The 115,343-nt window shown below is 40.1% G+C and carries 89 protein-coding genes and 1 tRNA gene (2 of these 90 running past the window's edge); 50 read left to right on the plus strand and 40 right to left on the minus strand.

The genetic code is table 11. From position 1 onward, the window contains the following. The 18 genes from ABXZ32_RS09175 to ABXZ32_RS09260 form a co-directional block, all read left to right on the plus strand. Positions 1–395: the 3' portion of a hypothetical protein gene (locus tag ABXZ32_RS09175; RefSeq protein WP_354618378.1), read on the plus strand. The gene continues 49 nt to the left of window position 1, outside the view; only the last 395 of its 444 coding nucleotides appear in the window; its start codon lies off the left edge, out of view; its stop codon occupies positions 393–395. 4 nt (positions 396–399) lie between these two features. Then, positions 400–957 (plus strand): crossover junction endodeoxyribonuclease RuvC, encoded by a 558-nt coding sequence (ruvC, locus tag ABXZ32_RS09180; RefSeq protein WP_354618379.1) that lies wholly within the window; start codon positions 400–402, stop codon positions 955–957. Between the two features lie 116 nt (positions 958–1,073). Beyond that, positions 1,074–2,210, plus strand: a complete 1,137-nt coding sequence (gene hemW / locus ABXZ32_RS09185) for a radical SAM family heme chaperone HemW (RefSeq protein WP_354618380.1) — start codon at positions 1,074–1,076, stop codon at positions 2,208–2,210. A gap of 12 nt (positions 2,211–2,222) precedes the next feature. Beyond that, positions 2,223–2,981: a cyclase family protein gene (locus tag ABXZ32_RS09190; protein WP_354618381.1), complete on the plus strand. Its 759-nt coding sequence runs from the start codon at positions 2,223–2,225 to the stop codon at positions 2,979–2,981. Positions 2,982–3,048: 67 nt separating this feature from the next. Beyond that, positions 3,049–3,681, plus strand: a complete 633-nt coding sequence (locus ABXZ32_RS09195; RefSeq protein WP_354618382.1) for a DUF4230 domain-containing protein — start codon at positions 3,049–3,051, stop codon at positions 3,679–3,681. Between the two features lies 1 nt (position 3,682). Next, positions 3,683–4,084 carry a Dabb family protein gene (locus ABXZ32_RS09200; RefSeq protein ID WP_354618383.1) on the plus strand — a complete coding sequence of 134 codons (402 nt, stop codon included), beginning with the start codon at positions 3,683–3,685 and terminating at the stop codon, positions 4,082–4,084. 51 nt (positions 4,085–4,135) lie between these two features. Continuing rightward, the gene (locus tag ABXZ32_RS09205; RefSeq protein ID WP_354618495.1) at positions 4,136–4,495 is read left to right on the plus strand and encodes an MmcQ/YjbR family DNA-binding protein; all 360 of its coding nucleotides are present in this window, start codon (positions 4,136–4,138) and stop codon (positions 4,493–4,495) included. Positions 4,496–4,553: 58 nt separating this feature from the next. Then, entirely contained in the window at positions 4,554–6,326 is a 1,773-nt protein-coding gene (locus ABXZ32_RS09210; RefSeq protein ID WP_354618384.1) for a MutS-related protein, read from the plus strand. 364 nt (positions 6,327–6,690) lie between these two features. Further along, entirely contained in the window at positions 6,691–7,011 is a 321-nt protein-coding gene (locus ABXZ32_RS09215; RefSeq protein ID WP_354618385.1) for an Hpt domain-containing protein, read from the plus strand. Between the two features lie 299 nt (positions 7,012–7,310). Continuing rightward, positions 7,311–8,525, plus strand: coding sequence for a DNA polymerase IV (dinB, locus tag ABXZ32_RS09220; protein WP_354618386.1), 1,215 nt, complete (start codon positions 7,311–7,313; stop codon positions 8,523–8,525). Between the two features lie 59 nt (positions 8,526–8,584). Further along, positions 8,585–11,584 carry a DNA polymerase III subunit alpha gene (locus tag ABXZ32_RS09225; RefSeq protein WP_354618387.1) on the plus strand — a complete coding sequence of 1,000 codons (3,000 nt, stop codon included), beginning with the start codon at positions 8,585–8,587 and terminating at the stop codon, positions 11,582–11,584. A 98-nt stretch (positions 11,585–11,682) separates the two neighbouring features. Beyond that, positions 11,683–11,841 (plus strand): hypothetical protein, encoded by a 159-nt coding sequence (locus ABXZ32_RS09230; protein ID WP_354618388.1) that lies wholly within the window; start codon positions 11,683–11,685, stop codon positions 11,839–11,841. A gap of 256 nt (positions 11,842–12,097) precedes the next feature. After that, the gene (locus ABXZ32_RS09235) at positions 12,098–14,488 is read left to right on the plus strand and encodes a penicillin acylase family protein (RefSeq protein ID WP_354618389.1); all 2,391 of its coding nucleotides are present in this window, start codon (positions 12,098–12,100) and stop codon (positions 14,486–14,488) included. A gap of 155 nt (positions 14,489–14,643) precedes the next feature. Continuing rightward, the gene (locus ABXZ32_RS09240; protein WP_354618390.1) at positions 14,644–15,504 is read left to right on the plus strand and encodes a mechanosensitive ion channel family protein; all 861 of its coding nucleotides are present in this window, start codon (positions 14,644–14,646) and stop codon (positions 15,502–15,504) included. Between the two features lie 31 nt (positions 15,505–15,535). Further along, the gene (locus ABXZ32_RS09245; protein ID WP_354618391.1) at positions 15,536–16,423 is read left to right on the plus strand and encodes a dienelactone hydrolase family protein; all 888 of its coding nucleotides are present in this window, start codon (positions 15,536–15,538) and stop codon (positions 16,421–16,423) included. 125 nt (positions 16,424–16,548) lie between these two features. Continuing rightward, positions 16,549–17,043 (plus strand): CIA30 family protein, encoded by a 495-nt coding sequence (locus ABXZ32_RS09250; protein WP_354618392.1) that lies wholly within the window; start codon positions 16,549–16,551, stop codon positions 17,041–17,043. A gap of 294 nt (positions 17,044–17,337) precedes the next feature. Continuing rightward, positions 17,338–19,887 carry a phosphoenolpyruvate carboxylase gene (locus tag ABXZ32_RS09255; protein ID WP_354618393.1) on the plus strand — a complete coding sequence of 850 codons (2,550 nt, stop codon included), beginning with the start codon at positions 17,338–17,340 and terminating at the stop codon, positions 19,885–19,887. Positions 19,888–20,233: 346 nt separating this feature from the next. After that, positions 20,234–22,294, plus strand: a complete 2,061-nt coding sequence (locus tag ABXZ32_RS09260) for a response regulator (RefSeq protein WP_354618394.1) — start codon at positions 20,234–20,236, stop codon at positions 22,292–22,294. A gap of 3 nt (positions 22,295–22,297) precedes the next feature. Here ABXZ32_RS09260 and ABXZ32_RS09265 read toward each other — a convergent pair whose 3' ends face one another. From ABXZ32_RS09265 to ABXZ32_RS09275, 3 genes are all read right to left on the minus strand, one after another. After that, a complete protein-coding gene (locus ABXZ32_RS09265) occupies positions 22,298–23,476 on the minus strand; it encodes an acyl-CoA dehydrogenase family protein (protein ID WP_354618395.1) in 1,179 nt (392 codons plus the stop codon). An 87-nt stretch (positions 23,477–23,563) separates the two neighbouring features. Continuing rightward, on the minus strand, positions 23,564–24,667 hold the full coding sequence (locus ABXZ32_RS09270; protein ID WP_354618396.1) for an aromatic ring-hydroxylating oxygenase subunit alpha: 1,104 nt from the start codon (positions 24,665–24,667) through the stop codon (positions 23,564–23,566). A 100-nt stretch (positions 24,668–24,767) separates the two neighbouring features. Further along, positions 24,768–24,890, minus strand: a complete 123-nt coding sequence (locus tag ABXZ32_RS09275; RefSeq protein ID WP_354618397.1) for a hypothetical protein — start codon at positions 24,888–24,890, stop codon at positions 24,768–24,770. Between the two features lie 51 nt (positions 24,891–24,941). On the opposite strand from ABXZ32_RS09275, the gene ABXZ32_RS09280 reads away from it, so the two are divergent. Next, on the plus strand, positions 24,942–25,088 hold the full coding sequence (locus ABXZ32_RS09280) for a hypothetical protein (RefSeq protein WP_354618398.1): 147 nt from the start codon (positions 24,942–24,944) through the stop codon (positions 25,086–25,088). On the opposite strand, the gene ABXZ32_RS09285 is transcribed toward ABXZ32_RS09280, so the two are convergent. The 4 genes from ABXZ32_RS09285 to ABXZ32_RS09300 all read right to left on the minus strand — a co-directional run bounded on the left by ABXZ32_RS09285 (position 25,078) and on the right by ABXZ32_RS09300 (position 27,830). After that, a complete protein-coding gene (locus ABXZ32_RS09285; RefSeq protein ID WP_354618399.1) occupies positions 25,078–25,791 on the minus strand; it encodes a tRNA1(Val) (adenine(37)-N6)-methyltransferase in 714 nt (237 codons plus the stop codon). The genes ABXZ32_RS09280 and ABXZ32_RS09285 overlap by 11 nt on opposite strands. A 239-nt stretch (positions 25,792–26,030) precedes the next feature. Beyond that, on the minus strand, positions 26,031–26,618 hold the full coding sequence (locus tag ABXZ32_RS09290; RefSeq protein WP_354618400.1) for an SET domain-containing protein: 588 nt from the start codon (positions 26,616–26,618) through the stop codon (positions 26,031–26,033). A gap of 114 nt (positions 26,619–26,732) precedes the next feature. Beyond that, positions 26,733–27,260 (minus strand): ribosome maturation factor RimM, encoded by a 528-nt coding sequence (gene rimM / locus ABXZ32_RS09295; protein ID WP_354618401.1) that lies wholly within the window; start codon positions 27,258–27,260, stop codon positions 26,733–26,735. Between the two features lie 15 nt (positions 27,261–27,275). Next, a complete protein-coding gene (locus ABXZ32_RS09300; RefSeq protein ID WP_062056238.1) occupies positions 27,276–27,830 on the minus strand; it encodes a 30S ribosomal protein S16 in 555 nt (184 codons plus the stop codon). A gap of 270 nt (positions 27,831–28,100) precedes the next feature. Here ABXZ32_RS09300 and ABXZ32_RS09305 point away from each other — a divergent pair, with 270 nt between their 5' ends. From ABXZ32_RS09305 to ABXZ32_RS09325, 5 genes are all read left to right on the plus strand, one after another. Beyond that, on the plus strand, positions 28,101–28,568 hold the full coding sequence (locus ABXZ32_RS09305) for a ferritin-like domain-containing protein (protein ID WP_354618402.1): 468 nt from the start codon (positions 28,101–28,103) through the stop codon (positions 28,566–28,568). A gap of 155 nt (positions 28,569–28,723) precedes the next feature. Then, complete coding sequence (gene dnaE / locus ABXZ32_RS09310; protein WP_354618403.1) at positions 28,724–33,109, plus strand: DNA polymerase III subunit alpha; 4,386 nt, start codon at positions 28,724–28,726, stop codon at positions 33,107–33,109. Positions 33,110–33,233: 124 nt separating this feature from the next. Further along, positions 33,234–33,551: a thioredoxin gene (gene trxA, locus ABXZ32_RS09315; protein WP_062056234.1), complete on the plus strand. Its 318-nt coding sequence runs from the start codon at positions 33,234–33,236 to the stop codon at positions 33,549–33,551. A 124-nt stretch (positions 33,552–33,675) separates the two neighbouring features. Then, the gene (locus tag ABXZ32_RS09320) at positions 33,676–34,605 is read left to right on the plus strand and encodes a DUF58 domain-containing protein (protein ID WP_354618404.1); all 930 of its coding nucleotides are present in this window, start codon (positions 33,676–33,678) and stop codon (positions 34,603–34,605) included. A gap of 74 nt (positions 34,606–34,679) precedes the next feature. Beyond that, positions 34,680–34,753 (plus strand) — tRNA-Asp (locus ABXZ32_RS09325). Positions 34,754–34,999: 246 nt separating this feature from the next. Here ABXZ32_RS09325 and ABXZ32_RS09330 read toward each other — a convergent pair. Together ABXZ32_RS09330 and ABXZ32_RS09335 are read right to left on the minus strand one after the other, a co-directional pair. Next, entirely contained in the window at positions 35,000–35,407 is a 408-nt protein-coding gene (locus ABXZ32_RS09330) for a hypothetical protein (protein WP_354618405.1), read from the minus strand. After that, on the minus strand, positions 35,397–35,612 hold the full coding sequence (locus ABXZ32_RS09335) for a hypothetical protein (RefSeq protein ID WP_354618406.1): 216 nt from the start codon (positions 35,610–35,612) through the stop codon (positions 35,397–35,399). The genes ABXZ32_RS09330 and ABXZ32_RS09335 overlap by 11 nt, the downstream gene beginning before the upstream one ends. Before the next feature lie 234 nt (positions 35,613–35,846). Between ABXZ32_RS09335 and ABXZ32_RS09340 the strand changes: the two genes are divergently transcribed. The 9 genes from ABXZ32_RS09340 (at position 35,847) to nhaD (ending at position 44,399) form a co-directional block, all read left to right on the plus strand. Then, positions 35,847–36,206, plus strand: a complete 360-nt coding sequence (locus ABXZ32_RS09340; protein WP_354618407.1) for a hypothetical protein — start codon at positions 35,847–35,849, stop codon at positions 36,204–36,206. Beyond that, positions 36,203–36,958, plus strand: a complete 756-nt coding sequence (locus ABXZ32_RS09345) for a LytR/AlgR family response regulator transcription factor (RefSeq protein WP_354618408.1) — start codon at positions 36,203–36,205, stop codon at positions 36,956–36,958. The genes ABXZ32_RS09340 and ABXZ32_RS09345 overlap by 4 nt, the downstream gene beginning before the upstream one ends. After that, positions 36,951–40,046 (plus strand): ATP-binding protein, encoded by a 3,096-nt coding sequence (locus tag ABXZ32_RS09350; protein WP_354618409.1) that lies wholly within the window; start codon positions 36,951–36,953, stop codon positions 40,044–40,046. Before ABXZ32_RS09345 ends, ABXZ32_RS09350 begins: the two co-directional genes overlap by 8 nt. Before the next feature lie 397 nt (positions 40,047–40,443). Then, positions 40,444–40,749, plus strand: coding sequence for a hypothetical protein (locus ABXZ32_RS09355; RefSeq protein ID WP_354618410.1), 306 nt, complete (start codon positions 40,444–40,446; stop codon positions 40,747–40,749). 168 nt (positions 40,750–40,917) lie between these two features. After that, positions 40,918–41,088 (plus strand): DUF6747 family protein, encoded by a 171-nt coding sequence (locus ABXZ32_RS09360; protein WP_354618411.1) that lies wholly within the window; start codon positions 40,918–40,920, stop codon positions 41,086–41,088. A gap of 210 nt (positions 41,089–41,298) precedes the next feature. After that, positions 41,299–41,799, plus strand: a complete 501-nt coding sequence (locus ABXZ32_RS09365) for an outer membrane beta-barrel protein (RefSeq protein WP_354618412.1) — start codon at positions 41,299–41,301, stop codon at positions 41,797–41,799. 258 nt (positions 41,800–42,057) lie between these two features. Further along, positions 42,058–42,390: a hypothetical protein gene (locus ABXZ32_RS09370; RefSeq protein ID WP_354618413.1), complete on the plus strand. Its 333-nt coding sequence runs from the start codon at positions 42,058–42,060 to the stop codon at positions 42,388–42,390. 148 nt (positions 42,391–42,538) lie between these two features. Beyond that, entirely contained in the window at positions 42,539–43,048 is a 510-nt protein-coding gene (locus tag ABXZ32_RS09375) for a hypothetical protein (protein WP_354618414.1), read from the plus strand. 85 nt (positions 43,049–43,133) lie between these two features. Beyond that, complete coding sequence (gene nhaD / locus ABXZ32_RS09380) at positions 43,134–44,399, plus strand: sodium:proton antiporter NhaD (RefSeq protein WP_354618415.1); 1,266 nt, start codon at positions 43,134–43,136, stop codon at positions 44,397–44,399. 118 nt (positions 44,400–44,517) lie between these two features. On the opposite strand, the gene ABXZ32_RS09385 is transcribed toward nhaD, so the two are convergent. After that, a complete protein-coding gene (locus ABXZ32_RS09385) occupies positions 44,518–45,588 on the minus strand; it encodes a phosphotransferase enzyme family protein (RefSeq protein ID WP_354618416.1) in 1,071 nt (356 codons plus the stop codon). 3 nt (positions 45,589–45,591) lie between these two features. Then, a complete protein-coding gene (locus ABXZ32_RS09390; RefSeq protein ID WP_354618417.1) occupies positions 45,592–46,485 on the minus strand; it encodes a nucleotidyltransferase family protein in 894 nt (297 codons plus the stop codon). A gap of 124 nt (positions 46,486–46,609) precedes the next feature. On the opposite strand from ABXZ32_RS09390, the gene ABXZ32_RS09395 reads away from it, so the two are divergent. From ABXZ32_RS09395 to ABXZ32_RS09405, 3 genes are all read left to right on the plus strand, one after another. Beyond that, positions 46,610–47,968: a Gfo/Idh/MocA family protein gene (locus ABXZ32_RS09395; protein WP_354618418.1), complete on the plus strand. Its 1,359-nt coding sequence runs from the start codon at positions 46,610–46,612 to the stop codon at positions 47,966–47,968. Between the two features lie 91 nt (positions 47,969–48,059). Next, entirely contained in the window at positions 48,060–49,421 is a 1,362-nt protein-coding gene (gene hemN, locus ABXZ32_RS09400; RefSeq protein ID WP_354618419.1) for an oxygen-independent coproporphyrinogen III oxidase, read from the plus strand. Between the two features lie 30 nt (positions 49,422–49,451). Next, positions 49,452–50,273 (plus strand): universal stress protein, encoded by an 822-nt coding sequence (locus ABXZ32_RS09405; protein WP_354618420.1) that lies wholly within the window; start codon positions 49,452–49,454, stop codon positions 50,271–50,273. Positions 50,274–50,706: 433 nt separating this feature from the next. Here ABXZ32_RS09405 and ABXZ32_RS09410 read toward each other — a convergent pair whose 3' ends face one another. The 8 genes from ABXZ32_RS09410 to ABXZ32_RS09445 form a co-directional block, all read right to left on the minus strand. Then, positions 50,707–51,411: a sulfite exporter TauE/SafE family protein gene (locus ABXZ32_RS09410; RefSeq protein ID WP_354618421.1), complete on the minus strand. Its 705-nt coding sequence runs from the start codon at positions 51,409–51,411 to the stop codon at positions 50,707–50,709. A 32-nt stretch (positions 51,412–51,443) separates the two neighbouring features. Then, positions 51,444–51,899 carry a FixH family protein gene (locus ABXZ32_RS09415; protein ID WP_354618422.1) on the minus strand — a complete coding sequence of 152 codons (456 nt, stop codon included), beginning with the start codon at positions 51,897–51,899 and terminating at the stop codon, positions 51,444–51,446. A gap of 27 nt (positions 51,900–51,926) precedes the next feature. Beyond that, the gene (gene ccoG / locus ABXZ32_RS09420; RefSeq protein ID WP_354618423.1) at positions 51,927–53,336 is read right to left on the minus strand and encodes a cytochrome c oxidase accessory protein CcoG; all 1,410 of its coding nucleotides are present in this window, start codon (positions 53,334–53,336) and stop codon (positions 51,927–51,929) included. Between the two features lie 44 nt (positions 53,337–53,380). Next, complete coding sequence (locus tag ABXZ32_RS09425) at positions 53,381–54,331, minus strand: cbb3-type cytochrome c oxidase N-terminal domain-containing protein (protein ID WP_354618424.1); 951 nt, start codon at positions 54,329–54,331, stop codon at positions 53,381–53,383. After that, positions 54,328–54,525 (minus strand): CcoQ/FixQ family Cbb3-type cytochrome c oxidase assembly chaperone, encoded by a 198-nt coding sequence (locus ABXZ32_RS09430; protein ID WP_354618425.1) that lies wholly within the window; start codon positions 54,523–54,525, stop codon positions 54,328–54,330. Before ABXZ32_RS09430 ends, ABXZ32_RS09425 begins: the two co-directional genes overlap by 4 nt. A gap of 3 nt (positions 54,526–54,528) precedes the next feature. Beyond that, positions 54,529–56,730: a cytochrome-c oxidase, cbb3-type subunit I gene (gene ccoN / locus ABXZ32_RS09435; protein ID WP_354618426.1), complete on the minus strand. Its 2,202-nt coding sequence runs from the start codon at positions 56,728–56,730 to the stop codon at positions 54,529–54,531. 4 nt (positions 56,731–56,734) lie between these two features. Further along, positions 56,735–56,938: a cbb3-type cytochrome oxidase assembly protein CcoS gene (ccoS, locus tag ABXZ32_RS09440; RefSeq protein WP_354618427.1), complete on the minus strand. Its 204-nt coding sequence runs from the start codon at positions 56,936–56,938 to the stop codon at positions 56,735–56,737. A 104-nt stretch (positions 56,939–57,042) separates the two neighbouring features. Further along, positions 57,043–59,418 (minus strand): heavy metal translocating P-type ATPase, encoded by a 2,376-nt coding sequence (locus ABXZ32_RS09445; RefSeq protein ID WP_354618428.1) that lies wholly within the window; start codon positions 59,416–59,418, stop codon positions 57,043–57,045. A gap of 188 nt (positions 59,419–59,606) precedes the next feature. Between ABXZ32_RS09445 and ABXZ32_RS09450 the strand changes: the two genes are divergently transcribed. Further along, positions 59,607–60,509, plus strand: coding sequence for a universal stress protein (locus tag ABXZ32_RS09450; RefSeq protein ID WP_354618429.1), 903 nt, complete (start codon positions 59,607–59,609; stop codon positions 60,507–60,509). On the opposite strand, the gene ABXZ32_RS09455 is transcribed toward ABXZ32_RS09450, so the two are convergent. Next, positions 60,499–60,729, minus strand: coding sequence for a hypothetical protein (locus ABXZ32_RS09455; RefSeq protein ID WP_354618430.1), 231 nt, complete (start codon positions 60,727–60,729; stop codon positions 60,499–60,501). The two genes, ABXZ32_RS09450 and ABXZ32_RS09455, sit on opposite strands and share 11 nt — an antisense overlap. 67 nt (positions 60,730–60,796) lie before the next feature. Beyond that, the gene (locus tag ABXZ32_RS09460; RefSeq protein WP_354618431.1) at positions 60,797–62,002 is read right to left on the minus strand and encodes a hypothetical protein; all 1,206 of its coding nucleotides are present in this window, start codon (positions 62,000–62,002) and stop codon (positions 60,797–60,799) included. Between the two features lie 217 nt (positions 62,003–62,219). Between ABXZ32_RS09460 and ABXZ32_RS09465 the strand changes: the two genes are divergently transcribed. Together ABXZ32_RS09465 and ABXZ32_RS09470 are read left to right on the plus strand one after the other, a co-directional pair. After that, a complete protein-coding gene (locus tag ABXZ32_RS09465) occupies positions 62,220–63,497 on the plus strand; it encodes an NAD(P)/FAD-dependent oxidoreductase (RefSeq protein WP_354618432.1) in 1,278 nt (425 codons plus the stop codon). Positions 63,498–63,796: 299 nt separating this feature from the next. Continuing rightward, the gene (locus tag ABXZ32_RS09470) at positions 63,797–64,954 is read left to right on the plus strand and encodes a homogentisate 1,2-dioxygenase (RefSeq protein WP_354618433.1); all 1,158 of its coding nucleotides are present in this window, start codon (positions 63,797–63,799) and stop codon (positions 64,952–64,954) included. Here the strand turns inward: ABXZ32_RS09470 and hutG are convergent. The 5 genes from hutG to hutH all read right to left on the minus strand — a co-directional run bounded on the left by hutG (position 64,936) and on the right by hutH (position 72,343). Then, entirely contained in the window at positions 64,936–65,922 is a 987-nt protein-coding gene (gene hutG / locus ABXZ32_RS09475; RefSeq protein ID WP_354618434.1) for a formimidoylglutamase, read from the minus strand. The genes ABXZ32_RS09470 and hutG overlap by 19 nt on opposite strands. Positions 65,923–65,977: 55 nt before the next feature. After that, entirely contained in the window at positions 65,978–67,297 is a 1,320-nt protein-coding gene (locus ABXZ32_RS09480; RefSeq protein ID WP_354618435.1) for an MFS transporter, read from the minus strand. Positions 67,298–67,493: 196 nt separating this feature from the next. Then, positions 67,494–69,503: a urocanate hydratase gene (locus tag ABXZ32_RS09485; RefSeq protein WP_354618436.1), complete on the minus strand. Its 2,010-nt coding sequence runs from the start codon at positions 69,501–69,503 to the stop codon at positions 67,494–67,496. A 1-nt stretch (position 69,504) separates the two neighbouring features. Next, the gene (hutI, locus tag ABXZ32_RS09490; RefSeq protein WP_354618437.1) at positions 69,505–70,761 is read right to left on the minus strand and encodes an imidazolonepropionase; all 1,257 of its coding nucleotides are present in this window, start codon (positions 70,759–70,761) and stop codon (positions 69,505–69,507) included. Position 70,762: 1 nt separating this feature from the next. Continuing rightward, a complete protein-coding gene (hutH, locus tag ABXZ32_RS09495) occupies positions 70,763–72,343 on the minus strand; it encodes a histidine ammonia-lyase (RefSeq protein WP_354618438.1) in 1,581 nt (526 codons plus the stop codon). Positions 72,344–72,422: 79 nt separating this feature from the next. Here hutH and ABXZ32_RS09500 point away from each other — a divergent pair, with 79 nt between their 5' ends. Further along, a complete protein-coding gene (locus ABXZ32_RS09500) occupies positions 72,423–73,322 on the plus strand; it encodes a LysR family transcriptional regulator (RefSeq protein ID WP_354618439.1) in 900 nt (299 codons plus the stop codon). Here the strand turns inward: ABXZ32_RS09500 and ABXZ32_RS09505 are convergent. Then, positions 73,315–73,830, minus strand: coding sequence for a DUF456 domain-containing protein (locus ABXZ32_RS09505; protein WP_354618440.1), 516 nt, complete (start codon positions 73,828–73,830; stop codon positions 73,315–73,317). The genes ABXZ32_RS09500 and ABXZ32_RS09505 overlap by 8 nt on opposite strands. Before the next feature lie 333 nt (positions 73,831–74,163). Between ABXZ32_RS09505 and ABXZ32_RS09510 the strand changes: the two genes are divergently transcribed. Together ABXZ32_RS09510 and ABXZ32_RS09515 are read left to right on the plus strand one after the other, a co-directional pair. Next, positions 74,164–74,526: a BlaI/MecI/CopY family transcriptional regulator gene (locus tag ABXZ32_RS09510; protein ID WP_354618441.1), complete on the plus strand. Its 363-nt coding sequence runs from the start codon at positions 74,164–74,166 to the stop codon at positions 74,524–74,526. Between the two features lie 67 nt (positions 74,527–74,593). Continuing rightward, positions 74,594–76,003, plus strand: a complete 1,410-nt coding sequence (locus ABXZ32_RS09515) for a M56 family metallopeptidase (RefSeq protein ID WP_354618442.1) — start codon at positions 74,594–74,596, stop codon at positions 76,001–76,003. A gap of 113 nt (positions 76,004–76,116) precedes the next feature. On the opposite strand, the gene ABXZ32_RS09520 is transcribed toward ABXZ32_RS09515, so the two are convergent. The 7 genes from ABXZ32_RS09520 to ABXZ32_RS09550 all read right to left on the minus strand — a co-directional run bounded on the left by ABXZ32_RS09520 (position 76,117) and on the right by ABXZ32_RS09550 (position 93,263). Further along, complete coding sequence (locus ABXZ32_RS09520; RefSeq protein ID WP_354618443.1) at positions 76,117–77,010, minus strand: AraC family transcriptional regulator; 894 nt, start codon at positions 77,008–77,010, stop codon at positions 76,117–76,119. 4 nt (positions 77,011–77,014) lie between these two features. After that, positions 77,015–78,361, minus strand: a complete 1,347-nt coding sequence (locus tag ABXZ32_RS09525) for a vanadium-dependent haloperoxidase (RefSeq protein ID WP_408017019.1) — start codon at positions 78,359–78,361, stop codon at positions 77,015–77,017. Continuing rightward, positions 78,361–81,621, minus strand: coding sequence for a VCBS repeat-containing protein (locus ABXZ32_RS09530; RefSeq protein ID WP_354618445.1), 3,261 nt, complete (start codon positions 81,619–81,621; stop codon positions 78,361–78,363). Before ABXZ32_RS09530 ends, ABXZ32_RS09525 begins: the two co-directional genes overlap by 1 nt. Further along, positions 81,614–84,973, minus strand: coding sequence for a VCBS repeat-containing protein (locus tag ABXZ32_RS09535; protein WP_354618446.1), 3,360 nt, complete (start codon positions 84,971–84,973; stop codon positions 81,614–81,616). The genes ABXZ32_RS09530 and ABXZ32_RS09535 overlap by 8 nt, the downstream gene beginning before the upstream one ends. A gap of 5 nt (positions 84,974–84,978) precedes the next feature. After that, positions 84,979–88,284, minus strand: coding sequence for a VCBS repeat-containing protein (locus ABXZ32_RS09540; protein ID WP_354618447.1), 3,306 nt, complete (start codon positions 88,282–88,284; stop codon positions 84,979–84,981). 222 nt (positions 88,285–88,506) lie between these two features. Continuing rightward, the gene (locus ABXZ32_RS09545; protein WP_354618448.1) at positions 88,507–90,120 is read right to left on the minus strand and encodes a RagB/SusD family nutrient uptake outer membrane protein; all 1,614 of its coding nucleotides are present in this window, start codon (positions 90,118–90,120) and stop codon (positions 88,507–88,509) included. A gap of 17 nt (positions 90,121–90,137) precedes the next feature. Then, positions 90,138–93,263 (minus strand): SusC/RagA family TonB-linked outer membrane protein, encoded by a 3,126-nt coding sequence (locus tag ABXZ32_RS09550; protein ID WP_354618449.1) that lies wholly within the window; start codon positions 93,261–93,263, stop codon positions 90,138–90,140. Between the two features lie 383 nt (positions 93,264–93,646). Here ABXZ32_RS09550 and ABXZ32_RS09555 point away from each other — a divergent pair, with 383 nt between their 5' ends. Then, a complete protein-coding gene (locus ABXZ32_RS09555; RefSeq protein WP_354618450.1) occupies positions 93,647–94,663 on the plus strand; it encodes a LacI family DNA-binding transcriptional regulator in 1,017 nt (338 codons plus the stop codon). A 57-nt stretch (positions 94,664–94,720) separates the two neighbouring features. Here the strand turns inward: ABXZ32_RS09555 and ABXZ32_RS09560 are convergent, their stop codons facing one another. Genes ABXZ32_RS09560 through ABXZ32_RS09580 form a run of 5 tightly spaced genes read right to left on the minus strand, consistent with a single transcriptional unit; the run spans position 94,721 to position 104,544 of the window. After that, positions 94,721–95,422, minus strand: a complete 702-nt coding sequence (locus ABXZ32_RS09560; RefSeq protein ID WP_354618451.1) for a GPI anchored serine-threonine rich family protein — start codon at positions 95,420–95,422, stop codon at positions 94,721–94,723. Continuing rightward, positions 95,419–98,802, minus strand: coding sequence for an alpha-amylase family glycosyl hydrolase (locus tag ABXZ32_RS09565; protein ID WP_354618452.1), 3,384 nt, complete (start codon positions 98,800–98,802; stop codon positions 95,419–95,421). The genes ABXZ32_RS09560 and ABXZ32_RS09565 overlap by 4 nt, the downstream gene beginning before the upstream one ends. 56 nt (positions 98,803–98,858) lie before the next feature. Beyond that, a complete protein-coding gene (locus ABXZ32_RS09570; RefSeq protein ID WP_354618453.1) occupies positions 98,859–99,983 on the minus strand; it encodes a SusE domain-containing protein in 1,125 nt (374 codons plus the stop codon). 16 nt (positions 99,984–99,999) lie between these two features. Further along, positions 100,000–101,601 carry a RagB/SusD family nutrient uptake outer membrane protein gene (locus tag ABXZ32_RS09575; RefSeq protein WP_354618454.1) on the minus strand — a complete coding sequence of 534 codons (1,602 nt, stop codon included), beginning with the start codon at positions 101,599–101,601 and terminating at the stop codon, positions 100,000–100,002. A gap of 9 nt (positions 101,602–101,610) precedes the next feature. After that, the gene (locus ABXZ32_RS09580; protein ID WP_354618455.1) at positions 101,611–104,544 is read right to left on the minus strand and encodes a SusC/RagA family TonB-linked outer membrane protein; all 2,934 of its coding nucleotides are present in this window, start codon (positions 104,542–104,544) and stop codon (positions 101,611–101,613) included. A gap of 224 nt (positions 104,545–104,768) precedes the next feature. Here ABXZ32_RS09580 and ABXZ32_RS09585 point away from each other — a divergent pair, with 224 nt between their 5' ends. The 5 genes from ABXZ32_RS09585 to ABXZ32_RS09605 all read left to right on the plus strand — a co-directional run bounded on the left by ABXZ32_RS09585 (position 104,769) and on the right by ABXZ32_RS09605 (position 112,844). Next, on the plus strand, positions 104,769–105,824 hold the full coding sequence (locus tag ABXZ32_RS09585) for a LacI family DNA-binding transcriptional regulator (RefSeq protein WP_354618456.1): 1,056 nt from the start codon (positions 104,769–104,771) through the stop codon (positions 105,822–105,824). A gap of 228 nt (positions 105,825–106,052) precedes the next feature. Beyond that, positions 106,053–106,703, plus strand: coding sequence for a beta-phosphoglucomutase (gene pgmB, locus ABXZ32_RS09590; RefSeq protein WP_408017021.1), 651 nt, complete (start codon positions 106,053–106,055; stop codon positions 106,701–106,703). Position 106,704: 1 nt separating this feature from the next. After that, positions 106,705–109,017: a glycoside hydrolase family 65 protein gene (locus tag ABXZ32_RS09595; protein ID WP_354618457.1), complete on the plus strand. Its 2,313-nt coding sequence runs from the start codon at positions 106,705–106,707 to the stop codon at positions 109,015–109,017. 35 nt (positions 109,018–109,052) lie between these two features. Continuing rightward, on the plus strand, positions 109,053–110,891 hold the full coding sequence (locus ABXZ32_RS09600; RefSeq protein ID WP_354618458.1) for a glycoside hydrolase family 13 protein: 1,839 nt from the start codon (positions 109,053–109,055) through the stop codon (positions 110,889–110,891). Between the two features lie 72 nt (positions 110,892–110,963). Then, positions 110,964–112,844, plus strand: a complete 1,881-nt coding sequence (locus tag ABXZ32_RS09605; RefSeq protein WP_354618459.1) for an alpha-amylase family glycosyl hydrolase — start codon at positions 110,964–110,966, stop codon at positions 112,842–112,844. 102 nt (positions 112,845–112,946) lie between these two features. On the opposite strand, the gene ABXZ32_RS09610 is transcribed toward ABXZ32_RS09605, so the two are convergent. Further along, positions 112,947–113,360 carry a hypothetical protein gene (locus ABXZ32_RS09610; RefSeq protein WP_354618460.1) on the minus strand — a complete coding sequence of 138 codons (414 nt, stop codon included), beginning with the start codon at positions 113,358–113,360 and terminating at the stop codon, positions 112,947–112,949. Positions 113,361–113,625: 265 nt separating this feature from the next. Here ABXZ32_RS09610 and ABXZ32_RS09615 point away from each other — a divergent pair, with 265 nt between their 5' ends. Both ABXZ32_RS09615 and ABXZ32_RS09620 read left to right on the plus strand, forming a co-directional pair. After that, positions 113,626–114,315, plus strand: a complete 690-nt coding sequence (locus ABXZ32_RS09615) for a glycerophosphodiester phosphodiesterase (RefSeq protein WP_354618461.1) — start codon at positions 113,626–113,628, stop codon at positions 114,313–114,315. After that, positions 114,315–115,343, plus strand: the 5' portion of a protein-coding gene (locus ABXZ32_RS09620; RefSeq protein WP_354618462.1) for a BaiN/RdsA family NAD(P)/FAD-dependent oxidoreductase. 237 nt of this gene lie beyond the right edge of the window; the window shows 1,029 of its 1,266 coding nt (coding positions 1–1,029); its start codon is at positions 114,315–114,317; its stop codon lies off the right edge, out of view. The genes ABXZ32_RS09615 and ABXZ32_RS09620 overlap by 1 nt, the downstream gene beginning before the upstream one ends.

Consider the following 115,343-nt stretch of genomic DNA (forward strand, 5'->3'; position numbering starts at 1 on the left):
GGCTGGTGGATCAGGAAATGCAGACCATTGATTGGAATGGGGTGGACCAGTACCCACTTTTTGAAAATTGTGATGAGGTAGCAAGCATCACAACTCAGAAACAGTGTTTTGAAGCCACTTTGCTGGGACATTTTTCCGCAACCTTGAATGAATTCGAGTACGAGTTAGAGGGTGATGTACACGATACCGTTCATGTAGATTTTAAGATTGATAAAATGGGGGCTATTTCATTGTTGCATATGGATAAGAATGCCAGGGTGGAAGATCAAATCCCAGAATTTGAAATAATCATCACAAGAAGTTTGATGACCCTGCCGCCTGTTGCCCCGGCATTAAAAAGAGGTATTCCTGTAAGCACTAAATTTAGGATACCCATTGTATTGAACACAAAATAAAATTTTGGCGAACGAGAAAATTATATTGGGAATAGACCCGGGGACCACCATTATGGGTTTTGGCCTGATCAAGGTGGTGAACAAGAAAATGGAGTTCTTACAGATGAACGAACTGTTGCTCCAGAAGTATGACGACCCGTACATCAAACTAAAACTAATTTTTGAACGCACTATAGAACTCATCGATACGTACCACCCCGATGAAATTGCCATTGAGGCTCCCTTTTTTGGTAAAAACGTACAATCCATGCTCAAATTGGGAAGGGCCCAAGGGGTAGCTATGGCGGCTGGACTTTCCAGACAAATTCCCATTACAGAATACCTCCCTAAAAAAATTAAAATGGCGATCACCGGAAACGGGAACGCCAGTAAGGAGCAAGTTGCCCGAATGCTGCAAAGTACCCTGGGCTTGAAATCCCTCCCTAAAAATTTAGATAGTACGGACGGCCTAGCTGCTGCTGTATGCCATTTCTATAATGAGGGAAGGATAGAGATCGGAAAAAGTTATACAGGTTGGGATGCTTTTGTAAAACAGAATGCCAATAAGGTCAAGAAACAGTAAATCAATAAAAAATAATCAATTAATAATAAAAAAGCTTTAAACCACCAGAATCGGTAGTAAATAATAATAGTGATTTTTGCTAATTGCTAATTGCTAATTGCTAATTGCTAAATGAAATGAGCGGAATATATATCCATATCCCTTTTTGTAAACAAGCATGCCATTATTGCGATTTCCATTTTTCTACGAGTTTGGGAAAAAAGGAAGCCATGATCAAGGCCTTGCAGAAAGAACTGGAGCTTCGTAAGGACGAGTTTAAAGGAGAAACAGTAGGGACTATTTATTTTGGTGGAGGCACCCCATCCGTCTTAAATACTGCTGAGATCAATGCCATCATACAAACAGTATATGACCATTATAACATCATTGAAAACCCGGAGATTACCCTGGAAGCCAACCCGGATGACCTCGACAGTTCAAAAATAAAAGAACTGGCAGATTCCCCTATCAATAGGCTGAGTATTGGGATCCAATCTTTTTTTGAGGCCGATTTAAAGTTGATGAATAGGGCGCATAATGCCGCTGAGGCGGAGGATTGTGTTAGGGAAGCTTCAAAATATTTCGATAATATTTCCATAGATCTCATTTATGGAGTTCCCGAAATGTCCAGCGAGCGATGGCTAGAGAACATTAAAAAGGCATTATCGTTCAACATACCCCATATCTCAAGTTATGCCCTGACGGTAGAGCCCAAAACGGCCCTGAAAAAGTTTATTGAGCAAGGGGTTGTGCCACCAATAGATGATGAGTTGGCACAGGAACATTATACCATCTTGACCGATACCCTTGCCAATGCCGGCTTTGATAATTATGAGATCTCAAATTTTGGGAAGCCTGGGTACTATTCCAAAAACAATACGGCATATTGGCAAGGTAAAAAATACATGGGTATTGGTCCGTCTGCACACTCCTTTGATGGGCAACGCCGGGGATGGAATATTGCCAACAATCCAAAATATATAAAATCGATAAAAGAGGAGGTGCTGCCCATGGAGGTGGAAGTTTTGAGCACAACCGATAATTATAATGAATATGTAATGACAGGCCTGCGTACCATTTGGGGGGTATCCTTGAATCGTATCAAAACCGAATTTGGAGAGGGTTACCATGATTATATCCTCCAACAAGCGGAAAAGCACATACAGGAAAAGTTATTGTTCCTGGAAGGGGATACCCTCTTGGTGTCCAAAAAAGGCAAGTTTTTGAGCGATGGAATTGCCAGTGACCTGTTTCTTATTAATTTAGAACAATAAAAATAGAAACACTTGACAGCCAAAATCACATACAACACCAAAAATTACAATATTGATCTTTTAAATCCATTGGATATTTCCATACCCATCCGTGGCAATGCCTCAAATGTAAATGCATGGTATGTAGGGCCGCCAAAAATTGTTCCACATACCGAAGGTGATTTCATTGGAAAGATTACGGAAGGCGCCTCGACCAATTTCAATGACATTTCCTTTAATCCCCACGCACACGGAACACATACCGAGTGTGTAGGGCATATTACGGAAGAGTTTCATTCCGTCAACAAGAGTTTCAATCAATTTTTCTTTATGGCGGAAGTGATCACCATTGCACCAGAAAAGCATAAAGGGGATTTTATTATTTCCAAGAAACAACTGAAGTATGCCCTAGGGAATAAAAAGAGGCAGGCAGTCATAATCAGGACCCTGCCAAATTTATCGGATAAGATTTCCAGGCAATATTCCAATACCAATCCGCCCTACTTACAGGAAGAGGCAGCCGAATTTCTTGTGGAAAGCGGGGTGGAGCATTTACTTGTAGATCTGCCATCCGTGGATAAGGAAAAGGATAATGGGGAACTCTTGGCACACAAGGCTTTTTGGAATGTTAAGGGTGCAATAAGGCATAAGGCTACGATCACAGAATTTATTTTTGTAGCGAATACGATACAGGATGGGAAATATTTTCTGAACTTACAGGTAGCACCATTTGAAAACGATGCCAGTCCCAGTAGACCAGTGCTCTACAAAATATTGGACAAGGAAGGGTGATGAAAAGATTAGTGGTCTGCTAATATATACCAAGGTATTAATCCGATAGGGAGTAACGATAGCATATATGGACGATGTATTAGAAATATTTCTTGGTCTAGTTTTGGGAACCATAGCAACCTATTGGGTGTTTTCCTATTTCCGGAAGAAGAGTAGAAAAGATCTTACGGAGCATCAATCCATTGTGCTTTTGGACAAGATCAAAAGTGTATGTAGACTGGTTTCCGTAGAAGGGGAATTTGCCGAAATCTATAGGTATGAGAATACGAAAGGTGGCTTCAAAAGCCTATGGAGCGGTAAAAAGAAAGCCTTGATCGTAATAAATGCAAAAGCCCATATTGGGTATGATCTTAAAAAGGTAAAGATGCATGCGGACACGCAAAAGAAAAAGATAATATTGATCAATTTTCCGCAACCTGAAATATTGTCCATTGAGCCCGATCTTCAATTTTATGATATTAAAAATGGACTGTTCAATTCCTTTTCTCCAGATGACCTGACCACTTTGAACAAAGAGGCGAAAAAACATATCAGGGAGAAAATCCCAGAAAGTGGATTAATGGATTCTGCGAGAAAGGAAGCATTGGAGGCCGTTCTCTTGATCGAGAAAATCGTGGAGACCATTGGCTGGTCTTTGGATTATTCCGCTTTGCAGATGAGCGATAGGGAAAAACAGATAATAGAAAGTAAAGAAAAGTAATATGCGAAAAATAATGTTGTTGTTGGGCTTTGTATTGGTCAGTATGGTAAGTAAGGCCCAGGAAAATGGAATTGGACAGGATTTTGATCCCAACTATGTGCACACTGTTTTCTTTTGGATGAAAGACCCTGCAAATGAGGTTGCCAATAATAAGTTTGAGGTTTCCCTCAGAAAATTTTTGGACAGCTCCAAGTATGCCAAGACCCAATTCATTGGTAGGCCACCCAAGGCGACCCGAGATGTAGTTGATGATTCTTTTACTTATTCCTTGGTCCTGAGTTTTGAATCGGCAGAAGCCCAGGAAAACTATCAAAAGGAGGCTGCCCATTTAGTTTTTATAGAGGAATCCCAAGAACTTTGGGACAAGGTGGTTGTTTATGATGCCATGGGAATCCACGAATAATTGTCTAGAGTATTAATTCATCCGGTCAGTCAGGCCACTTATTTAAAGGATATGGATATTGAAGCGTTTAGAGCCTATTGCATTGCCAAAAAAGGGGTGACCGAAGAATTCCCTTTTGATGCGGATACCTTGGTGTTCAAAGTTATGGGCAAGATGTTTGCATTGGCTCCCCTTGAAAGGCTCCCTTCCCAAGTTAACTTAAAGTGCGATCCTGAAAGGGCCATTGAACTTAGGGAGATTCATGATGGTGTCATCATGCCCGGGTACCACATGAGTAAAACCCATTGGAATACCATTTATATTGAAAATTATTTACCTGCTTCCCTGATCATGGAGATGATAGATGATTCGTATGATCTTGTGGTTGTAGGTCTTACCAAAAAGTTAAAGGCAGAATTGGATGCTCTATAAGCATCCTAAATATGGGTATATTTGTCGCCTTAGAGAACAGTAAACTTCAAATCCCAGAATGGAAAACCTAATTGCCTTTTATAGGAATTTAATTTCAACACATACTTCAGAATTATCCCATATAAAGAAGCTGTTGTTGGCTTCAAGTATATTGCGATTGCTTGTATTCTTAGCAGCATTGACAGGGATATATTTCTTTTTGGGAAATAACAAAGTAATAATAGGAATAGTGCTTGGGACTATTGTCATATTTGTATACCTGGTCTCCCGTCATGCCGATTTGGCCAATAAAAAGGACAAGATTTTGGCCTTAATTAAGATCAACGAAACGGAGTTAAAGGTCTTAAATAGGGATTACAAAGAGTTGCCGGATGGAAGCAAGTTTGCGGACCCAATGCACCATTTCAGTCAGGATATCGATTTGTTCGGGAAAGGTTCTTTTTTTCAGTACACCAATAGGACTGCGTTGGAACAGGGATCCGAGAAATTGGCACAATTGTTCACTGAAAATAGTATTGATGGCATCGCAGAAAAGCAGGAGGGCATCAAAGAACTGGCACAGATGGCAGAATGGCGTCAACAATATGCAGCCGAAGCTTCTTTAGTGAAAACTGAAATTGCGGCAAAGACAATTAGCAGTTGGCTGACTGCCTATACTTTTTTTGTTCCCAAGGTGATGAAATATGTCCCAATGATATTTTCCGTGCTGTCAGTTTTGGTGGCGGTTCTCTATTTTATGGATATCGTGTCGGGATATATGTTGGCTGTTTGGTTTTTTACGGGCTTGGGGATTTCTGGGTCCTTTTTGGGTAAGATCAATACCTTAGCTGCACAAACAGGAAAGGTCCAAACCGTTTTTCAACAATATCAAAAGCTAATTTCAGAAATTGAGAAAACAGAGTTCACCTCAGAACTTTTAAGAAACAAAAAAGCCATGGTCGCCAGAGAGGATCGAAAAACTTCTTTGGTATTGAAGGATTTTGCACGGGTGCTAGGGGCTTTGGATCAGCGTAACAATATGTTTTTTGGGGTTGTTGGGAATGGATTTTTGTTGTGGGACCTGAACCAGGCATTTAAAATAGAGCAATGGATCAAGGCCTATGGGCAGGAAGTGGGCCAGTGGTTCGATACAATTGCATTTTTTGATGCCTATAACAGTTTGGGGAATTTTGCCTTTAACCATCCCAAGTATTCATTTCCTCAATTGACCGATGATGCTGTTGTTTTGAAAGCTGCTGATGCCGCACACCCATTATTGGATCCCAAAAAGAGCGTAACCAATGATTTTCTAATTGAAAAAGAGCAGTTTTTGATTATTACAGGGGCCAATATGGCAGGAAAGAGTACCTTCCTACGAACAGTTTCCCTGCAAATTGTAATGTCCAATATGGGATTGCCGGTCTGTGCCAGTAAGGCCACCTATTCGCCTATAAAATTGATTACCAGCATGAGGACCTCTGATTCATTGACCGATGATGAATCCTATTTTTTCTCGGAGTTAAAGCGACTCAAGTTTATTGTGGACCAAATCCAAACCGACCGTTACTTTATAGTTTTGGATGAAATATTAAAGGGGACCAATAGTACGGACAAGGCCATTGGCTCCAGAAAATTCGTTGAAAAACTAATAGGTTCCAAAGCAACTGGTATTATCGCTACACATGATTTAAGCCTATGCGAGGCATCCAATACCTTACCTCAAGTAGAAAACCACTATTTTGATGCCGAAATATTGGACGGGGAGCTTCATTTTGATTACAAGTTCAAAGAGGGAGTATGCCAGAATATGAACGCTTTCTTTCTATTGAAAAAAATGCAAATCGTAGATTGATCAAATAACCATTATACGTCTTGGCATCCCTGCTTTTTAGAGAAAGGAGATGATCTTTCTATTGAACTTTCCGCCCCTTTGTGTAACCGAAAGTATTTAATTGCCCTAACTCTTAGATTATTTTCTAACATTTATCTGTATATTAGAATATAATATACATCCGTAAGGGTATAAATCATTCCAATAGAAGAAATTACTTACATTTGTAGAGTTATCAATGTTATTAGGAACACTGCGCCAAACGGTTTGCCCTTATATTTTTTATATGGGACATTCTATAGATTGGCTTTGTCAAGTAGAGTTGAGGTTGAATTTTAGAGGAAATTCAGAGAAAAAGCCTTCCTTCTTGTGTTAAGAAATGAAAATGAAAGAAGTACCACATTTAAATTATATCAGGGAATTGTCTGGAGGAGATGAGGTGCTCGAGAAAAAGTTCATTGCGCTGATCAAGAATGAGTTCCCCATAGAAAAAGAAATTTACCTGGAAAACCTTGAGGATAAAAAGTACAAGGATACGAGGCAAATGGTGCAGAAATTAAAACCTAAACTTAACTTCTTGGGGCTGCAGGAAGGATATCGATTGGCCCTCCGTTACGAAGAAGACCTCCAATACGAGGACCCAAAACTACAAAAGGAGTTTTTAGAGATTCTGGAACGTATAGAATCATATATCAAAACTCTATAATACACCACCAAAACTGGTCCTTTAGGGAGTTTGTCCCTATAGTTTTATACCTCTCGCTTGAGGTAAGTCCATACGAAGCCCAAGACTTTTTATTGGACGCATCCAAATACACATACCTATTTTCCCACATCATCTGACCGGCTCACATTTTTAATAGCCCCTTTTCCAATACTTATTTTTGGTCATCTTGAAATTCAAGGAGATACTCGTAGTGGATAGCTTTTCAATGTTAATACTTTGGAAATATTCCATTAATTTGGAAATATTCCATAATTTAGCATACCCTTTTTTGGTATGCAATGGATAAGACAATACTTCATTTGGATTTGGACACGTTTTTCGTTTCCGTAGAACGACTGCAGGACAGTAGGTTAAAGCACCGTCCCTTACTGGTGGGAGGCACCAGTGACAGGGGGGTGGTGGCCGCGTGCAGTTATGAGACCAGAGGGTTTGGGGTACACTCTGGAATGCCCATGAAAATGGCCAAGCAGTTGTGTCCGGAGGCAGTGGTCATCAAGGGCAATGCAGGGACCTATAGCAAGCACTCGGATATGGTTACCGATATCATTAAAGAGCAGGTGCCCCTTTTTGAAAAATCGAGTATCGATGAGTTTTATGCAGACCTTACGGGAATGGATCGTTTTTTTGGCTGCTACCATTATGCCTCCGAACTTCGGAATAGGATCATCAAAGAAACGGGCCTCCCTATTTCCTTTGGATTATCGGGCAATAAGGTGGTTTCCAAAGTAGCTACCAATGAGGCGAAACCCAACAATCAATTAAAAATAGACCTGGGCTATGAAAAGCCTTTTCTGGCCCCTTTGTCCATTAAAAAAATACCCATGGTGGGTGATAAGACCTATCAGGTACTCCGGAACTTGGGATTGCGGCAGGTAAAGACCATCCAAGAAATGCCCATGGATATGATGCAACGGGTATTGGGTGCCAATGGGGGCGTTATTTGGAAACGGGCCAACGGGATAGACAATACCCCCGTGATCCCTTTTTCGGAACGGAAATCCATTTCTACTGAACGTACTTTTGACAAGGATACCATAGATGTCATCAAACTTCGGGGAATCCTTATTGCCATGACCGAGAACCTCGCCTTCCAATTGCGGAGGGGCGATAAATTAACGGCCTGCATTGCGGTTAAGATCCGCTACTCCGATTTTAACACCTATTCCAAACAACTGAAAATCCCCTTTACCAGTGCAGACCATATCCTGATCCCCAAAATTTTGGAACTATTCAATACCCTTTACAACAAAAGATTATTGGTGCGGCTCATCGGCATCAGGTTCAGTCATTTGGTACAGGGGAATTATCAGATCAATTTGTTCGACGATACCGAGGAGGCATTGAACCTATATGCCGCTTTGGATAAGATCAGGGAGCGTTTTGGGGACAAAAGTGTGCTTAGGGCCTCTGGGTTGGGGGCAAAGACCATTGGGAGGATGCAGAATCCATTTAACGGACAGCCGCCCATCATCCTGGCACACCGAAAGCAGTAAGAAGATCGTCTTACCCTTAGTCTTGAACATTGAAACCCCTGGATTGAAAAATAAAAATAATGTACATCAACTGCCATACCTACTACAGCATGCGTTTCGGAACCCTTTCCGAACTGGAACTCTTGCAATTGGCGCAAGAGAACCATGTGGGGCAGTTGGTGCTCACAGATATCAACAATACCTCGGCATGCCTTAATTTTGTGCGGAAGGCCCCTGATTATGGGGTGCGGCCCATTTTGGGAATCGATTTTAGAAATGGGGTGGACCAGTGTTTTGTAGGTATCGCCAAAAATAATGAAGGGTATCAGGAATTGAACACCTTTCTGTCCGACCACCTCCACCGTGAAAAAAAGTTTGCGCCAAGGGCTCCCTCCTTTGAAAATGCCTATGTGGTCTACCCGTTCGAAAAAGTACTGCTACATGAACAAAAGACTTTTTTGGAACATGAGTTCATAGGTATTTCTATCGCAGATCTAAGGCGATTGCCCTTTTCCAAAATCATAGAGTTAAAGGATAGGTTGGTGGTACAGCAGCCGGTTACGTTTCGGAACAAACGCGATTTCAATGCCCACCGATTGTTACGGGCTATTGATAAAAATGTACTGCTGAGCAAATTGCCACAGACCGAGGAGGCCCGACCAGAGGAAAAGATGTTTCCCATGCAAAACTTGGCAGCGGCTTTTTCCGAATACAGTTTTATCCTGGAAAACACGGAGCGGCTGCTGCGTTCCTGTAGTATCCATTTCGATTTTTCAGAAGGGCGAAAGCCCCAGAACCTGGAAACCTATTTGGGGGATACAGCTGCCGATGAGGCCCTGTTGGAACAATTGTGCAAGGAAGGCCTGCCCTATAGGTATGCAGAAGCCAATGAGGTGGTCTTGGGGCGCTTGCAGAAAGAACTGGGCCTGATCAAGAAAATGGGGTTTGTGTCCTACTTTCTTATCAATTGGGATATTGTTTCCCACGCCCGTAAACAAGGATTCTTTTATGTGGGGCGGGGCAGTGGTGCCAATAGTATTGTGGCCTACCTGCTTAGGATTACCGATGTGGATCCCATTGAGCTCGATCTTTATTTTGAGCGCTTTATCAACCTGTACCGGGTAAATCCGCCCGATTTTGATATCGACTTCTCTTGGAAGGACCGGGAAGCCATGACCCAATATATTTTTGGGCGCTTTCCCCATGTATCCCTCTTGGGCACCTATGTCACTTTTCAGGTCAAGGGGGTGATCCGGGAATTGGGAAAGGTGTTCGGCCTTCCCAAAGAAGAGATAGACGTGCTCTGTGATGGGAAATACAATCCATCACAATTGGACGAGATGTCCCTTTTGGTCCTGAAATATGGGGAGCTGATCAAGGGTATGCCCAATTACCTGAGTATCCATGCCGGGGGGATTTTGATCACAGAAAGGCCCATTCATTATTTTTCCGCTACCCACCTCCCACCCAAGGGATATCCTACCACCCAGTTCGATATGGTAATTGCCGAGGATGTGGGACTTTTTAAATTCGATATCCTTTCTCAGCGAGGCTTGGCAAAAATGAAGGAGACCATGGAAATTTTGGCCTACAACCAACCCGAACAGGTAGAGACGTTCGATATTCACGATATCAAACGGTTCAAGACAGACCCTGTAGTGAACGCTTTGGTGAAAAGTGCCCAATGTATGGGCTGCTTTTATGTGGAGTCCCCTGCCATGCGCATGTTATTGAAAAAACTAGAGGTAGACACTTACTTGGGACTCGTCGCGGCAAGTTCCATCATTCGGCCCGGAGTATCCAAAAGTGGGATGATGCGCGAATATATCTTAAGGCACCGGGAAAAGGGCAGGGCACAGGAAAAGGCACACCCCGTGATGTTACAGATCATGCCGGAGACCTATGGCGTTATGGTCTACCAAGAAGATGTCATTAAAGTGGCACATTATTTTGCAGATTTGGACCTGGGAGAGGCAGACGTACTGAGGAGGGGCATGAGCGGGAAGTTCCGCTCCCGGGAGGAGTTCCAAAAGGTAAAGGACAAGTTTGTGGACAATTGCCGAAAAAAAGGGTATACCGATGCCCTGATCTTTGAAATATGGGACCAGGTGGCCAGCTTTGCAGGGTATGCCTTTGCCAAAGGGCATTCTGCTTCCTATGCCGTGGAAAGTTATCAGACGCTCTTTCTAAAGGCCTATTTTCCATTGGAATATATGGTTGCCGTACTCAATAATGGAGGTGGGTTCTACAGTCCCGAATTCTATATCCACGAGGCCCAGATGCTGGGGGCTACCATACACCCGCCCTGCATCAACAAAAGTGTTGCCGTAAATTGTATTTATGGGAAAGAGCTGTATTTGGGGTATATGTACCTCAGGGAATTGGAGGCCAGGGTCATGGAACGCCTTTTAAAGGAACGAAAGGCGAACGGTCCCTTTTTGTCCTTGGCCGACTTTGTGGACCGGGTGCCTATTTCCATAGAGCAATTGAGCATCCTGATCCGGATAGATGCATTTAGGTTTACCAGAGTGAACAAACATGAACTCTTGTGGGAAGCCCACTTGTCCCTCTCTAAAAACACAAAACTGGAACACCCCAAACTGTTTCCCGCCAAGCCGCAGCATTTTACCATCCCCAAACTGCATACCACCGATCTGGAAATGGCCTTTACCCAATTGGAACTCTTGGGTTTTAGTCTCTGCAGTCCGTTCGATATCTTGGCCGAACCTCCCAAGAATACCAACGGTAAGCGCGATTTGGAGGCTTATTTGGATAAATACATAGATATCTACGGCTATTTGGTAACGGTGAAAAATACCAAGACCCACAAGGGTACCCGTATGAACTTTGCCACCTTGGTGGATCAATATGGAGAGGTGTTCGATACGGTGCTGTTCCCGCCCATAGCTGCCCAGTATCCATTCCGGGGAAGGGGAATCTATAGGTTTTATGGAAAGGTGGTGAGCGAATTTGGCTTTTTGAGCATAGAGGTCCTAAAAATGCAAAAACAGGATTACATCCAAGACCCACGGTATGCGGACATGAAAACCTCCAAAAAATTAGGTGCTCCAGCGAAATAAATTTTTCTGCAGGAATCCCACAAACAATAGAAATTTTACTACATTTATGGGAATGCCAGAGGTATTGTACGAAACCAGATGCCGCGAATTAAATACACATGAGTAAGACCAGAATCATAGGAATTGTCCTATTAATCATAGGTATTTGCCTTTTTTATGCGCTTAACAGCACTAATTGGAGTTTGCTGGGTGCAGCATTGATAGGATTTGGTGTTGGAATTATTCTTATTGGAAAAATTGGGTCTTTTAAAAAATAGTCTTTCTTAGGACCCGGAAGTAGTGTGCAAAGTGGTGTTTATTAAATGGTTACCAATTATACTTTAAAAAGTTTATTGCCAGATAACCAAAAGTATAAGCATTGAATTATTTAAGGAACTCGACCTGAAAAAATACAAGGGGAATAAATGGGATCTTTACATGCCATATGTGTTTTAGGTTTGGAAAATTAAGTAACTTTAAGAGGTAATGGTCTACCCATTAAATTAAGAGCCAAACCAATTCCAAGTTATACATATGAGAACCTTTTTATTTCTTTTAATTACGCTCCTCTTTTTTTCATGTACCTCCTCTGATCACGATAAATTAATTGTTCCGGGTCTCAAAGAACCTGTAGAATTGGTCAGGGATGAATGGGGCATCAATCACATTTATGCCAATAACCAGCACGATCTGTTTTTTGCCCAAGGGTATGCAGCAGCCAAGGACCGCCTTTTCCAATTTGAGATTTGGAGACGACAAGCCACAGGGACTGTCGCAGAAATATTAGGTGAGAGGGAACTGAAACGTGATATTGGGACCCGCCTCTTCAAATATCGTGGGGATATGACGCAAGAAATGAACCATTATCACAACGATGGGACAGAGATTATTACCGCCTATACCAATGGGGTGAATGCCTACATTGAAGAAATTCTGAAAACACCAGAGCAGTTGCCTGTGGAATTTAAAATTCTAAACATAAGACCCGGAAAATGGACCCCAGATGTCGTTATTTCCAGACACCAAGGCCTTTTGGGGAATATTGAAGAAGAGTTACAGATTGGTCGGGCCGTTGCCAAACTAGGGTCGGCCACAGTAAAGGATCTTTCTTGGTTCCACCCCAAGGATCCACTTATAGATTTAGATCCCGCTATGGATAAAGAACTTCTTTTTCAGGATATTCTGGAGCTCTATAAAGCCTACAGAAAACCTGTTGCCTTTCAAGAAAGTGATGTGCAAGAGGCTTATAAAAGTATGGCTTATGAAACGGCAATGCTAACCCCCAAAATGGCAAAGGAAGATCCCCGTTCCATTGGGAGCAACAATTGGGTGGTGAGCGGAAAGTTAATGGCAGACGGGAACACCTATATGGCCAATGATCCCCATAGGACCATCGCAGTGCCTTCTTTGAGGTATATGACCCATTTGGTTGCGCCTGGGTGGAATGTAATAGGAGGGGGAGAGCCAGAAATTCCAGGGATATCCATCGGACACAACGAATATGGCTCATGGGGCCTTACGGTTTTTGAAACCGATGGAGAGGACCTGTACGTCTATGAATTAAATCCGGAAAACCCCAACCAGTACAAGTACAAAGGTCAATGGGAGGATATGGCCGTTATTTCCGAAACCATTAAAGTAAAGGGACAAAAAGAAGTAAAAATCGACCTAAAATATACCAGGCACGGGCCGGTAGTTTTTTCTGATGAGAATAAAAATACGGCCTATGCGGTACGCTGTGCATGGTTGGAGCCTGGAGGATCACCTTATTTGGCCTCCTTGCGAATGGACCAGGCCAAAACATGGGAGGAATTTAAAGAAGCCTGTAATTACAGCCATATTCCAGGAGAGAACATGATTTGGGCCGATAAAAAAGGAAATATCGGGTGGCAGGCCGTGGGAATTGCCCCAATCCGAAACAATTTTAGCGGCATGGTCCCTGTGCCCGGGGATGGGCGTTATGAATGGGATGGATATTTGCCCATCGATCAAAAGCCAAACGCCCTAAATCCAGCCAACGGTTTTATCGCAACAGCCAACCAAAGTGTAACGCCCGATAATTATGAACATTGGAATGCCATAGGTTTTTCTTGGGCCGATCCATACAGGGGGGATAGGGTAAATGAAGTATTGGCATCAGGAACCAATATGACTATGGAAGATATGAAGAACTTACAGGTAGACTACCTTTCTATCCCAGCCAGAACCTTGGTGCCCTTGCTGGCCGTTTTACCAATAGGAGGGAAAACTAAGGAAGCAAGGGATAAACTTCTACAGTGGGATTACAGGTTGGAAGCCTCATCTGTTGAAGCTGCCATTTATGTGGCTTTCGAAAACGAACTTAGAAAACTTGCCAATGAATCCTTTATTCCCATGGGAGGGGAGGGACTGATTGATAATATTCAGATGAAAAAGGTGGTCGATTGGGTGGTGAATCCGGATAGCAGGTTTGGTGGCAATCCCGTTTCAGGGAGAAATTTATTTCTCCTTAAGGCCTTTAACGAAGGAATTGCTTATTTAGAGACGACCTTAGGGGATGATATGGCGCAATGGCAATATGGACATGAAAAATTTAAACATACATATATGGCCCATGCCCTAGGCGGTGTGGTCAATGAGGAAATAAAAGCAAAGTTAGATCTCGGTCCCCTTCCAAGAGGCGGCAACTCGTTTACCCCTGGATCTACTGGGGCAAATAATAGGCAGAGTAGTGGAGCTTCCTTTAGGATGATTGTCAATACCGGAGATTGGGATGGGGCCCTTGCCACGAACGGTCCCGGGCAATCTGGGGATCCTGAAAGCCCTTTCTATCGAAATTTGTTTGAGCCATGGGCCAAGGATCAGTATTTTCCTGTTTTTTATTCAAGGAGTAAAATTGATTCCGTGGCCGTAAGCAAAACGAGTTTGGAGCCTTCCGATAAATAAGGAATTCAGGACAATTAATCAAAATTAATTAAGCGTAGTGTTTTTTAAGCGCTACTAATTAATACAGGATCTCGTTTGTTAATTTCCTATATTTATATGTAGCATAACCTGTCGTTCACATTAATATAATTATCAGGCTTTATCAGAAAAACTAAATGGAGACTATCAATAAAATTTTGGAATTTGAAATATTTACAATTGGGGATTTCACCGTAAAAGTTTCCAAACTGGTCACTATTTTTTTGATCTTGGTAATTGCGAGAATAATCCTATGGGTCATTAAAAAAGGACTCGCTCGAAAATCCAAGTTGAATAAATTGGACCATGGGAGCAGTTATGCCCTTTACCAGATGATGAAATATATCATTTGGATTCTAGCAATAGCCTTTATGTTGGAAAACATTGGGGTTAAGGTGACCATTCTATTGGCGGGCTCAGCTGCCTTGCTAGTGGGCATTGGGCTAGGGTTACAACAAACTTTCAATGATATTTTGTCCGGTATTATTCTACTCTCCGAACGCTCCATTAAAGTAGATGATGTATTGGAGGTAGACGGGGATGTAGTTATGATTCAGAGTATCGGGTTGCGAACTTCAAAGGCCCTGAATAGGGATGATATTTCCATTATCCTACCCAATTCCCTGATCACGAACAGTAAGGTGATCAATTGGAGCCATCAATCTGATAAATCCAGATTCAGAATTGATGTTGGGGTGGCTTACGGAAGCGATGTGGATCTTGTGATAAAAATTTTAGAAGAAAGTGCTTTTGAGCACCCCGATGTGTATGCCAGGGAATTGGTAGAGGCAAGATTGATGAATTTTGGGAACTCGTCCTTGGATTTCCAATTGTTGTTTTTTAGCCAGAGCATATTCAGGATAGGGAAGGCTAAGAGCGATATCCGAAGAATTATCAATAGAAAGTTCCACGAGAATAATATTACAATCCCCTTTCCTCAAATGGATGTATACCTCAAATCCAATCCTCCCGTTTCTACAGGGTTGGACCAAGGATGAATAAACGAATTAATATTAAAAAAGTAAGGATATGAAAAAGTTGACAAAAGCGGATATCAATCAAGAGGTCTTTGATCTTTATGATGATTATGCCCATAATAAAATTGAAAGAAGGCAATTTATGGAGAAGTTGTCGCTTTATGCAGTAGGCGGAATAACCATACCTTCTCTTCTCAGTTTTATGATGCCAAATTATATCGATTCTATTTTGGTAAAGCCAAATGACCCAAGAATCCAGTCGGACTACATCACCTATAATTCTCCTAAGGGTGGGGGCGAAATCAAAGGCTTGTTGTCCAAGCCCACAGGTTCAAAGGAAAAATTACCAGGGATTATCGTAGTTCATGAGAATAGGGGCCTCAACCCATATATTGAAGATGTAGGCCGAAGGGCAGCTTTGGAGGGATTTATCACCCTAGCTCCAGATGCCTTGTCACCATTGGGAGGTTATCCTGGCAATGATGATGACGGCAGGGCAATGCAAAGGGAGCGGGACCGAAATGAGATGTTGGAGGACTTTATTGCGGCCTATGAGTATTTAATTTCCCGTGATGATTGCAATGGCAAAGTAGGGGTGGTCGGATTTTGTTTTGGAGGGTGGATCGCCAATATGATGGCAGTAAAAGTTCCTTCCCTTTCAGCAGCAGTGCCTTTTTATGGAGGACAACCTTCCGATGAAGAGGCGGCCATGATAAGTGCCCCATTGATGCTTCAATTTGCAGGATTGGACGAAAGGGTCAATGCCGGATGGCCTGCCTATGAGAAAGTGTTGAAGGAAAACAAAATTGAACATGTCGCCTATTTCTATCCCGAAGTGAACCATGGTTTTCACAACAATACCACTCCCAGATATGATGAAGCGGCCGCAAATTTGGCTTGGGAAAGGACCATTGATTTTTTTAAGGATAAGCTCAAATAAGCTAGTGGGGTTGTGGAAATGTTCGGAGAACATTAACCAGACAAGCTATTTCCTGAGCGTTAACAATGGTAATATTCGATGATAGATATATGGTACATACGTTAATAGTTTTAGTTCAATTGTTTATGATAAGTCCAATTGTAATTTTTAATTTCAATACAAATAGCAACCTTTCCCAATGGACCGTTTTGGATGATGTAGTTATGGGTGGTCGGTCATCTAGTAAAATTTATCTCAATTCAGAAGGTCACGGTGTTTTTGAAGGTCATGTTTCACTGGAAAATAATGGCGGATTCTCTTCGGTACGCTATCAAATGAATCCTATAAGTGTTAAGGGATATTCCAAATGCGTGATCCGCCTTAAAGGAGACGGCAAGAATTATCAGTTTAGAATCAAATCCAAGAGTGAGGATTACTATAGTTACATTGCCAAATTCAGTACTACTGGCCAATGGCAAACCTTGGAAATAAATATGGAGGATATGTCGCCATGGTTCAGGGGCAGAAGGCTAGATATGCCAAATTATCCTGCAATTACCATAGAATCCATCAGTTTTCTTATCGGTAATAAAAAAGAAGAAGATTTTAAGTTGTTATTAGATTCAATAGAAGTACAATAAGAAGTTATCCATTAAAAAAGGGCCTTTATCTTAATGACAAAGGCCCTTTTACGAGAACACTATATGAAAATGAAAAAATTAACTCTATAACTAATACATGGTAAATATATTTCCATCCTAAGAAGTAGAGAAATTATAGTTGTGAAGTGCGTTAGTTTTGTGGTGTCCCAGTACAATTTTGTTATTTGCCATCATTTTCATATCCTATTCTAGAATAATCACGATATTTATCAGTCAAAATTTATTTTCCATCCTGATGGAAAAAATCAATGCTCAATTTATAATAAAGTAGGTATGCCAAAATTGGAACGAATAGAAGAGTTTAGGAAATCGGTCAATAATAAATTCAATATATACAACAGTCTATTTCTCAGTTTACCCTATAGAAATATAGAGAATGTAGGGATGTTGATTCCTTTGTTGATGCATCAAGCTGATGAGGGACTTAAATCGGGTAAAAATCCATTGGAGATCCTAGATGCTTTTTTTCAGAACTATGCAAAAATAGAATCGGAAAAGGAAAGGATCGATTTTATGTTCAGTATTATTCAATATGTGGAACGCCAAGTGGTTTTATACGATAGTGTGGAAGATGCCGCTTTTCCAAAGCTACAGGAGCATAGTAATTCATTGACGATAAAGGATTACGCCCAAATGGTGGAAAAAAATAAAAGTTGGGACGAAATATCTGAAAAATTGTCAACTTTTAGTGCGCGAATAGTATTGACTGCCCACCCTACACAGTTTTATACCCCGGCCGTTTTGGATATTATGGACAACCTCAGATCATTGATCGTGGATAATAAGATCAATGAGATAGATGTTACCCTTCAGCAGTTGGGACTTACCTCCTTATTAAATGCCAAAAAGCCAACTCCTTTGGTAGAGGCGAAAAATATCATCCATATATTAAGGAATGTGTATTACAATGCCATAGGCGAACTATATTCCTATATAAAGGAACATATACAAAAGGAAGACTTTAATAACCATAACATAATGAAGTTGGGATTCTGGCCTGGGGGAGATAGGGATGGTAACCCTTTTGTAACGGCTTCCATGACCAACCAGGTAGCTGATGAACTTAGGACTACCTTAATGAAATGCTATTACCATGACATAAAGGCTCTGCAACAAAAATTGAGTTTCTCAGATTTGCAGGAGCTGCTCAACGAGTTGAGGGATAAGCTATATGTTACCATGTTCAATGTTAAAAAGGTAATGGGGTATGAAGAAATCATCGGGCCGCTTTTACAAATTCGGGAAATATTAATCAGGGAGTACAATTCATTGTACCTAAAGGATTTGGATCAGCTTATCGATAAGGTCAAAATATTCAAAACACATTTCGCGACCTTGGATATAAGGCAGGACCATAGTGTTCATAAGAATACCGTAGAAGCTATTTTAAAGCAACAAGGAGTCATCACGGAAAACCTGGAAGAGTTGAGTGAAGCTGAACTTGTAGATAACTTATTGCACAAAAATTTTAAACTGCAACATGAGAATTTTGAGGATGATCTTGTGAGGGATACCATAGAGAATATAGCCCAATTAAAAAATATCCAAAGTAAAAATGGGGAGGAAGGTTGCAATAGGTACGCGATAAGCAATTCCGAGGATATCTATTCCGTACTTTTCGTTTATGGGCTATTAAGATGGTGCGGGGATTGGGAAGAAGGTAAAATACCTTTCGATATTGTGCCCTTGTTTGAAACCATGAATGGAATGGCGACCTCAGAAAATACTATGAACGGGGTGTTCGATTTGCCTGAATATAAGGCCCATGTTAGATTTAGGGATAATAAACAGACCATCATGCTTGGCTTTTCTGACGGTACCAAAGATGGAGGCTATGTAAAGGCCAACTGGTCTATCTTTAAAACCAAGGAAAATTTATCGGCCGTTTGCGGACAAAGGGATATTAAGGCTATATTTTTTGACGGTCGTGGTGGACCACCGGCGCGTGGAGGCGGGAAAACGCATCGTTTTTATGCTGCACAAACCAAGAATATTGCCAATAATGAAATCCAGCTGACCATTCAAGGTCAGACCATTACCAGCAACTATGGGACAAAGGACCTATTTATGCACAACTGTGAACAATTGCTCACCGCAGGTCTGTCCAATGATCTGTTTGGGAAAGAAAACTCTATATCCAAAGAGATGAGGCAATTGATGGAGGAATTGTCTGAGCTTAGTTTTGCCAAATATGACGCCCTTAAACACCACGATAAGTTTATGCCCTACTTGGAGGAAAAAAGCACCTTAAAGTATTATAACAAAGCCAACATAGGGAGTAGACCTGGGAAAAGAGGGAACAAGGCGAAACTGGAACTAACCGATCTTAGAGCCATATCCTTTGTGGGCTCATGGAGCCAATTAAAACAAAATGTACCTGGATATTTTGGTATAGGTACTGCTATAAAAATCTTAAAGGATAAAGGGCAACTTAATGAGATGAAAAGACTCTTTCAGGAAGTTCCTTTTTTCAAGGCACTTATGCTGAACAGTATGATGGCATTATCTAAATGTTATTTTGAGCTGACAAGTTATATGAAGGATGATAAGGAATATGGCGAATTTTGGAATATACTATATGATGAGTATTTGCTGTCTAAAGAAATGCTTCTTTTGATTTCTGATTTCAAGATACTAATGGAAGAAGAGGCCGTATCAAGGGAATCAATAAAAATTAGGGAAGCTATCGTGTTGCCATTATTGGTAATTCAACAATATGCACTTCAAAAAATTGGTCAAGGATCAGACCATTTAGAATTGTATGAGAAGATAGTGACAAGGTCCCTGTATGGAAACATTAATGCAAGTAGAAACTCGGCATAATAGAGTAGCATAAATTCCTGTACGTTCTTCATTAAAAGTGGGGGAAGAAAAACTATGTTTTTCCTTCCCCCACTTTTTTTGTATTAAATACATTTAATAATAACACAATTCATAATTAAGTACTGCGTTATTATAATTCAGTTTTAGGAAAGATAGGAATTCTTCTGACATACAAATATGTGTATTTTACAACAAAACCCTTATAATTTGCAATATTTAGTGTGTAATTGAAGTTTAATGCGTTATGTTTATGTAATCAATTACTTACAGATAGTTTTAGTTTTAGTGGCAAAAATAAAATTAGTAATGATTTTTTACCCTTAGTTCCCCCTAATAGTAGTAAAATATGTCATTTAAATTTTCGAAGAAAGAATTAATATATCCCCTTTTGGTTTTTATGACCTTGATGGTTGTTGTCGTGGCTTTATGGAACAAAACCCTGAAGACACAAGAATCATTATTGCAAAATGAGATTCAAACTTCCGGCCATCTTAGATCACAAGAATTTTATCATTCCATTGATAACAATATAAAGGCGTTGGAGAATCTTAAGCAGCGCATTGAAATGACCAATGGAGGTTACTTTCAGTATTGGGAAGAGGATGCACAACTAATTTTAGATCAAAATCCTTCTTTTAAATTTGTGGAGTGGATAGACAGTTCCATGGTCATTAGAAAGATTACCCCTTTAAAAGGTAATGAAGCAGTTGTAGGACTAGACATTTCAAAATTATATAGGGCAGATGAATGGAGGGAACATAGCCAGAACAGCAAAACCAATATCACTTCGTGGGTCAGTTTGACCCAAGGCGGAAATGCGTTTTTGGTAGATGTACCCGTTTATTTTGAAGGAAGACTTCAAGGTACCATTACTGCTGGTATGGATTTTACCAATCCGTTCAATCAATTGGCTACGGATTTGGATGCCTATGCCGTTGAAATCAAAGATGAGACAGGAACAACGTTTTATGCTTATAATGATCCTAAAGCATCAGAGTTCGATAATAGGTATTTATACAGCACTTCCTTTATGGTCGATACCCTTGATTTGCAAAGATGGAGTTTCACTCTTATGCCAAAGCAAGTTGATATGTTGGCAGACAGGAAGGAAACTATGTTCATAGCGTTTGTCTTTGGTATGTTGTTGTCTGTACTGACCAGTTCGCTTATGTATTTTTACAGGGCATCCCGAACCGAAAACAAACGGTATAAGGAATCCATTTTAAAACTTAGGAAATTAAATAAAGATCTTAAAAAAGAGCAATTAAAGGCCCATAAAGCCAATAGGGCGAAAACGGAATTTGTGTCGAATATGAGCCATGAGATCAGGACGCCTTTAAATGCTATTTTAGGTTTTATAGAGGTGTTAAAAGCATCCAACATACAGAAATCTCTAAAGGAATATCTCTCTTTAATGGATATATCATCTAAAAAATTGTTGCTTTTGGTTGATGATATTTTGGAGATAGACAAGATTGAATCCGGGAAAAGTACATTTAAAAATGAACCTTTTTCGCCTTCTGATGAAATCGCCAATATCATTAGCATCTATAAACCAAGTATAGAGCAAAAAGGTCTCTATCTTCATTTGGATGCACCAGAAAGTAATATTTGTGGAATTGGTGATATGGGGAAATTTGGACAGATCATTACCAACCTCTTACGGAACTCCTTGAAATTCACAGAAAATGGCGGTATCCATATAGCTTACCGGGAACGAGTATCTGAAAACCATCTTTTGGTAGATCTAGTGATCAAGGATACCGGAATTGGGATACCTAAAAATAAAATGAAAACCATTTTTGATCGGTTCACCCAGGTAGACTCAGGCATCACCAAAAAACATGAAGGCAGTGGCCTTGGACTCTATATTACCTATCATTTGGTTAAATTGATGGGTGGCCATATTGAAGTGGAAAGTTCTAGGAATAACGGTACGGAGTTTCAAGTTAAGCTACAATTCCCCTTAGTGCAATGCAAACAGGAAGAACAAAAGGTAATAGACCTAACCTCTGACAAGGATGTAGATTTAGAGAGTGCTTCAGTTTTGATAGTAGATGATAATAAGATCAACGTCATTGTTCTTAAAAAAGCATTGGAAACAATGGGAATAAAAGCCCAATGGGTTTCCGATGGGGAACAGGCCGTGGAAGAGGTACAAAAAAATATGTACGACTTGGTGTTTATGGACATTCACATGCCCGTAATGGATGGTTTGGAGGCTACCAAGGTGATCAGAGAGACCAACAAGGATCTCGTGATCATGGGCTTTTCTGCCGATGTTACACGCGAGACGATAGAAGCTGCCTTAGAAGTAGGAATGAACGATTATTTTACCAAACCTATCTCCATGGACAAATTGCGTCAACATTTATCCACATATCTAGTCAACTCAAAAGTATCCTAATAATTACTGAAAAGCCTGAATTCCCGTGATGTCCGCTCCAGTAATAAGAAGATGAATATCATGGGTGCCTTCATAAGTGATTACACTTTCCAGGTTCATCATGTGTCTCATAATACTGTATTCGCCGGAAATTCCCATTCCCCCTAATATCTGTCTTGCTTCGCGGGCTATTTTTATTGCCATTTCCACATTATTGCGCTTGGCCATAGAAATTTGAGCAGTTGTAGCTTTTCCTTGATTTTTCAATTGTCCCAATCTAAAGGCCAATAATTGTGCCTTAGTGATTTCAGTGATCATCTCAGCCAATTTCTTCTGCTGTAATTGTGTGGCTGCAATGGGCTTGCCAAATTGAATGCGCTCTTTGGCATATCTAAGGGCCGTATCGTAACAGTCCATAGCAGCTCCAATGGCGCCCCAAGCAATTCCATAACGTGCAGAATCCAAACAACCTAGGGGAGCCCCAAGACCGTTTTTGCCAGGTAATAGATTTTCTTTTGGAACTTTAACATTGTCAAAAATAAGTTCTCCGGTCGCCGAAGCCCTTAAAGACCATTTGTTATGGGTTTCTGGGGTAGTAAAACCTTCCATACCACGTTCAACGATTAGACCGTGAATTCGTCCTTCTTCATTTTTTGCCCATACCACTGCAATATCCGCAAAGGGAGAATTGGAGATCCATAGCTTGGCACCGTTCAAAAGATAATGGTCGCCCATATCCTTAAATTTGGTTTCCATACCTCCAGGGTTAGAACCATGGTTGGGCTCGGTAAGTCCAAAACAGCCCATAAACTCACCAGTTGCCAATTTAGGCAGGTATTTTTTTCGCTGTTCCTCAGTTCCATAGGTATATATAGGATACATCACCAGGGAAGATTGCACGGAAGCTGTAGATCTAACACCGCTATCTCCTCTTTCAATTTCCTGCATAATAAGACCATAACTAATCTGATCCAGACCTGCGCCTCCATATTCATGAGGAATATAAGGCCCAAAAGCACCAATTTCTGCCAGGCCGCCAATGATCTGTTTTGGGAACTCCGCTTTTTGTGCGTATTCTTCTATAATCGGAGATACATCTCGCTTTACCCATTGTCGGGCAGCATCGCGCACCAATTTATGTTCTTCTGATAATAGATCATCTAGATTGTAATAATCGGGAGCTTCAAACAAATCTGGCTTCATATAGGCTTTTATTTGTCTCAAAGATAATTAAAAGGAATATAACATAACAAGGCTCCGGTGTTACATTATTTGTTTCCCAGTGTTTATTTAGGATACTTGTTTATTGTCATTTAGAAATCTTGCCAATAGGCGGTGGAAATGATGAACGCCTTTTTCCCTAGTAGGTGAAAAACGCCCTGCTTGATAGAATTTTGAGCATACTCCTTTTTGGACGCCTTCTACCACCTCTTCATCCTCCAATTCTACCTTGTCCAACCCAGAACCGGCTCCTTTGTCCAATTTATTTTCGTCATATACGTAGGAATAAAATGAAACTTTCGTACGCTTTAATCCCAATGGGTGAACTATGTTCACCGAGAGACCCCAGGGGTAGAAATTAAACATCATATTGGGAAAGACCCAGAAGTAATAGGCCGCAATGTCCTTTCCGTGGTCGATATGGTTTTCCGGAAATTCAAAGATTTCTTCAGAACCTTGGGAATATCCTATTTGTAGGTTTACATGATCAAATAACAATGTATCGTAATTGCTATAATCTAATACCTCGTTTAGGTCATTATGGACAAAAGGAATGTGAAAGCCTTCCAAAAAGTTATCGCAATAAAGTGCCCAATGTGCATTGATCATATATTCTTTGGAGCGGCTTTCATCTAATTTAAACTTATTCAAGGGTAAAAACCCTATTCGCTCATTCATGGTTTCCAAAACTGGATCAATATCAAATGCTGGGTTAAGGCCCATAAACAAAAAAGGGCCCCAATGCCGCAATGGGAACTTATGAAGGTTGTCACAGGGCTTAGGAAAATCTTTGGTCTCTTTAAATTCGGGCATATGTTCCATGGTGCCGTCCAACTGAAATCTTCGTCCATGATAACCACAAATTAATTTTTTTGCTTTCGAATTTTCGGGCACCACCAAATTCCCTCTATGTGTACAAACATTGGTAAGGCAATGAATAGTATTCTCCTGGTCCTTTGTTAGTACTACAGGTTCAGTCAAATAACCATCCAAAAGTGTAAAAGGATATTGCTGTTGAGGTAGAGCCACTAAATTTTCGTGTCCGATCCATTGCCAAGATTTATAAAATATAGCATGTTTAATAGCTTCAAAAATATCTATGTCTCTATAAAAGGATGCAGGTAAAGTAGTTGCCTTGGATATATCCGAATCAATATTGAATTTCTGCATCATGATAAATTTAATTGTTCCTTGGAATGGTGTTTCCTTTCAAATTTAATTAATAATTCGTGATACATTTATTAATAAGGCTGAAGCTCTGGTTAAAAATAAATTAGGTTTCTGGACGACCGCCTCTTTGGAAATTGGTCATATGATAGGTGCCTGTGTTTTCTAATGCCTTCAGCATTGGCAGCATATGGGTAAGGATGGCACTTTTCTGCTTGTGATGCTTCAATTTTGACCAATTTTTGGAGTGATACATTATCGAATGGGCAAAGAAAGAAGAATGTCGGAACCCAAACTGCAGAAGTCGACTTATAAAAAGTACGATGTGCCTATTTTGGGACAAATCGCGGCTCCCGGAACGGTAGAGGGAGGCATGCCTACTTGTTTGGCAAGACCATTAAGCAGACGCTTATATGTTACATTTTAAGGTAGAAATTTTTGGTGAGCTCAATATATTCATCAGTGTACTCATGGCGTTCTTTCTCTATGGTCAATTCGCTTATGTTCATATGATTTTTAGAGAAACTAAATTCCAATAGACTGCGCTTTATATCCGCGGTTGGGTTTCCTTTTACCCGCGTGACCCTATTGGGAAAAAGATTGAAACTAGAGGCAATTTTTATGAAGGTTTCTTCTTCTTTAAATGGAATGATCGTAGAGAACACCCCTTCATCCTCCAGTAATTTGCTGACGCCATCCAGTAATTCTTCAAAGGGTAAAGAGCTGTTTTGGCGGGCCATATCACGGGCCTCATTGCCACTCGGAACCTCTTCACTATAAAAAGGAGGGTTGGAAATTATCAGATCATACTTTTCATCCAATTCATCTACAAATTCATCCAAACCTGCGTGATAACAATAAAGTCGATCTGCCCAGGGAGAACGTTCAAAGTTTTCTACACTCTGTTCATAGGCGTCCCCGTCAATTTCAATGGCATCAATCATATCGGCATCGCTGCGTTGGGCCAACATTAAAGCAATAAGTCCAGTACCCGAACCGATATCCAAAATAGCGAAAGGCCTTTTGTCAATACTGCTCCATGCCCCAAGAAGAACGCCATCGGTACCTATCTTCATAGCGCATTGATCTTGGTGTACAGAGAATTGTTTAAACTGAAAGGGTTTACTCATATAATTGGTGCTTGCCCTAGCCTAAAAGAGCTTCTTTTATGGCTTGGAGTGGTAATGTTCTGATTTAAAAAGGGAACTATTTAAACTTGTTTTCACCGCAAAGATAAGGAACAGCGCAGTGCTAAAATATGATAATTGTCGCTCTTTCAAACCGAGATTTGTGCTGTTTCCTAAGGCAAAATGATTCAATGGGGCTTTATGCTTATATCGCTAAAGCTAAAAATGGTTTTCCTTTGCAATCATTTTCCATTGTAGTAGTTATTTTTAATGGAGTCCATTTGGATTTTACCATCGGCAATGGCAGTTACTTTCGTCCATAGCTTGGGAGAAATCAGGGGTTGCAAAGGTTGGTCTATCATTGGGATCTTATGGAAGACCTCAATCAGTTTTTTGTCCCAGGTTTTATAGTATTTCAAGAGATCATCAGGATAGACTACCTTTCTTTCGGTGCCCTCGTCTGCGGCCTCAAATGGTTCTGGGATATTTAGATACCCATAATCATCCGTCAGCTGTTCCCCAACATGAATGTCTCTAATAGCGACCTCAAAATCATATGCGGTGGTTAGGCAATTGGAATTAAAACTATGGTTCACATAACGCGCATTGTCCCAGCACAGAATATATTTCCCTTGGTTGTCCCTAAAAGTATAGGTGTCCAATATGGATTGATATAAGGGGTCCATAGCCTTTAACTGATCTTGCGTAAATTCCCTATCCAATTTATCCAAAACCCAAGTAATGGTACCCGCTGGAATAAATTCGGTTGCTACTACGCCATAGCCTATTTCATTATTGATGAACCTGAGTTCTGTTTTAGGATGAATCATTAGATGATAACAATTAGCCCATTAAAGGTAGTATAAAAGTAGTTGGATTTTGCTAATATTTTACAAGTGCAATCGGGGATATTGTAAAATGTATTTAGAGGGAATGGAATAGTATTAGCCTAAATAAAGATCTACCAAGCCTTCTGGGGTGGTCACGTGAATGGTCTTTGTGTCTCGGTCTACCTTAGTGATGATCTCGTCATTAATAGGAATGAGCAGTTCTTTGTTGTCCTTTTTCGCAATGAACAGGGCTTGGGAAGTAGAATCGTTCACACCTTGTATGATTCCTATGTCCCCATGAACGTGATCTTCTAAACGGAATCCAATGATGTCGTGGTAATAAAATTTATTTCCGGTAAGTTTGGGAAGGAACTTTAAGGGAAGGTAAAGTTCAGATCCCATTATATTATCTGCTGCGGACTCATCCTGAACCTCTTCAAACCGGATACGGAGAAGACTGGATTTGTGGAGTACACATTTATCAATAAAAAATGGAACCAGATTGTTTCCTAAAGAAACGAATACTGATTCCATGTTTTCGTAAATTTCGGGTTCATCAGCATCAATTTTCACCAATACTTCGCCCTTGTAGCTGTATTTTGAAACGATTTTACCTAGGTAGAAACACTCTTCCTTTGTCATCGTTCTATCTTTAGCTTATTTTTCTTCTGTAGCAGCTTCGTCAGAAGCAGGAGCAGCAGTTTCTTCTGCAGCTGGTTCAGTAGCTTCTTCTTCAGCAACCTCTTCAACTTCTGGAGCAAGAGCAGCAGCAGCTTCAGCAGCACGCTTATCACTTACAGCTTTTTCAGCTTCTAAAGCCTTAGCTTTAGCTTCTTCTTTAGCTTTATCCAAGCCACCAACTTTATTAGTAACGATTTCTTCTTTTTGAGCCAACCAAGCGTTGAATTTTTCTTCAGCTTGTTCTTCGGTCAATGCACCTTTACGAACACCACCAGCCAAATGATTTTTTAGAAGAGCTCCTTTGTAAGAAAGGATTCTACCAGCTGTTTCAGTTGGTTGTGCACCATTCTGTAACCAGGTTACAGCGCTGTCTACATTAAGTTCAATTGTTGCAGGGTTGGTGTTTGGGTTATAGATTCCCAATTTTTCCAAATACTTACCATCTCTTTTCGCGCGAGAATCCGCAGCTACTACCCAATAGAATGGTTTTCCTTTTTTACCGTGTCTTTGTAATCTAATTTTTACTGGCATATCACATTAATTTGTAGGGTGCCCGACCCTTGATTATTAATTCTTTTGTTCGCTAGGTCTGTCCTAAGCGGGTGCAAATATAATATTTCTTTTTATGTGGTTATCAAGAAATTGAACTAAAATTCAATTTTGGGGACAAATCTCTTAACATGCTTTAAGAAATCTTGTTAAAGTTGGGCTAAACCTATGACTATACTTGGATAAGTGTCCATATCTTTTAACTTGATAGAAGTGATAACGAAAGTCGTTGACACATTTTAATAACCTTAAATGAAGAGAGATAATATGAAGTATTCAGAAAAAATTTCAAACCGATTAAATGATTTATTGGAAAAGACATACGATGCCGAGAAGGGATTTAAGTTGGCCCAAGATAAAATAGATGATTCAACCACCAAAAAATTCCTCAATGACCGGGCAGAGCAGCGCGCAGCATTCGGGCACGAGTTAAAGAGGGAAATAACGCAATATGGCGAAATACAAGACACTGATGGAAGTGTTAAGGGAGACATGCATAGGGCATGGATGAACTTAAAGTCCGCAGTGGCCTCAAATGAAAATGAAAAAATCTTGGAAGAAGTGGAGCGTGGAGAAAAAGCCAGTCTCGAGGAGTATAATGAAATTATTAAAGATGAAGACATGGTTTTGCCGCCATCCACAAAAAGTACGCTGATGCGTCAAAGGGATGCAATTGAATCCTCCTTGACCGTGGCCAATATTCATGAGCATATGGCATAGGAATAAAGAATAATATTTGAATAATAATAAAAACCAGATGGGGACATCTGGTTTTTGCATTTTATGACGTTGATAACTCCTGATAAATCCCCTTTTTACCTAAGCTGTATTTCCGTAAATTTACGACTTCAATTCCCATTAGATAAACCCGCACTATGTACCTTATTTTTGATACGGAAACCACCGGATTGCCCAAGCGATGGAACGCACCAATAACCGATACGGATAACTGGCCGCGTTGTATACAGATAGCGTGGCAATTGCATGATGAGATGGGGAACCTGGTGGAGCATCAGGATTATTTGGTTAGACCAGATGGTTTTAATATTCCTTATGATGCCGAACAGATACATGGGATATCCACGGAATTGGCGCAGGAAAAAGGTATCTCTCTGGCGGAAGTATTGGAGAAATTCAATATCGCGATGTCCAAAACAAAGTTTATTGTTGGGCAAAATGTAGGTTTTGACCTTAACATCATGGGGGCGGAATTTCATAGATTACAAGTGGAAAACCCATTACAGGAACTCCCGGTCCTTGATACCTGTACAGAACATACGGCCAAATTATGTCAAATACCCGGAGGTAGGGGAGGAAAATTTAAGTTGCCTACCCTTACGGAACTTCATCAATATCTTTTTGGCGAGCCTTTTGGAGAAGCCCATAATGCAACTGCTGATGTGGAAGCTACCACACGTTGTTTCTTGGAATTGCTGCGCAGGCAGGAATATACCTTGGAGCAATTGGATGTGCCTGCCAATTATTTTAAAGATTTCTCGGAGGCGAACCCTAAGGAGATACAACTTTTAGGCCTGAAGCATATCAACCTCAAAAAAGCTTCAAAGAAAATTGCGGACCAATTGGGCCTCAATGAAACGGTTGAAATATCCAAGGAGGAAATAAAGGAAAATATTGCAGTTCTTTCGGACACTGAATTTGTGCACCTGCACAACCATTCCCAGTTCTCGGTCCTTCAATCTACCATCTCTATTGCCGATCTTGTGCGATCTGCGGCAGATAACAATATGCCTGCTGTAGCCCTTACGGATCATGCCAATATGATGGGGGCCTTTCATTTTGTAAAAGAGGTAAAGGCCCAAAATGCAAAAGCCAAGGCCAAGAATGCTGAAGCCTTGGAAAAAGGGGAGTCGGCGCTGGAAAGGGAAATGAAACCCATTTTAGGGTGTGAATTTTTTGTTTGTGAGGATCATAAAAATAAAAATGTAAAAGACTACGGATACCAGATCGTGCTCTTGGCGAAAAACAAGAACGGGTACCACAATCTTTCAAAAATGTCCTCCATCGCCTATACCGAGGGGTTCTACTACGTTCCCCGTATCGATAAAAAGGTCATAGAGCAGTACAAAGAGGATATCATTGTGCTAACTGGTAACCTATATGGAGAAGTTCCCTCCAAGGTGTTGAACGTCGGAGAGAATCAAGCAGAGGAGGCCTTGGTATGGTGGAAGGAGCAATTTGGCGATGATCTTTATATGGAAATTATGCGCCATGGCCAAGAAGATGAGGATAGGGTGAACCAAGTATTGGTAGAGCTGGCCAGAAAACATCAGGTCAAAATGGTTGCTACCAACAATACCTATTATTGCGCCAAAGAAGATGCAGATGCCCATGATGTTTTGTTGTGCGTAAAGGACGGTGAAAAACAGGCGACACCCATAGGTCGCGGTAGGGGCTATAGATACGGCCTCCCTAATCAGGAGTACTATTTTAAGTCGTCCAACGAAATGAAGGAAATCTTCAAGGATCTGCCGGAGACCATTTTGAACATACAGGAAGTAGTCAATAAAATAGAGTCCTATGAATTGGCCAGGGATGTTCTTTTGCCCAAGTTCAGTATTCCAGATGAATTTAAAATGGCCGAGGACGAGGCTGATGGGGGCAATAGGGGTGAAAATGCCTATTTGCGTCATATCACTTATGAAGGTGCCAAAAAAAGATACCCGGAAATAACGGATGTCATTCGGGAAAGGATAGATTTTGAGTTGCAGACCATAGAGAATTCTGGGTATCCAGGATATTTCCTGATTACGGAAGATTTTATCCGTGAGGCAAGGAATATGGATGTTTCTGTAGGGCCCGGTCGTGGATCTGCAGCAGGATCTGTGGTTGCCTACTGCCTTACCATTACCAATATTGACCCATTAAAGTACGATCTGCTTTTTGAGCGTTTCCTAAATCCAGACAGGGTGTCCATGCCCGATATTGATATCGATTTTGATGATGAGGGTCGTGGGCGAGTGATGGACTATGTAATCAATAAATATGGTGCCAACCAAGTGGCCCAGATCATCACCTATGGTACCATGGCGGCAAAGTCCTCTATTCGTGATACCGCAAGGGTGTTGGATCTACCATTAATGGATGCCGATAGGATTTCCAAGCTAATACCTACGATGTCTAAGTTGAGCAAGATATTTGGGGTGAGCGAGGCCGATCTGAAAAAGAAATTTAGGGCAGAAGAACTGGAGAAGGTTCATGAGCTTTTGAACATTGCCGAGGGGGATGATCTGGAGGCACAGACCCTGAAAATGGCCCGAATCCTTGAAGGATCTGTACGAAATACCGGAATCCATGCCTGTGGGGTGATCATTACTCCTGATGATATTACAAAGTTCGTGCCTGTGGCCACTGCCAAAGACTCGGATCTTTATGTGACGCAATTTGACAACTCTGTGGTAGAAAGTGCAGGATTGTTGAAGATGGATTTCTTGGGACTGAAGACTTTGACCCTGATCAAGGATACCGTAAAAATCGTAAAGGCCAAGCATGGGATAACGTTGGTCCCTGATGATTTTCCTTTGGATGATGAAAAGACCTATGAGCTTTTCCAAAGAGGGGATACGGTAGGGGTTTTCCAATATGAATCTGTGGGAATGCAGAAACATATGAAAGACCTGAAGCCAACGGTTTTTGATGACCTTATTGCCATGAACGCCCTGTACAGACCTGGGCCAATGGAATATATCCCCAGTTTTATTGCCCGTAAACACGGAAGGGAAGAGATCACCTATGATCTGGCGGATATGGAGGAATACCTGAAGGAAACTTACGGTATTACTGTTTACCAAGAGCAGGTGATGTTATTGTCTCAAAAATTGGCGGGATTCTCCAAAGGTGATGCGGATGTACTGCGAAAGGCAATGGGTAAAAAGATCTTTGCCCTACTTGAAAAGTTGAAACCACAGTTTTTGGACGGTGGTGAAAAGAAAGGCCATCCTAGGGATGTTCTTGAAAAAATTTGGAAAGACTGGGAGGCATTTGCTTCTTATGCCTTTAATAAGAGTCACTCTACTTGTTATGCCTATATAGCCTATCAAACGGCCTATTTAAAGGCGCATTACCCTGCAGAATATATGGCGGCGGTACTGTCCAACAACATGAACGACATTAAGCAGGTGACCTTCTTTATGGAGGAGTGTAAACGAATGGGCTTGGAAGTATTGGGCCCAGATGTGAACGAGTCCTACTACAAGTTTGCAGTGAACGACCAAAATGCAGTGCGTTTTGGGATGGGAGCCATCAAAGGGGTGGGTCGTGGTGCTGTGGAAACCATTGTAGAGAATAGAAAAGAGGAAGGCAGGTTTAAATCGGTCTTTGACCTGACCAAACGTATAGATCTAAGGGCAGCCAATAAGAAAGCTTTTGAGAATCTTACACTCGCAGGGGGATTCGATTCTTTCGGGGACACCCATCGTGCCCAATATTTTCATGATGATGGGGACGGAATTACGTTTTTGGAGAAGGTCATAAAATATGGCGCCAAATTTCAAGAAAGCGAAAACTCTTCCCAAGTCAGTCTTTTCGGTGAAGCCAGTGAGGTACAGATACCTGAACCCGTAGTGCCGCCTTGTGAGGAATGGGGCACCATGGAAAAGCTGAGACGGGAAAAAGAGGTGGTCGGGATCTATATCTCCGGACACCCTTTGGACGATTTTAGGACCGAAATGAATTCGTTTTGCAATGCCACCATCTCCAATATACATCAGATGGAAGCCTTTGTGGGTAGGGAACTAGCCCTAGCAGGGGTAATATCAGATGTGCAGCACAGGATCTCTAAAAATGGAAAAGGCTGGGCCTCCTTTATTTTGGAGGATTATACAGATTCCTATGAGTTTCGAATATTTGGGGAGGAATACCTTAAATACAGGCACTTTTTAATGATCAATTCCTTTGCTTTTTTTAAGTTGTATGTTAAGGAAGGTTGGACCAATAGGGATACCGGAAAGAAAGGTGATCCACGGTTGCAGTATAACACGGTAATGATGCTTCAGGATGTTATGGAGACCTACGCCCGTAAACTGACCATCAAACTGGATATAGGACAACTGAAAGAACAGCAGATCTATGACTTGAAGGATACACTGGTATCCCATCAGGGGAGTCATCCTTTGAGCTTTGTAGTCTATGAAATGGAAGAGGAGATCAAGGTAAGTTTAAACTGTAGAAAGCAAAAAGTACAGATATCAACCGAACTATTGCTGGAGTTGGAAAGTAAGGAAGTGCATTACAGGTTGAATTAATGGCATTTGGGATATTTTATCATATAAACTTTACTTATCTTACAATAGGTAAAACGAATATAACGTTAGTAAGGAAAACGTTGATTAATTGACTAAATTTGCATAATTAAAAAATAAAACAAACATGGCATTAGAAATAACAGATGCTACTTTTGATGAGGTAGTTTTAAAAAGTGATAAACCAGTTGTTGTAGATTTCTGGGCAGCATGGTGCGGACCTTGTAGAATGGTCGGGCCAATTATCGATGAAGTAAGTGCTGAATACGAAGGTAAGGCTGTAGTTGGTAAGGTAGATGTTGACGCAAATCAAGAATTTGCAGCAAAATACGGGGTGCGTAACATCCCAACGGTTTTGGTTTTCAAGAACGGTGAAATTGTTAACAGACAAGTTGGAGTTTCTCCTAAGAAGGTTTATACCGATGCTATTGAAGCAGCATTATAAACTAACAGTATAAGATTAAAAAAGGCTTGACTCACGTCAGGCCTTTTTTTATTTAATAGGATTTCGTGTCAACTTAATTTTTTGGCCCAAGGGATGTTTGTTATCTTAGGGTATCCATAACGCTATGAATCTACAATCTGAATTAAACAGTGCTTCGTTGTTCCAGAATCTGGAACTTTTGGCCAACCAAGTGGTGGAAGGCTTTATCAGTGGTATCCATAAAAGTCCCTTTCATGGTTTTTCGGCCGAATTTGCGGAACATAAAATCTATAACAACGGGGAAAGCACCAGGCATATAGATTGGAAACTATTTGCCAAAACAGACAAGCTGTATACCAAACGATACGAAGAGGAGACGAATCTGAGATGTCATATGATCTTGGACAACTCGGCCTCCATGTACTATCCAGATGTTGACCATTTGAGCGTAGACAATTTAAACAAGATAGGTTTTGGAGTCCTGGCCATTGCGGCCCTGATGAATATCCTGAAGCGACAGAGAGATGCTGTAGGCCTCAGCGTGTATTCCGACGCCTACCAATACTATGCTCCCGAAAAAGGAAGCGAGCGACATCATCAGATGCTATTGGCCAAGCTGAATGAGATCAGTTTGGAATCCAAACCGGCCAAGGTAACGGACACCTATACCTATTTACATCAGATTGCCGAAAAAATAAAACGCAGAAGCCTTATATTTTTATTTACAGATATGTTTCAGAATACCACGGACAATGATCAACTGTTTGATGCCCTGAGACATTTAAAGTACAATAAGCACGAGGTGGTATTGTTTCATTTGATGGATAAGGACAAGGAGTTCCACTTCAATTTTGAGAATACTCCCAAGCGTTTTGTGGATGTGGAGACTGGGGAGCATATAGATCTTTATGCGGAAGGGATCAAAGAATCGTACGAAAAAGAGGTGGAAGCCTATTTTGAAATGTTAAAATTGCGCTGTGCCCAATATAAAATTAAATATGTTGAGGTGGACATACATGCTGATTTCTCGAGAGTTATGAATACCTATTTGGTGGAACGCCAAAAATTTCTTTAAAGTTGCGTATTTTTTAGGCGAAATTATTTGTGCAATTAAATAAGGGGTGTATATTTGCACTCGCTAAACGCCACGGTTCGGTAGTTCAGTTGGTTAGAATACCTGCCTGTCACGCAGGGGGTCGCGGGTTCGAGTCCCGTCCGGACCGCTTAAAGCCTTCAACGCAAGTTGGGGGCTTTTTTCGTTGTTGTAATTTTCAATTTGCATCCTTAAATACTAGTGGCGGGTTCCCCCGAGACTTCGGGGCCGTCCGGACCGCTTAAAGCCTTCAACGCAAGTTGGGGGCTTTTTTCGTTTTTACAATTTGGGGATTTATTTGTGAATTACTACCTGGTGTATTGCTTTAAATCTCGTTTACCATATGTTGTTTCATGGCATTGTTTTTATGCTCATTTTAAGAAACACCTTCACGAAGGCTTTTGAAGTACCGATTTAAAGAAGCTAAAGGATCTTTCTTTTTTAATTTTTTGGACAAGAAGTGTTCTGTATCTAAAAAGTTTAAATTTATAAGATCGGTGGTGTCCTGAATTTGTCCATCTGAGGATGACTGAGCTTTGTGGGATTCTAAACCTACGTCTTGTTCTACACTATTATCTATACGTTTCCTGAATTTATAAAAAAAGCTATTCGTAATTTCAATACTGTAAATGGTGGATAGGGCATACAATACAGGTTTGGAATTATCAAAAAGTCCTTCATCCTCAAAGTCGGTAGTACAGCTTAGTCCGGTTATTGAAAGAAAAACAACAAGTAGGGTTTTCTTGTTCAAAAATCCTTTTAACGTTTCTATTTTATTTTTCATGGTTATTTATTTTTGATGGGTTCTCATAAGCTATTGTGGAATCTATATCCGGATTATAATCTTCGATCTTAGCATTAGGGTTTGTTTTTAATGTGGTCATTGCATGATCCGCATAGTCCATAAAATTGGCAACTTCATTCATGGTCTCTTGACAGCTTGAAAAGACCAAAGAGATTAGTACGGAAAGGAATATGTATTTTTTCATAATGCATGTTTAAGGGTTCTTACTCGTTTAACAATGACCCAATATTAGAGGAAAGCCATGGGGTATAACAGCTTTACTTACCTAACGACAGCGGTATTGATCAAGCGGTTGATCGTACGGCAACTTACCTTTTGATAGACCGTACGATTGATTGAATAATGCGTTGTATATGAATTGCTTACATTTATGTCTAAAGGATGGAAATAGAACATAACACACATGATTGAACCTCAAATGAGATATATAAATCTTGAAAATTTAGAAAATATCTCAAGAGGAGATGACAAACGTCTCTTTAAATATCTAATACAGTTTAGGGAGTTGATTCCAGAGCGTACCGCACAATTACAGAACGCATTGCAATTGGCAGACAGGGTGCAAATTCGTCAGATACTGCATAAGATGAGCCCACAGCTTCAATTTTTTGGTATTACCAATGTGGTGGACCCCATTCAAAGGTTGGAATGCGAGTACCAAACTATGGCTATTGATGAACTCAATACCCTGGTGACGAAAATTTTAGTAACTTTAGAAAAAGCTCTCATAGAAGTTTCCCAACTAATAGACTATAAACAAAACAACCAAAACACATGACCGGAAGCATATCATGTCTGATAGTTGATGATGATCCCTTTATTCAGAACTTGCTTTCTGATAAGCTTCAACAGTATTTCCCAGATATTGTAGTCTTGGCGCAATGCAATAATGGACAAGATGGAATTGCAAAAATTTCTGAGTTATTACCGGAGCTGGTATTTCTAGATGTTGAAATGTCGGATATGACTGGCTTTGAGTTATTAACACAGGTAGACCATATCAATTTTAAAATCATATTCATTACCTCCTATAAACACTATGCGATTAAAGCCATTAAATTCAACGCTTTGGATTATTTGTTGAAACCGTTTGACCTGGGGGAATTAAAAAATGCCATTAAGCGTTTTAAAGAAAGCAGAAGAGATAGCTATAACCCATTAACAACAGCGCTCACTAATATCAAAAGTAAATATGCGAAAGATCAAATCTTAATCTTACGTACCCAAGAGGGAGGGATGCAACTTGCATTAAACGAAATCATTAGGGTAGAAGGTGATCGTAATTACAGTTATGTGCATCTTATCAAAAATCGTCGAGAGCTGGTCTCGAAAACATTAAGCGCTATTGAAGAACTTTTGGAGGATAAAGGCTTTTTTAGATGCCATAAATCCCATTTAGTGAATAGAGCACATATTGTCTGTGAGCCCAAAAATCTTCATATCAACCTATCCAACCAAACCACTATTCCCATCTCCAGAAGAAAAAAAGAGGCATTCTATGAGTGGTATAAAACATCAGATCATGATTAAAAAATTAGTTTTAGCGCTGGTAGTTTTCAACTGTTTTATGTCATTTGGGCAAGAGGCTTGGTTAGACTCTATTGCAATTTATAGGGATGCTGAGGCCAAGCTAGATTCTATTGAGATATGGGAAGGACAAGCCACAAAGGCGCAACAGGTTAAAGATCTGGATACTGAAATGATGGCCTTGTATAATATACTGGATACAAAAGTTATGGATTTTAATAACCTAAATCGTTCAGTGAAATATAAAGAGTTCTCCAGATTGGAAACACTGATTTTGCAAAATCCAACACATCCCACCACAAAAAAAATAATAGCTGGTTTTTACTCTCTACTTGGGCTTCATAGCTGGTTTCAGAGATATGCAAAAAAAATAAATGAGGGAGTCATTGATGAACATCTGACCGAAAAAGCAATTGAAAGTCTTGAAAAGTCTCAAAAACTGGCCAAAGAGGAGAATAATTGGAAGTTGTATTATGAGGCCAAAATATTTCTAGATGGAAATCTTAAAGGTTATTCTTTAAAAGAGAATTTGAAATGGATGTTAGAGATGGAAACAGAGCTTCTGGAGAAAGACCAATTGGAAGCACTACCTAGATTATATGCCGCTATTGGCTTTACGTATAGGTTTTTGGGAGAAAATCTAAATGCAATAACCTACTATGAAAAATATATCACTAAAGAACAACCCAAATGGCGACTAAATCGGAGTCTTGTGCATTTGAGCAATATTTATATGGAACTGAATAAACCCGAAATCTCACTATACTATGCCCAAAGGAGCCTTTATTTTGCGGAAGCCTATGATACCCAACTTAATTTAGAGGTACATGCTCATTTGGGCAATGCATACCTAATGTTAAACAATTTAAAAAAAGCACAATATCACTATGATAAGCATCAAATATTACTAGATGATTTGAATACTACTCGCTTGGAAATATTACAGAATAAAGTGTCAAAAGCCATTGCTGCAAACGATGTTTCAGCTGAATTAATTGCACGAATTGATCTTGCAGAATTTAAAACCTGGGATCTAGGAGATATGGAGCTTTCTTATGTAGAGTTGCTTGCTGTTCAAAATTTAATGGATGAAAATTCCCAATTTAAAGAGCTGCCCGAGGCAATTCCATTTTATATACATTTGGGATTACTGCTCAATTACCAAGAAAAATTTGTTGATAGTGAATTCTACTTAGATAAAGGCTACGCACTTGCTAAAAAAAATAAGGCTAAGTCCCCAGTTATTTATTATGATGCTGCTTTTAGATTAATTCAATTATATGGAAGAAATGGAGATAAAAATTCTTTGCTCAACTTTTATCCTCAAATAGAAAAGGAAATTCTAGAAAAGGGGGATAGAAGCGAATTATTTCAAGCAGCATTCTATGGTTTTCTGGGAGGTGGGTACATGGAATTAAAGGAATATGAAACAGCCTTGATCTATACAAGAAAAAGCATTGCAGCCAAAGAAATAGCTCTTCCATACGTTATCCAGTCCCAAATTTATTTAGCATTAAAGCAATTGGACGCGGCCATTTTTTCTGGTAAAAGAGGCCTTATATTGTTAAAAGCAAACAATAGCCATCTTGATCAATGGTTTGCCCATAAATCCCTGGGAGTTGCATACCGTCAATTGGGGCACTTCGAAAATGCTCTGTACCATCTTTCCGAATTTGAACGTTTGGATGCCAAACTTTTTTCAGGAGAAAGCGCTTATAGAGTGGGGATTATTGATCAGGAACGAGAGAAGGAAAAGGCAGCTTTAAAATCAGCCATTAACAATCAGAAGTATAGTAGCCAACGTAAAATTTTATGGCTAGTAGGCGGTGGTGCCATCCTCTTTGCCCTTGGACTGTTTTTTATACTAAACAGATTAAAGGTCATCCGTAAGCAAAATAAGATAATAGCATCAGAAAAGGAACGTGCGGAGCAATCGGAGAAATATAAAGAGAAGTTTTTGGCCAATATGAGCCATGAGATTAGAACGCCCATGCACGCCATATCAGGTATGTTGAACACCCTGAAACGGCAAAAACACCCCAAATCTCAAGACCGCTATCTCAATGCCATGAGAATTAGTTCTGATAGCCTACTTGTGCTCCTCAATGATATATTGGACCTATCTAAAATTGAATCTGGCAATTTGGATATGGTGCAGGTAAAAATGAACGTTCATGAAATTGTAGACAATGTCATTGGGCTGTTAAGGTTTAAAGCCGAAGAAAAGGGACTGGTCCTTACAAAAAAAATCCCCGACGATTTTCCAAAATCAATTATTGGCGACCCGGGAAGGTTACGCCAAATACTTCTTAATCTAGTGGGCAATGCATTGAAATTTACTGAAAAAGGCAGTGTTGAGATTGAAATTTCTGAAATTGAAGACCAAGTTAAAATAGCCATAAACGACACGGGAAAAGGAATTCCAAAAGAAGAATTCACCGCGATTTTCAATTCTTTTCATCAGGGTTCAATTGTTCGCAATGGTATATATGGAGGAACTGGTTTAGGCCTAGCGATTTCAAGGCAACTAGTGGAGCTCCAAGGTGGAAAAATTTGGGTAGAGAGCAAAGAAAAAGTAGGCAGTTCCTTTTTCGTCCAATTGCCTCTTATCTTGGCAGAAGAAGGGAAGGCTTTAAAGACTGGGCTAACAGAGACCGAATTAAAAGCACTAGGAGAGCAGATGCCCGGATTGTCCTTACTTATTGCTGAGGATAACGAATTCAATATAATGGTAGTGAGGGATGACCTGGAATGGTATATCCCGGAAGTTAAATTAACCTTTGCCCAAAATGGCCTAGAAGCAGTGGATGCGTTTAAGAAAAAATCTTTTGATTTGGTTCTTATGGATGTACAAATGCCAGAAATGAACGGGTACGAAGCAACAAAGGAAATTAGAAAATATGAGGCGATTAAGAAAAATGAGACTTCTACCCCAATAATTGCCATGACGGCAAGTTTAATGAAAGAGCAAATTTCCAGTTGTTATGTTGCTGGAATGGACGGTTATATCCCTAAACCTTATAAGCCAGAGGAATTGATCAATGCACTTTATAATATTTCAATCGCAACTCCTATTGGAATATCAGAATAGGGTATTTTAAAGTTCTCCATTGTAGGAATAATTTAATTTTCATTGTAGTTGCCCATATTTTCTGAGACTTCGGGGCCGTCCGGACCACTTAAAGCCTTCAACGCAAGTTGGGGGCTGAAAAAGCATTTTAATATTTCCTCTTTCTTGCAATAAAACATCCGTAATTATTAATATGAGTCTATTTTAATGACAATTGGATTAAACAGATGTGTTATATTTACCTACACTTGTACTTTATCCCACATTTTTGAAGGTTGGACAGATTAATTTTGTTTGTGGGGCAAACCAACTTAATTTTAATTAAAAATGTAACTGGTTGAATTACTTTGTTTTAGAGCTTGGGTATTCATACTGGTTCTTGTGCATTTAATAACTGATGGAAAAGTCTAAGTTAGTCATGAAAAAAACTACCACCCTATTGTGGATTGCCTTAGTGGTAGTCATTATAGGCTTTGGGGTAGGGATATATCTTCAGGATTTAAAACATCAGGAAAGTACCGAAGCTGCATGGAAGGCCAATAGGTTCAATATGGAACGGTTTTATAAGATACGTAGGTTCACCGGAGAAATTAACGAAGGAAACTGGCACACAATGCGTGATAGTATTGGACGGCAACTGGACAGCTTTATGATTTTAAGGTACAGAAAGGAAATGGATAGCCTTAACGAAAAAAGAGCGATGGGCAATCAGTATAATAACTAACCCAATAGGTACTTCAATACATATCTTGTTCCCTGAAATACAGTTTACTTCGATTAAATGTTTCCTGTTAGGGCTTTAACGATGTTTCCTTCCACTTTAGCCATTGTTGTAAGAATTTACCATCCTTAGCTTTAAGTTTGTCCCGAACTTAATCGAAAAAACAACAATATGAAGACAATTTTACTCGTAAGAAATATTTACCTAGACGGATTTAAGAATATAGGAAACTTTGTGGTACGTAACTATTTCAAAGCTTTCGCCATCTTTAGCTTTATCATGTTCGCTGTGGTGATGTATGCCTTTGTTTTTAGAGTCGTAACAGGTTATGCGTTTGACTAAGATCCCATTTCCGTTAATACAATAGTGTTTATGTCTGAACTCGAATCAGTTCATATGTTTACATAGTTCCATTGTTGGGAAGTGAATATTCTCTTACAAAAACCGATAATATACACGTGGACAACCTTTTCTTCTTGTTTGGCAACAAAAATAGTGGCTGATATAAGAAAGATTCTAGTTTTGTTTGGACATTAATTAAAGTCCAAACCCATGAAAAACAGAATTTTAGTGTTCATTTGTTTATTTTTTGCCGTTGCCTCATACGCACAGGAAGGATTGAAAGCAGGGATACAAGGCGGGATGCCCTTTGATGACTTTAATGATGATGTGTCACTGACCCTAGGTGTGGATGTGGGCTATATGTGGGCACTTGGAGAAGTTGTTGATGCAGGCATTACAATGGGATTTATTAATGGTTTTCCTGAAACCTTCCACTCAGATATAGTACGCGAAGATTTGCCTCATGTCCAATTTGTGCCTCTTGCTGCCTCAGTAAGAATATGGGCCGGGAATTCCTTTTCTTTTGGTGTAGATGGCGGACAAGCGCTAGGCATAAATAAGGATAATGAAGGAGGTCTCTATTACCGACCCCAAATTGGATACCTGGTCGACTCCAATGCCGAATTGAACCTGTCCTATACCGCCATTGAATTGGATGGAAAAACATGGACTACCTTAAACATTGGATTGCTATATACCTTTACCTTTTAAGCTCCAATAAGTATATCCTTTCCCTAAACTTCACTTACTTTAATTACTAGCCCTTTCAATTTATGGGATTCAATTCCTAGTTTCTAATTGAAATTTTATTAGGGATATAAACAACTTACAGCCAGATTTTTAAAGCTTTGGTTGAAGGGAAAACGTGAACACCAATAGCCTAATAAATTAACATTTACTTAACGTTTTAATATATACATTTACTCCGTGAAACGAGTGAAACACTTTGGCTTTTTAAGCCTTTTGCTTTTGATACTTTTTTGGGGTATCGGGAATGCGGTGTATGCATTGCCCCAAGCTTCCATTCCCCTGAATTCACAAGCTGGCAACCAGATTAAATTAAAAAAACTCTTAAATAAGGAAGGAGTTCTTTTTAACTTTCAGCAACAAGAATTTGAAACTGTTATACAACTTTCAGTCCTTGATAAACTAAATACGGAGTATTGGCTGGTTTCAAAAAGGACGGCCACTACCGTATGTAATCTTAGTGGTTTTGAACTTCAGTATATTATCTATTCCAATACCATAGAACCTGGGTTGGATTCGTTGACCATGATATTCCCTTTCCATTCCTATATTTAAAATTGTTGGTAAATCAAATCTTGTTTGGAGGAGCCCCGTTGTTTCTCTGAATTTTGGTCGCACCTGTATTTGTCCCAAAACGGGCCATTATTGTAGTGCATCTTTAAAAAACACCAATCATTTTATTTTAAAATTTAAATATTTAGTCATGGAATTAGAATTAGTAATTATATCATTAGTACTTGTAGCAAGTGTTTTCGTACCGTTTTTTATAATTGATTTCTCCGGTAAAAGTGGAATCGCACAAATGAAAAAACTGTTTAAATTAGAACTGGTCAAGAACAATTTAAAATTGACCGAGCAAGAAAATTGGGGCAATACCTTTATTGGTGTCGACAGAGAACAGAAAAAAATGCTTTTCATGAAATTTTCGGAAGTAGACCCTAGTATTCATCTAATCGATTTAAGTAAAATTCAAGCTTGTGAAATAGACAGCAAAATAGGTAGTGTAAAAACAAAAGTCAAAAAGGAGAATATTTTAAAGCAACTAAATCTTAAAATTAGTCCTATAGATACTAGAAATCCTGAAGTAATCCTAAATTTCTACGATTGGGAAGGAATTTATAGTGAGGATTTTGAAATGGCCAGAGCTGAAAAATGGAAAACCATCATTAAGTCGCTTATGACAACCATTGTCACGGGTAAGAGGGCAGCATAACTTTAGTAACCAATTAAAATCATAAACCAATGAAAGCAAAATTGAAAGCCTGGATGTGTATCAGTAATCCCCAGTGTAGGTAACCATGGAAATTACGATCATAGTTTTCGTTATTGGCTATTTTTTGATCGCCATGGAGCATGTTGTGAAGCTTGATAAGGCAGCAACAGCTCTTTTTACTGGAGTACTGTTGTGGGTGCTATTGGTTTTTAACCAAGCTGAACTTAGTGAAACAATAGTTCATCTCAAGGAGCACTTTGAGGAAATCTCGGAAATCCTCTTCTTCCTTTTAGGGGCCATGACCATTGTGGAACTTATAGATTCCCATGATGGGTTCAAGGTCATTCATAAGGTGATTAAGACAACGGATAAACGAGCGCTCTTATGGATTTTGACTATTTTGACGTTCTTCCTATCCGCTGTATTGGATAACCTTACTACCACCATCGTCATGATTGCCCTGTTGAAAAAGTTCATGGACACTAAAAATGACTTATGGTATTTTGCAGGGTTTATTGTGATTGCGGCAAATGCTGGAGGGGCATGGTCTCCAATTGGGGATGTAACAACCATTATGTTATGGAACGGCGGGCAGGTATCTACCCACTCCATCATTACGGAGGTCTTTTGGCCAAGTGTAGCCTGCTTACTTGCACCCCTGGTTTTGGTATCGTTCTTTCTAAAAGGTAAGGTGCAAAGTGTGGTTTTGGAACATAAAACAAATCATGACCAGATCGGGGATGGCGAAAGTATGTTTGTACTTATTTTAGGGGTACTTTCTTTATTGTTCGTGCCTGTGTTTAAAACAATGACACATTTGCCCCCATTCATGGGTATGTTGTTCAGTTTGTCAATACTTTGGTTAGCCACTGAGATCATACACCGTAAAAAACCGTTGGAGATAAAGCATCACTATTCGGTAGCCAATACCATTAGGCGTATAGACACCCCGAGCATCCTGTTTTTCATGGGTATTTTACTTGCTGTTGCGGCAATGCAGACCAATGGGGTGCTGGGGGCCGTAGGGAAATCTTTGGACAACTCCTTTGATAGTTACTATGTCACCAATATTCTGTTAGGACTTTTGTCGTCTATTGTGGATAACGTGCCGTTAGTGGCCGGGGCAATGGGGATGTATTCCATGGAACGTTTTCCGCAGGACCATGAATTTTGGAACTTCATGGCCTACTGTGCCGGTACGGGTGGTAGTGCCTTGATTATCGGTTCTGCCGCTGGTGTTGCGGCTATGGGTATTTTGAAGATAGATTTCATTTGGTACCTTAAACGCATAACATGGTTGGCCCTTCTTGGTTATTTTGCCGGGATAGTGGTGTTTATTTTGATGAAATAATGACATAGAACGATAGTCCATTGCGCATTAATTTTATGCTAAATTGGAAATAGTTGGTTGTAAGAAACTGAACACGATCACCTTCAACGATACTTGAAGGTGATTGTGTTATTACTATTTATTGGATAAGTTTTTTAGCGACCATTTCCTGTATATAACTTACTTCGGAGAGTGCTTTTTTACTAAAATCAAATAAACTTAGGCTTCTGTCCAAGTTTTGATCGGCATAGGAGACTTTGTAGTATTGATCATTGTTCAGGTAGTCCGTCAGGGCTCTTAACCCGTGGATAAAAGGCATAAAAACTATTCCTAGGGGCAGCGATTTCAATTCCTCGGCGGTCAGGAAAGCAGAGGATGTTGCGAGTCCGTCCAAAAAAGATTCAAATAATGGCCTATCGAAATTAATTTTATGGTGGTCCTTTTCATCCTCCTTTGCTGTGTTGGCAACGGTACGCACCAAATCCCCAAAATCATAATAAAAATAACCCTTCATGATGGTATCCAAGTCAATGAAGCACAAAGCTTGATTGGTTTTTCGGGAGAAGAGGATGTTGTTTAATTTCGTATCGTTATGACAGATGCGTACAGGCAATGTGGAGCTGGAAAGGTCTAAAAGAAGGGGCAAGGTCTCCAATACAAAAGGAATTGCCAAATTGGCTTTATCGCGTCTTTCTTGGCTAGACTTGTTTAGGGCTTTCTGGAATTGTTCTTTCCGTAAATGTAAATCGTGGAAGTGGGGAATGGTATCCACAAATTGGGCTGATGAGGCGTTCTGTAAAAGAAAATGGAACTTGCCCAGAATCTTGCCGGCACCAAACGCGATTTCGGTTTTTTTGGCACTATCATAAGCAAGGCTGTTCGGGATATATTCCATAAGCCTCCAATATCCACTACTATTGAATTTGCAATAGGACTGGCCAGTGATTGTTGGGACCAGCGCTACCAAACTATAATCTGTATCCGTTAGATATGATAGGGCCTTTGTGATATTGCCCATTACCCCAGGGACATCCGTAAAAACTTCACTGTTGATGCGTTGAAGAATGTAATAAGGTTGTCCATTTTTTAAAACGAGGTAGGTATCGTTGATAAAGCCTTGGTCTATTTTGTTAAATGTATAAGCGCCTTGGTCCACAGAAAATGCACCTAGTAGTTTTTGAAGTTCTAAATTAGTCTTAGCGCTAACCATTTTCTAATACGTGTTGCCCCATAGTGGGGATGGATAAATTTCCTTATTGGTCATATCCGCCAATGCCATTACCGCCAGCTCCCGGTCATTGGCATAAGTGACCCCAAACCACTTTCCGCTGGATGGTAAAACTGTGACGGTGGTTTTTTGCTTTGCTATCAAATGCTGAATAACAAAGGGGAGATATACTTCACTGTTTTTTATCAATTCCTTGTCCTGAAGGAATTGAGAGAAATACGTTTCTATCTCTGAAAATAAGGAGGGTTGGCATACCCAAAAGTTCATGCTCACCATTTCTTCCCCACTGAATTGTTGTCCAGAATCCAAGTCTACTATTTCTCCGTTTTCGGAAATGATTTTTAAGCGCTCCTCTACGCTTAGGAGGTTTCCATTTTTAATGCTACATATTCCCCTGGAAACAGACCCATTTGGGGACAGTGTTTCTATTAGGGTGTACCCTACCATAGCATAAGGGGAGGTTGTTTCTGGGTTTTTTATAAATGAAGCTGCTTTGTGAAATGCTGCCCTTCCGTAATAATCATCGGCATTCAATACCACAAAAGGGGAGTTGATGTGGTTTCTGGCCGTCCAGACGGCATGGGCCGTGCCCCAAGGTTTCTGTCGTTCCACCAAAATCTCTGCTCCTGGCGGAAGCTCCTCCAATTTCTGAGAAAGGACATCCAGTTTTATATTTTTTGGAATGCGCGCCATTAAATGGTCCTGAAGAAATGCAACATGGTCCAGTTGGGTGATGATGACAACATGGTTGAACCCTGCGTCAATGGCATCGTATATGCTGAACTCCATTAGGAATTCTTCGTTGGGGCCCAAACCGTCAAATTGTTTTAGTTTCCCATATCGGCTACCTTTCCCGGCAGCCATTAATAGCAGTGTCATCCTTTTTTGCATCAGAAGTAAAAATAAGATTTTTGATAGGAACTCCATTTTTAAAAAGCAGAGGCTTCATATATTATTTCAAAATGTTTAATTTAAACCACCAATAACCAACTTATTTTAATTGATGACCACAAGAAGAAAGTTTATTAAAAAAACAAGTGTACTGGGAGCGGGAATTCTGGTGACACCAGCTATTTCTCCCAATCTTTTTGGAAATTTTGAATCCCAAAAGTTAAATGTTGGACTTATTGGCGTAGGGGAGAGGGGAAATAATCATCTAAGTAATCTCCTTCTGCGCAAGGATGTTAATGTTACAGCTATCTGCGACATTGATGCCAATAGAATTGAAGAAGCCAAGAACAAGATGATCAAGGCGGGCAAAAAGATCCCAAAAACCTTCGGGAGCAACGATTATGATTATCGGAACCTCTTGGACCTAAAAGAAGTGGATGCGGTTATTATAGCAACGCCATGGTTGTGGCATACAAGAATGACGGTTGACGCCATGGAAGCCGGTAAATATGCAGGGGTTGAGGTTTCTGCAGCCAACACTCTGGAGGAATGTTGGGACTTGGTAAATACCCACGAGCGCACTGGTACGCATATGATGATTTTGGAAAATGTTAATTATAGAAGGGATGTAATGGCCATTCTTAATATGGTCCGGCAAAATGTATTTGGGGAACTGGTACATTTTAGATGTGGGTATCAACACGATTTGAGGGAAGTGAAATTTAATAACGGGAAGCAACCGTACGGAGGGGGAGTTGAGTTTGGTGAAAAGGGATATTCCGAAGCCCGTTGGCGAACTGAACATTCGGTAAAGCGAAATGCCGATGTATATCCCACCCACGGAGTAGGCCCCATTGCGGTCATGGCCGATATCAACAGGGGGAATAGATTTGTTTCCATGACTTCAAGCGCAAGCAAGGGAATAGGCCTGCACAACCATATCGTTAAACAAGCTGGAGCAGACCATCCCAATGCCAAAGTAAAATTTAAACAGGGTGATGTCATTACCTCTACGATAGAGACCGCTAATGGGGAAACCATTATTGTGACCCACGATTGTAACCTGCCAAGACCTTACTCCCTGGGGTTTAGGGTACAAGGGGCTAACGGCCTCTGGGAGGTTGATGGAAATAGAATTTACATAGAAGGCAAATCGGAACCCCATAGATGGGATGTTGCAGATGATTGGCTCAAAAAGTACGATCATCCCCTTTGGAAGAAATATGGAGAATATGCGGAGGGATCTGGACATGGGGGAATGGATTTCTTTGTGCTGAATTCCTTTGTCGAATCGGCAAAATTAAATATTGCCCCGCCTCTGGACGCCTATGATGCCGCTGCGTGGAGTGCCATAACCCCCTTATCGGAAGTGTCCATTGAAAATAATGGGGCACCACAGAATTTCCCCGATTTCACAAGAGGGTTATGGATCAAACGGCCACCCTATAACTGGATAAAGGATACCTTTTAGAGGTATGGGTGAACATCTGCCTTAAATATGATAGATGTCATATATTCTTTCCCTTGGTGATTTTACTTTTGAAACTAATTAAGTGCCAAATATGTCAACATTAGTTCAGAAGTATAATATTGCAGGGCCCAGATATACCAGTTATCCAACCGTTCCCTACTGGAATATGGACTCTTTTTCAGGGAAAATATGGCAACAAACCTTGATTCAAAGCTTTGAAGAAAGCAATGTTGAGGAGGGGATAAGCCTATACATTCATTTGCCCTTTTGCGAACAGATGTGCACCTTTTGTGGATGTCATAAGCGAATAACCAAGTGTCATGATAAAGAAGGGCCGTATATACAGGCAGTGCTTAAGGAATGGTGGTTGTACTGTAATTTGTTTTCTTCCAGACCTGGGATCAAAGAATTGCATTTGGGAGGTGGAACGCCCACTTTTTTTTCGCCTGAAAACCTCAAGGTATTGATCGATGGAATATTTAAGACTGCATCAAAGGCCGAAGGTTATGAGTTCAGTTTTGAAGGCCATCCCAACAATACCACTAAAGATCATCTAGAGACGTTGTACGATCTTGGGTTTAGAAGGGTGAGCTTTGGTGTTCAGGATTATAATGAAACGGTGCAGAAGGCCATTAATAGGGTTCAGCCTTTTGAAAATGTTAAGCGGGTCACGGAATATGCCAGAGAAATTGGATATACCTCTGTAGGGCATGACATCATTTTTGGATTGCCTTTTCAGACCCTGGAACATGTAGAACAGACCATATTAAAGACCAAGGAATTGATGCCCGATCGTTTGGCATTTTATAGCTATGCACATGTTCCCTGGTTGAAAGGAAATGGACAACGTGGTTATAATGATGCAGATTTGCCTTCAGCTGATGATAAACGCGAACAATATGAAAAGGGGAAGCTTATGCTTTCTAAAGTAGGGTATAAAGAAATTGGAATGGATCATTTTGCGTTGCCAACCGATGCGCTCTTTAAGTCCATGGAATCTTCAGAATTACACCGAAATTTCATGGGGTACACCGCATCCAAGACTCATTTGATGGTGGGGCTGGGCGTTTCAAGTATCAGTGATAGCTGGTATGGATTTGCACAAAATGTAAAGGGCTTGGAAGAGTATTATCATCTCATTGACAATAATATTATTCCAGTGTACAGAGGTCATATATTAACTGAAGAAGAACAAATAATAAGAAAACACATTTTAAATTTAATGTGTCGCTTTGAAACCTCTTGGGATGGTAAGGAGGAATATTTTCCGGAACTTCTAGAGGTGTTGGAGCGATTGGAAGAAATGGAATCAGACGGGCTGGTGGAAATAGGTAGTAATGTACTAAGAGTAACAGAAAAAGGCCGACCTTTTATTAGAAATATAAGTATGGCCTTTGATGTATTGTTGCACAGGAAGGCTCCCGATACCCGTTTGTTTTCAATGACTATTTAATGACATTTGTAAATCTCAAAATCTGAAATTATGAAAAAAATTATCGTACCTGTTGATTTTTCTGAACAATCGGAATATGCCCTGAAAGTAGCGGCATCCATCGCTAAAAAGTATGGATCTGAAATTTTCGCGGTTCATATGTTGGAACTTTCCACGGCAATTTTATCCACAACCGAAGGAATGCAGCAAGATCAGATGCTATTTTTAATTAAACTTTCAGAAAAGAGATTTTCCGAATTTTTAGACAAACCCTATCTTCAAGATATTAAGGTAACCCCAATAATTAAGCGCTTTAAGGTATTTAGTGAATTAAATGAAGTTGCTGAAAAGCACCAGGCCGATTTGGTAGTTATGGGTTCCCATGGCGCAGATGGATTAAAAGAAATATTTATTGGTTCCAATGCCGAGAAGGTGGTAAGAAACTCAAATGTTCCTGTACTGGTCATTAAAGACGATATAAGTGATTTTAAGCTAGATCATTTTGTATTTGCTTGTGATTTTAAAGAAGATAATCTGCCAGCCTTGGAAAAGGCCAAGGATTTTGCTAACAAATTTTCTGCTGAGCTACATTTGGTGTATGTGAATACTCCGGGAGATGACTTTTTGAGTACGGCAGATATCTATGCACGGGTATCGCAGTTCTTGGCAAAGGCAAAAGTTGGTAAGGAGGTTGAAATTTATAATGACTACACCGTGGAAAAAGGAATATTGAACTACAGTAAAAATATCAATGCCGATATTCTGGGAATTCCTACCCATGGACGCAAAGGCCTAACCCATTTCTTTATGGGAAGTATAGGGGAGGATGTTGCCAACCACTCCAAAATTCCAGTTGTGACCTTTAAACTCTAGAAGCCGATAAAAAGAAGGATTTTAAAAGCATATTAGGGGTAGTTATACCCAATATGCCAAATCTAAACTAGATTTTGGTCATACCAGTCATGGTATAAAATTTGGTTGATAGCTTAAATGATCCCAACTTAAAGGTCAACCGTGCTATGATTCGGCCAGTTTTTTATTATCAATAGGTTTAAACTCATATAAACTACTGCTAAGCATTTTTTTATACAGTTCTTCATTAACAGAAACCTTTACATGTAAATGTGGAAATTTCAGCATGTAGTTGTTATCGTTTCTCCCTATTATGGATACTTGAGTTGATTTTTTTTTCATAACTATGACTTTGATTTAAATTGAAAAAAATTAGAATCTTGTGTAGTGCCAAAGTTCTGAAGTTTTAAAGATATTAATCCTGACCTAGATCAGGGTGGGCCTTTTTTAAGAATTAATCCATACAATCAATGTTGCTGGAAACCAATTCTATAACCGGCTCTGGAGAAATGTAGGGTATGCCCAGGCCCAAGCCACGAACAATAAAAAGTAGACCAATCACAATTACAACGACCGGGATCAGTTTTTGTATTCTATTACGTGCGTTCCCTTTTAAGATGCCAGTTAAATAAATTGCTGAGGTCATCAACGGAATAGTACCCAATCCAAAAAGAACCATATAGAGCGAACCGTTCCAAGGATCGCCCATGGCAATGGCCGCAAAAAGTGCCATGTAGACCAAACCGCAAGGAAGGAACCCGTTTAATAAGCCAATGGCCAGGAACGTGTCCGCGGATTTTTTCTGGAGCTCCTTTCCCAACCGACTTTTTATTTTTGAAATCACCCTGAACCAGGGTTTGGAGAAATTGTACTTCTGAAAGGTTCTATAAGGAAGCAGTACAACAAGTATCATAACGATGCCAATAAAAATTGATAGTTTTTGCTGCATGCCAAAAACATAAAGTCCCTTGCCCAAAAAACCAAATACCAATCCCATGGTGCCATAGGCCAAGAGTCTTCCCAAATGATAAATGAGGATTTGGGAGAATTTCTTGTAGGAATTGCTTCTATCCACAGGCAACAGAAAGGCAATAGGCCCACACATTCCTAAACAGTGCAAGCTGCCCACGAGTCCCAATATGAAAGCAGATATCAGCATTTATTTGAAAAGGTTATTTGCAGTTTTATTCATCAATTTTTAATATAGGTCAGGCTTTCCTTGTGTAAATAATTTTTGTTTTCATATTCCAAGGAAATCGTAATGTCCCAACGACCATCCAACAAGCGTTTGTCGGGTATGAGCAAATTTGAATTGGATATTTTGATAGGTAAATCAAAATCCAAGTGCTTATTAGATGGTCTGTATAAGGACACTGTTCCCTTTAATTTTTGTGGTTCCATGGCTTCCGGAAAGCGTACTTCCCAACCTAAATTGGTCTTTTCAATGCTAATCTTTGTGCTTAAATTATTGGCATTGTGTTCGGCATCCATTTTTTTTTGAAAGCCCAGTTCTTCTTTATAATATCCTTCGGTCACCAAGTCGTGATTGGAGTTACTGTCCATCGTCATCCTGACCACAAAAAATAGGATAAAGCTTATAAAGGCAATGAAAGCTAAGACTACTGCTGTTCCCCAATTTATTTTCATGATTATAGTATTTTAATTTGAATCACCTTATTTATAACTTCTAGGTGCCAAGAATCTTGCGGTAGTTGATTCTATTAGATTTTTACCGCTGTATATCCCTATTTTTAATTTGTCCTTGTCCCCGTTCAACACGGAATTATTTATTTCAATAAATAGAGTGCCTTCCGATGATTGCTGTGCTAGAACACTAAAGTTCTGATTTCTTACCAACTTGATATTGCCTTTGTGCGACATAAGTTCAAAATGTACATCGGCTATGTCCATTGTGGTTTTATTTAGTAATTTATAGGTATACACATTGCTGATGATATTTCCTTCTTTATGCTCATAAAGTTGTCCTGGTAGTCTAAGAATACTGGCCTCTAAGTCGTTTCTTAAAAAAAGCATGCCGATGAGGACACCGGTCAATATGACCAATATGGCCGAATACCCTTTAAGTCTTGGTGTGAACTTAAATTTTTCTTTTCGTTCTATATTGTCCTCGCTTGCATAACGAATAAGTCCTTTGGGAAGATTTACCTTTTCCATGATATGATCGCACTCATCTATACAGGCTGTGCAATTGACACATTCCAATTGGGTGCCATTACGGATATCAATCCCAGTAGGACATACATTTACACATTGGAAACAATCAATACAGTCTCCATGGCCCAAAGCTTCCCTATCTTCATTTTTTCTGAATTTCTTTCTTCCGTTATCACTTTCCCCCCTTTTATGGTCATAGGCAACAATGATAGATTTGTTGTCCAATAAAACGCCTTGCATACGTCCATAGGGGCAGGCTATAATACATACTTGTTCTCTGAACCAAGCAAATACAAAATAGAAAACCATTGTAAAAATGATTAGGGAAATAAGTGTACTTACATGTTGTAACGGCCCATCAATGATGTATTGAAATAATTTATCGCTCCCTATCAGGTAAGCCAAAAATACATTGGCGATTAGAAAGGAAATTAGTAGGAACACGGTCCATTTTAAAACCCTTTTTCTAATTTTCTCTGCATTCCACGATTGTTTGTCCAACTTTATCTGCGCTCCCCTATCCCCGTCAATTAAAAACTCGATCCTACGAAATACCATCTCCATAAAAATGGTTTGGGGGCATATCCAGCCACAGAAAATACGGCCGAAGGCAACGGTAAAAAGGGCGACAAAAATAACACCGGTGATCATGGAAATGACGAACAAATGAAAATCTTGGGGCCAAAAAGGGAATCCAAAAATATTGAACCTGCGCTCCAGAACATTGAACATCAAGAACTGGTTCCCATTAATTTTTATAAAGGGTGACGACAGCAGGAACAATAAAAGAACATAACTGACCCATTTGCGATAGGTATAGTACCTGCCACTAGGTTTTTTGGGAAAAATCCAAGAGCGCTTTCCTTCTTCATTAATGGTACCTATTGAATCCCTGAAATTATCGTCCATGCGTTTTTATTTCCCTTTGGATATGATTTATGCCTGAAAGATTTTCAGTTCATTGCGACGGTCACCGTATCTTTTTCTTGTTCCTTTATTCCGTCAGGAATGACATTCTGATTTGGCTTGGTTTCATCAATCCATAGTTCACCTTGGGCTTCTTTTGGATTGGCAGGTACTTTTCCTTCCATGGTCAGGACATAACTGGAAACCTGTGCCATCTCCAGTGGTTTTAAGGTCTGTTTCCATGCAATCATCCCTTTACCGTCCCTTCCTCCTTCAGAAATGGTTTGAAAGATATTTTTAATACCGCCTCCCAATATCCAATAAGGGTCAGTTAGGTTAGGGCCAATTCCGCCTCCACCATCTGCCATATGGCAGGCCACACAATTGCTTTCGAAAATGGCTTCCCCAGCTTTAAGATCTGATGCCTCGGCTAGAAACACAACTGTATTGATATCCACAAGGTCTTTTGCATTTTTTTTATACTCGTCTATGGCCAATTGGGCCTCTGCCACTTCAATTTCATATTCCATATTTTGCCCTACGCCATCGAAAACATGGTAACGGGCAAGGTAAATTACTCCAAACACGATGGTCGCATAAAACATATATACCCACCAAGGTGGCATATCGTTATCCAGTTCCCTGATACCATCATAATTATGGTCCAAGATAATCTCCCCCTCCTCTTCAATGGGTTTGTTTCCCGTAAGCTTTTGGTACCATTTTTTCGCCCATGTCCATTCCCATGTTTGGGATTGGGTGGCCAGATAGCGCTCTTTTGCTTTTTCGGGAAGAGTGTGGAACATTACATTCTCTATAGATTGTAAAATAAGTTCCATGGCTATCAAAATCATTAATACCAACAACAAAAATAGTTGTGTAATGGGATAGGCAATAATGGCTAGCTGATCTCCAGAATCTATAACATACTCCATCAATCCGAAGATGATAAAGAAAAACAGGGGGATGCGGATCCACCAGGGCGACATATTTTTCATAGTGTTTGGTTGTTTTGGTTGGTGTCTTCTTCTTCTAAAGGTATTCTACTTACCTCTGTGATATGCTCTTTTGAGGCCGTAAAAACCCACCAAAAAAGAATGGCAAAAAAGACAAAAAAGATGAGAAGCGATATCATAGGATAGGTGGCAACGCCATCTATGGTCTCCATATAGTTTTTTACAAATTTTAGCATGGTCTATTCGTTTTGTGAAATAACTTCATTGGTTTCTTTGATCTTAATATCGGTACCCAAACGCTGTAAGTAAGCAATTAGGGCTACGATCTCTCGATCTCTCATGTTTACAAAATTCTCTCCGTTCTCCTTGGCCGATGCCTTATCCGCTTCGTAATTGGAAGCAAAATCGGGGTCGGAGTATAGGTTCTGCTCAATTTTTAATGCTTGGGCGTCCATGTTCTCATTGGCATTGGCAATATCCGCTTCGGTATAGGGGACGCCTAGGGCAACCATGGCCTTCAATTTACCGGTAATGTCACTCCTATCCAGCTTATCCCTAACCAACCACTGATAGGCAGGCATAATTGAACCCGAAGAGGTGCTTTGAGGATCGTACATATGGTTTAGGTGCCAATTGTCCGAGTATTTACCTCCCACCCGAAGTAAATCTGGGCCTGTTCTTTTACTGCCCCAAAGAAAGGGGTGGTCGTACACAAATTCCCCAGCTTTGGCATATTCCCCATAGCGTTCCACTTCACTTCTAAATGGGCGGACCATTTGTGAGTGGCAACCGACACATCCCTCACGTATATATAGATCCCTACCCTCCAATTCTAAAGGCGTATAAGGTTTTACACTGGTGATGGTAGGAATGTTGGATTTTACCAAGATGGTCGGAACAATTTGTATTACCCCACCAATTAAAATGGCTACTGTGGCAAGGAGGGTCAATTGTACTGGTTTGCGCTCCAACCAGGTATGGAATGTCTCTCCCGCAATTCTCCTTTTCAATATTTTTGTCAGTGCCGGAGCTTCTGCCAATTCATCGGCTACTTCGGTACCTTGTCTTATGGTGGCAACCATGTTGTAGACCATTACAATGGCTCCTATGATATATAGACTGCCCCCTATTGCCCTCATCCAATACATGGGCATAATTTCAGTAACTGTTTCTAGGAAATTTCCATAGGCCAACGTACCATCCGGATTAAATTCTTTCCACATTAAGGCTTGGGTAAACCCTGCCACATACATGGGAAGGGCATAAAGTATTATCCCCAAGGTTCCTATCCAGAAATGAAAATTTGCCAGACCCTTGGAATATAAACTGGTCTTAAACATTCTGGGAACCAACCAGTAGATCATACCAAAAGCTAAGAAACCATTCCAGGCCAATGCTCCTACGTGGACATGGGCAATGATCCAATCACTGAAATGGGCAATGGCATTTACATTTTTTAGGGATAACATAGGTCCTTCAAAGGTGGCCATCCCATATCCGGTAATGGCAACTACCATAAACTTCAAGGTTGCATCTGTTCTCACTTTATCCCATGCTCCCCTTAGGGTCAATAACCCATTGATCATTCCACCCCAGGAAGGTGCGATCAACATAATGGAAAAGGCAACTCCTAAATTCTGCGCCCATTCAGGCAATGTTGAGTATAACAAATGGTGGGGCCCCGCCCATATATAGATAAAGATCAAGGACCAAAAATGGACAATGGACAACCTATAGGAGTACACCGGCCTGTTCGCGGCCTTTGGCACAAAATAATACATAAGCCCTAAAAATGGGGTGGTCAGGAAAAAGGCTACAGCATTGTGTCCATACCACCATTGTACCAAGGCATCTTGGACTCCAGCGTAAACCGAATAACTTTTTAAGGCACTAACTGGAAGTTCCAAGCTATTGAAGATATGAAGCACGGCAACAGTAACAAAAGTGGCGAGATAAAACCAAATGGCCACATACAGATGACGTTGTCTCCTTTTTATCATCGTCCCGATAAGGTTAGCTCCAAAGGCAACCCATACCAAGGCAATGGCAATATCTATGGGCCATTCCAATTCTGCGTATTCCTTGGAAGTGGAATAGCCTAAAGGCAAGGTGATAGCAGCAGCAACAATAATGGCCTGCCAACCCCAAAAATTAAATTTGCTCAAGGCATCACTGTACATTCTCGCCTTTAATAACCTCTGGGTAGAATAATACACTCCGGCAAATATGGCGTTTCCAACAAAGGCAAAGATGACCGCATTGGTATGTAAAGGTCTTAAACGACCAAAACTAAGCCAAGAAATACCATCGGTAACATTGGGAAAAATAAACATAAAGGCCAACAAGAGACCAACGGACATTCCTACAATTCCCCAGAACAAGGTGGCATAAATGAAATTCTTAACGATTTTGTTATCGTAATAAAACTGTTGTACTTCCATAATTTTATTGATTATTCTCTTTTGGTTGATTCAATTTTTTGGATTCTGGTTCTGGTGCGGGTTTGACCAATTCATCGTCGAAGAGCATGCGCACGGAAGGGGTATAGGTGTCGTCATATTGACCATTTTTGACGGAAAAAATAAAAGCGGTAAAAAATACTACCGCAACCACAATACTAATAGTCAATAACACATATATAACACTCATACCTATTCTAATTTTGGCGTAAAACTAAGTCTGCCACAAAGGGCAAAAAATGACATTTATCAGGTTTTGGTTTTTGTCCTTTATATAGATTCATTCAAAATTCTTCACTCTAATTTTCTGCCTATGACATAAGTGGCCGCAGTTGTAAAGGCCACGATGCTTATGGAGCTCAACGGCATTAAGATGGCGGCTATTACTGGTTCTAATTGTCCGGTAACAGCAAAAAACAATCCTATTACATTATAAAGCAATGACAACACGAAACTCAACTGGATAACCTTCATGGCTTGCTTTGATGCTAAAATATAGGAAGGCAATTGTTGCAATTTTGTAGCGTCTAAAATTGCATCACAGGCCGGCGAAAACACATTTATATTTTCTGAGATGGCAATGCCCACATCGCTTTGGGCCAAGGCGCCAGCATCATTGAGTCCGTCACCCACCATTAATACCCTTTTATGTTTTTGTTGCTGGGCGGCTATAAAGTCTAATTTATCTTCTGGTTTTTGATTGAAGTGTAGCGGAGTGCCCAAGGGTACCAATGCCTCCAAATTGGATTTTTCACCGGCATTATCACCTGATAGTATGGCCAATTCCATATTTCTTTGCATGTCGTTAAATACGTTGGAGATCCCTTCCCTATATTCATTATGAAATACAAAGCAGCCTTTGTACTCATCATTGGCACTGATATGTACAGCTGTATTTTGGTTTGACACCACGCTCTTATTGCCAACAAAGGTTGCAGATCCAATTTTTATTTGTCCGTCTTCCTTAGCACCTCTGATACCATGGCCTATATGTTCTTGATATTCATCGAGCGTGACAATATCATGTTCGGCCAATAAGTCGTAAAGTGCCCGACTCAATGGATGGTTGGAGGCACGAAGTGTATTTTTAAGGAGGGATTCTTCTGCTACTGTAAGGTCCATTCCTTGGTAGCTAACCGTTCCTTTTTTTGCAGTGGTGATAGTTCCTGTTTTGTCAAATATGGCCATATCCACCTGCGCTAGCCGTTCAATGGTCTGACTGTCCTTGAGATAGAATTTTTTGTGCCCAAAAATACGGAGCATGTTGCCCAAGGTAAAGGGAGCCGCCAAGGCAATGGCACACGGACATGCAATTATAAGTACTGCAGTAAATACATTGATCAACTTACCACTGTCTATAAATAACCAAAATAGGGCCGCAGTGAATGCTATTGTAAGTACTCCTACGGTAAACCGTTTTCCAATACGATCTGTTAGGGTCCGAAAGCTATTGGTGCGATCTTTTTGAAAAATAGCATTGCCCCATAATCGGGTCAGATAACTTTGTGGGACAGATTTTAAAGCTTCCATTTCAAACGCTCCCGAAAGCTGTTTCCCCCCAGCATAAATTTTATCGCCTGGTTGTTTGTAAACAGGGGCAGATTCCCCACTGACAAAACTATAATCGATCCTTGCATTTCCGAGAAGTAAAAGTCCGTCCACAGGAATCAATTCTTCGTTTCTGATCAGAAGACGATCACCTTTTTTGATATAGTGAAGTGGTACGGTATCTTCCGTGCCATCCTTTAAAATTCTAGTGATGGCAATGGGAAAATAAGACTTATAGTCCCTCTCAAAGGAAAGAAAAGAATAGGTTTGCTGTTGGAAAAACTTGCCCAACAACAAAAAGAAAACCAATCCTGCCAAACTATCAAAGAATCCAGACCCCCAATCGAAAATAATTTCCAGAGAACTTCTAATAAAAAGGACCGATATTCCCAAAGCTATGGGGACATCTAGATTTAATAAATTGGAACGGATACCTTTGTAGGCCGATATAAAATAATCTCGGGCTGCATAAAATACAACCGGAAGGGAAAAAAAGAACATCAGCCAGCGGAAAAGGGGCTTATACTGTTCTATCCAAAACTCTCCAACTTCAAAATACTCAGGAAAGGATAGGAACATTATATTGCCAAAGGCGAAACCCGCCACCCCCAATTGGTAGATCAGGATATACTCTTTTTTATTTATTTTTTGGTCGTAATCATCCAGGGAGATATTGGGCTCATATCCAATTCGGGTCAGTAAAAGAACCACCTCTTTTAGACTGATAGTCTGCCAATTATAGCTTATTCTGATTCTTTTTTTTGGAAAATCTACTTGTGAGCTAAAAATGGATTTATGGAGTTTATTGAGGTTTTCCAGGATCCAAATACAGGAACTGCAATGGATATGGGGAATATAGAGCGAAATGATCTGTATTTCTTCATCTTGGAACTCTACTAATTTCTCTGAGATTGCCTCGGACGAAAGAAAGTCGTATTTGCACTCGGCGATTTTTGGAGAGGCTCCTGCAGCTGCTTGCAGGTCATAGTAATAGGTGAGGTCATTACTCGAAAATATCTCGTAAACCGTGCGGCAACCTTGGCAACAGAAGTTTTTTTGATCATAAACAATGTAATCTTGAACGCATTTGTCCCCACAATGGTAACATGTGTCTTTACCCATATTTTTGCTCATTTTACCCAGCACAAAAATGAAGTCCCATATACCTTTAAAATATGACATCTGTCAGTTTTCGTTAGATTAGGTAGCTTTTCAAAAGCTGATTAAAGTCATAGTTTCCATTTAGGTCTTCCTTTAATTTTGACCTACCCGTGAAATAATGGGAGTTAAAGAACTTTATTTATAGTACTTTGAAGAAAATATTAATAGCTACCGATTTTTCTGAAGACGCTTGGAATGCGACTAAATACGCCATTGAATTGTACAAGGATTTGGATTGTATATTCTATTTATTAAATACATATACGCCTGCAAAAGCTTCGGGTAGTTTTATGGCCGAGGCTCTGGAAGGACATGACTTGGAAGATGTCATCAAAACAAATTCAGAGAATGAATTAAAGAAAGTGGTAAAGAAGATAAACGAAACTTGCAAGTATCCAAACCACAGTTATAAGACCATTTCCTCCTTTAATTTGTTGGTTGATAAGATCAAGGCTATTGTCAATCAGGAAAAGATAGATTTAATAGTTACAGGGGCAAAGGGAGCTACTGGTTTGGAAGAGGTATTTATGGGAAGTAATACGGTCCGTGTCATTAAAAGCGTTAAAAATTGTCCGGTACTTGCTATTCCAAAGGATTTTCAATTTTCAGCACTTTCTGAAATTGCGTTTGCTACAGATTTTAACCGGTTTTATACAATTTCTGAGTTGCAACCCCTTATAGAAATGGCAAGAGCTTTTAAAGCATCCATTCGGATAGTTCATGTACAATATAAAATAAAGGAACTGACGGAAATTCAACAATTCAATTTAGATATGCTTTGTAAATATTTAAAGGGAGTGGAGCATAGTATACATACTGTTTCAGAATTAAACTCTGTTTCTAAGACATTGGAGGCTTTTACGGACGATTTGGATATACACTTGTTGGCGATGCTCAATTACCAGCACAGTCTTATAGAAAATCTAACAAAGGAACCCATTGTAAATCGTTTGGTTTTTCATTCACACGTACCTCTACTTGTCATACCCGAATTGGGAATGGGCGCCTCATCGGGATCCAAAAAACATTCGGAAATCCACTTTACTGGTTAGGTTCCTTTCCTATGGGATGGTCCTCATAGAAGTCCTCAAATGTCTTATCGGTTTTATAGTCGTCTACCAATACCCTATACACCATGTATATCAGAAGGGCTTGGCCCAAAACGGTCATGTAGAATACCCAATTAAAGGGGTAATCTAAAGCTGCCATAATAGTTACAAGTAGTAGGGCAATTGTGGTTATGGCTACCGAACCCATTGTAGAAACTTTCATTTTTTATGATTAAGTTACTACATATCAACTATTTGAGGTGTTAACAAAGTGATAATTCTATTTGGAATTATTGGTTCCAGAACTTATCCTGCGATGGGATGCTTTTATTTTTGCCTAATGCCAATGGACTAAATTTTAATTTGGCAAAAAGGTACCATACGCTTGAAGATATGGTTGAAGTAATATCCGTATGGTCCCAAAGATCCTCTGATCCATATGTAGTCCCAAAATTGGAAGTATAAGGAATTCCTTTGGCATTTACCAAGGTTGTACTTTTTATGAAGGTCTTCTCCAATTGCTCTAAAAGTACATTGGCCTCACTTTCCAATCCTGCATTTTGAAATGCCACTGCCATTTGTGCTGTTCCTTCCAGCCAAATCACATCTTGGTCCTCATCAAAACAATATCCAATGATTTCCTCCCCTGTCAAAGTAGAGGTTTGGGTGTTTTTATATCGTTCGGCTTGGTATAAGACTGTAACAGGAAAATTTTCAAGGATATTAAAACCCAAGGTATGTAGGTCCAAAGCATATTTATAGGCAGGATTCTCTGGCCAGGCTACCAATAACTGCTCATTGGTATCCCAACGTTCGTTTTTTAGATAAACAAGTATGTTTTTATGAAAATCATCATACCCTTTTACAGCATTAAAAGCGGTTACTATGCCTTCAGTTACTTTATGAATAGATGATCCATCCTCATTTTGTCCTCCAAACAGACCACCATCCTCATCTTGTAGGGATCGTAACCATAATTCCAGTTCATTGGACAAACGATTGTATTTATTTGAACCTGTAGCTTCATGGTAATTGTTCAGTGCAATAAGCAACCATGCATTATCTCCCATCCAGATCCTTTCATCATGATCTCCCTGTTTGTTTCTAGTGGCGTAGAATCCACCATTTCCATTCAAAAGTTCATTCTCTATTTGTCCATCAAAATAATCAAAGATGGCCTCTGCCTTATCATATTTTTTCAAAGCCGTAAAGGCTAGGGCAGACAGTGCATTATCATATAAGGAAACAAAATCCCCATTTTCAGTACTTTCCAATAAGCCATTGGAAAGTTGCATTTTTCCCAACCAGTTGGAAGTCTCGGTCCAAACTTCATTTGAGACCTCTTCTTTTTCTGGATTGACAATCGTAATTGTTTCGGTATCAAACTCTTCTAATTGTAGTTCTTCAATAACTTCCAAGCTTTCACTGGAACAAGAAATAAGGGTTGTAATAATTAGGGAACAACACAAGACTGGGATTTGGATAAATTTTTGCATACTGTAGGTTTGTAGTATCATCCCTACAAATATATTGAGAATATATTCTTTTTTGTTTAAGTTTACGACCAGTCGTCACAAATCCCGCTAAGTTACTTAATGCCGTTTTCTTACCTATTTTATGTGCTGTTCATCGGATTGATACACATACATAAATAGCCTAGTTATAACTCCCTATCTGCTTAAGATTCAGTAAATTTATCTAGAAATACACATTATGAACCTTCCGGATATAGGTAAAAGGAGAATTGTAATCATAGGAGCTGGTTTTGGAGGAATCTCCTTGGCCAAAAAACTAAAAAATTTAGATGTACAGGTTGTAGTCATCGATAAACACAACTACCATACTTTTCAACCGTTATTGTACCAAGTGTCCACAAGTGGTCTCGAGCCAGATTCTATAGCCTATCCTATCCGTAAGATTTTATACCGTCTCAATAATTTTTATTTTCGATTGGCAACCGTACAAAAAATCAATGTGGAGGCCAAAGAGGTGGTCACCGATATAGGTAGCCTTACTTTTGATTACTTGATTATTGCCACAGGTACCAAAACCAATTTTTTTGGGAATACCAGTATCCAAGAACACGCCATGCCCATGAAAAGTGTGCCTCAAGCGTTAAACATACGCAGTCTTATGCTGCAGAATTTTGAAATGGCCGATGATGCAGTGACTGAGGAGGAACGAAAAATGTTGATGAATTTTTGCATTGTAGGCGGGGGACCAACTGGAGTAGAACTGTCAGGTGCCTTTGCTGAACTCAAAAAAAATGTATTCCCTAAGGATTACAAACATCTGAACGTTGATAACATGGAGATCCATTTGTTTGAAGGCGCCGATAGAATATTACCTCCTATGAGTGAAAAAGCATCGGAGAAAGCAACCCAATTTTTAGAGGAATTGGGAGTGAATATTCACTTAAAGACCTTAGTGAAGGATTATGATGGGGAAAAAATGACTTTGGAAAATGGAGAGGTGATGAAAACCAAAAATTTTATTTGGACGGCTGGAGTAACAGGTGCCTTATTGGAAGGATTTTCCAAGGAAGCCCTGGTAGATAGGGTAAATAGGTATAAGGTGAATGCCTTTAATCAAATAGAAGGCTATGACCATATTTTTGCTATTGGAGATATTGCTTCCATGAATTCAGATAAATATCCTAAAGGCCATCCGCAAGTAGCTCAGCCAGCCATTCAACAAGGGCAGCACTTGGCTAAAAATTTAGAAAGGCTCATTGCTGGGGAAGCCATGGAACCTTTTTCCTACTTTGATAAGGGAAGCATGGCCACAGTGGGGCGCAATAGGGCAGTAGTGGATCTTCATAAATTACGGTTTGGAGGATTCTTAGCCTGGTTCATTTGGATGTTTGTACATCTTATGGCCTTGGTGGGCTTTAGAAACAAGGTGATCGTCTTTTTTAACTGGGCGTATAATTATATCAATTATGACAAGGCAGCACGATTAATTGTAAGGCCATATTCCAATAAAAAGTAATGCTCTTTTCAAAATGGGAATGAAAAATTGAGGGGAGGGGATGCAGTCATATTAAATTCCTTTGCTATCTTTGCCTAGTTGTGTTGTGTCTCATTTGAGACCAAGGTTGTGGTAACCGAATTGTTGTTCGGTCCAACCAATGAAAGGCTTTCCTATATGGGAGGCTTTTTTTGTTTTAGGGATAGTACCCATTTCCCGTGTTTACAGTTCCTTTAATTATCGCTCATTTGGGGATTAATATTTTACAAAATCTTTATTTTATCGTATTTTTACTGAGGATATAATAAAGAATAAATCACATGCCACTTTATCATAAATTAGGGAAAATACCTCATAAAAGGCACACCATTTTTAAGAAGGAAGATGGAACCTTGCATTATGAACAATTATTCGGAACCATAGGATTTGATGGAATGTCATCCCTTATGTACCATTTACATCGACCAACCATGGTCAAGGAAGTGGGCAAGAGTATTGATATGAGACCCAAAGCGGCCGTGGAACACAATATAAAATCCAGATTGTTAAAAGGATTTCAGGTTCGACCAGAAGATGACTTTCTAGAGAGTAGAAAAGTTGTGCTCTTCAACAACGATGTGCATGTGGGTCTTGCCGCTCCAAAAAAGTCCATGACGGATTATTTTTATAAGAATACCGATGCCGATGAGATGCTTTTTATCCATAAGGGCACCGGGATTTTAAAGACCATGTTGGGAGAGATCCCTTTTGAATATGGCGATTATATCATTATCCCAAGGGGGATGATCTACCAGATTACATTTGATACTGAGGATAACCGGTTGTTAATTGCGGAATCCTACCATCCCATATATACTCCAAAGCGATATAGAAACTGGTTTGGCCAACATTTGGAACATTCCCCTTTTTGTGAACGAGATTTTAAATTGCCTAAAGATTTAAAGGCACATGACGAATGGGGCGATTTTATGATAAAGGTTAAAAAACAAGGGCAATTGCACCACTTAACGTATGCCTCCCATCCTTTTGATGTTGTTGGTTGGGATGGGTACAATTTTCCATATGCTTTTTCCATTCATGATTTTGAACCTATAACCGGGAGGGTCCACCAACCGCCACCAGTACATCAGACTTTTGAGACAAGTGCTTTTGTGGTCTGCTCTTTCTGTCCAAGGATGTATGATTACCATCCGGAATCCATTCCGGCACCCTACAATCACAGTAATATAGATTCTGATGAGGTCCTGTATTATGTGGATGGGGATTTTATGAGCAGAAATAATATTGACAAAGGATATATCTCCCTTCACCCAGCAGGCATTCCCCATGGGCCGCACCCTGGAGCCTATGAACGAAGTATTGGCCATACAAAAACCGAGGAATTGGCAGTAATGATAGATACCTTTAAGCCCTTGCAACTTACGCAAACGGCATTGGACATTGACGATGGAACCTATTATCAGTCTTGGTTGGAGTAATCCAGTCTATGCACTATAAAATGAATTAATCCCGCAGCCAATTTGGCTGTTTGGTGATCTATATCAAAGCTTGGATTTAGCTCAGCTACATCCAAGCTTATTAATTTATTGGAGTCAATAATTATTTTCAAAACTTCCAAAACAATATCCGGAGCAAATCCCATAGGGGATGGTGCGCTTACCCCTGGCGCATAGGCGGAGGAAAATCCATCTAGATCTATGGTCGTATAAATTACGTCTACTTCTTTAATAAAATGCTGGATGATCTTAAGGTCATGGGACAAATAGTGCATGCTAAAATGCTCGTTTTCCACAAAGGTGACATCGCGGTTTTCGGCAGTTTCAAAGAGAACTTTACTATTGGCATCTTTTCTAATGCCCAAGCACATGTAACGGAAAGCTGTTCCTTCCACTTCACACTCCTCGGCAATCTGATAAAAAGGTGTGCCAGAATTAGCGCCATCTTCATCCGAGCGCAGATCAAAATGGGCATCAAAATTTATTATTCCAATAGTCTTGTTGCCTCCTTGGGATTCCAAATGTTCCTTAACACCATTATAATGGGCATAGGCTATATCATGGCCACCCCCTAATAGAATGGGAAATGCATTCATACCCAATAATGTTTTGACGGTTTGTGTTAATTGACGCTGTGATTTTTTCAAATCCCCATCATTGCAATCAATTGTACCGGCATCAAAAACAGATAGGGTTTCCGATAAATGTTCGGGTTGTTTTCCCAATTGCATTCTGATGGCGTCCGGACCCATTCGCGCACCTTCCCTTCCCTTGTTCCTTTTTACCCCTTCATCGCATGCGTATCCCAAAAAGACAATGTCCGACTTTTTGATCTGCTCTTGAGCCAAAGATTGCATGTCAATGAATTTTACCTTTTGATGAAGATATAGGTTTTGGTCCGACTCACGTCCGGTCCAGTATTCAGGTTTTGGTTTGGAATAGGCTTCCATTTTTTAGTGTTTGGTTTTGATGTTCAACTTTAATTTATACTTAGCTAGTACATTGCTATTGTACTTCAGGTAATCTAGAACTGGTATACGCTCCTGCAATTCCTAAAAGGGAAAGTACTAGTATTATCCCTTCTACCGAAAATATAGACGCTAGAGCACTTATTCCTCCTGTAATCAAAAGTATGATCCCAATTAGGGTGTTGCTAACGGCAACATAGTCCGTCCTTTTATTGCCCCCGGCCATATCCACAATATAGGTTTTTCTGCCTAACCGGACTCCACTATGAGCTATTCCCAGCAAAAAAAACGCAAAGGGGTACAGCCAGTAATTTTCCCTTAAACCGTCCATCCAGGTTATAATAACAAAAAAGGCGATACCCAATAGGGCGGCAATTAAACCACTCCTAACCATTACATTCTTACTGGATTTATCGGCCATAGCTCCCCAAATAGGAGCACTAATGATGGAAGCTAGGCCGTTGGCAATGATAAAGAGCCCCAAAAGGTAGCTTTCCTTTCCCAAATAGGTTTGTGCCAATAACACATAATAGGGTGCTGTTAGGGCAGTACATAGTAAGAGCGATCTGGAAATAATGAACTTTCTGAAAGGCTTGTCCGTTTTAACCAGGTTCATTTTGGAGAGAGCCTCCATTAGGCCATTCTTTCCGCCCGAGGTTTCTCCGGGAAACTCCTTGATATTGGCATAAACGATGGCTGCCAACAACCATAGGCTCCCTGCGAAAAAGATGATATAACTGTAAAAAAGGACATCCTGTTCTTCTTTGGATTTATAGATCATGAACAATCCCGCCAAAAGCACCAAAACCCCCGATACTGAAGCGGTATAACCCTTAAGTTTTCCCCGTCTCGTTTTTGGAATGGTCTTGCCAAGCACATCCTTTGAGGCTACGGAACAAAGTCCACGGGAGAGGCTAAACGCCACAAGGCAAAGGACCATATACCAACCTGCCTCTGTACCTTCGAAATGCATGGCTATCAATCCAATGGCCGAAATGGATAGAAATTGAAGGACAGAGCCCATAACCCAAATCCATTTTCTAATTTCTTTTTTTCGAACAAAACTCCCAATGATAATTTGGGGTAACATAGAACCGGATTCACGAATAGGTACAATAAAACTAATGAGGTAAACGGGGGCGTTCACATAGCTCATCAGCCAAGCGAGAACAGTTTTTGGGTTGCTCAGCGTATCTCCCAGGGAGGTCAGGGTGTTGCTGATCATTATCAGAAAATAGTTTTTCGGAGTTGTTCTACAGGCAGATTCTTCTATATCCTTACAAATTCTAGCGTCTTCCTCATTATTGATGAAATCGTAGATGTTTTCGAGGTTTAGACTTTGCTTTTTGGTATTCATGCGCCACTTACCGAATTAAAAGGGAGGAGATTCTACTATTTAAAAGTATTTGAAGCCTAAAGATACGTCATCTTATTTTTTATTTGAGAGAATTGCCCATGCAGGGGGATATTGGATAGATCAAAAAACGGAACCACCTCCTTGATTTGACACTCATTGTCAGGGTGATTCCGTTTCTATATTGGATTGGAATAGATTAATTATTATCGAATAATCCTTCCAATAAATTGTCCTCCACTAGATTGGGAAGGGTGACTTTTAAATTGGGTGTCCTGTCCATCTCACGTTGTATTGCAAACAGCGCTTCCTTGTTTCTGGCCCAGCTTCTTCGGGAAATACCGTTGTTCACATCATAGAACAACATATTTTTTAGTTTCCTTGACGCTTCTTCAGAACCATCCAGCACCATCCCGAAGCCACCATTGATAACTTCTCCCCAGCCAACGCCGCCACCATTATGGATGGATACCCAGGTGGCTCCCCTAAAACTGTCCCCTATCACATTATGGATGGCCATATCGGCCGTAAACTTACTGCCGTCATAAATATTACTAGTCTCCCTAAAGGGTGAATCGGTACCGCTAACATCATGGTGGTCCCTGCCCAGGACAATGGGAGCAGTAATTTCTTCTGTTTTAATGGCTTGATTGAACGCTTCTGCGATCTTGGCGCGGCCCTCTGCATCTGCATATAAAATTCTCGCCTGGGAACCTACGACCAGTTTGTTGGACTCGGCTTCACGAATCCATTTAATATTATCGGCCATCTGTTGTTGAATTTCTGATGGGGCATTGACTTTAATACCCTCCATTACTCGTAGGGCGATAGCATCGGTCTTTCTTAAATCTGCTGCATCCCCTGAAGTACACACCCATCTAAAGGGTCCAAAGCCATAATCAAAACACATGGGCCCCAAAATATCCTGTACATAGGAAGGATATCTAAAGTCGATCTCATTTTTTGCCATTACATCTGCACCTGCTCGGGAAGCTTCTAGAAGAAAGGCGTTGCCGTAGTCAAAAAAGTAAGTTCCTTTTGCCGTGTGCTTATTAATTGCAGTGACCTGTCTTCTCAAGGATTCCTGTACCTTTTCTTTAAATACTTCTGGTTTATTGCTCATGAGTTTGTTGGATTCTTCAAAAGTCAACCCAACTGGGTAATATCCCCCAGACCATGGATTGTGAAGGGAAGTTTGGTCGGACCCTAAATGGATAAATACTTCCTCTTCATAGAATTTTTCCCAAACATCCACAATGTTTCCAATAAAGGCAATGGATACTACCTCCTTTTGTTGCATGGCTTTTTGTACCCTTTTGGTCAATTGGTCCAGATCTTCCAAAAGTTCATCTACCCAGCCCTGTTCGTATCTTTTCGTAGCTGCGGCCGGATTTATTTCCGCACAAACCGTAATACATCCTGCTATATTACCGGCTTTTGGTTGCGCTCCGCTCATACCTCCCAACCCAGCGGTCAAAAATATTTTTCCGGTGGAGTCTTCTTCTTTTTTCAGCACTTTTCTAAAAGCGTTCATTACCGTAATAGCCGTACCGTGCACAATCCCCTGCGGACCAATGTACATATAAGAGCCTGCCGTCATTTGACCGTATTGGGTAACTCCCAAGGCATTATATTTTTCCCAATCATCGGGTTTGGAATAGTTTGGGATCATCATGCCATTGGTTACCACTACGCGCGGTGCCTCCTTGGAAGAAGGAAACAACCCCATGGGATGCCCGGAATAAATATGAAGGGTCTGCTCTTCCGTCATGGTGGCCAAATATTTCATTGTCAATAAATACTGTGCCCAATTCTGAAAAACTGCCCCATTGCCCCCATAGGTAATCAGTTCCTCTGGATGTTGTGCCACAGCCGGATCCAGATTGTTTTGTATCATCAGCATGATAGCCGCTGCCTGGGATGTTTTGGCCGGGTAATCATGAATGGCTCTTGCCCTGAGTTCATAGTCAGGTTTAAACCTGTGCATGTAAATCCGCCCGTAGTCTTGCAGTTCCTGTGCAAATTCAACCGAAAGAACTTTGTGCCATGCCGCCGGGAAATACCGAAGGGCATTTCGTATCGCCAATTTTTTTTCTTCCAATGATAGGATTTCCTTTCTTTTTGGAGCCCTGTTCAAGGTGGAAGGTATTTTTTTGGCTGCTGGCATTTCGGAGGGAATACCCTGAAGTATCTGTGCTTTAAAATCCATTTTAATCGTGCTTTTTGTCCATGATCAAGTTTCCTTTTTTCCAAACTCTGTTTGGTTTTAGGGATCCTTGCTGGTATAAGATTTCTTTGTAATCGTGGATGGGAAAAGTAACAAGATCGGCCAAATAGCCCACTTCCATTTTTCCCCTGTCTTTTAAGTTCAAGGCCAAAGCCGCCCTAAAAGTGATACCCGCCAATACCTCTGCATTGGAGAGTTTTTGGAAAGTTCCCAGAATTGCCGCTTGTGTCAATAAATCTCCCATAGGGGCAGAGCCGGGATTCCAATCACTGGCAATCGCTAGTGCCCCTCCTGCATCCAAAAGTTCACGGGCAGGGGTAAAGGCACATCCCAAACCTAAAGATGCTCCAGGGAGGGCCGTAGCAATTACATTGCTTTTCGCCAGAGCTTCTATCTCTTTGGAAGTACTCGCTTCCAAATGGTCAGCGCTAACCGCATCAAAGGCTATGGCCACTGCGCTTCCAGAAGTAGAAAACTGGTCGGCATGAACCGTAATATCAAAACCCATCGCTTTTGCTTTCGTAAAGTAGGGGGCTATATCATCTTTGGTATAGGCACTTTCCTCAATAAAGGCATCTATTCTGTTGCAGAGTTCTTCCTCCTTTAATTTGGGAAAAAGTTCGGTGCTGATTTCTTTCAAATAGTCACTCGATGTTCCAGAATAATCCTTAGGGACCATGTGTGCCGCCAAACAGGTGGCAATAAGATCTGCAGGCAATTTTTGATTCGCTTCCTTTATAGCATATAACATTTTGAGTTCTTCCTTTACAGAAAGGCCGTACCCACTTTTGACTTCTATAGTTGTGATCCCATTTTCCAGATGTCTATTGGCCCTTTGAATGATCAAATTGATCAGTTGTGTTTGGGAAGCTTTTCTGGTCTGGGTTACCGTATCCCAAATTCCTCCACCGCTTTTGGCTATTTCCAAATAGGATTTCCCTGCATTGCGCATGGCGTAATCATTGGCCCTTGTGCCTCCAAAGCAAATATGGGTGTGGGCATCTACAAAACCTGGGAGGCAAACATCCTTACCGTCCAAGGTGGTGATTTTTGCACCTAAATCTTTTGCCGTTGGGAGCATTTCCGTAAATTTTCCAAGGGCATGTATTTTGTCGTTCTCTATAAGAATCCCACCATCTTCTATGATCAACAACGCTTCATCGGATATAGCTCCTTTGAGGTGTAAATGGGTCATTGGCAGGATCTGGGCAAAAGGCCCTATGAGTTGATACTTGTGCATATTAATAGTTTTCAAATTCATTGGAATATTGGGTAGAAAGATTCAATTTCTCCCGTTTACTTACGCTGTCTATTACCTTTATGATGGTTTTGTCTTTGATCATGGCAATTCCGGCCTCTATATCGTTGGCAAATACCCGGTCCTTATCGGCAAATGCAACTTTAGTCCTTATTTTCTTATGGATTTCGTCCAATAAGACACCCGATTTCATGGGTTTACGAAATTCAAAAGCCTGGGCAGCCGTTAAAAGTTCTATGGCCAATATCTTTTCAACATTTTCTAAGACCTGTAATGCTTTTCTACCACCGATGGATCCCATACTCACGTGGTCTTCCTGTCCCAATGAAGTAGGGATACTATCCGCACTGGATGGGAAGCACAAGCCTTTGTTTTCACTTGCCAAGGCGGCCGTGGTGTATTGTAGGATCATATAACCAGAGTTGATCCCTGTGTCCTTCATCAATAATTTGGGAACTCCAGGGCTATTGCCTTCCAAGGCCAGATAAATCCTTCTATCCGAAATGTTCCCAATTTCTGAAGCGGCCAAACACGCATAATCCAAGGCCATTGCCAAAGGCTGACCATGAAAGCTGCCCCCACTGATGGTCAATTCTTCATCAATGATGATGGGATTGTCGGTCACTGAATTGAGTTCAATTTCCAAAAGCTCCTTTAAATGGAGCCACGCATTTCTTGAAGCACCGTGAACTTGTGGCATACAACGCAATGAGTAAGGATCTTGGACCCTATCACAGTCAATATGGTCTTCCATAATCTCTGAACCTTCCAAAAAGGATTTGATCCTTGTGGCTACATGAATATTGCCTTTAAACGGTCGCAGGGCATGTAATTCGCTATAAAAAGGTTTTATGGAACCCTGTAGTCCCTCTATCATCATGGTACCAATGATATCAGCTTGGGAAAGACAGCTGTGCAATTTTTCCACCACTTTTACGGCATGGGCGGCGATAAACTGTGTGCCGTTGATCAAGGCCAAGCCTTCTTTAGGTCCCAATTCCAAGGCTTTAAGACCTGTTTTCTTAAAAAGTTGTGCCGTGGTTATTTCTTCATTCTTATAGATGACTTTACCCAGACCAATAAGGGGTAGAAATAAATGGGAAAGGGGAGCAAGGTCACCAGAGGCGCCAACAGATCCTTGGGATGGAACTAGGGGAATAGCATCGTTATCTATATGCCAAATAATCCGATCCAAGGTTGTTTCCGCAATTCCTGAATATCCCTTGGCCAGCGATTGGACCTTTAGGATCATCATTAATTTTGCAATTTCAGAAGCAATAGGAGTTCCTACACCAACACTGTGGCTCTTAAGGATATTGGTCTGTAATATTTTTGTCTCTGTCTTGGATATTTTGGTGGTACAAAGAGGACCAAAACCGGTATTGATCCCATAAACAGCATGACCTTTATCGACGATGTTTTCTACAATAGTGCGACTCCGAACTACTTTTTTTCTCGTATCGTCTGAAATGCTGCCCTTGGTTTTACCGTTGGCAATGGATAGTGCTATGCTGGCAGAGAGTTGGTCTTCTCCGAATGAAAATGTCTTTGGTGCGGGAATCATAGATTACAATTTTAATACTATAAAATTATTGATTAAGTTTGATAATTACCAATACCAATTTTGTCAACATTCAATAGCTATGGGTTATCAATTAGAACTTAGACATTTTAAATATTTTTTAGCTGTGGCTGAGGAATTGCATTATCGAAAGGCAGCTGAAAAGCTTTGTATCTCCCAGCCTGGGTTGAGCAGGCAAATAAAACAAATGGAAGAAATTTTGGATACCCCTTTATTTGTCCGAAGTAAAAAAAAGGTGTCCCTTACCCCTGCTGGGGCATATTTAAGAGCGGAGCTTCAATATATCCTCAATCACCTTGATCTGACCACCAAACATTTAGAGCTTCTAAAAGACGGGGATTCTGGAGAGGTGCGTATTGGTTTTTTAGGTTCTGCCATGCAGAATGTAATTCCTGACCTTTTGATTGCATTAAAAGAGAAGTATCCCAAAGTGAGGACTAGTTTGGAAGAACTGTCCAACAGTGCCCAATTGGATGCCGTTATGAAAGATAAGCTGGATATTGGTTTTGTGCGATTGGCAAGAGTTCCTGAGGACATTCATATTCACCCCGTATTTGAGGATACCTTTTCAGTGGTACTCCCTGAGGCTTATCCGATATTATCAAGGGAATTTGAGGGAGTTCATCAGCTATCGGGTGAAAATTTTGTGCTCTTCGCCCAAGATTATAGTCCGTTGTATTATGATACCATCATGAGTATCTGCGAGGATGCTGGCTTTACACCCAAGGTGTCACACAAATCGGTACATGCACAAACCATTTTTAAATTGGTGGAGAACAATCTGGGGATTGCCATTGTGCCCACTTCCCTGCAATATGGTTTTCATATGAGGGTTAAATTTCTGGAGCTTAAAAATATTCCTCAGCGTGCCATACTTTCGGTCATATGGAAGAAGGATAATAGGAATCCCGCTTTAAAACATTGCATGGATCTGTTGATGGGCCAGAAGAATATTAATTAAAAAATGGGAATAGCATCCCCTTGTTTTCCCAAACAATAGAAATAAAAAGTCCTAGATAAACCGTGGCGACCACAAACTTAATGAAGGTCCCTGTCAAAAATCCAAGAAAAGAACCGAAGGCCGATTTCAATGCGGTTTTATGATCTGTCCTGTTGATCAGTTCTCCTACCAAAGCCCCAATAAAGGGCCAAATAATGATACCAAAAAGCCCCAGAATTGGGAATAGTAGGGCTACCACAAGCCCAACAGTGGTGCCTATCATACCGGCTTTACTCCCTCCAAACTTTTTAGTTCCTATCACCGGGATAATGTAATCCAGGGCAATTACAAGTATGGCAATACCTAAGGTGATCCCTAGAAATAACCAGTCCATGGGAATAACCGATGTAAGATGCAGTAGGAGTAAGCCCACCCAACTGATTGGCGTTCCTGGTAACACAGGGAGAAAACTACCTAGAATTCCCGTCAGCATTAGCACAAACCCTAGTATGACCAAAAGAATGTCCATGAATTTGATTTATTCGATATGGGACGAATATAAAGAGAATTAGTTACATGGCTTTCATCAATTATTGCAACTATTTTCTAAATTTTTCAACTAAAAGATTAGTTTAAACTAAAACTTTAGTTATATTAGCTGCGTCGAAAATAATTAATTTCAATAATTACCAGATTAAATAAATGTCAAATGTCACCTCGAGAGGGGATAGGAAGGGTAGAAAAGGTCTCGACTGCGCTCGACCAGACATAACGGTTTTCCACAAGCTGATTTGAGTGGTAAGGGTCGTAAGAACAGAAGAGGTTTCGATTTGGCGTTACCCGACAATTTAGAAAAACAAACATGAAACAACTTACGAAAGCAGAAGAGGAAGTAATGCAGGTGTTATGGCAATTACAGAAATGTAACGTAGCATCTATTATTGATGAGTTGCCTGAACCTAAGCCTGCCTACAATACCGTTTCCACCATTGTGAGAATTCTGGAAAGCAAGGGTTTTGTAGATCATGAAAAGGAAGGGAAAGGACATATATACTTTCCTGTGGTCAAAAAATCGGATTATAGTAATGCCTCCATTACCAAGCTTATGGATGGGTATTTTCAAGGGTCCTTTAAAAGTATGGTGTCTTTTTTTATGAAGAAGAATGATTTGAGCCTTTCTGAATTGGAATCGATTATGAAGGATATTAAAAAGGACAAAGAATAGATTATAGTTTGATAATAAATAGGAGGGTGAGAAACAACTCCAAACATAATATTTAAAAAATCAGCATATGATACAGTACATCTTGGAAAGTGTGGCGTTCCAACTGCTATTCCTTATAATTTATGACCTGTTTTTAAAAAGGGAAACTTTTTTCCAATGGAATAGGGTCTATCTGCTAGGGACATTTGTTCTTTCTTTAGTGCTGCCCTGGATAAAGATAGAAGCATTGAAAACTACTGTTTCCAATGAATTTGCGCCCTACCCCGAATATTTGTGGGGATTAAACATGGCTTCAGAAGTTGCGCTTACAAAGGAGACCTCCTATTTTGATCTTTCCTGGTACGAAATGACTTTTTATGGGGGTATGGTGTTGTCAGCGGTGTTCTTTTGTATTAAACTGATACAAATACAACGGCTTAAAAGGAATGGAGAGGTGTGCTATTTCAATCGATTTACTAGGGTAGTTGTGGCCAAAAGCAATATCGCGTTTTCCTTTTTTAAAACTATTTTCTTGGGGGATGAGGTTTTAAAAAAGGAGCATGAAAGTATTTTAGAGCATGAGTTGGTACATATCCAACAGCGGCATTCTTTAGATCTGTTGTTTTATGAATTGATGCGAATTGCGTTCTGGTTCAACCCGCTTGTATACGTATATCAATCTAGGATTTCAGAATTGCACGAGTTCATCGCCGATGCAAAGGTGTCCAAGGCCCATAAGAAGGAACAGTATCAGAATTTACTGGCTGAAGTGTTCCAAACCCATCATATTTCATTTATCAATCAATTTTTTAAATCATCATTAATCAAAAAACGAATCGTCATGTTACAAAAATCAAAATCAAAAAAAGTTTGGCAGTTAAAGTATTTGCTCTTGTTGCCATTAATTGCGGGAATGTTGTTTTACACTTCTTGTGAAGGCAATAATAGTAAGGACCCAGAGAATGAACTTGAGTCAACAAAAAGTAAAGGTACTACTAACGATTCCTCTCTAGAAGAAGGTTTGGTTGTTCCATTTGCATATGTGGACGAAGTTCCAGTATTTCCTGGCTGTGAAAATGCGGCAGATAAAAGAGCTTGTTTTCAAGAAAAAATTCAGGAACATATTCGCAAACATTTCAACTATCCTGATGAGGCACAGGAAAAGGGTGTTCAAGGTAGGGTCACCGTTATGTTCACTATGGACGAAGAAGGAAATATATCCAATATCCGAAAAAGAGGTCCACACAGGTTACTTGAGGATGAAACTGAACGTATAATTGCCAAGTTGCCTAAAATGATACCAGGGATAGATAATGGAAAAACAGTAAGCGTACCATTCTCCATTCCAATTACCTTTAAAATAGATGATGGGAGCCTAAATAATAAGGGAGCTAATGTAAAAGAAGCAGAAAAAGCAAGTAATCTAGAAGTTGATAAAGAAGCGCAGGTATTGGATGAAGTCTTTATTATTGGATACGGCCCAGCTAAAGTAAAGTAAGTTAATCTAAAAGGTGTAGATTATTAATAGAGGTTAATGATTGTAGTAAGGATCAGCATAATATTGTTCAAGTTTTTCAACAAAAAAGCCCAACATCAGTTGGGCTTTTTTGTTTATTGTTTGCTCAAAGGCATATATACTTCTGCTTTCCAATTTAGTTCATCACCGCCCAAATTGGGATTGTTATAAAAGATTTCAGTAGGAAGTCCTGTAACATCAATATTATGCTTTTTGGCATAATCCAAGAGGGCGTACCACGCTCGGTCCGAAGTTATATAGTTGCCATTGTAAATGGCCTTTAGGGCTTTGCTTTTTTTGCGAAAGCCGTATTGAAGATCTGGATGCTGTGGCAAACTATCTGATTTTATTACAGGGTACCCGAAACGATATTCAATGCTATCCTTTTCCTTATCCCATTTGGTAATTTCAATAAATGGTCTTCCTTTAAGTTTAGCACCATTATTCACCAAATAAGGGTCGAGCAAAGGAAAGTTTCTCATCATGCCTTTGGCCTTGTCAAACTGTGAGGATTTAGCGGTCACATATGCGTAATAGGCGGAGTCAATTATTTCTTCACCAACAACCGTAACGCGTATTCGCTTAAGATGGTTATGAAGGTTTTCATTAAAATCCGAGAGGGTCCTTACCGTACGTTTTTCAAAATCGGTATCCGTGAATGGGACTAGGATCTTGTTCATTAGGCTATTTTGGCCATCCTTGGCGAAGATCTTTATCTTTGAAACTGAATCATTTTCTGCGCTGATCTCCCATGAATATATATGGGTAGAGTCATTAAAACTCAAGGTTTGGTCCAGATGGCGTAAATCTAGGTCACTTGTCAGTTTAGTGCTATCAAGTGTGGAATCCCAAAGTTTTATCGTCTGGTTGATCGTACCTGCATTGGCTTTAGCCTTAATGGTAACTAAATAATCGTACGGATAGAAAAATAGATAACCAATGGCTCCCACAATGAAAAGAGTTGTGAGAATTAATAAGAACTTCTTCATAAAACTATTCCGTTGTTGCTAATTGGGATTCTTGTTTCATATTTAGGTTGTCCGTAACAAATTTCCCTAAATCCCTTCCTTGTTTTACCCCGACCTCTACCGCTGATCTATAATGTATACCACCGTACATTCTACTGATGGCAGCCTCATCGGCAGCCTTTGCAAACGACGGGAATTTTCGTACTGGAAGGCCATATGGTATTTCCGTATCGTCCTCAAAAGCAAAATTTTCTCCAAAAATACTCGTCAAGGCAGTAGAAGCTGCTCCAGAAACAACACTGTGTCCACTTGTGTATTCTGGAAATGGTGGTGTTTGAAGTACTGGCTTCCAATTTTCGTCTATATATTGGTTGATAAGGGTTTCAGGTCGAATTAGATTACTTCGATACTTTTCATCCCAACAGCTGATAAAGGCATCGGCCATGGCTATAGACGTTTTTGTATAGGCATAAAGCGTTTTGTCAAAATCACTATCTGTTTTTTTGGCAGCAATTTTAGTAATGCCAATCCAGTGTGCTCCCGGTGTTATTTTTTTTGTGGCGAACATTAAATGTCCGTAGGTCACAGAGACATATGGGTTACAATCCCAAAATTTTGCCATGGCTATTTCTTCAGAAGTATCTCCTTTGGCAGTAATTTCTTTACTGATGTCATACACTTCCTTTAGCTCTTTGTAAAATGGAGAGTCTACCTCCATTGAATAAGCTGGGGGAGGTACTGGCTTAAATTGTTCGGAGGAGTCTATCACAAAAGGACGTATTTTACTCCAATGTGGCTCAATACCATCCATATAGGAAGGTGGAGTAGGCTGCCACCGCGATTCTTCACCGGACATTACCGTAAATTTTGGCATGGTGCGGGTTTGCTTGTAATTGTCCTCATTCATCCATTCACTAATATGCTCGGCCACTTCTAAACCGTATTCTTTGGAAGCTTCAAATTCAGTTGGGTTTTGTGAAGACCATATGTTGTAAAGGCTATCCCTGAAAACAGTCAATTTTTCCTCGCTGAATATTAGCCTACGGCTCATATCCATATGCGCGATAAGTGCTGATAGATGGGCGTTTGTTGGGGCATCAGCTTTGGGGCTTGGAATAGGGGTTAAATCGGTAACTTGACCTACCAAGGATTTGTATTCCCCATTATTTACCGCAATGATCTCATAAGCCGCAATATTGGGATAAGCAAAAATTCTACTGGCTACAGGAGGCGAAAATATGTCGTGAATCATTATTTCCGTAACCTTATCTATAGATTGATGTAGCAGGTTAGGAGAGATAATTATAGGTTCTTCTTTTTTCTGACAACTGCCTAGAACAACTACTAATACCAATAAGATTATCTTCTTCATCATTTGTCATTTTTGTTTATCAATTGATATACTTGGACCTTTTCATTATTGAAAGTCGCTATTAAATATGGTCGGTTGTTAAAGTTTATAATATTTAGATGGCGAATTGATTTTTGTGAAAAATCCAATCCAATTTCATCGCCCAAAATTACATTATTTTTACCTTTTATCATAGCACCGGAGAAAGACCCCAAACGTCCATGATATGGTTTTACCCCAAAATAGTTGCCTGCAGCGAGTACTTCTTCCGATCCGTCACCATCAAAATCAAACTTCAGAAAAGCCATAATAGGCGCCACTTGTAAGTCCACCGAGAATGGTGTAAAACTGAATTTTCCATTTTTGTTCTCAAGGTATCCCGAACTTAATTCCGTTACTTCAAATACCGTTGCCTTTTCCAGTTGTTCTTTTGAAAGTATACCCTCAATAGGCTTACCGGCAAAATCCTTATACGCGGTAAATTTCTTTCTTAAACTTACTAATTGTTCGGATAGGCCTTTTAATCCTTCAATAGGGTAATCTTGTCCGTTCTTTTCAATGGTGACTATGGTTTCAGTACTGCCGTTATCATCAAAATCGGCATAATACATTTTCATGGGGGCTTGCTCGGTGGCTTTAAACTTTGAATTTAAGCCCCAATTGCCAAGCAAATAATCCGTATCACCGTCACTATCGATATCAAAAGGAATGATGCTTTGCCATAGACCTTTGATCGAGGTTAGGTTAAAATCGTCCTTCTCCAATTTACCGCCGTTATTTTTGAAAAATACGGGATTCATCCATTCCCCAACTAGTATTAAGTCAGGCTTACCGTCTCCATTGTAATCGTCCCAAATGGCATCTGTGACCATGCCAATATTTAATAAGGACTTGTTTTCAACAATCTCAAAGGCACCATTCTTGTTCTCAAGAAGATAAGACTGGGGAATCTTGCCAAAATCATTGGTGATCATTTGATTGCCTACAAAGAGATCCATATCCCCATCGGAATCAAAGTCGGCCGAGGCCAATACCGAAGCATTTTGAAAAGTGGCTGGGAGTTTTCCTGAAATAAATGTCGAATCCTTTTGAACGTAAAAACTATCGGATAGTGGTGGCATTTGATTAAAAAAATCGGCGCCTCCTGAGCCTATAAAAAGATCATTTTTTCCATCGCCATTAAAATCGGCTATAACTGCCTCAACATCTTCTTTTATGGAGTCTTTTTTGATTTCCATTAGCACCTTTTCCCTAAAACCCTCAGAATGTTGGGTATAGACCTTGGAAGGAATAAACTTTGAGCCTCCAAAGAAAATATCAGAGCTTCCATTATTGTCCAAGTCTCCGATAGCCACTGCCGGACCTCGATCAGAGAATTCATACGGGATCAATTTCTGTCTGTTGAAATCGAAATACGCGTCTTCCTTATGCACAAAATCGATACCAAGATTACCTTCGACTTTTTTGAAAATTTCTTTTTTGCTTTTGGTGAACAAAGGATAGGTTACGGGAGTTTTATTTTCCGGTTCTATGGTCAGCGTTTGGTTAACGGCTATATTCTTTAGCAACTGAGTCGTTCTATCGGGCCAAATTATACGTAGTGAATCTATTTTGGTTTCCTTACCATAACCAAAATGGATCATGGGTTCTGAAGAGGACTGAAATCCCCTTACAGTGTACATTTCCTTGTATTGAAGAATGCCCTTATGATACGAAAGTATTTTAGCGCCAATAGCAAATGGATTTTTCCCTGGGGATTTCAATTTAACCTTTAGGTAGTTCGCCTTTTTATCGGTTTTGTTTATATAAAGGGTAGCGGTATGGTTAATGTTATTTGTGACAATATCCAAATCCCCATCATTATCCAGATCGCCCATGGCCGTTGCACCTGAAATGAGGGTGTCCTGTAGGATCCAGTCTTTGGACCTGTTTATGAACCGTAAGTCTTTTTTGCCTTCAAATACATAGTTGGGTATATTTCCAGAGGGCATCATATCCAATGCCTGCTGGTCTACCAACTTGGTATTGTCTATTTTCTTTTTGATCTGGTCGTTAGAGGCAAAATTGATAAAATCTAAGTCGTTCGGACGTTTTGGAATCCCGTTGGAAATAAAAATATCTTGTTCTCCGTCCTGATTGTAATCGGCAAATAGGGAGCTCCAACTCCAATCAGTTGCGGCAATACCACTTAGAAGGGCCGTTTCCTTAAATTTACCGCCTTGCTGATTAATGTGAAGCATGTTCCGGGTAAATTGATAATGATACCCGTACTGTTCAATTCGAAGCTTTTGAATTTGTATATCATCGTCTCCTTCAGAAGATTTGAGCACAGTTTCATCTTCGGGTAGCATGTCTAATGACAGGATATCTGGCCAACCATCGTGGTTTATATCCGTAACATCATTGCCCATTGAAAAGCGCGTGGTCTGTCCAAAATGATCTTTTAAACTTTCATTGAATGTGCCATCCCCATTATTTAGATAATAGTAATCGTCTTCGTGAAAGTCGTTCCCAACATAAATATCAGGAAATCCATCTTGGTTAAAATCACTGATGGCTACACCTAGGCCATAACCATTGATACCTCCATAGATACCAGCTTCCTCACTTACATCCACAAAGGTATTGCCGTCATTTCTAAGTAGGCGGTCCCCGGTTTGAAAGTCGCGTTGAAACCGAAGATCGGCCTTGCCAAAAGATTTTTGGGTATGAACCGCATGGTTAAGAAGGTATAGGTCCAGGTCCCCATCCAGATCATAATCTAAAAAAGCAGCATTGGAGCTGAAGGTTTCAAAATCGAGCCCATATTTGGCAGAACTCTCGGTGAAGGTTTCATCTCCATTATTGATAAATAACTCGTTGTGTCCGTTAAAGCCGTTTATTCCCACTACTGCACAGACATAGATATCCAACAGGCCATCGCCATTAACATCGCCCATAACAGCCCCAGTATTCCAAGTGCTTTGGCCAGCTACGCCAGCCTTATCGGTGATGTCCTCAAAAGTTAGGTTGCCTTTGTTGATATAAAGCTTATTCTTGACCTGGTTTCCAGAAAGATAGATGTCTGCAAGACCGTCCCCATTAATATCTCCAATAGCAACCCCTCCACCATTGTAGAAATAGAGGTAGTCCAAAATATTTAGGTCATTGGTTTCAGTTAGGGTATTACTAAAGGTAATTCCGGTTTCTTCAGGAGATGGGTTCATGAATAACCCACCCTCTTTTTTGCCACAACCTAAAAGCAGCAATATAAAAATGGAAACGACAATATTCTTATTCATTTAGCCTGTATATCTTGGGTTGTGTATTGTTTAATGCCGCAATTAAGTAGGTCTTGCCATTACGGTCCTTAAATTGCTTTAGATGTTTAATTTCTTCCCTAATGAAAAAGCCACTTTTGTTATAATCTTGCCATGTAAAATTCAGGTCTTTGTTTCCTAATAATACATTTCCAAAATTGGCATCCTGTCTGGAATATTGTGGTTTAAACTCAAAATTATTCCCGCCCATGATAAGATCTATGTATCCATCTTGATTGACATCTGCACAGGAAATGCCACAAATGCAGGACAATTGCACCCTTGTAGGAAGCACTTTAATGGTAAATTTTCCTCCTCCTTCATTAATTGCGATGACCGATTCGGCAATAGCCGATTGTTTCATTATAGAGTTATTAAATACTTCTTTAGGAAATAATTCATCTATGGTCTTCTTTGCGTATTCAGAAGCTTTTAGATTTTTTTTCTTTAAGGAAACCATCTGATTGGTCAGCTCCTTTTTCTGATGTAATGGATAATCTTTTCCATTTTCCTGTAAGGTTACAATCTGCTCTATGGTACCGTTGCCATCAAAATCGTTGATCCACATTTTCATTGGATTATTGGGCGTAGGCCTATAATGTAAATTTGTTCCCTGATTACCCAGAACCAGATCATTGTTACCATCGTTATCCAAATCGGCTACTTCTACTACATTCCAAAGCCCATGAAGACTATCCAAAGTGGTGGGTAATTTGGATAAACGCCTTCCCGAATTTCTATATATGTTTGGAGTTCCCCATTCTGATACGGTCACAAGATCTTTCTTTTTATCTCCATCCATATCTGCCCATACAGCATTGGTGATCATGCCGGCGTCTTTAAGGTCATAGGCCAGACGTTCCGTAGAATTCTTAAAAGTACCATCCCCGTTGTTCTCAAGGAACAAATGATCGGGGTTTACACCATAGGTGCCCACAACACTCCTGGAGCCAATGAACACATCCATATCCCCATCTCCATCAAAATCATTTGGGGCAATGGTGGAAATATTTTTAAAGGTAGACGGGAGTGATTCTTTCGACCTTGTAAAAACCCCTTTACCGTTGTTGAGATATAGGCGGCTACGGTAGGTCATTTCCTCTCCCACTTGATTGCCCCCTGATCCTACAATTAGATCTAAATCTTTGTCGCCATCCACATCCAGGAAGGCAGCAGCGGTATCCTCATATTCTGCATCTTCCTCAAAAACTCTCTGACTCACGGGTGTAATTTTCCCATTGCCAGAATGGGTATAAATGCTTGCGGGTTGCCCTTTGGCTCCGCCCATAAAGATATCCTCATGGCCATCCCCATTAATATCTCCAACAGCTAGAGCTGGACCTTCCTGTGACAAAAGTTTATAAATTAATCCTTCATATACAAAATCATTATAACTGTTTTCCTTGTGGGCTATAAGGGAGTTGTTCTTTATTTCCTCCAGCATAGGTTTTATGGCCTTGGGGTTGGGAACCTTATAGCGGGTAGTTGCTTGTTTATGATCAAAAGTAATGGTCTGATCGGCAGTAATATTCTCCATTTTTTGGGTCATATCATCAGGCCAAATGATCCTTAGGGAATCTATGGTTTTTGAACTTCCCAATCCCATTGTCATGGTATAGTCCATAGAGGACTGAAAACCTCTGGAGGGGATCAATTCCTGATAGACAATATTTCCGGCATGGTAGAGCGTTGCCGAGGCACCTACACCAAACCTATTGCTATCCGTTCCTTTGAACTTTAATTTTATATAGTGGTTGTTTGTAAGTGTATTTGCCTTGTTCTCATAAACAAAGGCTAGCATATTTACATTGTTCACTACCAGGTCCAGGTCGCCATCATTATCCAAATCCCCATAGGCTGCTCCGTTGGACATGCTTGGCAATTCAAACCCCCATTCTTTGTTGGCGTTTGAGAAAGTAAGGTCCTTATTGTTTTTGTATGCGAAATTGGGCTGTGGTTTTATTGGCATTTTGTTTATAATGGAGTCAATGGATTCCTTCCTGCCCGTAAGCGCCATTTTTTGAATGATCTCATTGGCGAAGAAGTCAACAAAATCAAGATCCGTCAGGTCGTGGTTTATCCCATTGGTAATATATATATCCCTGAAACCGTCATTGTCCATGTCAAAAAGCAAACCGGCCCAGCTCCAATCCGTGGCATCAACACCACTGAAATAGGCTATTTCAGAAAAGGACCCGTTCCCATTATTTAGTTGAAGGGTATTTTGAATGTACTGCTGATAAAAATCCTTTTCCTGTTTGAGTTTAAATACATCGTACCCATCAAATTCCATGACAGATTTTACACGCTCATCGGCTTCAGGCAACATATCAGTAATAAATATCTCCACATTACCATCATTATTGATGTCTGCCATATCTACCCCCATAGCCGAAAGCGATAGGTGGGAGGTCCATCCTTTTATATCCTCTGTAAATGTGCCGTCTTGGTTGTTGATGTAGAGGTAATCCCTTTCGTAAAAATCGTTGGAAACATAAATATCTGGGTATAGATCTTTGTTGAGATCAGTAATCATGACCCCCAATCCAAACCCAATAAGACTTCCGTAGATTCCAGCTTTTTCGCTTACATCAACAAAAACGCCATTATCATTGCGCAAAAGCATATCTCCCACACCTTTAAATATGTCTGGAACGCCTTCCCAATCTTGGGCTCTTACATCGCGTTGTTCTGCATATCCCAAACTACTTACAGGGATATTACTGTTGTTTAGGATATAGGCATCTAGGTCGCCGTCCTTGTCATAGTCAAAAAATGAGGCATGGGTAGAAAACCCTGTCTTGGCCAGATTGTATGTTGCTGCTTTTTCTGTGAAAGTTAGATCTCCATTGTTGATGTACAGATCATTATCATGGTTGTTGCCTTCCATATTGCCAGCATTACTAACATATATATCTAAAAGCCCATCCTGATTGATATCTACCATTACGACCCCTGTAGACCAAGGTTTACTGCCTTCTACCCCAGCTGAAGCAGAAATATCCTCAAATTTCATATTTCCTTTATTGAGGTATAATTTGTTGGGGCCCATATTGGCGGTCATATAAATATCCACCAATCCGTCGTTGTTTACATCTCCAATGGCAACCCCGCCGCCATTATAAAAGTTGCGGTATTTGAAAATATTGAAATTCTTTTTGTTTTCAATATGGTTAATAAAATCAATTCCCGTTTGCTCAGGAGTGAGAAGTGTAAATAGAGTAGGGGCCTTATCGGCGTCTTTTGCCTTATCTTCCTTTTTGGAGTTGCAACTTAAAGAAATTCCTAAAACCCCGATTAGGATTGCCAGTATAGTTTTATTACTTCGTTTCATATCGATTACTTCCTGTTTTTGATCAAGAATACAGGAGACGCATTGTTCATTCCAACAATATAATGTTCCCTATTATTTATTATTATTTTTTGTATAGTTCTAGCGGGACCTGAAATATCGAAATCTTGATTTCGAGCCCAATAAAAGCCCCCATTTTTATCATTTATCAAAACTAGGCCATGTGATGCATCCAACCTACCTAATTGAGTGCTTATTTCAAAGGTATTCCCAACGAATACCATGTCTTTATAGCCATCCATATTTAAATCATCAACCAAAATATCATGGGTTGTGGATGATTGAACTATTAACGGTAGTTCTTTTGGAGTAAAATTTCCTGAGCCATCATTCTCAAAATACATACTTTTCAATTCAAAGATTTGCTTTTTTTGAGCATTTTCCAATTTTTGTTTGGTAAACAAGTCAGTTAGAGTGGCTTTGGCGAATTTTTTGTAAGACAAATATTCTTTGTTAAGAAATGGCATTTGCTTGACTAATTCATCTTTTGACGCGAAGGGTGTTTCTGTGTTCCCTTCATAATAGGTGACCAGAGGTTCTATAGAGCCGTTCTCATCAAAATCTGATCTATATAATGTTAAAGGCTTTTCTTTTGAGGCTTTTAACCTGCTATTTAATCCCCAATTCCCTGCCACAAGATCTATGTCGCCATCTTTGTCAAAATCTTCGGCTACAACAACGTTCCACCATCCGTTGGATAGTTGTAATTCAGATGAATTAAAAGGAACATATCTGCCATTTACATTTTTCAATATAGATATAGGTGCCCAATAGCCTACACTTATAAGCTCTTCCTTTCCGTCGTTGTCAATATCGGCCCAAATAAAATCTTTCACATTTGGCAGCTCATTGAAACTTTTATAATTATCCGATTCAGGTTGGGAAAAAGTGCCCTTGCCGTCATTCAAGAAAATGAATTGACGTGCCGGTTCACCAAATTTGAGGGGGATTTGATCTGAAGATATCAAGACATCCAGGTCGCCATCATTGTCAATATCTTTTACCTTCACTTTGGAGGCATTGAACTCTACATCTTGAAATTGCAGAGTGTCTTTTATGAAGGTTCCCTTTTGGTTAATGTAAAGTCTGGGACGCAGCCTCGGGCCACTTTCAAATTCATTTCCTCCGCTCACAACAAGAAGATCTTCCCAGGTATCACCGTTTGCATCAAAGAAAACATGCGAAATATCTTCACTTAGGGCATCTTGAAGAAATAGATCGTCCTGTGCACTACTAAAAGCACCTTCCTTATTCTGAATAAATAATTGAGAGGCCTGTGTTTTTGCACCGGCGATAAAAATGTCCTGCCGATTGTCCCTGTTAATGTCCCCAACTGATATTTCTGGCCCTTCATTAGTGTTGGCATAGGGAATAAGGGGATCCCTATTGAATTCTAATGTGGAAGGATCTTTGTGAATAAAGGAAATTGCATTTTCCGTATTGGAAAAATAGGAATTGTTGTTTTTCGTAGAAGCGTATGCGTAAGTATTGGTTGCCTCCGACTCTATAAACGTTATTCTTTTGTTGGTATTTATATTATAGAGCATTTGCGTTTTTCCTAGAGGCCAAATTACCCTAAGGGAATCTATGTTTGTGATGCTACCAAGGCCCATATGCTGTATATTGGGTACGGCAGATAAATAACCCCTGGTTACAAAGTGTTCCTGGTATAAAATCCCTTTGGGAGTGTAGGCCATAAGCTTAGTTCCTATGCCAAATTTATTGTTCGATGGCCCTTGCAGGACAACTTCCAAATAATTGGATTGATTCTTGGCCTGGGTTTGGTTTTCTAGGATAAAGGCGTCTTCATCAATGTTGTTTACAATAATATCAAGATCGCCGTCATTGTCCAGGTCGGCATATACACATCCGTTACTAAAGGTAGGTTCTTTGTTAAACCAATCCGAGGTAACATCTTGAAATGATAGATCACCATTGTTCTTAAAAAAATAATTGGCAACCTTCTTTTGAGGGATGTCTTTGATGAACTCCATGTCAGCAGCGGACATGCCTTTATCTAGTCTTTTTTGAATAGATTCATTTGCGATGAAACTAATGAAATCCATATCGTTGGTCGCCTTTTTTATACCATTGGAGATGTATGCATCTTTAAAGGAATCATTGTCAAAATCTGCCAATAGAACGCCCCAAGACCACTCTGTCGCAGCTAATCCAGCCAAATGCCCAATCTCACTAAATGTATTATTACCTAAATTTAGATGCATTGTATTCTGCATAAATTGAGGGGAATACCCATTTTTTAAATACGATTGGTAGGTGGGATAAGCATATTCCAGGCCAGATGTTTTATAGGTTTCCAAATCTTCGGGAAGCATGTCCAAGGACATAATATCTGTTAGACCGTCATTGTTAATGTCAGCAATGTCATTCCCCATGGAGTAGTGGGTAGTATGCCCTAAACTTAAATTATTATTAGTGATGAGTTCTTTAAAAGTGCCATCGGTCTGGTTGATGTATACGTAATCATTTTCAAAGAAATCATTACCAACGTATATGTCGGGAAAGCCATCATTATTGAGGTCACTGACACCCAGCCCCAATCCATAACCAATTCTACCTTGAAAAATTCCGACTTCTTCGGAGGAGTCTACATAGCTGCCATTTTCATTCTTAAAGAAACGATCACCAGACTTTGGATCCATAAATTCTCTTTGAGATCCCCTTCCGTAGGTGCTATTGGGATGTACGGAGTGGTTCATAAGAAACATGTCTAGATCCCCATCTAGGTCGTAATCCAAAAAAGCGGCTTGGGTAGAGAATCCAATGAAATCAAGTCCATATTTGGCCGCGTCTTCCTTGAATACGGGAATACCATCTGAATTAACTCCTTGATTAACGAACAGTAGGTTTTTGCCGGTGATGCCATTGAAATCACCCACTTTGCACACATAGATATCCAGTAGACCGTCATTATTTATATCAACATGTGTCACCCCGGTAGTCCAATTCCCTTGATTTTTAATTTGGGAAATGGCAGTGGTGTTTTTGAATTTCATTCCACCAAGGTTCATATAGATTTGGTCTTCACCTTGATTGGCTGTAAAATAGAGGTCAATTAGGCCATCATTATTGAAATCAGCAGCTGCTATTCCTGCTCCATTGTAAAAATACAAGTAGTTCAGAATATTTAATTCCGGAGTCTCTTTTAGGGTATTGCTGAAATTAATGCCAGTAGTTGAGGTGTCTAATCTAATAAACCTCTTAAGTTCATTTTTTTGGCATCCAGATAGTAGTATGGTAAGTAAAATTAAATGCCCAAAAATCCTGTTCATTACTCTAATTATGAAGAGGACAAGATACTTAATCTGCTACTAGCATGGAAGATGAATGGCATAATTTTTTTAACTAGATTTTGTTAAAATATTAATTTTGTTGTCTGGTTTTAATCAAATAAACTAGATCATTCTGACTGCAATCTATTTTTTTTACTAATAAGCATAAAAAAACCCCGACTAAATTAGTCAGGGTTTTTATACTTAGTATGTTATGTTGGATTAATATCCAGGATTCTGAACCAAGTTAGGGTTTGCCAACAATTGAGTTGGAGGGATTGGGAACAAGTTACGAGCTGTGTTTCCAATTTCACCTGGTTCTTTAAATAACCAATCTCTGTTGAACTGTCCGAAACGGATCATGTCGTTTCTTCTCCAAACTTCTTGGAATAATTCACGACCTCTTTCATCCAAAAGTTGCTGCTCACCTACAGAAGTAAGTGGGTTGGCACCTCTTAACTGACGAAGTGCATTTACCATAGCAGTAGGATCTTGTCCACTACGTAACATGGCTTCAGCTTTCATCAAGTAAGCATCTGAATAACGGAATACAATTTCGTGACCTACAAAACCACCACCGTATCTCGGGTTGTATTTCATAACACGAATTCCTGTTGTTTCATCATTGTTGATAAAGCTAGTATTGCCTTGCCCATCTTTAAAATCTCTTTTGAAGGTCAATGGTGCACCAGCTCTGTCCGTCAAAGGAGTTCCATTTAAAGCGTATTGTTGCCCAATAAGGTATCCGAAACCAACGTTAGATCCATCTTCAAGACCACCATTGTCAGTAGTTCCTGCAGCACCAGTAAATGGCTTACCTGCTGGAGGTACACCACCACGTCTTTCTTCTTGGCCATCCAAAGGATTACCGTTAAGATCAACTCTGTTGCTGTTAGCATCTCCTTCGTAAAGGTCGTAGAATTCGGCCAACGTACTAAAACCGTTCCAACCACCACCTCCAATAGCTGTGGAGTTGTAGTGTAGTCCGTTGAATATTCTGTTACCTGTAGCTAAAGATGTCAAAGACCAGATAGTCTCATTGTCAGCTTCTTGTCTGAATAAGTCAAAGAATCCTGCTTGAAGTGCAAATCCATCTGCTGCAATTGCATCAACCAAAGAAATTACTTGGGCCATATCGCCAGAATCGGCACTAGTACCAAGGTAAATGTGCTTATTCAAAAGAACTTTTGCTTTTAAATGACGAGCGGCAGCTTTGCTTGCTCTATTAAGTGCTGCGCCTGTACCGGCATTTGTGGTTGGTAAATTAGCAATTGCCTGATCAAGGTCTGCTAAAATAACATCTAGAGCAGCTTGTCCAGATAATACCTCAGGTAAAGCTGATGATGGTAAAGATGTATCCCTAAAAGGAACTTGTCCGTAGTTATCCAAGATAACCCACATGCTGTAGGCTCTCATAAAACTTGCATCACCAATGTTGGCTGCAGTTGGGTTACTTCTTGAGTCCAATACTTGGGAAGCAATTAACTGGTTTGCATTGAACTGGTTCCAAACAGTACCGATAAAGGCATGTTCTCCGTTCCATGAATGGTTGTGAAGTACTCTCCATAAACCATTATCACCCCAGTCAGTTCCTCTTGTAGGAACTAGAGCTGCATCTGTTGTTACTTCTTGGAGTGCAAAGAAATTTGCTTGGTCTCCATATTGTCCACCAACACGGTTGTATAGTTCATCAACCGTTGAGCTTGGATCTGCCAACCCTTGGAAGCCTTCACTAATAATAGAGTCGGTTTCTTCGATTTCTAGGTTGGTACAGGCGGTGAGGCCTATCACAGACGCTATAGTTAGAAAATATATTTTGAATTGATTTCTTTTCATGATATTCAATTTTTTAATTAAAAGGATGCATTAAGTCCAAAGGTTATTGTTCTTGGATTTGGATACGCCGCCCAGTCGATTCCTCTAGTTGGTACACCAGAACCTAAATCACCAGTAGCCGTTGTAACTTCAGGATCAAGTCCGCTGTAGTCTGTAACTAAGAATAAATTCTGTCCTGTTACGGATAAACGTAAAGTCTTGAACAAGCCTTCACCTGTTAATGGTACATTATAACCTACTGACGCACTCTGTAATCTTACAAAATCACCTTTTTCAAGGAATCTTGTTGAAACGTCTGCAGAAGCTCCACCATCTTCACCACTAGTAACAACATTTTGAGTTACGTTTCTAGCGTTTCCGATAGATCCTCCTGTGAAGAATCCGTTAGCAGTGTTATTGTAAACCGAGAATCCGAACTGACCTGAAAAATAAGTCGATGCATCCCAGTTTCCACTTCTAAAGTTTAAAGATAATCCAGAAGTAACATCTGGTAAGGCATCCTCACCAACAAATGTTTGATCTGCGATAGGATCTCCTGTTCCATTACCATCTACATCTTGGTAAATTGGAAAGCCATTGCTGTCAAATCCTTCAAAGATCGCCATGTAATAAGAGAACAAAGATCTACCAGCTTCAAATCTCTGTGCAAATGCACCAGAAAGACCTTGACCGTTAATCTCACCAGTATTAATTGCACTAGCGAAATCTTGTACTTCGTTTTGGTTGTATGCTATGTTAAAGTTAGCAGAGAATGTAGTATTTGCAGATTGAATAAAATCATATCCAAGTGAAAATTCAATACCCTGGTTTAAGATAGTTGCATCAACATTACCAAACTGGAATGGATCCACTGCAGGTGCTGCAGGAGGAGTTCTTAATATAAGATCAGTTGTTTCACTACGGTAAACATCTAAGCTACCAGATAGTCTGTCATTATTAAATCCGAAATCCAAACCTACGTTAAAGTTCAAAGTTGATTCCCATTTCAAATCAGGAACGTCAGTTGCAACAATTGCCAGACCGTTTTGGTTCACTACGTTATCATTTTGGATACCTAGGCCTCCGAAACGTTGTCTTGCAACAAAGTTACCATATCCTAATCCATCTTGGTTACCAGTGATACCACCACTCAACCTTAGTTTCAAGGTAGAAACAGCATCTCCGACGAAATCTTCTTCGCTCATCTTCCAAGCAAAAGCTCCAGAAGGGAAATATCCGTATTGATTTTCTGGACCAAATCTAGAAGAACCATCAGCTCTAACTGTTCCAGTAAATAGATATTTATTGGAGATAGTATAATTTAAACGGGCAAAGAATGACTGTAATTCATCTGTGTTGTCAAAAGTGTCTGCTGTCATGGCAGCTACCAATCGGTTAAAACCTAGGCCAACATTCTCCCCGGATACAACTGCTGGCTGCAGTCTGTTAACAAGTAGACCGTTGGTATTTGTACCGTAGTAGTATTGTTGGTAAGAACCATCAATAATATTTGCAGCTCCATTAACAGTTTCTCTTAAATCAGCACCCATTTGATTTAAATCAGTGGTGGAGAAAGTTCTAGCAGCAGAATTTCTACCACTAACGTTGAAATCTTGGAAGGAATAACCTACCAATGCATCAAAACTGGAATCTTCAAATTCTTTCTTATAGTTCAGCGTAGCTTCCAATAAGTGATTTTCTCTGTTAAGTGTATTGAACACTCCAAATCCTTGTCCTTCTATCCCAGTAAAGTTTTGAACGTCCCCAGAAATAACTGAAGTATTCTCTCCTTCTGATTTGTCATAACCCATGTTTACTTTACCTGAAAGTTCAGGAGTAAATTTGTAATCTATGGTACCGTTTACCAAAATTCTGTTGGTAAATGTTTCATTCTGGGTATAAGCTAAATAGTTAGCAGGTAATATCTGAGTTCCTCCATCTGAGAAGTTAGGGTCAGTACTCCATGTTGGGTTGGCCGAATAACCAGCACCTAGGATATCCCCACGGAAACCAGCGCCACCAGATAAAGGTGCCGTCTCATCGTTAACACGTGAGATACTGGTTTGAAGTCCTAAAGTTAATTTGTCATCCAAAAACCTTTGAGAAATGTTCAATCTACCAGTAATACGTTCCAAGCTAGATTTTTCAACAACCCCAAACTGTTTGCCATATCCAAAAGTAGCGCGTATGTTACCACTACCGTAGTTATTGGAATAGGATAAGTTTTGATTTTGAGAAGCAGCAGTTCTTGTCAAGAATTCTTGCCAATCTGTATTGTTGCCAAAATCTACTGAAGATGCATCACCACCAAATTGGGTAACTGCGTCCAAATATTCTTCTCTATCTAAAAGATCATAACTGTTAGCAGGTGTAGCGATACTTAGAGTGGAAGAGAATTCAAATTTTCCTCCTGTACTTCCTTTACCACTTTTTGTTGTAATGATAACAACACCGTTCGCACCTCTGGAACCGTAGATCGCAGTTGCGGAAGCATCCTTAAGAATACTGATGCTTTCGATATCCGATGGGTTCAAGAAATTCAATGGGTTTTTTACAGCACTTCCACCGCTTCCGGTATCACCACCTGGAGAAGTGTTACCTCCAGCCAATGGCACACCATCAACAACGAACAATGGGCTGTTGTCACCCCTTACAGAGTTGGAACCACGAATGTTCAATTGGATTCCTGCTCCTGGCTCACCACTTGTCTGTTGAATGTTGACACCGGCAGTTTTACCTTGTATCAACTGTTCTGGAGAAGCAATGGCACCGCCGTTAAAATCGGCAGCTGTAACAGATGTTACTGATCCTGTTGCATCTTTAACTGTAGTTGTACCATAACCAATAATAACAACTTCATCCAATGCCTGCGCATCTTCTTCAAGTGTTACCGAGATAGTGGTTCTGCTGTTTACAGCAACCTCTAATGGTTTGTAGCCGATATAGCTGAAAACCAAAGTAGCTGTACTTCCCACATTATTCAATGTGTAATTACCATCAAAATCTGTCTGTGTACCGTTGGTAGTTCCCTTTACCAAAACACTGGCCCCAGGTAAAGGGCCGCTGGCATCAGAAACAGTACCTGATACCGTCTGAGCTTTTGCAAGTCCAAAGCATAAAAATGCCCCAACAAGCAATAAGCTTTTTAGTAGCGTAATCTTCATAAATAAGTAATTTTAGTTTAGTTAATTTCAATTCCAGGTTAAACTTATGCAAAATATTTGTTAAAATGGCTAAGAATACTGAATAGAATTTTACGAAAACGGTTTCGTGTTGATAACTTATGTTAAAATATTATACTCGTAAACTTAGCTGCACTAAATTATGTAATCAGTAAATTATTAATCAAAAGTTTGTTAAGTGGCAAGGCAAAACAAATATATGAATTTTTATTTAATCAAATTTTTGTTAAAATTATCTGACTAAAACCAAGGATTATTTACTTTGTGCTTGTTATTGTTAAATAAATCCAATTTTAGATTTAAGACCTTATTAATGTCTATTTTTCACCTGAAATAATTGCTGTTCCCTAAAATCATTAATCATTTTGAGAAGAAAAATAACCCTTAAGCATATTGCTAGAGAATTAGGAGTATCCATTTCTACGGTTTCCAAAGCCTTGAAAAATAGCGAGGAAATAAGTAGGGATACCAAGGATAGGATTCAGGCCTTCGCAAAACTCTACAATTACAAGCCTAACAATATAGCCATAAGCCTAAAGAACAAACGAACCAAAAATATCGGGGTCATTATCCCCAATATAGTCCATCACTTTTTTACAACTGTGATCCGTGGCGTTGAAAAATATGCGAACGAAAGGGGATATAACGTTATTGTTTGCCTTTCAGATGAATCGTTTGACAAAGAGGTTATTAACATGGAAATGTTGGCCAATGGCAGTATTGACGGTTTTATAATGTCATTGTCTACGGAGACACAAGCCAAAAACGACTATAACCATATTAAGGAGGTAACCAGCCAGGGAATCCCTTTGGTCATGTTCGATAGGGTAACTGATGAGGTGGAATGTGATAAGGTAATCATTGATGATAAGGTCAGTGCCTATAAGGCGGTTAAAAAGTTAATAGATAGTGGAAGGCGCAATATTGCTTTGATCAATACAGAAAACCTGAGTGTTAGCAACGCAAGAACAGAGGGCTATTATCAAGCGTTACAAGATGGAGGTATCCCCATAAATAAGGACTTGGTGTTGACCCTTCCCTTTGAAAGCATAGACGAAGCCGCAATTCAACATTTCTTTGATACGGTTTCCATGGATGCCGTCCTATGTGTAAATGAAATATTTGCCATTTATGGAATGCGGGTGGTACAAAAAAAAGGGTTGAAGATCCCAGAGGATGTTTCTTTCATCGGTTTTACGGATGGTCCCCTATCCAAATATGCCAACCCTAGTCTCAGTGCTGTAGCCCAACATGGAGAAAGCATGGGTGCGATTGCTGCACAAATGTTGATCGATAAGGTGGAAAATGAGGAAGAGGAGGAGGTATACAGAACCGAAATCTTAGATTCTACCCTGATTGAAAGGGAGTCCACTGTCAATTAAATGTATCCAAATGAAAAGGGCGACTTTTTAGGGCCGCCTAATGGAAAACCAACTAACTCAATTCACTTTAAACTCAAACACTTGCGATTGGGACGAATTTCCTGCCCTATCTTTTGTTGTTATTTGCCAATAATATATTTGTCCACTTGCAACATCGAGATCAATAGAATTGGATGTCTGAGCTGCCACAAAAGTTGAAGGTGGATTATTTGTGTCCAAATAAATATCGTAAGTAGAAATATCGTTATCTACATCATTGGCATTCCATTTAATGGTAATTGTACCGGCATTTATACTTGATCCTGGTTTTGGAAAAACTGCCTCTGCAGGAAAAGGAGCATGACTTTCCTGTGGGATACCTGCGTTGTAAAATTTCCAATCACTGCTTTGAGCAGTAGAGTTTGTGCCCTTTGCTTTTGAAACAACATTCCACTTAAAGGGTGTTCCCCTTAAAATAGTGATCGATTTTTCATTTGTTTCGGAAGATATACTTTGAGAAGTATTGGTCTCCAAATTGGTTATGTTCACCAGGTAGGAGTCGGTAAACTCTGCACTGTTCCATTTAAAGGTAACCGTGCTTTCCGTTTCAGAGATAATAACCCCCTCATTACAGGTTTCGTTATTGGCTGGAAAAATGAGGGTTGCTGCCAAAGGTGAGGGGGCAGGAGTTGTTGGTGTGTCCTCACCGTCCTTGCTGCCACCGCATCCTATTGAAAACAGGGCAATTATAATAGGGAGTATGTGTTTTAAGGTGTTCATTTCTTGAGAATTTTAAATACCTGTGATTCGTTTTTATTGGTGATTTTTAAAATATAGAGACCACTGGATAAATGGTCTAATTCCAGTCGGCCAATGCCCTTGTCTTGAGTTGCGGTTTTAGCATAGACCAAAAGCCCTTGGGTATTATATATTGCAATGCCAGAAGGGGATTGGAATGAGCTTCCCAGAACATAAAACAATTCGTTGTTGGTAATTGGATTGGGGTAAATCGTTATGGTATCATGTAAAACGATTGTTTCTTCATAATGTCCCTGGCAATCCTTATCCGTCTTTACACTTAAAGAATTCACTTCTTGATTTAACTCCAACGTTAATTGATCTTGTGTAGTAGTATAGGTTTTGTCGTTTAGCTGAACGGTATAGCTATGTCCTCCCTTTAGGTCCAGGGTGATTAGTTTGCCGGAGATATCTACCTTAGAGCTAACACTCAAATCTTCTGGTTCGCTAATGGTCACATTAAAACACTGATTGTAGGTGGGTTCTTCGGCCAAGGTTATGCAAATGGAGTAGTTTCCCGCCTCGAGATCACTAAATTGAACAGTGTCTGTAAAAGAGATCACCTCTGTTTTTGGGCCGCTTAAACTAGCTGTATACGTGTAGCTTTCCAATGCTTCAATGGTAATTTGACCATTATCTGATGATCTACAAGTTTCACTATAAGTGGCAATATTGAAATTGGACGTTGGCAAGGAGAAAACCGTACAGCCGCTTACATTCACTTGATCCCCAAAAGGGGTGTCCGGACAAATGTCATCTGAATCAATTACACCATCATTGTCGTTATCCGGTAAGTTGTCATTAGGGAACAGGGAAGATGGTTGGTCCCCATAAATTCTAAATTCTCCGGGTGCCAAAGTGATAGGGGCGGTTTTATTGTCAACATGGTACTTTAGATTGTTATTTAAAAATTCGTACCATACTCCGGTTTGCTGGAATTCAGGATCGATGGCTTGTTGGGTCAACCCAAAATTCCCAATTACGGTCACATACTTTATTTCCCCTTCGAGCGCAGATGGGAGTGTTAAATGAATCGATTTTAGTCCAGTGGTCGCCGAGGTGTTTAATGAGAAGTCTGTGGTTTCGAATATGGGTTCATTAACCTTGAGATCTATGAGTTTGCTCCAAAGGTCATAAATAGCCTTGCGTTCCGGCTTGTCATAATATTCCCATCGAATAGGTTTGTTGCCCGTTCTGCCATTTTGATCGATGGATACATCATATCCCAATTCCCCAAATTGCCAAATCATTTTTGGTCCTGGTACTGTAAAGAAAAAAGCACCTGCCGCTTGCATTCGTTCCAAGGCTGTATTTAGATCTTTGGTGCTATAATTCTCGTTGCTATTTCCAAAGTTCAGATTTTTATACATTAGCCTTTCCTCATCATGACTCTCCATATATGAAACCGCGGCAGGAAGACCAAATCCTTTTGTTTTGTAGGAGACCCCAGAAAAATTCGAGACACCAGATTGATGATAGCCCATACTAGCTTCATTATAGGGCCCTGTTTGTTTGTTCCAAAGCATAATACCCTTTCCTTCATCAATTCTGTAATTGGCCCAAAGTTGTTCCTCTTGAATGCCCCCAAGATGTTCAAATATTACAAGTAAATTTGGATCTACGGACCATTGGGTATCTGCATAGCCCTGAAGCACTGTTACCCTATCTTGTTGAAGGGTATTGGTGCAATTTTCATCGGATTCTGAACAGTTTTGGGTGAAACCCTTGGTAAGGTCCCAGCGCATTCCATCAATTTTGAATTCTTCTATCCAATAGCGGAGCGTTCTGTTAACGTAGTCTTTTGTTGCTTGGGATTGATGGTTATAGTCATTAAATACGCTATATGAATGTTTGGCCGAGATGTTGAAAAAAGGATTGTCTGCTGTTGCTTTTCCTCCTGTACCTCCATTGGAGTCGTTCCATAATCGATAATATGGATTCTGTCCTGATGCGTGGTTGTAGACCACATCTAAAATTACGGCCATACCCCTCTTATGGCATTCATCAACGAGCTGCTTTAAGGCTTCCGGATTCCCGTAATACTTGTCCAAGGCCATATGAAATGAAGGATTGTAGCCCCAGCTTTCATTCCCGTCATATTCACTTACTGGCATAAGCTCTATTGCATTGATTCCAAGACTTTGTAAATAGTCCAACCTTGCCCTAAGGGCATCAAAGCTGTGCAGCTCATCAAAATCCCTTATTAGGATCTCATAGATCACCAAATCTGTTTTAGGAGGTTTGGTGAAGTTTAGGCTTTCGTTGGACCAAGAATAAGGAGCATCCCCAGTTCGTAAAAGGGTAACCGCCTCGGTGGTCTTGCCGGCAGGGTATGCAGGAAGGTTGGGAAATGTAGTGCTGTTTATATACTGATCATTATAAGGGTCCAAAATAATTGTGGAGTAGGGATCGGCAATATTAATTTCATATTCCACCAAATATTGGTACAAATGGTTTTTTTGGGGGGTAAGCCCATTGAGTTCTATCCAAAAACGATTTTTTCCTGTGTCTTTCTTTAAGAGGTACGTATTCTCTATTTCCCAATTATTGAAATCTCCAATCAAGTGAACGAATTCTTTTTCTGGGGCGTATAAAACCAATGTGGCCTTGGTATTGTCAATAGGATCCAGATTGATGCCATCTAACATGCCAGCAGGTAGAGCCTGCTCAATGACGGTTGGATTTATGAGTGCCTTAAATGTTTCTGAAAGTATGGTAGTCCCATCTGTGGCCTCTAATACAAAATTCGTGTTTTCGGTAACAGTGTGATTATAGGAGTAATTGGTCGCAGTTGAGGACGAGGTATTAATAATAGTGCCATTGGCTTTCAGTGTAAAATCTGCCGCTAGGGAAGTGGAAGCTGAAATAGTAATGGCCTCTCCTTGATTTATTAGGGTGGTTTCTTCAAGTGGCGCTGTGAGGTCTAGTTGAAAGGCACCAACCTCATGGGTGATGTCCTGTGATTTTTTGTCTCCCGTTCCGTCCTTTGCTTTTACCAAAAACCCAATCTTTCCTATACCTGTGCGGTTATAAAAGGATGTTGGCGTAAAGCTAATGGAGTATTTGTCCGTGCTTGAATTATAGGTTAGTTTGTTTGCCTCGTTGGAGTCGGTCCATTGCCCGTTTGTAGGGCAGTCCATTATATTGGTGTCGTTCAGATCAAAAGACCAGGACCATAAATAAAGGGAATTAGCCGAAATGCCCAATGCACTTTCGTCAATACTATTCCCGTTGAAAGTTAGGGTCACCACATCAGATTCGTTAAATACTTCCGGACTTACGGAAACGGTAACGTTTTGTTGCTGTGCCCATGAAAACATGAAATGGTTTAGGAGTAAGAAAAGCAGTAGAAGTTTTTTCATTTCGATAGATTATTAAAACATAAAAAAGGGCTGTTAAAAACAGCCCTTTTAATTAATTAGTTTTTAACCAAGGAATAAGTGTATCCTCTTGGATTGCTAAGATCCAATGTGATGGTGTAATTACCATCCTCCGGTACTGAAATATTGGTGCCATTAAATTCTAATGATCCATCTGCACCATTGTCGCCCAGGTTTAATGCCCAGTCATCATTGGCCCTAAATTTAAGTCCGTTATCAGGAGCATCCTGCTTAGTTAAGTCAAGCACTACTGACCAAGTCTTCATAATAGGATCATAGGTAAGATCATGATCTTGTCCAGGGGTCCCGCCTGGACCTGCAGGCCAGCTACGTGGAGTTGCATTACCAGTTACAGACCAAGCTGTTTTTTCCAATGAATAGGTCAAGGCTTCAGTGTCTGCCTTTACAAAATAATAGCCACCAGTACCGTCTGGGGTACCACAATTTACTTCACCATCTTGCTTAAGGACATTTGTGTATGATCCGTTGGATGATCCTGCATCTCCATAATCCCCATCAAAACTGCCATTACTCGGTAAGAATTTATATTCTGATCCTGCATTGGCCATATAAACAAAGCCTTCGAAGTCTGTTTCGCCAAAAGCGGAGGCTGCTAGCGGTACAGCATCGGCAGGGGTCCAATCGTTACCGTAACCACTTGCTCCCAAAAAGCCACCAACAACATAAATTTTTGGTGATTCCGTAGTGTAGGCACTAATGGTCATAGTTGCTATTTCGCTGAACATATCCATTTCACTTCCAACACTTGCTTTCACCCTTACATCGTATGCTTGAGCCGAAAAAGGTTCTGCGCCCAAAGCCAAAGCGGCTCCATTTAGGGTTTCAACAGTTACCCCCAATTGATTTTCACTGTTTACAGATCCTAAGACCTCTGCATTGGAAAAATCATTACCGCTCATATCCATTTGTAGGGAATAGGTAATTTCAACATTCCCTCCAAAATTGGCTGATGACCAAACGAACCTATCGGCCAGTTTGTCCTTGTCCTCTACTTTTAAGGTGTATATGTTACCATCGGATGGAGCGGTTAATTGTGGCGCATCAATGGCTTCAATAATAGGGCGATTTTCTACATCGTCTGTGCTGCACGAAACGGCTACAACACTTAATAGGACTAATAACGGTTTAAATATATTTTTCATCATGTTTAGTTTAGTATTAATAACCTGGATTTTGTGTTAGATTAGGATTCCCAGCAATGGCATTGGCAGGGATAGGAAATAAATTTCTATAGCTTGCAGTAGGGGCTCCGTTTTGTACATTGCCTTTCCATGGCCAGATATAGGCGCTACCGGTAAATTTTCCAAATCGGATAAGATCTGTTCTTCTGTGGCCTTCCCAATGTAGTTCTCTTGCCCTTTCATCCAAAATAAAATCGAGGTTCAATTCGCTCCCAGTAATATTATTGGCAGTACTTCCGAAAGCTCTTGTTCTTACTTGATTTACATAGGATAATGCATCACTCTGTGAGCCTCCGCCCCCTCGAAGGAATATCTCTGCATACATTAAATAGGCATCTGCCAATCTGAACATAGGGAAATCGATATCCGCAAAATCCCCATTTGGATCCGAACCTGGATTACCGTTTATATCTATATTTTTCCATTTAGAAATGGCATAACCATCTGTAAAACTAGATATGGTATTAATTTCAAGAGATTGCCCATCGGTATAAAATTGCTCACGGGAATCAGCTCCCATCTGAAACTTGTTCACAAGGGCTGAAGTGGTCCGAATACCGGCCCAACCTCCATTGATTCCAAAGTTTTCCGGATTCATACTTCCTCCCACAGGGGCATGTGTCAAAAAGGTGGTCCCTCCAAATGTCTTGGTACGTATACCATCAAAGGCTACTGCAAAAATAAATTCATTTTGCGCGCCATTGGTATTATTGTCTGCAAAGAACAACTGTTCGTAATCTGCCCCAAGGCTATAGTTGGCGGTAACAAGGTTGTTCACATAGGTAAATGCATCCTCATACCTGCCTGTTCCGGTATACGTTTCGGCATTGAGGTATAATTTGGACAGTAACATCCAAGCAGCACCTCTGTCGGCCCTTGGGTACGCATTTGTCCCTGGGCTAGGAAGATCTTCCGCAACGGCCAAAAGCTCTGCTTCCACAAAATCGAACAATTGTTGTTTGGTTGCCTGCTCGGGTAAAAAGAAATCTGTTGGGGATTCCTCGGTAACTAGCCCAACTGAACCAAAAAGATCCAAAAAGTGCCAGTAACTCAACGCCCTTAAGAAACGGGCTTCGGCCCTAAAACCATTGATTTCATCCCTTAGATTGGTATCCACATTTCTGGAATCCAATTTTTCATCGGTGGTCTGGCGTAAAAACTCATTGCAGTTTTTTACTTGGAAATCCAATCTACTAAAGGTCGCATTTATAAATGCATCCCCAGAGGTCCAAGTATGGTAATGAAAATCTTTTATCGTCTTGTCATTCCAAGCAATTACCGCTTCATCGGTGGTAAGTTCCTGCATGACCCAATAACCTCTAATATATTGGCTCTCTCCCTCGTCGATTCCCGATATGTCAGGATTTCCGGCTGGACCTTGTTGTCCCGTCGTGGCCAATCCTGCATATAGTTTTGCAAGAAAATTGGTGTATGATTCAGGGTTTTTAAAGGTCTCCTCTGCAGATAATAAGCTTTCACTATCAGGGTCCGACTGGTCCAAATCTTTGATACAAGAAGTCAGAGCCAGGGAAAATACCAGGAGTAAAGTCTTTATAATGTTCAACTGTATATTTTTCATAGTCTTTTATTAAAAGTTAACATTTATACCTAATAGAAATGTTCTTGGCCTTGGATATAGGTTGTTGTCTATCCCAAAAGTCTCCGGGTCTATCCCTTTGTAATCGGAAATGATCAATAGATTCTGTCCCGTAGCCGTTAATGTCAGTGTTGAATTATCATCAAACACTCCATTAAAAGTATATCCGAAGGAGGCGTTGTCCAATTTCACATAGGAAGCTTCTTGGATATAGTAATCCGATAGGAACTGAGCATTTCTAAAATTGGTGTCCAATAAATTGGTCACCCCATTATTTAAATAAGTGTCAAAGGTCAATAAGGTGTTCCCGAAACCAAGATTGGAATCCACATTGTTGTAATTGTAATTACCCCAGCTTCCTCTCCATGACATATTCATAAACCAATTCTTGTATTTTAGATCGGTATTCAATCCGTAATACACATCAGAGGATGGTTTTTTGTATCTGTATTTGTCATCGGAGTTCACAATTCCATCTTCATTCCTGTCCACATAAACTCCTTCTAAAGGTTGTCCATTTGCACCATAAGCTTGTTCAAATACGTAGAATGAGAAAGGTGCGAAACCAACTTGATGGTTTTGGATGGTATTGCCCGTTCCTCCTGCAAACCCACCAACATCGATCCCGTTGTAATTAGGGTCGTCCACTAAGGTAAGTTTGGTGATCTTTGATTCTTGAAGCGTGATGTTTCCACCTACCCTCCATGTCCAATCTTCATTTTGCACAGGGTATACATTGCCTGAAATTTCCAGACCTTTGTTTTCCAAGGTTCCAATGTTATAAAAGTCCGCATTGGAAAAACCTACCCCCTGTGGGTTATTGGTAAATACAATCAGGTCCGAAGTTGTTCTCTCATAGGCATCCACGGCACCGGTAAAACGGCCATTGAAAAAACCAAAATCAAGTCCGGCATTATAGGTTTCTGTTTCTTCCCAAACTAAATTTGGATTGTATGGCTGAGGTCTTATGGTTGAGACAAATTCATTGCCAAAAGGATAGGCTACGTTTTGATCACCTGATACGTATAATGGTACTGAAGGGTAGCGGTCACCAACTTCTTGTTGTCCCGTAATACCCCAGCTCAATCGCAGCTTTAATTCGCTAACAACATCGCTGTCTTTAAGGAAATTCTCATTGTTTATTTTCCAACCTAATGCGGCTGCAGGGAAGTTACCCCATCTATTTTTTTCGGCAAATCTTGAAGAACCATCTCTTCTCAATGATAGGGTAACCAAATACTTATCGTTCAAGGTTAGATTGGTCCTGCCGAAAAAGGATTGTAGATTGACGCGCTCTTCGTTCGTCCTACTGATAAGATTCCCAGTTCCATCATCTGTAAGAAAGGTCGTAGGGTATCTAAAGTCCTGATAGTTGTACCCAGCCGTAACATCCAATTGGGTTTTGATGCTTTCAAAATATTTGTTGTAATTAAGGTAGGCATCCATAACGGTGTTTTCCTTATCCTCCGTATTGTTATAGGAGGTAGCAATCTGCTCCCCTTGGTTGTTGGGGTTGTTGAAAAGGGCATCAGTTCCACCATAAGATCTTCCGGAAAGTAGGTCGTATCCTAAATTTAAGGTAGCCTTTAATTCTGGTAAGAAATGCATTTTATAATCGAACTGTACATTTCCTATGCTACGGAAGGCACGGCCAAAATTGTTCGTTTGCTCTATCAAAGCCAAGGGATTGGCCGGGGCCAATGAATTGAGGTTCCCATTATTGGCATTAGTCCATCTGAAATACCCACCATACTTTTGGTTGTCAACAAACACTGGTTGGGTAGGATCAAACACGATAGCGGAACCAATGGCGCCTCTATTGCTATAATTACTTTTTATAATGGAGGTATTGTTGTTGATGTCGATCTTTAAATGTTCATCCAAGAAATTCATCGTTAAAGCCGTTGAAAGGGTAGTCCTTTCAAACTTATCCCTTTTAAGAATTCCATCATAACTTGCATAACCAGCCGAAACCCTATATGTAAGATTGTCCATTCCACCTGTGATAGAAACGTTTTGATCCGTTCCAAAGGCATCTTGATAAATCAAATCCTGCCATTGTGTGTCTTCGGCTCCTATAAGGGCTACTTGCGCCGCGTTGCCATTTGCATTCACATAGGTCTTAAATTGATCGGTGGACAAAGCATCTACCTTATCATTAATTGAAGCAACAGAATAGGAAGCGTTATAGGCAACTTTTACATCCCCAGACTGTCCTCTTTTTGTGGTGATGATAACTACCCCATTGGAGGCCCTTACCCCGTAAATGGCCGTTGCCGAAGCATCTTTAAGGATGTTGATGGATTCGATGTCATTTTGGTTGATGGTAGATAATGGGTTTCTTCCCCCAGTTATCCCTCCTGAATCTACCGGAACACCATCTATTACGTACAATGGATCGTTTTGGGCGTTCAGGGACGAGCCGCTCCTAATTCGGATAATGGCACCCTCGCCTGGGGATCCCCCGCCGTTGGTTACCTGTATCCCTGCTACTTTACCTTGGATCAACTGATCCGCAGCTACAACTGCTCCTTTGTTGAAATCTTTGGGAGCAATAGCGGTAACGGATCCAGTGGCATCTTCTTTTTTTACAGTACCGTAACCAATGACCACTACTTCATCCAATTGACTGGTGGATTCTTCCATGGCAATGTTTAAGGTAGACGAGGTTATCTTTTGTTCTTGAGTTATAAAGCCCAAGTAGGAGAAAACAATAATGTCCCCTTGCTTGGCTCGGATCTCAAACTCCCCATCAAAATCAGAGGTGGTACCAATACTGGTGCCTTTGACCACCACATTCACCCCTGGCAATGGCTCGTCATTGGAGTTTTTAACCGTAACTTTCCCAGTTACCGTCATTTGTGCCACCCCAGCCACCGATGTAAAAAACAAAAGGAGCAGAAGGCACTTTTGGAATGTTCTCATAAATTTATTGGTTGTTTAGTTTTGTTAATATGTCTTATTAATTACCTCTCGTCGCCTAAACTATGTATTTTTTTAGTTAATTTTCTCGGTCTTTGGGTTTTGAGTGCTATTACAACGTTTTCCAGTGGACAACTTTTTGTATTCTCAATAATTTTCGACTTAAAATGGTTTAATTTTCGGAATTCTAATTTTAGGATTGCTCTTCTTGATAAATTCATATTTTTATGAAACCAAAAATTACATTAAAACAAATCGCTAGGGAGTTGGATGTGTCCATCTCAACTGTTTCAAAGGCCCTGCGCAATGACAAAGCAATAAGTCAGGAAAAGAGAGATAAAATACAGGCCTTTGCAAAATTTTATAATTACCGACCCAATAAGATTGCATTAAGCCTTAAGAATAGAAGCACCAAAACTATAGGGGTTATTATCCCTGAAATAGTGCATCATTTTTTTGCCAAGGTCATTAGTGGAATAGAGGAAGTTGCTGCATCAAAAGGCTATAATGTATTGATAGGGGTAAGTAATGAATCCTTTGATAGGGAAGTGATCCATACAGAAATGTTGGTGAACAGTGAAGTAGATGGACTCATCCTCTCTGTCTCCAAGGAAACCTGTCAATTACAGGATTACCATCATTTAAGGGAAACCATCAATCAAGGGGTGCCCATTGTGATGTTCGATCGCATTGTAGAGGAAATTAAGTGCGATAGAGTAATTGTTGATGATACAGAAGGTTCCAGAAAGGCGGTTCAAAAGTTGATAGATTCTGGTTGTAGCAATATTTTACTCTTGGGAACGAAGGACTATTTGAATATTGGAAGGTATCGCAAGCAAGGATATTTAGAAGCGTTGGAAGATAACGATATTGCAGCCAACCCTGATCTTATCATAAAAATTGATGCACAAGGAGATGCCGAGGCCGTTTTAAAATCCATTGAGCAGGAAATCAACGAGGTATTTGCTAAAGTTCCCAATGTAGATGGGGTGTTTGCAGTGAATGAAATATATGGTATAACGGCCCTAAATGTGGCAAGAAAAAGGGGGTTAAGAGTGCCAGAGGATGTGTCTGTGGTGAGTTTTTCTGATGGGGTCCTTTCCATGCATTCCAGACCAAGCCTTACCACCGTAAACCAACATGGAAAGCAAATGGGAGCAACTGCAGCGTTGCTTTTAATTGAGAAATTGGAAACCGAATTTGAAGAAGAAAGTTTTACGACAAAGGTGATTCAAACGGAGATCGTAGAGCGGGATTCAACCAGAAAGCCACAGTTGGCATAAAGAAGTAGAAAAAATTTATATATTTGCGAAGCTATCAATATCTATTATTACTTCTCATTTTATTTGTTTTTTGATGGCATATCTCCCCTAAAATTGGAAGTTCCAATTTTTGGTGTCTTTTTTCGTTTCGTTGATTATGAAATAAAAAGACCCTCGGCGGAGGATGTTGTTTTAAATGAAATTCAACAATTAATCAGCCCAGCGCTGTAATTTAATTTATACATAGTGATTAAAGGATTCATATTTGATTTGGATGGTGTCATAGTCGATACCGCGAAATACCATTATTTGGCTTGGAAAAAATTGGCCAATGAATTGGGATTCGAATTTACCGAAGAACAGAATGAAGCATTCAAAGGAGTCAGCCGAAAAAGATGCTTGCAAATTTTATTGGAACTTGGGGAGGTTGATGCCACCCAGGAACAGTTTGATAACTGGATGATTGAAAAAAATGAAGATTATTTAAGTTATATTGAGGAAATGGATGCATCGGAGATTCTTCCCGATGTCCCTAAGATTCTTGATTTTCTTAAAGCCAATAATATACCCATGGCCTTGGGCTCTGCCAGTAAAAATGCAATTCCCATTTTGAAAAAGGTAGGCTTGCTCTCCTATTTTAAGGTGGTAGTAGACGGCAATAACGTTACAAAAGCAAAACCTGACCCTGAAGTATTCCTTTTGGCCGCCAAAGATATTGGGGTGGCTCCAACAGAATGCGTGGTATTTGAGGATGCCCTCGCTGGGATACAGGCGGCAAATACCGCAGGGATGGTAAGTATTGGAATAGGAGACGCCACGATACTCACGGAATCCCAATATAATTTTAACGATTTTACGGAAATAAGCACAGATTTTATTAAACAACTAACCACTAATTAATATGAATCAGGATTATATAATACCAAATGTTTGGTCGATCATAGAAGAAGGATTTGATAAGGAGAAAGTGAAATCTTCAGAAAGCCTGTTCAGTATTGGAAACGGGGCCATGGGCCAACGAGCCAATTTTGAAGAGCAGTATTCAGGACACACCTTTCAAGGAAGTTATATCGCAGGGGTTTATTATCCAGACAAGACCCGTGTTGGTTGGTGGAAAAATGGGTATCCGGAATATTTTGCCAAAGTAATAAATGCCCCGAATTGGATTGGGATAGATGTAGAGATCGATGGAGCTTCTTTGGATTTGAACACCTGTAAAAAGGTATCCAATTACAAGAGGGAACTTAATATGAAAGAAGGATGGTACCAACGATCCTTTGTGGCGACCCTCCCTAGCGATCAGGAAATTGAGGTAAAAGTGACCCGATTCTTGAGTTTGGATATTGATGAGGTGGGAGCTATTAAGTACGAAGTAAAAGCCCTTAGTGGGGATATGGAAGTTTCCTTTAGTCCGTATGTGGATAGTGGGATTACCAATGAAGATACCAACTGGGATGACAAATTCTGGAATACCACAAAAGTTTCTTCCCAAGGGCAGCAAGGTTTCATAGAAGCGCATACCATGAAGACGAATTTTGCGACCTGTACCTTTATGGAATCAAAATTATTCCACAATGGAAATGAGGTGGCTTTGAACAGCGACGCACATATCGAAGAACATAAGGTACGTTTTACATATAAAGTTACCCTGAACAAAGGAGAATCGGCCACCTTGCATAAATTTGGAGGGTACACAGTATCCCGAAATCATGAAGCGACGGAACTTGTCAATGCCGCGAAGTCGGTTTTGGAAAAAGTGACCGCTATGGGCTTCGACGCTTTACTGGATAAACAAAAGCAGGCATGGGAAAAGATTTGGGAAATGAGCGATATTACCATTGAAGGTGATATTAAGGCCCAACAAGGGATTCGCTTCAATATATTTCAGTTGAACCAGACCTATTTAGGAAAGGATTCAAGATTGAACATAGGACCAAAAGGATTCACAGGGGAGAAATATGGAGGAAGCACCTACTGGGATACAGAGGCGTATTGTATTCCTTTTTATATGGCCACCAAGGATCAACGCGTTGCCAGAAGCTTATTGAAATATAGGTATAACCATCTGGAAAAAGCCATTGAAAATGCCCAAAAGCTTGGTTTCTCCAATGGAGCGGCATTATATCCAATGGTAACTATGAACGGAGAAGAATGTCATAACGAGTGGGAAATCACCTTTGAGGAGATCCATCGTAATGGTGCAATTGCCTTCGCCATTTATAATTATTACAGATTTACGGGAGATTACTCCTATATCCCTGAAATGGGTCTGGAAGTGCTGATCGCGATTTCTCGTTTTTGGCAGCAAAGAGCTACATTTTCCAAACAAAAAAACAAATTCGTCATCTTGGGTGTAACCGGACCCAATGAATATGAGAACAACGTAAACAATAACTGGTACACCAATTATCTGGCAAAATGGTGTATCAACTATACGTTGGAACAGATTGGAAAAGTAAAAGACGGGTATTCCGATGATCATAAAAGAATCATAGGGATGACCAAGTTAACGAATGCCGAAATGGATTCTTGGAAGGAAGTCGCAGATAATATGTATTTCCCATTTTCAGAGGAGTTGGACATCTATTTGCAGCAAGACGGATTCTTGGATAAGGAATTGATCACCGTTGCCAATTTGGACAGAACCCAACGTCCTATCAACCAAAAATGGAGTTGGGACCGAATATTGAGATCCCCCTATATCAAACAAGCAGATACACTACAGGGCTTCTACCTGTTTGAAGATCATTTCTCTCAGGAGGAATTGGAGAAACATTTTGATTTCTATGAGCCTTTTACCGTTCATGAGTCTTCCCTGTCACCATGTGTACATAGCATTCAGGCAGCCAAGTTGAATAGGATGGATCAGGCGTATACTTTTTACCTGCGTACCTCCCGTTTAGATTTGGACGACTATAACAAGGAAGTGGAAGAAGGATTGCACATTACTTCCATGGCAGGAACTTGGATGAGCATTGTGGAAGGTTTTGGAGGAATGCGTGTGGTAGACGATAAGTTGTCCTTCACTCCTAGAATCCCCAAACAATGGAAGGCATATTCGTTTAAAGTAAACTTTAGAAATAGGATCCTTAAGGTGAAGGTTACTGAAGCAGGAGCCAGTTTTGATTTGGAAGGAACAGACGAAATGTCTATTAGGGTCAATGGAAAGCGATTGGTACTCAAAGCGGGAGAAACAATTTCAGCTTCATCTTAATCTGAGAAACCAGCGATTTAAATAACCCAAGATGCATGAAACAAGTCCTCTTAATTATATGCACTGTCCTGTTATGTGTTCCTGTTATGGCACAAGTAGATAGGGTAGAGCCCCCATTTTGGTGGAGTGGCATGAAAAATCCACAAGTACAGGTCATGTTGTACGGTAAGGACATTGCACAGTACAGTCCTGAACTTAGTGGTGTGGAAATTTTAGATATACATCGCACAGAGAATTCAAATTACCTATTCATCACCCTAAATACCGATGGTGTAAAGGCAGGAAAATTTGAAATCCTGCTAAAAGATGGAGGTAAAGTGAAGCAGACCATTCCCTATGAATTTAAGGAGCGCAGGCCTAATTCTGCTGATAGGGCAAGTTATGATGCTTCAGATTTGGTTTATTTGTTGATGCCAGATCGTTTTGCCAACGGAAATCCGAAAATAGATTCCCATCCTGATGTTGTTGAGAAAGTCAACAGGAAATTGGATGGAGGTCGACATGGAGGGGATATTCAGGGTATTATAGATCATTTGGATTATATAGAGGAACTGGGAGCAACCGCTATTTGGAGTACCCCTATGTGTGAGGATAATGATGAAAAATACTCCTATCATACCTATGCCCAAAGTGATGTTTATAAGATTGATCCAAGATTTGGGACCAACGAAGACTATAAGCGTTTGGCATCTGAGCTCCATAAGAGGGATATGAAATTGATCTTTGATTATGTTACCAATCATTGGGGCATTACCCATTGGATGATGAAAGATCTGCCCACCTATGATTGGATCCATCAGTTTCCAGGTTACGGACAGACAAATTATAGAATGACCACTCAAATGGATCCGAATGTGTCACAATACGATTATAGGTATTGTATGGATGGTTGGTTCGTAAAAACGATGCCCGATCTTAATCAAAAGAACCCCTTGGTGTTGAATTATCTCACCCAAAATGCAATTTGGTGGATAGAATATGCAGATTTGGATGGTTTTAGGGTAGACACTTATTCCTTTAACGATAAGGAAGGGATAGCGATATGGACCAAGGCCATAACCGATGAATATCCCAATTTCAATATTGCAGGAGAGGTTTGGATGCACGATCAGGCACAGATGGCCTATTGGCAAAAGGATAGTCAGATAGGGGCCATTCAGGGCTATAATTCCAACCTGCCCACGGTAATGGATTTTACGCTCCACGATGCCATTATGGAAGTTTTTAAGGTGGAAAGCCCTACGTGGAATACCGGAATCATCCAGTTGTACGAGAATTTTGTGAACGACTTCCTTTATCCCAATATCAACAATATTCTGGTGTTTGCAGAAAACCATGATACGCCCAGGATCAATGAACTATATCCTAATTTTGAGGATTACCAATTGGCCATGACCCTGATCGCTACCGTAAGGGGCATACCCCAAATTTATTATGGAAGCGAGATCGGAATGAAGGGAGATAAGGACAAAGGAGATGGGGATATCCGCAGGGATTTCCCTGGAGGTTGGCCAGGAGACTCTAACACGGCTTTCACTGCCAAGGGAAGAGACGAGGTGCAGAGCAAATATTTCAATTTTTCAAAAAAGCTGTTTAATTGGAGAAAAAATGCCAGTGTAATACATAAGGGAAAGACCATCCAATATGTGCCAGAACAAGAAGTGTATGTGTATTTTAGGATTACGGAAGAGAAAACAGTTATGGTAATCTTGAACAACAATAAGACATCAAAAGAGCTTTCCTTGGATAGGTTTTCCGAAAACCTGAAGAGCTTTCAAAAAGGGAAGGATGTGTTGACCGATACCACAATAAAATTGGGCAATAAACTTTCCATTGGTCCTAAAAAAAGCATGATTCTTGAATTGGAAAATTGATATTCATTGGATCGGGATTTCAACATAATTAAGAGAATTTGTTGGCAATTACAATATCTGAGCTATTATCCTATGAAGAAAATTACATTTATTATCTTTAGTACTATCAGTACATGCCTTTTAATGTTGGGTTGTGGACAAGAGAAAAAAGAAAATTTGAAAATGAAAGAGGCAGAAGAACATAAAGTAGTGGTGTATCAGGTTTTTACCCGATTATTTGGGAATACAAATACGACCAATAAGCCTTGGGGAACCATTGAGGAAAATGGCGTAGGAAAATTTGCCGATTTTACGGATGAGGCCCTACAAGGGATCAAGGACCTCGGAGTCACCTACATTTGGTATACAGGTATTCCACATCATGCCGTAATTAATGATTATACCGCTTATGGAATTTCCGAAGATGATCCTGATGTGGTGAAAGGTAGGGCCGGATCCCCCTACGCCGTAAAGGATTATTATAATGTGAATCCAGATTTGGCCACAGATCCGGCCAGAAGGTTGGAAGAGTTTAAAGAGCTCGTGGACCGCACCCATAAAAACGGCCTAAAAGTGATCATCGATATCGTTCCTAACCATGTTGCAAGAAGATATGAAGGAAAGAGCAATCCGGAAGGGGTTGTTGATTTTGGGGCTGAGGACGATACTTCCGTAACCTATAAGCGCGATAATAATTTTTATTATAATCCCGGAAAGCCTTTTATAGTGCCCCAATGGGAGCACGGGTATTTACCTTTGGGAGGGGAAAAAGCAAAATTGGCTGATGGGAAATTTGATGAATTCCCTGCGAAATGGACAGGTAATGGGGCTCGTACCTCCCAACCAGGTTTCAATGACTGGTACGAAACCGTTAAAATTAACTACGGGATTACCCCAGATGGCGTGCATGAGTTCGATGCTCTGCCAGAAGGATTTGATAATAAAGACTATAAGGAGCACTTTGAATTTTGGAAGGATAAAGATGTGCCCAACAGTTGGAAAAAATTTAGGGATATAGCCTTGTATTGGATCGATATGGGAGTGGATGGTTTCAGATATGATATGGCGGAAATAGTCCCCGTTGAATTTTGGAGTTTTATGAACTCTTCCGTTAAAATGAAGAATCCGGATGCCTTTTTGATGGCCGAAGTATATAGACCTAACTTGTATAGGGATTATATCCATAAGGGAAAAATGGACTACCTGTATGACAAGGTAGGGCTCTATGATTCCTTAGTGCCTATAATTCAAGGTCACGGGTGGACAGACCAGATCAATACTGTGCAAAATAGCATGATGGATATAGAACATCATATGTTGCACTTTTTGGAGAACCATGATGAACTTCGGCTGCCAAGTCCAGAATTTGCTGGAAGTGCCGAGAAGGGCAAACCGGCGATGGTAGTATCCACTACGATTAGTACTTCCCCTACCATGATTTATTTTGGACAGGAAGTGGGAGAGCCTGCGCTAGAAAAGCCTGGATTTGGCAGTGTTGGGCGTACTTCTATTTTTGACTATATAGGCGTGCCCCATTTGCAAAGATGGGTAAACAATAAAAAGTTTGATGGTGAGGCCCTAAAACCTGAAGAAAAGGAGTTAAGGGATTTTTATAAAAGGCTATTGAATTTCACCATTAATAGCAGTGCGTTAATGGGTGACTATAAAGAAATTCATTCTTTTAATAGGGAAAATACAGAATGGTACAATCATCGGGTATTTTCTTTTGCCAGATGGTCAGATTCAGAAAAGCTAATTATCGTCTCAAATTTTGACAGCCATGATACCTTTGGTTTTAGCCTTGGTCTTCCTAGTGACCTTATTGAAAAATGGAAGTTGAAAGATGGGGATTATTTATTGACGGATCAGCTTTACGGTGAAGTCACAGCTGTCCTTAAAGTGAAAAATGGAAATGCAAGGATGCGTGTAGATATAGAGCCTTTACAGTCTTTTATATTTGCATTGGAAATATAATTTAAAAGGTATTGACATGTGATAGGTTAGATTGTAAACAATAACAAAATAGATAAAAAAAGAACTGGCGTAACCTATACTTACCCAGTTCTTTTTGTGCTTTTAGGCTGATGTTTTTTGATAAACAAAGCCAATTACTGCGCCAATGATTCCATAAAAGATGATGTCTATAATGGCCTCTACCAAGTGACCCGTCATATCCATTAGTTCAGAGGTGCCGTACCAAAGAAGGCCCATTCCCAAACCGACAAATATTCCGATCCAGATACCAAATGCAAAGCCGTTGGCGGCACTGTAAGCCCCTGCGGCCCATTTGCCATAAATGGTGCTTATTGCAAAGGTACCTATCAAATTTCCCAGGGCAATAAAGAGCATATCGGGTGGGTCCTTCATTATGCTGTTGGTGGCATGGGCTTCAAAAAATTCGGCTGTGGCTATTCCCCAAATGGCATAGCCCAATAGGAACATCACCACAAATCCTATAATTGTGGCCAATACGTTTGATTTTGAAAACATAGTTTATTGATTTAATTGGTTATGGTTAATTAAAGATAATTAATATTGATTTCACTATCATTAAAAATTTAACACTAATAAGGTTGATTATTATGATAAATGATTAAATAATGAAGATATGATATATTTTTTTCGTAAAATTCAAGTAGTGTAAATTCCATTTCAAATTGTATTTTTGAATTCTCATTAAAACCGATCAAAAATGAAAATATACCGTTTTCTTTTAGGCCTAGCCTGTTTGCTTATCTTATCAAATTGTAAAAAAATGAACGAAACTATGGTAATAGGACATAGAGGGGCTATGGGCCACGAAACAGAGAATACCTTGGCATCTGTTCAAAAAGCTTTGGATCTCGGAGTGGATATGATAGAGATTGATGTTTTTAAGGTCAGTAGTGGGGAAATTGTTGTTTTTCATGACGAAACATTGGAACGACTATCAAATGCAGGAGGAAGAATCGAAGACTATAATATTTTCGATTTGAAACGGGTAACCTTGGATGGCAACCACAAAATACCCATGTTACAGGATGTATTGAAATTAATCGATCATAAAGTGCCCTTGAACATTGAATTAAAAGGTGCAGGTACAGCAGATCGCGTAAACTTTATTATTGAGTATTACGTAAAGGAAAGAGGTTGGAAATTGGAGGATTTTTTGATTTCAAGTTTCAATTGGAAAGAACTGAGGGATATGCGAAAATTGAATAAAAACATTGCAATTGCTGTTCTTACCGATGGCAACCCCATAGAGGCCATTCCAGTGGCCAAAGAATTGGGAGCAGTAGCCATTAATCCACACTATAAAATGCTCACAGAGGAAAATATAGAGGAAATTAAAAGCGAAGGTTTTAAAATCTACACCTATACCGTAAACGAACCTGAGGATATTGAAAAAATAAAAGATTTAGGGGTTGATGGTATATTTACGAACTTTCCGGAACGCATGCGTTAATGGATGATGTTGTAATTATAGGGGGCGGAGCTGCTGGCTTTTTTGCTGCCATTCAGATAGCCGAGGAAAATCCAAAATTGAAAGTGGTTCTTTTAGAACGCGGGAAGGATGTGCTCACCAAGGTAAAAGTATCCGGGGGAGGAAGATGTAATGTTACCCATGCCGAGTTTGATCCCAGTGAATTGGTCCATCATTATCCAAGAGGGGAGAAAGAATTGTTAGGACCTTTCCATACCTTCTGCAGCGGGGATACTATCGCTTTTTTTGAAGCTAGGGGAGTGCCACTCAAAATTGAGGAGGATGGCCGTATGTTTCCTGTTTCAAATTCTTCACAAACTATTATCGATTGCTTTATGGGGGAGGTGGACCGATTGGGCATCACCGTTATAAAGAATTGCTCGGTCACGGGAATTAAAAAATCAGATAACGGCTTTATCGTCCAATCAATCAAAAAGGAATATCAAGCCAAAAAAATATTGGTAGCTACGGGCAGCAATCCAAAAATATGGAAGATGCTGGAAGATGTTGGTCATACCATTGTGTCTCCCGTTCCTTCACTTTTTACTTTTAACATCAAAGACGACCGTATTTCGGAGATTCCGGGGGTAAGCACCCACGCGTCAGTAGAAGTGCTGCCACAAACTCGCGTGGACTCCAAGGTAAGCATAGATCTTAAGAGTAAGGGATTGCAGCAACCCATCCTTGAATCAGAAGGACCTTTATTGATCACCCATTGGGGAATGAGCGGGCCAGCAATTTTAAAATTATCTGCATGGGGTGCCAGGGTATTGAGTGATTTTAAGTACAAATTCAAAATTCGGGTAAATTGGTTGCCCGCCTACCATGAAGGTGGGGTTTACCAGCAATTATTGGATATTAAGGAAATTGAGGCAAAAAAGACCATCCTACGGACCAATGCCTTTGATGTCCCCAAACGATTATGGGTGAATTTGGTTAAGGCCACAGGAATTTCTGATAGTACCAAATGGGCTGATGTTTCCAAGAATGCCTTACAGGAATTGACAGAG

Origin of the sequence: Sediminicola luteus (assembly GCF_040566555.1) — a bacterium.
Taxonomy (GTDB): Bacteria; Bacteroidota; Bacteroidia; order Flavobacteriales; family Flavobacteriaceae; genus Sediminicola.

What these genes read in the sequence shown, in the direction of transcription:
- ABXZ32_RS09335 (WP_354618406.1), bottom strand. Translation starts at nt 35,612, where the DNA reads ATGAAAAAATACATATTCCTTTCCGTACTAATCTCTTTGGTCTTTTCA.
- ABXZ32_RS09515 (WP_354618442.1), top strand. Translation starts at nt 74,594, where the DNA reads ATGATACAGTACATCTTGGAAAGTGTGGCGTTCCAACTGCTATTCCTT.
- ABXZ32_RS09520 (WP_354618443.1), bottom strand. Translation starts at nt 77,010, where the DNA reads ATGAAGAAGTTCTTATTAATTCTCACAACTCTTTTCATTGTGGGAGCC.
- ABXZ32_RS09250 (WP_354618392.1), top strand. Translation starts at nt 16,549, where the DNA reads ATGATAAGTCCAATTGTAATTTTTAATTTCAATACAAATAGCAACCTT.
- ABXZ32_RS09540 (WP_354618447.1), bottom strand. Translation starts at nt 88,284, where the DNA reads ATGAACAGGATTTTTGGGCATTTAATTTTACTTACCATACTACTATCT.
- ABXZ32_RS09545 (WP_354618448.1), bottom strand. Translation starts at nt 90,120, where the DNA reads ATGAAAAGAAATCAATTCAAAATATATTTTCTAACTATAGCGTCTGTG.
- ABXZ32_RS09285 (WP_354618399.1), bottom strand. Translation starts at nt 25,791, where the DNA reads ATGAGTAAACCCTTTCAGTTTAAACAATTCTCTGTACACCAAGATCAA.
- ABXZ32_RS09530 (WP_354618445.1), bottom strand. Translation starts at nt 81,621, where the DNA reads ATGAATAAGAATATTGTCGTTTCCATTTTTATATTGCTGCTTTTAGGT.
- ABXZ32_RS09460 (WP_354618431.1), bottom strand. Translation starts at nt 62,002, where the DNA reads ATGCAAAAATTTATCCAAATCCCAGTCTTGTGTTGTTCCCTAATTATT.
- ABXZ32_RS09455 (WP_354618430.1), bottom strand. Translation starts at nt 60,729, where the DNA reads ATGAAAGTTTCTACAATGGGTTCGGTAGCCATAACCACAATTGCCCTA.
- ABXZ32_RS09385 (WP_354618416.1), bottom strand. Translation starts at nt 45,588, where the DNA reads ATGGTTAGCGCTAAGACTAATTTAGAACTTCAAAAACTACTAGGTGCA.
- ABXZ32_RS09260 (WP_354618394.1), top strand. Translation starts at nt 20,234, where the DNA reads ATGTCATTTAAATTTTCGAAGAAAGAATTAATATATCCCCTTTTGGTT.
- hutI (WP_354618437.1), bottom strand. Translation starts at nt 70,761, where the DNA reads ATGCACAAGTATCAACTCATAGGGCCTTTTGCCCAGATCCTGCCAATG.
- ABXZ32_RS09390 (WP_354618417.1), bottom strand. Translation starts at nt 46,485, where the DNA reads ATGACACTGCTATTAATGGCTGCCGGGAAAGGTAGCCGATATGGGAAA.
- ABXZ32_RS09575 (WP_354618454.1), bottom strand. Translation starts at nt 101,601, where the DNA reads ATGAAAAATATACAGTTGAACATTATAAAGACTTTACTCCTGGTATTT.
- ABXZ32_RS09345 (WP_354618408.1), top strand. Translation starts at nt 36,203, where the DNA reads ATGACCGGAAGCATATCATGTCTGATAGTTGATGATGATCCCTTTATT.
- ABXZ32_RS09480 (WP_354618435.1), bottom strand. Translation starts at nt 67,297, where the DNA reads ATGAATACCAAAAAGCAAAGTCTAAACCTCGAAAACATCTACGATTTC.
- ABXZ32_RS09210 (WP_354618384.1), top strand. Translation starts at nt 4,554, where the DNA reads ATGGAAAACCTAATTGCCTTTTATAGGAATTTAATTTCAACACATACT.
- nhaD (WP_354618415.1), top strand. Translation starts at nt 43,134, where the DNA reads ATGGAAATTACGATCATAGTTTTCGTTATTGGCTATTTTTTGATCGCC.
- trxA (WP_062056234.1), top strand. Translation starts at nt 33,234, where the DNA reads ATGGCATTAGAAATAACAGATGCTACTTTTGATGAGGTAGTTTTAAAA.
- ABXZ32_RS09215 (WP_354618385.1), top strand. Translation starts at nt 6,691, where the DNA reads ATGAAAGAAGTACCACATTTAAATTATATCAGGGAATTGTCTGGAGGA.
- ABXZ32_RS09395 (WP_354618418.1), top strand. Translation starts at nt 46,610, where the DNA reads ATGACCACAAGAAGAAAGTTTATTAAAAAAACAAGTGTACTGGGAGCG.
- ABXZ32_RS09290 (WP_354618400.1), bottom strand. Translation starts at nt 26,618, where the DNA reads ATGATTCATCCTAAAACAGAACTCAGGTTCATCAATAATGAAATAGGC.
- ABXZ32_RS09465 (WP_354618432.1), top strand. Translation starts at nt 62,220, where the DNA reads ATGAACCTTCCGGATATAGGTAAAAGGAGAATTGTAATCATAGGAGCT.
- ABXZ32_RS09375 (WP_354618414.1), top strand. Translation starts at nt 42,539, where the DNA reads ATGGAATTAGAATTAGTAATTATATCATTAGTACTTGTAGCAAGTGTT.
- ABXZ32_RS09525 (WP_408017019.1), bottom strand. Translation starts at nt 78,361, where the DNA reads ATGAAGAAGATAATCTTATTGGTATTAGTAGTTGTTCTAGGCAGTTGT.
- ABXZ32_RS09565 (WP_354618452.1), bottom strand. Translation starts at nt 98,802, where the DNA reads ATGAAAAAACTTCTACTGCTTTTCTTACTCCTAAACCATTTCATGTTT.
- hutH (WP_354618438.1), bottom strand. Translation starts at nt 72,343, where the DNA reads ATGATTCCCGCACCAAAGACATTTTCATTCGGAGAAGACCAACTCTCT.
- ABXZ32_RS09225 (WP_354618387.1), top strand. Translation starts at nt 8,585, where the DNA reads ATGTACATCAACTGCCATACCTACTACAGCATGCGTTTCGGAACCCTT.
- ABXZ32_RS09535 (WP_354618446.1), bottom strand. Translation starts at nt 84,973, where the DNA reads ATGAAACGAAGTAATAAAACTATACTGGCAATCCTAATCGGGGTTTTA.
- hemN (WP_354618419.1), top strand. Translation starts at nt 48,060, where the DNA reads ATGTCAACATTAGTTCAGAAGTATAATATTGCAGGGCCCAGATATACC.
- ABXZ32_RS09415 (WP_354618422.1), bottom strand. Translation starts at nt 51,899, where the DNA reads ATGAAAATAAATTGGGGAACAGCAGTAGTCTTAGCTTTCATTGCCTTT.
- dnaE (WP_354618403.1), top strand. Translation starts at nt 28,724, where the DNA reads ATGTACCTTATTTTTGATACGGAAACCACCGGATTGCCCAAGCGATGG.
- ABXZ32_RS09485 (WP_354618436.1), bottom strand. Translation starts at nt 69,503, where the DNA reads ATGGATTTTAAAGCACAGATACTTCAGGGTATTCCCTCCGAAATGCCA.
- ABXZ32_RS09340 (WP_354618407.1), top strand. Translation starts at nt 35,847, where the DNA reads ATGAGATATATAAATCTTGAAAATTTAGAAAATATCTCAAGAGGAGAT.
- ABXZ32_RS09300 (WP_062056238.1), bottom strand. Translation starts at nt 27,830, where the DNA reads ATGCCAGTAAAAATTAGATTACAAAGACACGGTAAAAAAGGAAAACCA.
- ABXZ32_RS09425 (WP_354618424.1), bottom strand. Translation starts at nt 54,331, where the DNA reads ATGAAAAATATGTCGCCCTGGTGGATCCGCATCCCCCTGTTTTTCTTT.
- ccoN (WP_354618426.1), bottom strand. Translation starts at nt 56,730, where the DNA reads ATGGAAGTACAACAGTTTTATTACGATAACAAAATCGTTAAGAATTTC.
- ABXZ32_RS09350 (WP_354618409.1), top strand. Translation starts at nt 36,951, where the DNA reads ATGATTAAAAAATTAGTTTTAGCGCTGGTAGTTTTCAACTGTTTTATG.
- ABXZ32_RS09230 (WP_354618388.1), top strand. Translation starts at nt 11,683, where the DNA reads ATGAGTAAGACCAGAATCATAGGAATTGTCCTATTAATCATAGGTATT.
- ABXZ32_RS09205 (WP_354618495.1), top strand. Translation starts at nt 4,136, where the DNA reads ATGGATATTGAAGCGTTTAGAGCCTATTGCATTGCCAAAAAAGGGGTG.
- ABXZ32_RS09355 (WP_354618410.1), top strand. Translation starts at nt 40,444, where the DNA reads ATGAAAAAAACTACCACCCTATTGTGGATTGCCTTAGTGGTAGTCATT.
- ABXZ32_RS09610 (WP_354618460.1), bottom strand. Translation starts at nt 113,360, where the DNA reads ATGTTTTCAAAATCAAACGTATTGGCCACAATTATAGGATTTGTGGTG.
- ABXZ32_RS09510 (WP_354618441.1), top strand. Translation starts at nt 74,164, where the DNA reads ATGAAACAACTTACGAAAGCAGAAGAGGAAGTAATGCAGGTGTTATGG.
- ABXZ32_RS09265 (WP_354618395.1), bottom strand. Translation starts at nt 23,476, where the DNA reads ATGAAGCCAGATTTGTTTGAAGCTCCCGATTATTACAATCTAGATGAT.
- ABXZ32_RS09405 (WP_354618420.1), top strand. Translation starts at nt 49,452, where the DNA reads ATGAAAAAAATTATCGTACCTGTTGATTTTTCTGAACAATCGGAATAT.
- dinB (WP_354618386.1), top strand. Translation starts at nt 7,311, where the DNA reads ATGGATAAGACAATACTTCATTTGGATTTGGACACGTTTTTCGTTTCC.
- ABXZ32_RS09550 (WP_354618449.1), bottom strand. Translation starts at nt 93,263, where the DNA reads ATGAAGATTACGCTACTAAAAAGCTTATTGCTTGTTGGGGCATTTTTA.
- ABXZ32_RS09200 (WP_354618383.1), top strand. Translation starts at nt 3,683, where the DNA reads ATGCGAAAAATAATGTTGTTGTTGGGCTTTGTATTGGTCAGTATGGTA.
- ABXZ32_RS09605 (WP_354618459.1), top strand. Translation starts at nt 110,964, where the DNA reads ATGAAGAAAATTACATTTATTATCTTTAGTACTATCAGTACATGCCTT.
- ABXZ32_RS09365 (WP_354618412.1), top strand. Translation starts at nt 41,299, where the DNA reads ATGAAAAACAGAATTTTAGTGTTCATTTGTTTATTTTTTGCCGTTGCC.
- ABXZ32_RS09580 (WP_354618455.1), bottom strand. Translation starts at nt 104,544, where the DNA reads ATGAGAACATTCCAAAAGTGCCTTCTGCTCCTTTTGTTTTTTACATCG.
- ABXZ32_RS09360 (WP_354618411.1), top strand. Translation starts at nt 40,918, where the DNA reads ATGAAGACAATTTTACTCGTAAGAAATATTTACCTAGACGGATTTAAG.
- ABXZ32_RS09595 (WP_354618457.1), top strand. Translation starts at nt 106,705, where the DNA reads ATGAATCAGGATTATATAATACCAAATGTTTGGTCGATCATAGAAGAA.
- ABXZ32_RS09600 (WP_354618458.1), top strand. Translation starts at nt 109,053, where the DNA reads ATGAAACAAGTCCTCTTAATTATATGCACTGTCCTGTTATGTGTTCCT.
- ABXZ32_RS09320 (WP_354618404.1), top strand. Translation starts at nt 33,676, where the DNA reads ATGAATCTACAATCTGAATTAAACAGTGCTTCGTTGTTCCAGAATCTG.
- ABXZ32_RS09500 (WP_354618439.1), top strand. Translation starts at nt 72,423, where the DNA reads ATGGGTTATCAATTAGAACTTAGACATTTTAAATATTTTTTAGCTGTG.
- ABXZ32_RS09235 (WP_354618389.1), top strand. Translation starts at nt 12,098, where the DNA reads ATGAGAACCTTTTTATTTCTTTTAATTACGCTCCTCTTTTTTTCATGT.
- ABXZ32_RS09570 (WP_354618453.1), bottom strand. Translation starts at nt 99,983, where the DNA reads ATGAAAAATATATTTAAACCGTTATTAGTCCTATTAAGTGTTGTAGCC.
- ABXZ32_RS09445 (WP_354618428.1), bottom strand. Translation starts at nt 59,418, where the DNA reads ATGGGTAAAGACACATGTTACCATTGTGGGGACAAATGCGTTCAAGAT.
- ccoG (WP_354618423.1), bottom strand. Translation starts at nt 53,336, where the DNA reads ATGGACGATAATTTCAGGGATTCAATAGGTACCATTAATGAAGAAGGA.
- ABXZ32_RS09470 (WP_354618433.1), top strand. Translation starts at nt 63,797, where the DNA reads ATGCCACTTTATCATAAATTAGGGAAAATACCTCATAAAAGGCACACC.
- ABXZ32_RS09505 (WP_354618440.1), bottom strand. Translation starts at nt 73,830, where the DNA reads ATGGACATTCTTTTGGTCATACTAGGGTTTGTGCTAATGCTGACGGGA.
- ABXZ32_RS09280 (WP_354618398.1), top strand. Translation starts at nt 24,942, where the DNA reads ATGTCGGAACCCAAACTGCAGAAGTCGACTTATAAAAAGTACGATGTG.
- ABXZ32_RS09240 (WP_354618390.1), top strand. Translation starts at nt 14,644, where the DNA reads ATGGAGACTATCAATAAAATTTTGGAATTTGAAATATTTACAATTGGG.
- rimM (WP_354618401.1), bottom strand. Translation starts at nt 27,260, where the DNA reads ATGACAAAGGAAGAGTGTTTCTACCTAGGTAAAATCGTTTCAAAATAC.
- ABXZ32_RS09560 (WP_354618451.1), bottom strand. Translation starts at nt 95,422, where the DNA reads ATGAACACCTTAAAACACATACTCCCTATTATAATTGCCCTGTTTTCA.
- ABXZ32_RS09585 (WP_354618456.1), top strand. Translation starts at nt 104,769, where the DNA reads ATGAAACCAAAAATTACATTAAAACAAATCGCTAGGGAGTTGGATGTG.
- ABXZ32_RS09615 (WP_354618461.1), top strand. Translation starts at nt 113,626, where the DNA reads ATGAACGAAACTATGGTAATAGGACATAGAGGGGCTATGGGCCACGAA.
- ABXZ32_RS09305 (WP_354618402.1), top strand. Translation starts at nt 28,101, where the DNA reads ATGAAGAGAGATAATATGAAGTATTCAGAAAAAATTTCAAACCGATTA.
- ABXZ32_RS09195 (WP_354618382.1), top strand. Translation starts at nt 3,049, where the DNA reads ATGGACGATGTATTAGAAATATTTCTTGGTCTAGTTTTGGGAACCATA.
- ABXZ32_RS09430 (WP_354618425.1), bottom strand. Translation starts at nt 54,525, where the DNA reads ATGCTAAAATTTGTAAAAAACTATATGGAGACCATAGATGGCGTTGCC.
- ABXZ32_RS09270 (WP_354618396.1), bottom strand. Translation starts at nt 24,667, where the DNA reads ATGATGCAGAAATTCAATATTGATTCGGATATATCCAAGGCAACTACT.
- ABXZ32_RS09255 (WP_354618393.1), top strand. Translation starts at nt 17,338, where the DNA reads ATGCCAAAATTGGAACGAATAGAAGAGTTTAGGAAATCGGTCAATAAT.
- ccoS (WP_354618427.1), bottom strand. Translation starts at nt 56,938, where the DNA reads ATGAGTGTTATATATGTGTTATTGACTATTAGTATTGTGGTTGCGGTA.
- hemW (WP_354618380.1), top strand. Translation starts at nt 1,074, where the DNA reads ATGAGCGGAATATATATCCATATCCCTTTTTGTAAACAAGCATGCCAT.
- ABXZ32_RS09330 (WP_354618405.1), bottom strand. Translation starts at nt 35,407, where the DNA reads ATGAAAAATAAAATAGAAACGTTAAAAGGATTTTTGAACAAGAAAACC.
- ABXZ32_RS09410 (WP_354618421.1), bottom strand. Translation starts at nt 51,411, where the DNA reads ATGCTGATATCTGCTTTCATATTGGGACTCGTGGGCAGCTTGCACTGT.
- hutG (WP_354618434.1), bottom strand. Translation starts at nt 65,922, where the DNA reads ATGGAAGCCTATTCCAAACCAAAACCTGAATACTGGACCGGACGTGAG.
- ABXZ32_RS09245 (WP_354618391.1), top strand. Translation starts at nt 15,536, where the DNA reads ATGAAAAAGTTGACAAAAGCGGATATCAATCAAGAGGTCTTTGATCTT.